This is a genomic window from Telluria sp. AZSoR62 (genome assembly GCF_058111565.1).
Genome location: NZ_JBYTST010000003.1, coordinates 111,575 through 223,549 on the forward strand (window position 1 = coordinate 111,575; position 111,975 = coordinate 223,549).

Here is a 111,975-nt window from a genome sequence, read left to right on the forward strand (position 1 = left end):
GCTTGGCGCGCTCGGCGAACGAGGCGACCACGGACGAGTGGACCACGTCGGAACGGTTCGAGCCATCGACGGCCGGCACGTTCTGCATCTGGTCGAAATAGGCGCGCCAGTTCTCCGGCACCGAGCCTGGATTGTTCAGGTACGCTTCGTATAACTCTTCCACATACGGCGCATTACCGCCGAACAGGTACGAGTTCGCATTCTGTTGCTGCATCATTCTTGCTCACCTTTCTTCGCGCTTCGCGAGTTTGGGGCGGGTTCAGGTAACCTTCCGCGACACGGCCTGACCGGTTAGCGGATCGCACTACTACTCAAGTTGTGGGGAAGGACGTATTTCTATAAGCGACGGGCCATCGGACCACTACAGCCAATTAGCACACGTTATTGTAACGCAAGCTCACCTGCAAGGCAGATCAGCCGCTGCGAATAATTTGTTTCCATGTGTAAAGAATACATCGGGTGTTGACCGCGTAAATGATAATCGTTATCATTTAAAGATGAGCTCAACCGGAACTTCATCGCCCGCATCTGCCGCGCCCGCCTCTGCCCTGCCGGGCGCGCGCCGCGCCGTCTTCCTCAAGCAGTTGCATCAATGGCATTGGATCAGCTCGGCCATCTGCCTGATGGCCATGCTGCTGTTCAGCTTTACCGGATTTACCCTGAACCACGCGGCCCAGATCGAGTCCAAGCCGGTCGTGACGCGTATGAAGGCCGAGCTGCCCGAGCTGCTCCGCGCGCAGCTCGAAGCCTACGCCGCCGTCCATGTGGACGCCGAGGTGCCGCTGCCGAGCGAGCTGGCCGACTGGGCCAATGGCGCGTTTCCGGTGGACGTGCGCGGCAAGCGCGCCGAATGGAGCGAGGAAGACGCCTATATCGCCCTGCCCCGCCCGGGAGGCGACGCCTGGGTGCGCATCGCCGTGGACGGCGCGGCCGAATACGAGGCCACTTCGCGCGGGGCGATCTCATGGCTCAACGACATGCACAAGGGCCGCAATACCGGCACCGTATGGAGCTGGTTCATCGACATCTTCGCGATCGCCTGCGTGGTGTTCTGCATTACCGGCTTCCTGATCATGAAATACCATGCCGCCAACCGGCCCTCGACCTGGCCGGTGATCGGCTTCGGGATCGTGTTGCCGGCCCTGCTGGCCCTGCTGTTCGTGCATTGATTTATGTGCTTGGCTTCTAGTTACCCCACTATATATAAGGCGAACTAATGAATTTGTCCCACTCGCTCGCATTGACCTTGCCGCTCGCATCCGGCTGGGCCGTCGCTGCCGACCTGTCCGTGAAGTTCGAACTGCCCCAGCTGAACGTGGCCGAGTACCACAAGCCCTACGTGGCGATCTGGGTCGAGAAGGCCGACGGCGGCGTCGCCTCGAACCTGGCGGTGCTCTACGACGTCAAGAAGAAGGACAATGCCGGCGAGAAGTGGGTCAAGGACCTGCGCACCTGGTGGCGCAAAGCCGGGCGCGATGTGACGCTGCCGGCCGACGGCATCAGCGGCGCTACCCGCGCCGCGGGCAGCCACACCATGAACTTCGCCGGGGCAACGAGCAAGCTGCCGGCCGGCGAATACAAGCTGGTGGTGGAAGCGGCGCGCGAAGCGGGCGGACGTGAAGTCGTGCGCGTGCCCTTCACGCTCCCGGCCAAGGGCAAGCTGGCGGCGAACGCCGCGGGCAAGGAAGAACTCGGCGCGGTTGCGATCGCCATCCAATAACAGATCAACCGGAGACCACGATGCACCACCTCGTCAAGAAGACCGTCCTCGCCCTGGCACTGGCCAGCGTCTCGTTTGCCGCCAGCGCCCACCGCGGCTGGATCCTGCCGTCGACCACCTTCGTGGAAAAGGAAGAAGCCTGGGTCACGCTCGACGGCGCCATCTCGGAAGGCCTGTTCGAGTTCGACCACGTCCCGCTGCGCATGGAAAACGTCACCGTCACCGACCCGGACGGCGCCACCAGCCCGCTCACCGGCGCCGTGCTGGGCAAGGTCCGCTCCACCGCTGACCTGCGCCTGCCGAAGGACGGCACCTACCGCATCGCCATGGTCAACCAGAACGTCATGGGCAGCTACAAGCTGAACGGCGAAGTCAAGCGCTTCCGCGGTACCGAAGCAAGCGTAGCCAAGGAGATTCCGGCCGGCGCCACGGACGTCCAGAAATCCGTCACCCACGCCCGCCTGGAAACCTTCGTCTCGGCCAACAAGCTGTCCAATGGCGCCCTCAAGCCAAGCGGCGACGGCCTGGAACTGGTCCCGGTCACCAACCCGAACGACCTGCGTGCCGGCGAGACGGCCAAATTCCGCTTCCAGCTGGACGGCAAGCCGCTGCCGAATTTCCCGTTCTCGCTGGTGCCGGCCGGAGTCAAGTTCCGCGGCACCATCGGCGAGATCCGCGTGGTCACCGACGCCAAGGGCGAAGCCAGCTTCAAGCTGCCGGAACCGAACCGCTACTGGCTCAGCGCCAAGTTCCCGGTCGAGCAGGCCAAGGGACCGGGCGAGCCGGGTTCGCGCCGCTACGCCTATTCGGCCACGCTCGAAGTGCTGCCGGAGTAAACAGCGCATGCGCGACGTCCTGGTTCCGCTCGATATCGAACTCGTGCTGCCGCCCCTGGGCAGCCAGCTGCACAAGGCGGCCGGGCGGACGATGGGCACGAACTGGTCGGCCCAGATGATCGTCCCAAGCGGTGTGCGGGCCGACCTGGACGCCGCGCTGCGCCGGGAGCTGGAAGAGATCGTCGCCCAGATGAGTCATTGGGATGACGGTTCGCTGCTCTCGCAATACAACCGTGCCCCAAGGGGCAGCTGGCATGCGCTGCCGCCGCAGTTCTTCGAGGTGATCGATTTCGCGCTGCAGGTGCACGAGGATAGCGGCGGCGCCTACGACCCGGCGGCCGGCGCCTTAGTGGGGCTGTGGGGCTTCGGCGCCAAGGGCCGCTACGACCAGGCCGGCTTTCATGCGCCTTCGCCCGACGCCGTTGCAGCGGTACTGGCAGCGCGCGCGGAAAACACGCCGCAGCTCGACCGCGCAGGCCGGCGCCTGCTGCAGCCGGGCGGCGCCATCCTCGACCTGTCGTCCAGCGCCAAGGGCTATGCGGTGGACCGGCTCGGGCTGTGCCTGGAGCGCCACGGCGTCCAGCACTACCTGGTCGAAGTCGGCGGCGAACTGCGCGGGGCCGGCGTCAAGCCGGGGGGCGACCCATGGTGGGTTGAGATCGAAGGCGTGCCCGATGCTGGCGACGACATGCAGCCGATCGTCGCGCTGCACGGCCTGGCGATCGCCACTTCGGGCGACTACCGCAGCTATTACCAAGTCGGCCCGCGGCGCGCCTCGCACACGCTTGACCCGCGCACCGGCCGGCCGATCGACAACGCGGTCGCGTCCTGCACGGTGGTGGCCAACACCTGCATGGCGGCCGACGTGCTCTCCACCGCCCTGGGCGTGATGGGCGAGGGAGCCGGCATCGCCTTTGCCGACGCCCGCGGCATCGCGGCGCGTTACCTCACCCGACGCGCCGGCGGCCTGGCCGAAGCGACCTCCGCCGCCTGGCGCGAACTGCGGCAATGATGACGATCGATCCGGTACGCTGGGGCAGCGCGCTCGCCCTGTTCGCCGCTTACCTCGGCATGTGCCTGGCGATCTGGCGCGCCCGCGACGCCAGCATCAGCCGCCGCCGCATCCTTGGCGCCGGCAGCGCCGACTGGCTGGTGGTGTACGCCAGCCAGACCGGCAGCGCGGAATACCTGGCCGAGCGCACCGCCGCCACCCTGGCCACCGGGGGGCTGTTGGCGCGCGCCGTGTGCATGTCCGAGCTCGATGCCGCGGCATTGACCGGCGCTTCCCGCATCCTGTTCATCGCCAGTACCTATGGCGAGGGCGACGCCCCCGACAGCGGCGCGCGCTTTTCCAGCATCACCATGGCCGGCGCCCCGCAGCTGGCGCACCTGCATTACGCGGTGCTGGCCCTGGGCGACAGCACCTACGCCAACTTCTGCGGCTTCGGCCGCGCGCTGGACGGCTGGCTCGCCGCGCATGGCGCCACGCCCCTGTTCGGGCGCATCGACGTCGACCGCGGCGATGCCGCGGCGCTTGCGGAGTGGCAGCACCAGGTCGGGCGCCTGGCCGGCACCAGCGACGCGCCCGATTGGGAAGCACCGGCCTACGGCGACTGGCGCATCGCCAGCCGCACCCTGCTCAATCCGGGCAGCGCCGGCGCCCCGCTCTACCGGATCGCGCTGGTTGCCGTCGACGGCGCCCTGCCCGCGTGGGAAGCCGGCGACCTGGCGCAAGTGAGCGTGCCGCGCGACCCGGACCATCCGCGCGAATATTCGATTGCCTCGCTGCCCTCGGAAGGGCACCTGGCGCTGCTGGTACGCCTGCAGCGGCGCGACGACGGCAGCCTGGGGGCCGCGTCCGGATGGCTGTGCGAAGGCGCCACGACGGGCGACGTGATCCGCCTGCGCATCCGCGCCCACCAGCGCTTCCGCCTGAACGGCAATGCGGCAAGGCCACTCATCGCGATCGGCAACGGCAGCGGCCTGGCCGGCCTGCGCGCCTTGATCAAGGCGCGCATCGACGGCGGCCAGGGCGACAACTGGCTGCTATTCGGCGAACGCAATGCCGCGCACGACTTCCTGTGCCGCGAAGAGCTGCAGGCCTGGCTCGCATCGCGCGGCCTGGCGCGCCTGGATCTGGCGTTCTCGCGCGACCAGGCGACGGCGAGGTATGTGCAGCACCTGGTGCGTGAGCAGGCGGATGAGGTGCGCGCCTGGATAGGCCGCGGCGCCGCGATCTATGTGTGCGGCAGCCTGCAGGGCATGGCCGGTGGCGTGCACGATGCGCTGGTCGACGTGCTGGGGGCGGAGGCGCTCGATGCGCTTAGCGGCAAAGGCCGTTATCGGCGCGACGTGTATTAGCCGCAGGCCCGTAGGGTGGGCAGGTTTCCTGCCCAAGCGTTCCACCATCCGATGATCTGTCGATATGACGGTTCTGCGTCGACCGGGCGTCAACGCAACCCTGCTTGAACGCGTGGGCAGAATCCGCCCACCCTACGAGTCCCCAGCTATTCGCCATGTGCGGCTACTGGCCCGCCTATAAAAAAAGCCAGCGGCCGCACCTGCGTGCACACCACTGGCCCCTCACCAACCGCCCCGGCTAAGGTCCCACTACGCGTCCTGCGTACGTGAAACGCTCGGCCTGCAGCCGGTGTCAATCGACGCGATCAGCGCTTGTCGTTCTTGTGGCTCTGCGAGCCGGCGCGGGCGTGCTGCTCGGGCGTGCCGCCCTGTACGCCGCGGCTGGCCTGGTTGCCGCCGCCCTGGTTCTCGTTGCGGCCGCCCTGCTGGCCACCGCCGCTGCCGCTCTGGTTATTACCGCCGCGGCCGCTCTGCTGGCTGCCGCCGCTGCCGCTCTGGTTGTTGCCGTCGTTCTTGTGGCTCATCGAGCCGGCACGGCGTGCTTCTTCCGAAGTGAATTCGTGGGCATTGCCGGATGCGTGGGCAGCACGGCCGCCTTCGCTGGCGATCTCGCGCTGGCGCTGTGGATCCATCGATGCGAAGCCGCGGTTGCTGGTGTAGCTCTGGTTGTTGCCGCCCTGGTTGCCGCCCTTGTTACCCTGGTTGCCGCCTTTGTTGCCGCCTTGATTGTTCGCTGCCATATGTGCCTCCTAAGCATGATGTTCGGTGGTTCAGTAGCCCGCCAAGAAGTGGCTGAGTCAGGAACATCGTAGTCGCCTCAACCGCATGCGACCACCCAAGGACGGCAGTAAGCTTGTAGGAGAATGCCTTGCTCGACCCGGCTTCCTGTCTGTCAAACTAGAGGCAATTTATTCCAAAAAATTTTGCTAGCGCGCCTTGCCTTAGAATACGCTGAAGCCTGTTCCAAATAATCGAGAACAAATTATCCCAAGCACTGTAGTCCGACGCTGACGCGACCTCGTGAAACTTTCCATCGGCCACCGCCTCTTCCTTTCCGTCCTGCTGGCCATCCTCGCGGTAGCGGCCAGCGCCGTTTTTCTGTTGCGCCAGAACGTGCTGGCCGGCTTCGACGATTACGCCGTCGGCATCGAACTGGACCGTCTCGACGAATTGTCCGGCGCACTCGCCGCGCGCTACCGCCTGCAGGGGAACTGGGACTTCCTGCCGCCCGCCGACGAGCGCCGCGGCTGGATCGCCGCCGAACTGGCGCGCCTGCAAGAAGAAAGACAGCGCCGCGCCCGCGCAGTTCCTGGGCCGCCCTCGCCGCCTTCCCCTGCATCGCCGCCCTCGCCCGCGTCTCCGCCTTCGCCGCCTTCGCCCGATGGCGCGCCGGCGTCCGTGGCGCCGGCTCCTGCGGCGCCACCCGCACCGCCGGCGCCGCCGGCCCCGCCCGCGCCGCCGGCCATGCCGCTGCCGCCGCCGCGCATCGACACGGCGCGCGCGGCCGCGCCCGCGGCGCCGGGCGCGGACGGCGTCACCTACGACCTGCACCAGCGCGTCACCCTGCTCGATGCGAATGGCGGCTACCTCGCCGGCCGCCAGCCCGGCAGCCTGCCGCTGGCGCGGCGTGCGATCGAGGTCGACGGCAGCACGGCCGGCTACCTGGGCGTGGCGCGCAGCCCCCGTCCCAGCGACGCGATGGCGCTCGCTTTCCTGGAACAGCTGCGCAGCAGCCTGTGGCTGATCGTGGCGGCGGCAGTCGTCCTGAGCGCCCTGGCCGCTAGCCTATTGGCGCGCCACTTCCGCCAGCCGATCGGGCGCCTGGCCGAAGGCGCGAGCGCGCTGGCCGGCGGGCGCTACGACGTGCGCCTCGCGGACACGCGCAGCGACGAACTGGGCGACCTGGCGCGCCACTTCAATGCGCTGGCGCAGCAACTGGACAACGCGGAGCGCGCGCGCCGCCAGTGGGTGGCCGACACCTCGCACGAGCTGCGCACCCCGCTGGCCGTGCTGCGCGCCCAGCTCGAGGCCTTGCAGGACGGCGTGCGCAGCGCCACGCCGGAGACGGTCGGCGCCATGCTGCGCCAGGTGCTCTCCCTGAACAAACTGATCGACGAGCTGTACGCGCTGGCCCGCGCCGACGTCGGGGCCCTCGACTGCAAGCCGGCCCCGCTCGACCTGTGGCAGCTGGCCGCCACGCAGGCGCAGGCCTTCGCCGCACGCCTGCACGCCGCCGGGCTGGTGCTGGAGACTGGCAACACGCCGCCGCCGGCCCTGGTGCTGGCCGATGCCGACCGCCTGCGCCAGGTGCTCGACAACCTGTTCGAGAACAGCCTGCGCTACACCGCCGCCGGCGGACGCATCGCGCTGCACGCGCATGCCGACGGCGCGCACATGCGCCTGGTGATCGACGACAGCGCACCCGGCGTGCCGGACGATGCGTTGGCCCGCCTGGGCGAGCGCTTCTATCGCGTCGACGCTTCGCGTAGCCGCGCACACGGCGGCGCCGGGCTGGGGCTGGCGCTATGCCGGCGCCTCCTGGAAGCCCAGGGCGGCGCGCTCGCGTTTTCCCACTCGCCGCTGGGCGGCCTGCGCGCGACGGTCTCGCTGCCGCTGGCAAGGGAGCAGGCATGAGCACGCGCTTGATGATCGTGGAGGACGAGCCGGAACTGGCCGCCGTGGTCGCCGACTATGCGCGCGCCGCCGGCTACGATCCATCCGTCTTCGGCAACGGCCTGGAGGCGCTGGCGGCCATCCGCGCAGCGCCGCCTGCCCTGGTCGTGCTCGACCTGATGCTGCCCGGGCTCGACGGCCTGTCGCTGTGCCGCGAGCTGCGCGCCTCCAGCGCCCTGCCGGTCATCATGGTGACGGCGCGCGTGGAAGAGATCGACCGCCTGCTGGGCCTGGAAGCCGGCGCCGACGACTACCTGTGCAAGCCGTTCAGCCCGCGCGAGCTGATGGCCCGCATCAAGGCCATCCTGCGCCGCAGCGGGGCGTCCGCGCCGGTCCGGGTGCTGGCGATCGACGAGGCCGCGCGGCGCATCGAAGTGCATGGCCAGCTGCTCGACCTGACGCCGAGCGAGTTCGCCATCCTCGCCGCGCTGGCGCGCCGCCCCGGCCAGGTGTTCTCGCGCGCCCAGCTGCTGGACGCGGCGCGCGCCGACAGCCTGGACGCCACCGACCGCGCCATCGACAGCCACGTCAAGAACCTGCGCCGCAAGATCGAGGCCGCCGCGCCGGGACTCGACGCCATCCGCTCGATCTACGGCCTGGGCTACCGCTGCGATTGCTAGGCGCTCCACGGTTTCTCCACATTTGGCAGGCACGATGCATTCATGGCCGCCAGACCTGGCCGGCCGCAGCCGAGAGGAGATCACCATGAGAACAACGATGCTGGCGCTTGGCGCCGCACTGGCCCTGCTGGGTTCGAGCGCCGCCCTGGCGCACGACGGCGTGCACGTCCACTACCAATGCGATGCACGGGGGAAGGAAACATGCCCGGCGCCGCCCGCGCCCCCTGCTCCGCCCGCGCCACCGGCCGCGCCTGCGCCGCCTGCGCCGCCGCATGGGTACGCATCCCATCCGGCGCCTCCGGCCCCGCCGGCGCTGCCTTCGATGGCGGTGCCGCCTGCACCGCCTGCGCCGCCGCCCATCCCGGCCGTGCCGGCCACGGCCCATGCGGCCTGCGCCGGCAAGGCGACAGGTGCGCGCCTGCGCTACGAACTGCGCAATGGCGCCACGATGACCGGGGTGTGCGCACGCGAAAACGGCGAGCCCGTGTTCCGGCTGCGCGAGTACCGGCACGACGCCTGAACCCGAAGCGGCGCGGACGGCTCGACTTGGCGGTCTAGATCATTTATTCTAGACCCATGCGCACCGAAGATCTTCCCGCCAAGCCCACCCCGTCCGAACTGGAAATGCTGCGCCTGCTGTGGCAGCTCGGCCCGGCTACCGCCCGCCAGGTGCACGAGGCGGCGGTCGAGGCGCGCCCCGGCATGGCCTATTCCAACGTGCTGCGCCTGCTGCAGGTGATGCATGCCAAGGGCCTGCTCAGCCGCGACGAAAGCGCGCGCGCCCACGTGTACGCGCCGGCCCAGCCCCAGGACACGCACCAGGCCGGCCTCATCAAGGACCTGATCCACAAGGCCTTTTCCGGCTCCGGCAAGGAGCTGGTGCTGGCCGCGTTGCGCGGGCATGTGAGCAAGAAAGAACGCGAAGAGATCCAGCAGATCCTCAACCGCAAGGACTGAGCCGTGCCGCCGCCTGCCGCCCGGCCCCAGCCGCCGATACAGCCGGAGCTGGAGGATTGCTGCCGCAGCGGCTGCACGCCCTGCGTGTTCGACCTCTACGACACCGCGCTCGAACGCTACGAGCGCGAGCTGGCTGCCTGGGAAGCTGCGCAGGCGGCGCCGGTCCCGCCCACTTCATGAGCCCTGCATTGCCGCGCACGCTACAGATCGAAACCTTGCCGTTTTGATTACAATGAGCCCATCGGTCATGGCCTGGAGCGGAAATGTTTGACATGGATCTTCCCTGGTGGGAATTCGTTGTACGCGCCCTTGCCGTGTACATCTTGCTGCTGATTATGGTGCGCCTGTCGGGCCGCCGCACGGTCGGCCAGTTCACGCCCTTCGACCTCCTGATCGTCATGCTGCTGTCCGAGGCCGTCTCGAATTCGCTCAGCGGCGGCGACAATTCCCTCATCGGCGGCCTGATCGGCGCAGCCACGCTGGTCGCCATCAATTCGCTGATCGCCCTGGCCAGCTCGCGCAGTGCTTCGTTCGAAAAAGCCGTCGACGGCAGCGCCGTGCTGATCGGGCGCGACGGCGAATTCTTCGACAAGATCGTGCGCAGCTGCCGGCTGTCGCAGTCGGACCTCGAAGAAGCCTTGCGCGAGCACGACTGCCCGAAGTCCGAGATGAAATGCGCCTTCCTCGAGGCCGACGGCGAGATCACCATCATGCGTAACCCGCAATAGCGCTTGGGCACTTCCCCAAGTGCTCGTTTACTGGGTCACTATTCTCCCCGTACTGTGTAGCTTGTCGGGTTTTGCGTGTGCTACTTTTTTCTGCGGCGGGTCCGGTCGGACGCGCCGTTTTGGTTTCTTTCCTATCCAGGAGGTATGCCATGAAAAAAGTAATCTCGGCCCTCGCGCTGACGGTGTCCGCCATGACGGTGGCGCCGGCAGTCCAGGCCCAGGATGTCTTCCGCGCCGTCTCCAGCGGACCGAGCGAGGCCACGCCGAATCCTTCGCCCGGCTATAGCATCGCGACGTTTGAAATCGACGGCAACATCCTCACCGCGGACATTCCCTTCAGCGACCTGACCACGCCCACGGTCGACGCCCACCTGCATTGCTGCACCACCGAATCGCTGACCGGTGTCGCTGGCGTCGCCATTCCGCTGTTCGGCTTCCCGCTCGGGGTGACCTCCGGAACCTACACCCGGACCTTCGACCTGAGCGACCCGGCCATCTACAGCCCCACCTTCCTCGCGAACTTCGGCGGCACCGCGGCCGGCGCCAGCGCGGCGATGCTCGATGCGCTGACCGGCAACCAGGTCTACCTGAATATCCACACCTCGCAATATCCGGGAGGCGAGATCCGCGGCTTCCTGGTCGATACGGCGGTGGCGGCGATTCCGGAACCGGCCACCTGGGGGATGCTGGGAGCGGGCCTGGCGGGACTGGCGCTGCTGTCGCGCCGCCGTCCGGCCATGTTCAGGCAAGCGTAGCGCCGCGCGACGCCAGCAACTGGCGCCAGGCCGGTATCGCCGCACGCCAGAAGGCGTCGAGCGATACCGCCTGTTCCACCTGCAGGCCCAGGAAGCGCGCCGCCTGCATCAATGCGGCCACGGCCGCCGCCTCGTCGCCCGGCGCCACCGCCAGCGCGCCCGTCTGCTTCGACAGCTTCTCCCCCAGCTCATTGCGCACCACCGGTACGTGCAGGTAGCGCGGCGTCGGCACGCCCAGCACCCGCTGCAGGAAGACCTGGCGCGGCGTCGAGTCGAGCAGGTCGGCGCCGCGCACCACGTCGGTCACGCCCTGCAGCGCATCGTCCACCACCACCGCCAGCTGGTAGGCCCAGAACCCGTCGGCGCGTTTCAGGACGAAGTCGCCCGATTCGCCGTGCAGGCGCTGGGTGATCTCGCCGGCAAAGCGGTCGGTGAAGCTGACCACGTCGTAGCCCGGGTCCGGCACCCGCAGGCGCAGGCTGCGCATGTTGCGGCCCTCGGCCAGTCCGTAGCGGCAGGTGCCGGGATAGATCGCCGCGCCATCCGGGGCAAGGCCCAGGCGCGAATCGGCGATCTCGCGCCGGTTGCAGCCGCAGGGATAGGTGTGTTCGGCGATGCGGTCGGCGGCCGCCTGGTAGAGCTCCTTGCGGCGGCTCTGCCAGACGATCTCGCCATCGGCATGCATGCCGAGCGTCTCGAGCAAGGCCAGGATGCCCTCGGCCGCGCCGGGCACGCTGCGGCCTTCGTCGATGTCTTCGATGCGCACCAGCCAGGTACCTTCGTGGGCACGGGCGTCGAGATAGCTGGCCAGCGCCGCCACCAGCGAGCCCGCATGCAGCGGACCGGTCGGCGACGGCGCGAACCGGCCGATGTAGGGTGGGTTCACGTGCTTGAATGAGTGATTGTCGAGGAAATACCTTAGCACACGACGTCGCGACACTGCGACGTCGCAACGTCGGGGTCAGGTCGCAACGTCGGGGTCAGGTCTGACATTCGGACACGGGCCCAGCCTTGCTTCAGTTGAGCTTGTGTCTGAATGTCAGACCAGACCCCGATTTACGGTTTACTTCGGTTGAGCTCGTGTCTGAATGTCAGACCTGACCCCGGTTTGTTCGGGGCTTACTTTTTTGCATGCTCGCTAATGAGCTTGGTGACCTGCCCCGCCACCTCGTTCGGCACCGCCATCGACAGCTGGTAATGCACGATCTCGAAGCCCTTGGCCGTCTTGCGGATCACGCCGCTGGCCATGCAGGGGCCCATGTTCGGCGTGTCGAGCAATTCGTCAAACCAGATCACCGACTTGTCGGCCGAGGCATAGACATTGCGGCGCGTGGCCTTGAAATTCCATGCGGATTTGCGGTCGAAATACTTTCGGGCCCAGGTCTTGAACTCGTCGCGGCGCCACAGTTCGGTGCGGTCGGTGCCGATGTAGACGCCGTCCGGCGCCATCTTGTCGAAGAAAGTCAGGCGCGCACTGGCGGCATCGCCGTGCCATTCGTCGACGAAGGCATTGACCTGCTTGGTGAGGACCGGATCGGTTTCGGCGTGGACAAGGCCGGACAGGCCGAGGAACAGGACAGCGGCAGCAAGGAGTCGTTTCATGGTCTCTTTCAGTGGTCGTCGCGTGGAGGCCGCATGGCATGCGCCCCGGTTGGAATTGTGGCAAGCAACGATAATGCAACTCGGGCGGCTTGCCAAGGCAGCATTTCCGCATCGGGCTTGCCGCGTCTTAACGCAAATTTAACAGCGCCCGCGTTACGCTCGAGTCAACGCGGTCACCGCACCCTTCCACACCCACCTTGAACAAACCGATGCACACCAGGTCGCAACGCATGCCGGTCCAGGATTTCCTCGCGCTGCAGGACGTCGTGCGCCGGCTTGCCCGAACCTATCCGCCCGACTGGCTGGAGCGCCGCGGACCCCAGGTCTACGCCGCCACGCTCGCGGCCTCGTTCGCGCTGGCGATGCTGGTAGGACTGGCGTGGGGACCGTGGTGGAGCGTCCTGTTCCCGCTCATGATGCCGCACCTGGTGCTGGTAATCCTGCCGCGCTGCCTGCTCGGGCGCGAAGCGGGCCGCCCGCGCTGGGCCCATCCCCTGGCCGTACTGGATCGCCAGGATGCCGAGCTGGCCGGCCGCATCGCCGCACAGGCTCCCGCCTTCAGCGGCGACCGCTTTTTCGAGATCTGGCATCGAGCTCAGTGCCTGGCCGGGTACCACCATGGCTGAAAGCCGTGCAGCTGCTCTAGAATAGGCCCATGCGCATCCTCATCGTCGAAGACCACCCCGATATCCTGGCCAACCTCTACGGCTTCCTCGAGCCGCTGGGCCACCAGCTCGACTCGGCCCGCAACGGCTATGGCGGGCTGGCGCTGGCCTCCGAGCACGATTACGACGTGATCGTGCTCGACATCATGCTGCCGGGCCTGAACGGCCTGGAGCTGTGCCAGAAGCTGCGCGCGGAGCTGGGCAAGTCCACGCCGGTGCTGATGCTCACCGCGCGCGACAGCCTGCCCGACAAGGTGGCCGGCTTCGACAGCGGCGCCGATGACTACCTGGTCAAGCCCTTCTCGCTGGTCGAACTCGAAGTGCGCCTGAAGGCGCTGGTGCGACGCTCGTCGGCGGGCCATGCGCTGCACGCTACCATGCGCTTCGGCGAGCTCAGTTACGATCCCGATACCCAGGACGCGTCGCGCGCAGGCGTGCCCGTGCAGCTCACCAAGACCGGCTACGTCCTGCTGCGCACCCTGCTCGCCGCGGCCCCGCGCATCGTCACGCGCGAGTCGCTCGAACATGCCGTGTGGGGCGACGACCGCCCCGACAGCGACGCCCTGCGCACGCACATCCACGCGCTGCGCCAGGCCATCGACAAGCCCTTCGCCGCGCCGATGCTGCAGACGGTGGCGGGCGTGGGCTACAAGCTGGTGCAGCCAGCAGCGGCGCGCGATGAAAAGCGCTGACTCGCTGCAGCGGCGCATCGTCGTCGCCTTCCTGCTGTTCGGCCTGGGCGCATCGGGCTTTTTTGCGGTCATCGCGGCGCTGGCCGTGGAAGGCATCGAAGTGCAGCTGGTGGACAAGCGCCTCGAAGCGGCAGTGGCCTGGGCCGCGCCGCGCCAGGCCGCGGGCCTGGACGTGGACATGCCGGCCGGCCTGCGCTTCCACCGCAACGGTGCGATTCCCGCGCCGCTGCGCGTCCTGCCCGACGGCGTGCACAAGGTCGATGTCGGCGACACCCGCCTGCACGTGCTGGCGGGGCACGATGCGCGCGGCGGCTGGGTGCTGGTCGACCACGAAAGCGATTACGACAAGATCGAAGTGGTGGTGTACTCGATGTTCGCGGTCGCCTTCGCCGGCTTCCTGCTGCTGGCCGCCCTGCTGGGACGCTTCCTGGGCACGCGCGTGGTCACGCCGATCCGCGAGCTGGCCCAGTCGGTCGGCATGGAATCGGCGCCGCCGGCGCTCACCGGGCGCCGCGACGAGCTGGGCGTGCTGGCGCGCGCCCTGGAAGCCCATACCGCCGAGCTGCGCGCCTTCCTGGACCGCGAGCGCTACTTCACCGGCGACGTCAGCCACGAGCTGCGCAGCCCGCTCACCGTGATCATGGGCGCCGCCGAAATCCTGGTGCAGCAGGCGCCCTCGCCCGCCGTGCTGCTGCCGGCCGAGCGCATCTACCGCGCCGCGCGCGAAGCGGCCGAATGCGTCACCGTCCTGCTGCTGCTGGCCAGGTCCCCGGACCTCGGCATCCAGCCGCCGGTGGCGCTGGACGACATCGCCGAAGACGAAGTCGAGAAATACCGCCCGCTGGTGGCGGACAAGCCGGTCGCCCTGCGCTTCGTCGACGGCCCGCCGCTGGCGGTGCGCGCGCCGCGCGAACTGTGCGCCGCCGCCATCGGCAACCTGGTGCGCAACGCCTGCCAGTACACCGACCAGGGTGAGATCCTGGTCAGGCTCCTGCCCGGCCAGGTCGTGGTCGAGGACACCGGCCCCGGCCTGCCGCCGGCCGTGGTGGCAACGCTCGGCCTGGGCGGCGGCCCCCCTTCGCTGGGCTCAGCCGGCACCGGCCTGGGCCTGGCGCTGGCGCGCCGCATCTGCGATTTCCTGGGGGCGGGCTTTGCCTACGAAGCGCGCGAAGGGGGCGGCAGCCGCTTCACCATGCGTTTCCCGGCCGCCTTCGAGCAGCCAGTTCACACCGATTTAACGCCCGGCTGACGAAGCGTTCACGGACAGGTCGCTATCGTTCGCCGGTAAGCCAGCCATTCCGGCTGCGCATCCTGAAGTGAATCGACGTGTCCCCCATTCTCTCCCGGCGCATCAGCGCCAACCTGCTTGTCTTTGCCGTAGCGCTGCTGCTGGCATCCGTCGCCAACCTCAATTTCTGGTCGGCCTATCTCCACGCCGTCGGCGGATTTTCCGCCGCGCGCCTGCCCCTGCTGCTGGGCAGCTTCGCGATCGTGGTCCTGCTGTTCCACGGGCTGCTCACGCTGGCGAGCTTCCGTTTCGTCGCCAAGCCGGCGCTGGTGCTGGTGCTGCTCACCGCCTCGGCCACGGCCTGGTTCATCAACGAATACGGGATCGTGATCGACAAGGCGATCATCCAGAGCATTGTCGAGACCGACCCGCACGAGGCGGTCGAATTGCTGAACTGGCGATTGCTGGTATTCGTGGCCCTCACGGGCGGGCTGCCGGCCCTGCTGGTGGCGCGGGCCCGCATCGCCTACCCGGCTGGCCTTCCTGGCCTGGCCCGGCGTGCCGGCATCGCCGCCGGCTCGCTGGCGCTGGCCGCGCTGCTGCTGGTCCTGCTGTTCAAGACCCTGGCCCCGGTCGTGCGCGAGCACCGCGAGCTGCGCTACCTGCTCACGCCCACCAATACCGTGCAGGCCCTGAACGGCTACCTGCGCGGCCGCTTCAGCACGCCCATCCCGCTGGCTCCGCTCGGGCGCGACGCCGTCAAGGGGGAGCGCTGGAGCGGCCAGGCGCGCCGCACCGTCACCGTGATCGTGGTGGGCGAGACCGCGCGCGCGGCCAACTTCTCGCTCAATGGCTATGCGCGCGACACCAATCCGCGGCTGGCGCGCGAAGCGGACCTGATCAACTTCGCCAACGTGCAAGCGTGCGGCACGGCGACCGCGGTCTCGGTGCCCTGCGTGTTTTCGGCGCTCGGCCGCGAGCGCTACGACGATGCGAAAGCGAAGCACCAGGAAGGCCTGCTGGACGTACTCTCGCACGCCGGTTTCGAAGTGCTCTGGCGCGACAACAACTCGGGCTGCAAGGGCGTGTGCGACCGCGTCGCCTTCGCCGACCTGGCGGCGCCGCATGCGGGCGCCACCCATTGCGCAGGCGACGAATGCTATGACGAAGGGCTGCTCGACGGCCTGCCCGAGCTGGTGCGCCACGCCAGCCGCGACCTGGTCGTCGTCCTGCACCAGAAGGGCAGCCATGGCCCGGCCTATGCGAGGCGTTATCCAGCCGGCTTCGGGCGCTTCGGCCCGGTGTGCGAAACGAGCGAATTCGAGTCCTGCACGCGCGAGTCGATCATGGCGGCCTACGACAACACGATCCTCTACACCGACACCTTCCTGGCCAAGACCATCGACCTGCTGCGCGAGGCTGCGCAGGACGGCGGCATCGATACCGCCATGCTCTACTTCTCGGACCACGGCGAGTCGCTCGGCGAAGGCAATATGTACCTGCACGGCGCACCCTGGCTGTTCGCGCCCAAGGAGCAGACCCACGTGCCGATGATGCTGTGGATGTCGGAGGGCTTCAGCGACCGCTTCCACATCGACCGCGCCTGCCTGGCGGCGCGCCGCGACCAGGCGCTGTCGCACGATAACGTGTTCCATTCGGTGCTCGGCATGCTGGACGTCGACACCGCCGTGCGCAATCCCAAGCTCGACCTGTTCCATGCCTGCGTGCGCAAGGGTTGAAGGCATGGTGCTGTTGGGATGGAAGGCCGGCGCCAGGATCGCCGCCCTGCTCTGCCTTGCAGCCTTGCTGCTGCTCGCGCTGGGACGCCATACCGATATCGACCTGCTGCTGGCCGACGCGCTGTACGACGGCGCCACCCGGGCCTTCCCGTGGCGGAACGCCTGGCTGACCGCCGTCTTCGGCCACCAGACCCTGAAGACAGCCCTGACGATGCTGGCAGCCCTGCTCATCGGCGTTGCGCTGGGCGTTGCGGCCTTGCCGCACGCGATGCAGCTCGGGCCGCTGACCCGGCTGCGCCTGTACGTGATCGCCTGCTCGGCGGTGCTGGTGCCTCTGGTGATCAGCCTGCTCAAGCAGGCCAGCAATGCGCACTGCCCCTGGGACCTGGCGCGCTACGGCGGCAGCCAGCCCTATGTGCGCCTGTTCGAGGCGCTGCCGGCCGGCGCGATGCCCGGCCATTGCCTGCCCGCGGGCCACGCCTCGAGCGCGCTGTGGCTGATCGCGCTGGCCGTCCTGTGGCTGCCGGGCGAGCCGCACAAGGCCAGCCGCGCCGCCGGCGCCGCCATCGCATTCGGCATGGCGGTGGGATGGATGCAGCAGATGCGCGGCGCCCACTTCCTGACCCATACCCTGTGGTCGGTATGGACCGCCTGCGCCATCGTGCTCGCGCTGGCGATGGCGCTGCAGGCCAGCCAATGGGCCACGCGCAGGCCTAGCGGTGATACACGCCTTCGCGCTCCGGCTGGTACTCGATGGCGTGCACGGTGACCTCGAACATGCCGCCGTCCGGCCGCTCCCAGGTCATGGTGTCGCCCACCTTCAGGCCCAGCAGCGCGGTACCGACCGGCGTCAGGATCGACAGCTGTTCGGCGCCGCCGTTCATGTCCTTCGGATAGGTCAGCGTCATCGTAACCGGCTGCTCGGACGGTCCGAAGGAAAAGCGCACGCGCGAATTCATGGTCACGACGTCGGGCGGCATCTCCCACGGTTCGGCGAGGCGCGCGCGGCCCAGTTCGTCGAGCAGCGCGTCGCGCGCCCGCGCTTGCGCGGCAGGCAGCGCGTCGAGCAGGCGGTCGAGGCGGTCCATGTCCAGCCACGAGACGAGGATAGAAGGTTTCATAGGGGCTCCAGGATGTGCCCGCGGCGACGCGGGCGGAAAACGGTTGCGGCTGCAGTCAAGGGCAGCCGGCGTAGCGGATTGCGATGGAGTGGCTCGGGAGGATGCTGCTTGCGGGTTCGGTTCCCGCGGTCCTCACCGAGCCCGGGAGAGCCAGGCGAGGTTGCGCGACGATTGCTGCACCGCTCGCAGGACGGCGGCGCAGTCACGCTCGACGGACGCGGCAAAGCCCCTGCCCTGCTGGCAGGCGCCGGTGCGCGGCGATGTGAAGCGAGTTGGGTGCATGGTGGAGGCCGGGTCCTGTCAGGGCCAGTATAGCCCTTGCAGGAAATCCGTCAACGCGCTGCGCTTCCTATGCGGCGCTGCCCGCCTTGGCCTTGGGCGGCTTCTTCGGCTTCGGCAGCGGCATCAACTCGGCGGTATCGAGGAACAGGCGGCGCAAGGCATCCGGATCGTCGAGCAGTTCGTCGGCGATCGGGAAATCCTTCGCGCCGGGGTACGGAGGGCCCTGCGGCAGGTCCGGCGCCAGGTTTGCCACCGCCTGCGAAGGTTTGATGAAAACGCTGTTATCGCACACAAACGCGATGACCTTCTCGTCCAGGTAGAGGGCGTATTCGCCGAACAGCTTCTTGTAGGTCAGGCGGCTGCCCAGCCTGGCCGTCTCCACGACATATTCAACAAAGCTCAGATCGGTCGACACGTGTTCTCCATGATTGACTGGCCGCCTTTCGGGCGAGTTGGATTTAAGTGAGCCTTACAGGACGGTGCTCCGTTCGCGCCGGCCCGGGGCTGTTGCCACGACTCATTCTACAAGGACAGGCTACCGTCGATGCAGGTGATTGCCTGGCCACCCACCTTGACCGCCTCGTCCGAGATCGACAGGCGCAGCACGCCGGCGCGCCCGACCATCTCGCCCTGGCTGGCCAGGAAGTCGCGTCCGAACTCCCCCAGCTGTCCCGTATGCCGCAGGTAGGCCCCTACCGCGCCGGTCCCGCTGCCGCACACCGGGTCCTCAATAACGCCATGGGCCGGCGCAAAGGCCCGCACTTCGATGGCCGCGGCGTTGCCCGCATCGTGCTTGCCGAAGACGATGACGCCCGTATGCCTGTCCTTGCTGTGCTGCGCCTTCATGCGCTGCAGGTCCGGCTCGCATGCCAGCACCGCGCGGGCACTCGTCAACTGCGCCACCACCCAGCGTGGCCCGACGTCGACCACGTAGGGCGTGACGTTCACTTCCAGGTCGGCGCGCAGGATGCCTTCCAGTTGCGCGGCCTGGCGCGCATCCAGTGGCGTATATGTCGGCGCCGGCAGCTCGAAAGAAATCCAGGGCGCGCCTGCGTCAAGCTGCTCCACGCTCAAGCGGATCAAGCCTGCCCCGCATTGCTGCACCATCACGCCGTCTTGTGCCTGGACCCTGCCCGCTTCCAGCAAGGCATGCGCCGTGCCGATCGTGGGATGGCCGGCAAACGGCAGCTCGGCGGTTGGCGTGAAGATGCGGACCTGGTAGTCGGCGCCCTCTATCGTGGCCGGCAGGACAAAGGTCGTTTCCGACAGATTGGTCCAGCTGGCGATCTGCTGCATCTGGCCGGTGGAAAGGCCTTGGGCATCGAGCACCACGGCAACCGGGTTGCCCTTGAAGGGCACGGTGGTGAAGACATCGACGGTCTTGAGCGGGAGGCGCGCCATGATGGTCCGATCCGGAAGTGGGAGGTCGATCATGAATGTACCGCTACTCGGCCGGTCATCGCGCTAGCGATTGCCCAATAAAAAAACGGGCCGAAGCCCGTTTCTTGAAGACGCTGCGTGAAAGATCAGCGCTTGTCGATTGCCGGCACATCGCGCGCAGGCGAACCCACGAACAGCTGGCGCGGGCGGCCGATCTTCTGCTCCGGATCGGCGATCATTTCGTTCCACTGGGCGATCCAGCCGATGGTGCGGGCCATGGCGAAGATGCCGGTGAACAGCGAGACCGGGATGCCCAGGGCCGACTGCACGATGCCCGAGTAGAAGTCGACGTTCGGGTACAGCTTGCGCGAGACGAAGTATTCGTCGTTCAGCGCAATGCGCTCCAGCTCCATCGCCAGCTTGAACAGCGGGTCTTCCTGCAGGCCCAGCTCGGCCAGGACTTCGTGGCAGGTTTCGCGCATCAGCTTGGCGCGCGGATCGAAGTTCTTGTAGACGCGGTGACCGAAGCCCATCAGCTTGACGCCCGAGTTCTTGTCCTTGACCTTCTCGATGAAGGCAGGGATGTTCTCGACCGAGCCGATTTCCTTCAGCATGGTCAGGGCCGCTTCGTTGGCGCCGCCGTGGGCAGGGCCCCACAGGCAGGCGATACCGGCAGCGATACAGGCGAACGGGTTGGCGCCCGACGAACCGGCCAGGCGGACGGTCGAGGTCGAGGCGTTCTGCTCGTGGTCTGCGTGCAGGATCAGGATGCGGTCGAGGGCGCGCACCAGCACGTCGTTGACCTTGTACTCTTCGCACGGGTTGGCGAACATCATGTGCATGAAGTTGGCGCTGTACGACAGGTCGTTGCGCGGGTACATGAACGGCTGGCCGATCGAGTACTTGTAGGCCATCGCGACCAGGGTCGGCAGCTTGGCGATCAGGCGGATGGCCGAGATCTCGCGCTGCTTGGCATCGTTGATGTCGAGCGAATCGTGGTAGAACGAGGCCAGCGCGCCGACGGTGCCGACCAGGACCGACATCGGGTGCGCGTCGCGGCGGAAGCCACGGAAGAAGAACTGCATCTGCTCGTGCACCATCGTGTGCTTGGTCACGGTGTCGGTGAACTTGGCCTTTTCGGCGGCGTTCGGCAGTTCGCCGTTGAGCAGCAGGTAGCACGATTCCAGGAAGTCGCAGTTCTCGGCCAGCTGTTCGATCGGGTAGCCGCGGTACAGCAGCTCGCCCTTGTCGCCGTCGATGTAGGTGATGCTCGAGTTGCACGCCGCGGTTGACATGAAGCCCGGGTCGTAGGTGAACTTGCCGGTCTGGCCGTACAGCTTGCGGATGTCGACGACGTCCGGGCCGATCGTGCCCTTGTAGATCGGCATGTCGATCGATGGGCTGCCATCGGAGAACGACAGGGTGGCTTTGGTATCAGAGATATTCATGGCACTTCCTTCTTTGGGAGTGGATCTATAAACAAAAAACGAAAACTTGGCTGGCAGCTAGCCTGCTTACGCCTGCCGCAGGCGCGCCAGCAGGGCGCGCACATGAGGCTGGTCGAGCTCGCCTTCCGGTTCGGTGCGGGCCAGGATCAGGTCCAGCAGCGGATTGTCGGCCAGGTCCAGCAGGCGGGTCAGCGCATCGACGTCCTCGTCGCTCAATTCGGTTTCATGCGCATCGAGGAAGCGCGTGAGGATCAAATCGTTCTCGAGCAAGCCGCGGCGCGAACGCCAGCGCAGGCGTGCACGGTTGGCAGGATCGGATTGATGCGTTTTCACACTAGAGTCCGTTGTTGGGTCAACATCATACTCCGTAGGCCGGGTTTCGGCAGTACGGTACTTTTACTGTATTTGCGGCATCTTTACTGTGGGATGGCGCAGGGTGCTGCTGATTTCGGTACAACGCGAACGGAATTTGAACGCGTGGGCAGAATCTGCCCACCCTACGAGCCGTCGAGACTCGTAGGGTGGGCAAGTTCCTTGCCCACGCGTTCAACGCACGCTTGCGATTCGAAACGCGAACCTTAGATCGCCCGGCGAACCAGCAATTCCTTGATCTTGCCGATCGCCTTGTTCGGATTCAGGCCCTTCGGGCACACGTCCGTGCAATTCATGATCGAGTGGCAGCGGAACAGGCGGTACGGGTCTTCCAGGTTGTCCAGGCGCTCGTTGGTGGCTTCGTCGCGCGAGTCGGCGATGAAGCGGTAGGCCTGCAGCAGGCCGGCCGGACCGACGAACTTGTCCGGGTTCCACCAGAACGACGGGCACGAGGTCGAGCAGCAGGCGCACAGGATGCACTCGTACAGGCCGTCGAGCTCTTCGCGCTCTTCCGGCGACTGCAGGCGTTCCTTCTCCGGCCGGATCGAGTCGTTGATCAGGAAGGGCTTGATCGAGTTGTACTGCTTGAAGAAGTTGGTCATGTCCACGATCAGGTCGCGGATGACCGGCAGGCCGGGCAGCGGGCGCAACACGATCGGCTGGGTCAGCTCGTTCAGGTTGGTGGTGCAGGCCAGGCCGTTCTTGCCGTTGATGTTCATTGCGTCCGAACCGCACACGCCTTCGCGGCACGAGCGGCGCAGGCTGAGGGTGTCGTCGACATCGGACTTGATGCGCTGGAGCGCGTCGAGCAGCATCTTGTCGGTGTCTTGCAGCTCGACGGTGACGTCTTGCATGTAAGGCTTCGCATCCTTATCAGGATCGTAGCGGTAGATCTTCAGTTGGACGGTGCGTGCCATGTTGTTTTACCTGTTCATCCAGGCCGGGGACATCCCCGGCCATGCAATATTAGAAAGTACGGGCCTTCGGCTTGAAGGTATCGACGGTCAGCGGCTTCTGGATCACGGCCTTGTATTCCAGGCGGTTACCCTCCGAGAAGAACAGGGTGTGCTTCATCCAGTTCTCGTCGTCGCGCTTCTCGTAGTCGCTGTGGGCGTGGGCGCCGCGCGATTCCTTGCGGGCGGCGGCCGACACGATGGTCGCCTTGGCGGTCTCGATCAGGTTGTCCAGTTCCAGCGCTTCCACGCGGGCGGTGTTGAACACCTTCGACTTGTCCTGGAAGGAGACGTGCTTGCGGCGCTCGTCGAGCTTCATGATCTCTTCCACGCCCTGGTTCAGCAGCGCCTCGGTACGGAACACGCCGCAGAACTTCTGCATCGTGGCGCGGATGTCGTTGGCGACGTGCTGGACCTTCTCGCCGCCGGTCGAGGTCTCGAGGCGGTTCATGCGCTCCAGCGCGATGTCGGCTGCGTCCGCTGGCAGCGGCTTGTTCAGCTTCTGCTTCAGGTTCGAGGCCACCACGTGGTTGCCGGCCGCACGGCCGAACACCAAGAGGTCGAGCAGCGAGTTGGTGCCCAGGCGGTTGGCGCCGTGCACCGACACGCAGGCGCATTCGCCGATCGCGTACAGGCCGTTGACGATTTTCTGTCCACCGGTGCCGTCGGGTGCAACGACCTGGCCGTGGATGTTGGTCGGAATGCCGCCCATCTGGTAGTGGATGGTCGGCACGACCGGAATGGCTTCCTTGGTCGCGTCGACGTTGGCGAACTTGTGGCCGATTTCCAGGATCGACGGCAGGCGCTTCTTGATGGTGTCGGCGCCGATGTGACGCAGGTCCAGCAGGACGTGGTCCTTGTTCGGACCGCAGCCGCGGCCTTCCTTGATTTCCTGGTCCATCGAACGCGAGACGAAGTCGCGCGGCGCCAGGTCCTTCAGGGTCGGCGCGTAGCGCTCCATGAAGCGTTCGCCGTTGGAGTTGATCAGGATACCGCCCTCGCCGCGCACGCCCTCGGTAATCAGGACGCCCGCGCCGGACACGCCGGTCGGGTGGAACTGCCAGAACTCCATGTCTTGCAGCGGCAGGCCGGCGCGCGCCGCCATGCCCATGCCGTCGCCGGTGTTGATGAAGGCGTTGGTCGATGCGGCGAAGATGCGGCCGGCGCCGCCGGTGGCGAAGATGGTGGTCTTCGCTTCCAGGATCATGGTGTCGCCGGTTTCCATTTCCAGGGCCAGCACGCCGACCACGTCGCCGTCGGCGTCGCGGATGATGTCCAGCGCCATCCACTCAACAAAAAAGTGGGTACGCGCACGGACGTTACGCTGGTACAGCGTGTGCAGCAGCGCGTGGCCGGTACGGTCGGCCGCGGCGCAGGCGCGCTGGACCGGCTTCTCGCCGAAATTCGCGGTGTGGCCGCCGAACGGGCGCTGGTAGATCGTGCCGTCGGGGTTGCGGTCGAACGGCATGCCGAAGTGTTCGAGCTCGTACACGACCTTCGGGGCTTCGCGGCACATGAATTCGATCGCATCCTGGTCGCCCAGGTAGTCGCCGCCCTTGACGGTGTCGAACATGTGCCAGTACCAGTCGTCTTCGCTCATGTTGCCCAGCGACGCGCCGATGCCGCCTTGCGCCGCCACGGTATGCGAACGGGTCGGGAACACTTTCGAGAGCACCGCGACGTTCAGGCCGGCTTCGGCCAGCTGCAGCGACGCGCGCATGCCGGAACCGCCGGCGCCAACGATGACCGCGTCGAAGCGGCGGGTAGGGATTGCTGTTTTGATTGCCGCCACGATTACACGCTCCAGAGAATTTGCACAGTCCACGCAGCACAGCCGACCAGGAAGAAGATGGTCGCCAGTTGCAGCAGCAGGCGCAGGCCCGCCGATTTGATGTAGTCCATCCAGATGTCGCGGATGCCGACCCAGGCGTGGTAGAACATGCCGAGGAAGGTCACCAGCGCGAACAGCTTGAACCACTGTTTCGCGAACAGGCCTGCCCAGCCTTCATAGCTGAAGTCCTGCGCGGTCAGGAAGGAGACCAGCAGCACGATCGTGAAGACGGCCATGACGATCGCGGTGACGCGCTGCGCCAGCCAGTCTTTCACGCCGTAGTGGGCGCCGACGACGAGGCGGCGCGGTCCGATATTATTCTTGGTTGCCATGATTAAAACACTCCGAACATTTTCAGGCCGACCAGCGCGGTCAGGACCAGGCCGATGCCCAGCACCCAGCGTGCGGTCGATTGTGCAGCGTCCTTGTCCAGGGCAATGTGGTTGTCCATGAACAGGTGGCGAACGCCGGCGACGAAATGGTGCAGGTAAGCCCACGACAGGCCCAGCAGGATGATCTTGACGAACACGTTGTCGACGATGCCCGCGAAATGCGCGAACGAGATCTCGGAACGAAGGCTTTCCTGCAGCAAATACAGCAGGAATGGCAGCATCAGGAACAATGCCGCGCCGCTGATGCGGTGCAGGATCGACACGATGGCCGATGGCGGCATGCGATACTTGCTTGTAATATCAGCAATGCCGATATTGCGGAACTCCGGCCGCCCTTTTTTTGCTGCTTCTCTCACGGCTTCGGACATGGTACACCTCCCCTTTAAGACACAATTTTTAATGAACCCTTCATTTTCGCCGATTTTGCGAGCTGGCACCAAGCATCAACGAAGATAACCGGTACATCAGTGGCGGCGAACCGGGTCAGTCCATCGCTTACCCAAAACCAACATATTTTAATCGCTTCATGCGATCCCTGCAGCGGTCCTGCAGGGTCGCGATTCCCCGCCCACCCTGCAGTTTTCGTTACGACAACTCGTTCTGGTAGTGGTGGTTCGCCGTCGAGTAAATACCGCGGCGCAGCTCCACCGCCTTGTCGCCATAGGTGAACGACACCCGCTCGGCGCACAGTAGCGGCGTGCCTTCAGGCACGCCGAGGTGCTCGCTGGCCGCGGCATCGGCCGCCACCGCGCGGATCCGTTCGGTGGCGCGGATCATGCGGGTGCCGAATTCGGTCTCGAACAGGCCGTACATCGGCCCCTTGTATTCCACCAGGCGCTCGGCCGTGAGGCCCTTGAACAGCTGCCCCGGCAGCCACAGCTCTTCCAGGATGGTCGGCTGGCCGTCGAAGGACTGCACCCGCTTGATGTACACGACCGCGTCGCCCGATTTCAGCTCGAGCAGACGCGCGACCTCGGCCGGGGCGCGGATGCGCTTGACCTCGAGCACGCGGTTGTCGGGATGGTGGGGCACGCCCTCGTCGGGCATCAGGCGCAGGAAGCGGAAATGGGCGCGCTCCTCGGCGTGGGTGGCCACGAACGTGCCCTTGCCCTGCCGGCGCACCACCAGGTGTTCGGCCGCCAGCTCGTCGATGGCCTTGCGCACCGTGCCCTGGCTGACCTTGAACCGCCCTGCCAGCTCAACCTCGCTCGGCATCAGCTCGCCCGGCTTCCATTCGCCCGACTGCAGGCTTTGGGTGATCAAGGCCTTGATCTGCTGGTACAGCGGCCGGAACGACGGCGACTGGCTGGCGCTTGCGGTGCTTGCGGCGTCGCCGGCCTGGTTCGGGAGGGGGTTCATAGACCGCGATTTCACCATAAACGGGCACGTACGTCCAGTGCATACCGGTCCAGACATGTGTCTTATATAAGACATATGATATGAATTGACAGATGGAATAGCCGAGGAATACACTCGCGGTCGGCTGGACCTCCGCGCGCCGGCCTTGGTGCGCGCGCGATATCCAATTGACAGGTGCCGCTTTTGGTATCATTGCTGTTTTCCCCGGCCGCCGTCGCGGGAATTCGCATCTTCTGTCTGCTCGACCGTTTTCTTTCCCACTTTGGAGATTCATCATGGCTAAAACCCCAATGCGCGTCGCCGTCACCGGCGCGGCCGGCCAGATCGGCTATTCCCTGCTGTTCCGCATCGCCAACGGCGACATGCTGGGCAAGGACCAGCCGGTCATCCTTCAGCTGCTCGAGATCGACAACGAGAAGGCACAGAAGGCGCTCAAGGGCGTCATGATGGAAATCGACGACTGCGCATTCCCGCTGCTGGCCGGCATGACCGCCCATTCGGATCCGATGACCGCCTTCAAGGACGTCGACTTCGCCCTGCTGGTCGGCGCGCGTCCACGCGGCCCCGGCATGGAGCGCAAGGACCTGCTCGAAGCCAATGCCCAGATCTTCACCGTGCAGGGCAAGGCGCTCGACGCCGTCGCTTCGCGCAACGTCAAGGTGCTGGTGGTCGGCAACCCTGCCAACACCAACGCCTACATCGCCATGAAGTCGGCCCCTAGCCTGCCGGCCAAGAACTTCACCGCCATGCTGCGCCTGGACCACAACCGCGCCCTGTCGCAAGTCGCCGCCAAGACCGGCAAGCCGGTCGCCTCGATCGAGAAGCTGGCCGTGTGGGGCAACCACTCGCCGACCATGTACGCCGACTACCGCTTCGCCACCATCGATGGCCAGTCGGTCAAGGACATGATCAACGACGACGCCTGGAACCGCGACACCTTCCTGCCGACCGTCGGCAAGCGCGGCGCCGCCATCATCGAAGCACGCGGCCTGTCGTCGGCGGCATCGGCTGCCAACGCCGCCATCGACCACATGCACGACTGGCACGTCGGCACCAATGGCAAGTGGACCACCATGGGCATCCCGTCGGACGGTTCGTACGGCATCCCGAAGGACACCATGTTCGGCTTCCCGGTCACCATCGAAAACGGCGAATACAAGATCGTCCAGGGCCTGGCCATCGACTCCTTCTCGCAAGAGCGCATCGACCTCACCCTCAAGGAACTGACCGAGGAACGTGAAGGCGTGGCGCACCTGCTGGCCTAAGTAACACGCGGCAGATGGAGTCCGACAAGACGCCCGTCCGCCGCACCCGCCGTGCCGCCACCCCCGGCGGCACGGCTGCTTCCGCTCCTGCTTCCAGCGACAAACACATGCATCCTTCCGAGGTTTTATTCCAGGGCAAACGCCAGCCGCTCCTGCTTCCCGCCTGCGACCACTATTGCGGTTCGGAGAAGCTGATGCGCAAGTCGATGGTCCTGCAACAAGAGCTTGGCCCCCTGTTCGACATCACCTTCGACTGTGAAGACGGCGCCGCCGCCGGCAGCGAGGCCGAGCACGCCGTGCTGGTCGCGGCCCTGGTCAACAGCGAGGACAACCGCCACAACCGCATCGGCGCACGCCTGCACGCCCCCAGCAGCGAACATTTCGCCATGGATGTCGCCACCATCGTCGGCGGCGCGGGCAGCCGCCTGGCCTATGTGGTACTGCCGAAGGTGGACAGCGCCATCGAAGTGGCCAGGGCGATCGACCTGGTCAACCAGCACGCCGCGAACGCCGGGCGTGCAGACCTGCCGGTGCACGTGCTGATCGAGACCCATGGCGCGCTGCGCGAAGCCTACGACATCGCCGCCCTGCCCCAGGTCGAATGCCTGTCCTTCGGCATCATGGACTTCGTCTCGAGCCACTACGGCGCGATCCCGGCCAGCGCCATGCGCACGCCCGGCCAGTTCACCCACCCGCTGGTGGTGCGCGCCAAGCTCGAGATGGTCGCGGCCTGCCACGCGCACGGCAAGGTAGCCTCGCACAACGTCACCACCGACATCAAGGACAGCGGCACGGTCGCCAACGACGCCCAGCGCGCGGCGGCCGAATTCGGCTTTACGCGGATGTGGAGCATCCACCCCGACCAGGTCAAGCCGATCCTCAAGGCCTTCACGCCGCGCCTGTCCGAAGTGAATGAAGCGACCAATATCCTGCTAGAAGCCATGAACGCCGGTTGGGGACCGATCGCGCAACATGGCCGCTTGCACGACCGTGCGAGCTACCGATATTATTGGACCGTTCTACAGCGCGCGAAGCTGGCTGGCCTTGCGCTGCCGGAAGCCGCTGCCGCAATCGTCAACCACACGGATTCCAACTGATGGCCAACCACCTCCCCCGCTTGTTCGCCGCCTGCGCCTTTGCGCTGGCCGCATCCAGCCTGTGCGCAAGCGCAGTCGCTGCTCCCGAAACCCATCCGAAGGCCGAGAAGGTCCTGAAAGCCAAGGCCAAGGCCGACGCCAAGTCCAGGTCGAAGAAGCCGGCCAAGCCTGAAGCAGCCGACGCCTCGGTGCGCGCCGCCGCTGCCTACGATGCCGCCGAGGAAACCGACGCGGACATCACCGACACGATCACGGTCGAGTACGCCTGCGAGCTGAACAACAAGGTCACGATCTACACCAACGAGAACGACCCCGCCAACATCGCGCTGCGCTGGAAGAAGCGGATCCACCGCCTGACCCGCGTGGGCACCACCACCGGCGCGCAGCGCTTCGAGAACGCCTACTGGGGCCTGATCTGGATCGGCATCCCGTCCAAGGGCATCCTGCTGGACTCGCGCCTGAACCGCCAGCTGGCCAACGAATGCAAGAACGCCAAGCAGTCCGAGCCGCCGGTTCCAGTCGTGGCCGCCCTGCCGGAAGAAAAGAAAAGCTGATCCGGGCGCTGTTCCGGATCCCTCGTTGCAATAACGGATTGAATAACAATATCCCACTGAAGGAGAGCATATGTCTCGCAACACCCTGAACACACTGAAGGAATTCCCGGTTGGCGCCGGCCAGAGCGGCCAGTACTACTCGCTGCCGGCGCTGGGCGAAGCCCTCGGTGTGAACCTGTCGCGCCTGCCGGTGTCGATCCGTATCGTCCTCGAATCCGTGCTGCGTAACTGCGACGGCAAGAAGGTCACCGAAGAGCACATCAAGCAAGTCGCCAACTGGGGCGCGACCGCCGAGCGCACCGACGAGATTCCTTTCGTCGTTGCCCGCGTCGTGCTGCAGGACTTCACCGGCGTGCCGCTGCTGGCCGACCTGGCCGCGATGCGCAACGTCGCCAACAAGATGGGCGTGGACGCCAAGAAGATCGAGCCGCTGGTGCCGGTCGACCTGGTGGTCGACCACTCGGTCACCATCGACCACTTCCGCGAGCCGAACGCGCTCGACCTGAACATGAAACTGGAATTCCAGCGCAATAACGAGCGCTACCAGTTCATGAAGTGGGGCATGCAGGCCTTCGACACCTTCGGCGTCGTGCCGCCTGGCTTCGGCATCGTCCACCAGGTCAACCTGGAATACCTGGCGCGCGGCGTCATGAAGCAGGGCGACGTGTTCTACCCGGACACCCTGGTCGGCACCGACTCGCACACCACCATGATCAACGGCGTCGGCGTGGTCGGCTGGGGCGTGGGCGGCATCGAAGCCGAAGCCGGCATGCTGGGCCAGCCGGTCTACTTCCTGACCCCGGACGTCATCGGCGTCAACCTCAAGGGCAAGCTGCGCGAAGGCTGCACCGCGACCGACCTGGTGCTGACCGTCACCGAGATGCTGCGCCGCGAGAAAGTCGTCGGCAAGTTCGTCGAGTTCTTCGGCGCCGGCACCCGTTCGCTGTCGACCACCGACCGCGCCACCATCGCCAACATGGCCCCGGAATACGGCGCCACCATGGGCTTCTTCCCTGTGGACGAAGCCACCGTCGACTACTTCCGCGGCACCGGCCGCACCGAAGAAGAACTGGCGGCATTCGAGGGCTACTACAAGGCCCAGGGCATGTTCGGCATCCCGCAGGAAGGCGAGATCGACTACACCCGCGTGCTCGAACTGGACCTGTCGACCGTGACCCCGTCGCTGGCCGGCCCGAAGCGCCCGCAGGACCGTATCGAACTGGGCAACGTGAAGAACACCTTCGCCGACCTGTTCAGCAAGCCGACCACCGCCAACGGCTTCAACAAGTCGCCGGACGACCTGCACAAGCTGTACGAGACCACCAACGGCGTGCGCGTGAAGAACGGCGACGTCCTGATCGCCGCCATCACCTCGTGCACCAACACCTCGAACCCGAGCGTGCTGCTGGCCGCAGGCCTGCTGGCCAAGAAGGCCGTCGAGCGCGGCTTGACCGTGGCGCCGCACATCAAGTCCTCGCTGGCCCCCGGCTCGCGCGTGGTCACCGAATACCTGACCGCCGCCGGCCTGCTGCCTTACCTGGACAAGCTGGGCTTCGGCGTGACCGCCTACGGCTGCACCACCTGCATCGGCAACGCCGGCGACCTGACCCCGGAACTGAACGCCGCGATCATCGAGAACGACATCGTCGCCTCGGCTGTCCTGTCGGGCAACCGTAACTTCGAAGCGCGCATCCACCCGAACATCCGTTCGAACTTCCTGGCTTCGCCACCGCTCGTCGTCGCCTACGCGATCGCCGGCAACATGACGAAGGACCTGATGTCCGAGCCGCTGGGCAAGGACCAGAACGGCGTCGACGTCTACCTGGGCGACGTGTGGCCGACTTCGCAGGAAATCGGCGAACTGATGCGCTTCGCGATGAACTCGGAAGTCTTCAAGAAGAACTACGCCGACGTCAAGGGCAACCCGGGCGAGCTGTGGGAGCGCGTATCGACTTCCGAAGGCCAGGTCTACAACTGGCCGGAGTCGACCTACATCGCCGAGCCGCCGTTCTTCAGCGACTTCGAGATGACCCCGAAGGCGGCCGCCACCGGCATCCAGGGCGCGCGCGCACTGGGCGTGTTCGGCGACTCGATCACCACCGACCACATCTCCCCGGCCGGTTCGATCAAGGAAGACGGCCCGGCCGGCAAGTGGCTCAAGGACCATGGCGTCCTGAAGGCCGACTTCAACTCCTACGGCTCGCGCCGCGGCAACCACGAGATCATGATGCGCGGCACCTTCGCCAACGTGCGCATCAAGAACAAGATGATCCCGGCCAAGCCTGACGGTTCGGCGGTCGAAGGCGGCATCACCATCCACCAGCCGACCGGCGAACAGCTGTCGATCTACGACGCGGCCATGAAGTACGTGGCGGAAGGCACCCCGACCATGATCTTCGGCGGCGAAGAATACGGCACCGGCTCGTCGCGCGACTGGGCGGCCAAGGGCACCCAGCTGCTGGGCGTGAAGGCGGTCGTGGTCCGTTCGTACGAGCGCATCCACCGCTCGAACCTGGTCGGCATGGGCGTGCTGCCGCTGCAGTTCATCGGCACCGACAGCGTCGAGACCCTGGGCATCACCGGCCGTGAAACCTACGACCTGAAGGGCCTGGAAGGCGAGATCAAGCCACAGCAACTGGCGACCCTCGTGATCCACCGCGAAGACGGTTCGTCGCAGGAAGTGCAAGTGCTGCTGCGTATCGACACCCCGATCGAAGTCGACTACTACAAGCATGGCGGCATCCTGCCGTTCGTGCTGCGCCAGCTGCTGGCTGCGTAATTGCCGGGCGCCCGCCTCGAGCGGGCTTCGCGCAACAAAAAGGGCTGGAACCTTCGCGGGTTCCAGCCCTTTTTTTGTCCGTCAGGACAGGCGGCTAGCGACGCGGCTGGTCGGCGCCATAGGCGCAGACCCGTGCACCGGCCCGTTCGCTCATGGAGCGGGCCGCCGCACCCGATGCGGCAGTGCCGGCTGCCGGTGGGTTCCAGCCTTGCGACTTCCATACAGACGCGCGCTCGTCGATGTCGACGCTGTTCAGGCCCGTGTCCTCGAGCGCGCGGATCGCTTCGCCGGCGTCGTCGCCATCGATATCGGCGGTGAGCAGGACGCCGCCACGGCGCACGCCCTCTTCGTAGACGTGGCGGTCCTCATCGGGCAGGAAGGCGTGCTTGATCGAGGCCCACAGGCCTGGCTCCTCGCGCGTGGAGTAGCCCGTTTCACCGACGGACGACTTGTCGTGGATCTTGATACTGTCGGCATCAACATTGGCGTCGATCAGCCGCTGGCGGCCCGCCTCGGCGTCGGCGCGCGTGTCGAACAATGCAGTCAGGGTACGTGACATGGCGTTTCCTTTTTAAAAAACAATGCGGGAATCAGCGCTGGAGCACGACCAGCTCGGCCCGGCGGTTCTCGAACTGGCCGGACGCCGTGGCGTTGGTATCGACAGGGTCGGTCTCTCCGCCCGAAGCGGTGTCGAGACGCTCGGCAGCAATCCCCTGGGCCACGAGCGCTGCCTTCACGCTCTCGGCGCGGTCCTTGCCCAGCGTGGCGTTGGCAGGGGCGGCGCCGCGGGCGTCGGCGTAGCCGACGATACGGATGCGCGCGTTCGGATACTGCTTCATGACGGCGGCCAGCATGTCCAGCTCTTCGCGGTCCTGCGCGCGGATGTCGCTCTTGGCAGTATCGAAATTGAGCTTCTCGAACACGAAGGTGCGGGGCAGCGCCTCGGTGCCGGCAAGATACCCGCCGACGCCCGAGGCCCCCGGCAGGACTGCGACGGCCCCGGCCGCAGCAGGGACCACCGGCGCCGGTGTGACCGGTACGGCAGCAGGTGCGACAGGCGCCGTCTCCGCCACGGGCGCCGTGCGGGCCGCCTCGTTGTCGTTGCAGCTCCTGAGCCCGAACAGGAGGGCGAGCAGTCCCAGCGCAAGGAGCAGCCAGGGCAGCCACTTTGTTTTCTTTTCCGCCCCAACATGGACGTTCCTTGGCGGTGCGCCGTCTTTGTGATTCGAATCTGCCATGAATGGTTTCTCCTTGTTCGTTCGATTGCTTGTGTTTGCGTTCCGCTTGCACGTGCATCGCACGCCTGGTCGCCTCGGATTTTGCAGGAATTCGATCGATGCTAATCAATCAAGTTCCACGACGTCTTTTTACCTGACGCTGGAAATCGCCGCCGTTCCGTTCATTCCGACAACTGTTCTCGTCCGTCCGTTCGAAAGAAAAAAGCCGGAACCTGCAAAGGTTCCGGCCTGTCGTGTTCGCCCTCGCGAGCTCAGCGTCGCTCAACAGGATGCTAGCGCCCGATACCGATCCCGATGCCGATACCCGAACCGCGTCCCCCGCTGCCCCAGCCGCCGAAGATCGAGGTCGACACGCCGCCGCGCCGGCCGCCGTTGCGCAGCTCCGATTGCAGGATGCAATCGCGCCACTGGTCGGAATCCCTGGCATAGCCCAGCTGCGAACAGGCCGGTCCGTATTCCGCCATCATCTGCTGCATTTCGATTTGCTGCTGCTGAGCCCGTTCCTGGGGGGTGGCGCACCCCAGCAGGCACAGTGCGGTCGCCGCCGCCAACGTGTATCCGCGCATGGTCTTCTCCTTAAGCAATCAATCGAGCTGGCCGCCAAGCCGACGGCCTCTGGAACGATCATACGCTTGCCTCCCATTCGACGATGTTCCTGCTGACGCCGCGCAAGTGGATCAACGATGCGACACAGCTATTGCATTATCGATAATATTGCGGCCATCACCCATCACGAAGGATATTCCCATGCCCACTGCCGCCACGGCCACTCCGATCCACCGGCACGCGCCCGGACCACTCCATGCGATCCTGCTGGGCGGGACCGTCTCGCTGTTCCTGGGCGCCATGCTCAGCGACCTCGCCTACTACCAAACCCACCAGATCCAGTGGAGCAATTTCGCTTCCTGGCTGAACGCCGGCGCCATGGTGCTCTGCGGCGTGGCACTGGTCTTCGCGCTGGTCAACCTGCTGCGCGCGCGCCAGAAAGGCGGACAGCCGCTGACGTATTTCGTGCTGCTGCTCGCCACCTTCGTGCTGGGCCTGTTCACCGCCTTCCAGCATGCCAAGGATGCCTGGGCCATCATGCCCGCCGCCCTGGTCATGTCCATCATCGTCTTCATCCTGAGCCTGGCCGCGGCCTGGATCGGCCTCAGCGCCCGCACCGGAGGTGTCAAATGAAACGCGTCGCCACCTTGAGCGTCATCGGCATGAGCCTGCTGCTGGCCGCCTGCTCCAACGAAGGCGCCAGCACCCTGGCGCTGGGACCGGATCCGAAGCTGCCGGCGCCCGAGCGCGGCATCCTGCCGAGCATGAAGATCGCCGAACCGGAAGCCTGGGGCAGCCAGAAGCCCACCGTCCCTGCCGGGTTCACCGTCACGGCCATCGCGACCGACCTGAAGATTCCGCGCCAGACCCTGGTGCTGCCCAACGGCGACATCCTGGTGGCCGAAGGCCGCGGCGGCAAGGCTGCCAAGCTCAAACCCAAGGACGTGATCGCCGGCTACATCAAGGCCAAGGGCAATACCAAGGTCAAGGGCGGCAACCGCTTGACCCTGCTGCGCGATGCCGACGGCGACGGCGTCTACGAACTCAAGACCGTGTTCGCCGAAAACCTCGACGCGCCTTACGGCCTGGCCTTTGCCAACAACACGATCTATGTCGCCAACCAGGGCGAGCTGGTCAGCTTCGCCTACCAGGAAGGCCAGACCAGGGCCGCCGGCGCGCCGACCAGCATCGCCAAGCTGCCGTCCGAGATCAACCACCACTGGACCAAGGCGATGACGATCAGCCCGGACGGCAACCACGTCTATGTCGGCATCGGCTCGAACAGCAATATCACCGAGCGCGGCATGGAAGCGGAAGTCGACCGCGCCCTGGTGTGGAAGATCGACGTCAAGACCGGCGCCTACAAGCCCTACGCGACCGGCCTGCGTAACCCGACGGCCCTGGCGATCCAGCCCGGCACCGGCACCTTGTGGTCGGTGGTCAATGAGCGCGACGAACTGGGACCGGACCTGGTGCCGGACTACCTGACTTCGGTGCGCGAAGGCGGCTTCTACGGCTGGCCCTACAGCTACTGGGGCCAGAACGTCGACGCGCGCGTGATGCCGCCGGACCCGAAAAAGGTCGCCGCCGCCATCAAGCCCGACTACAGCCTGGGTTCGCACGTGGCCGCATTGGGCCTGAGCTTCTCGTCCCCCGTGATGGGCGACAAGTTCGCCGACGGCGTCTTCGTCGGCGAGCACGGCAGCTGGAACCGCGCCAACCCGGTGGGCTACAAGGTGATCTTCGTGCCCTTCGCTAACGGACGTCCTTCCGGCGCGGCCGTGGACTTCGTGACCGGCTTCCGCGATGGCGAGGGCAAGACCCGCGGCCGTCCGGTGGGCGTGACGGTCGATCCGCGCGGCGCCCTGATCGTGGCGGACGACCTGGCCAACACCGTATGGCGGGTGGCGCGCGCCAAGGGATGAGGTTTTCGCGCCCAGGCGCGAAAATTATACCGCTGTCACCGCAAGCTGTAGAAATTGAACTGCCGAGTATCTGCGCTGTCCAACGGTGATCTGATCGATCATCGGGTGCGGCATGAACGGAGCACGTTTTACCAGTTTGCTGAAGAAACTGCCTTCGCTAACGCATCGCCAGCGAGGGCAGTTGCTGGACGCTTTGCGTCCGGCAATCGGTTTCGAGCGTGTCTGCGCGGCCATCGCGCAATCCCGACCCAGGCCCGGCTGCCCGTCCTGCCACGCTGAACGCCCTTACCGGCACGGCATCGACCGGGGCATCCAGCGCTACCGCTGTCGCGCTTGCCGCAAGACTTTCAATGCATTGAGCGGCACACCGTTGTCGCGCCTGCGCCATCGCGCCAAGTGGCTCGACTACCTGTCACAGATGCTCGAGACCGGAAGCGTACGCGCGGCGGCCAAGGCGGTGGATGTGCACCGCAACACCAGTTTTCGCTGGCGCCACCGTTTTCTTGCGCTCACGAAGCACGACCGGGCCGAGCGCCTGGCGGGCATTGCCGAAGCCGACGAGATGTTCCTGCTGGAGTCGCAGAAGGGTTCGCGCCAGCTGGACCGTCCCGCCCGACGGCGAGGCGGCGTCGCCTCCACCCGTGGCATTACGCATGAGCACGTCTGCATCCTGGTGGCGCGCGAGCGCACCGGGCAGACGCTCGACTTCATCACTGGCCGCGCCGCCGTCACCAAACGGCAGCTACACAATCATCTGGGACCGAGGCTCGATCGCGATGTGCTGCTGGTGACCGACGGTCATCCCGCTTATCGGGCGTTCGCACGAGAGGCCGGCATTGCGCACGCTTCGGTCAACCTGCGTCTTGGCGAGCGCGTGCGCGGCATCGTCCACGTACAGAACGTCAATTCCTATCATCAGCGTTTCCGGCAATGGCTGGCCCGCTTTCATGGCGTTGCTTCGCACTACTTGCCTAACTACCGAGGATGGCGCTGGGCACTCGATAGCGAACGGATTACCTCGCCCGAGCGGCTGCTGCAAGCGGCGCTGGGCGTCTTCCACACGTAACAGGTACAGCGCGAAAATTATCATAAAAACAAGCGTTCAGTTCGGCAACGCACGGAAGAGGCGGCCGACTAGCGAGATGATGGGTCATCGGGAAAGCAGACAGCACGCAGGGTTTGCAGCTCCCTCACCAAAGTGAAGGAAACATCATGCTATATACCATCGCCATCATCCTCCTCGTCCTGTGGCTGCTCGGCATGGTCACCTCGGTGGCCGCCGGTGGACTGATCCACATCCTGCTGGTCGTCGCCGTCGTCATCATCCTGATCCGCCTGTTCACGGGCCGAAAAGTGTTATAACGAACACCAGTTACTATCGAAAAGGCCGGACCCATGAAGGGTCCGGCCTTTTGTCATTTAGCTGGGCAATAAAGACGCTGCCCTGCTCCGTCTCCCAACGGGCTTGCTTTGCATGTAGGCAACACAACGCTACAATACGAGCTCGAGGCAGGCAGGCGTGTTCCACTCCCGGGTTCATGCAGATGCGCGTGCTCCTGCGCTGTTTTATCCGACCCTTTTCTGTACAACACATCACCATGCGCCCTGTTCGCGTCCTGATCGCGCTCTCTACTGTCATCCTGTCGGGCTGTGCCGTCATGGCGGTGCCCTATGCCGCCCCACCAGGCACTGGCCATCCGAAATTCACAGTGGATAACAATCTGTCCGACCCGATGTTCGTCCATGCCTATGACGATGCGACCGAATGCAAGGGACGGCGCCTGATCTCGTTCTTGCCGCCGAGGGGAAGCAAGGCGGTCGGCCTCTCCGTGGAGAAGGACTTCGCCTTCTCGCTGGCGGCCCTGGTCCCGCAACGGAAATACTGCAAGATGTTCGTGTCGTTTCGGCCGGAGCGGGGAAACGATTATTTCTCCACCCTGGAGTACGACAGCACCAGCAATACCTGCGTCTTGTCCATGAAAAAGCGCAACCGCGACGGTGAGTTCGACCTGCTGGCGACGGCCTCCATCCGGGAACAAGGCGGGCTGGCGATCGACGAGTCCGGCAGTTTCTGCAAGAAGAAACAGTAAGGATCAAGCGGGCCGCGTTTCAAGCGCCCGGCGCATGGCGTTCGAAATGCAGCCGGTCGTGCCATACGCCTGCGAGCTCGAAGCTGCGCCGCGAATGCCCATACTGCACGAAGCCGTTGCGCAGCAGGACGCGTCTGGAGGCTTCGTTGTCGAGGCGGCAGTCGGCCTCGATCCTGAAAAGCTTCAGCTTGCCGAATGCGATCTCCAGCAGCTGGCGCACCGCTTCGCTGGCGCAGCCGCGGCCGCAGGCGGATTCCCCGATCCGGTAGCCCAGCACGGCGGAATGAAAATGCGCGCGCTTGACCGCGCTCAGGTTCGCCCGGCCCAGGATCGCTCCGCCGTCGTCCTTGAGCAGGAACTGGTAGCCGCGGTCGACGAAGCTGTCCGCCATCGCGCTGCTGATCGACGCCTGCACGCCCTCCAGGGAATAAAACCCCGCCGGCCGCGCATTGATGGTCGCCTCGAAAAACGCGCGGTTCTCCAGCTCGAAGGCAAGCAGGGATGCGGCATCGAGATGGGTGGGCGCGGCCAGGATCATCCCATCTCCGCCCACAGCCGCAACAGGTTGTGATAGTGGCCGGTGATGCCGACTACCGCCTCGGTTTCGCCATGCGCCGCGCGCAGCTTCTGGATGTTCGCGTCCAGCTCGAACAGCATCGCGCGCTTGGTGTCGTCCCGCACCATGCTCTGGGTCCACAGGAAAGACGCGACGCGCTCGCCGCGCGTGACCGGCAGCACCTGGTGCAGGCTCCCCGATGGATAGACGATGGCGTCGCCCGCCGGCAGCTTGACTTCGTGGGTGCCGTAGGCGTCGACCACCACCAGTTCGCCGCCGTCGTAGTCTTCCGGCTCGCTCAGGAAGACGGTGGTGGACACGTCCGCGCGCACCGGCGGCAAGCCACCGCGCTGGGCGCGCACCGCGCCGTCCACGTGCAGGCCGTAATGCTCTCCCCCGCCGTAGGCGTTGAAGTAAGGCGCCAGCACGCGCAGCGGCAGCACGCTGGAAAAGAACAGCGGGTTGGCCATCAGGGCCGCGCTCACCATCTGCCCCAGCTCCACGGCGAGCGGCGAGCCTTCCTTGAGCTGGCGGTTGCGCTTGACCAGCGCGCCCTGCGGGCCGACGCTCTCCCGGCCATCCACCCAGTCGGGAGCGCCCTCCATGCGCGCGCGGATCTGCGCGACCTGCTCGCGCGTCAGCACACCCGGAATATGCAGCATCATGGTTCGTCTTCCTCCTGCAAGAAAAAAGCCCTCCTGATCATATCAGGAGGGCGAATCCGGTTGCCCGGCGGGGGTGGTACCCGGGGAATCAGAACTTGAGGTTGGCCATCAGCGAAGCCGAACGGCCGGCGCCCACGCCCGCATAGTGCGGCGACGAGACGCGGTCGAAATACAGCTTGTCCGTCAGGTTCTGGATATTGAGCTGGAACGACACGCTTGGGTTGAGCGTGTAGGTCGCCATCGCATCGAAGCGGGTGTAGGCCGGCGCGTATTTCGTGTTGTTGATGTTGGCGAACTGGCGGTCCGCGAAGTTGGCGCCGCCGCCGATGGTGAGCGACTTGTTCAGCGCATAGGTCGTCCACAGCGAAGCGCTGTGCTTGGGCGTGGTCGGGAAGGCGTTGCCGTTGAACGGCGACGGCGTCCAGACCGGGCGCGCGGCGGTGCCGGTGTTGACGAAACCGTTGTCGGCAACGATGCCATCGAGGTAGGTGTAGCCGCCGAACACGGTCCAGGCCGGGGTGATGCGGCCCGAGAAGCCCAGCTCGACGCCTTCGAGTTCCTTGCGGCCGACGTTCTGGGTGGTGCCGTCCGGCGCGGTGACGCGGGCATTGTCCATGTCGCTCTTGAACACGGCTGCGCTCAGCGACAGGCGTCCGCCCGGCAGCACTTCCCACTTGGTGCCCAGCTCGATGTTGCGGCTCTTCTGCGGCTGCAGGTTCTGCACCGCCACGGTGAGCGCATCCAGGCCGTCACCGCCGTCATTGCCCGGCGGCGTGGCCGAGGTGGCCCAGGACACGTAGATGCTGCCGTTGGCCTTCGGCTTGTAGACCAGGCCGGCCTGGTAGGTGTCGAAGCTGGTGTCGACCTTGGCGCGGGTGGCGGCGGTGGTGCCCACGGCCGGGGTATTGAGTTCGGTGCGGAAGTCGTCCCAGCGCGCGCCCAGGTTCAGCTGCCACTGCGGGCTGAATTCGATCGTGTCGAAGCCGTACACGGCGCGGGTGCTGGTCTCGACGCTGGTCAAGGTCGGCGACTGGGTGCGCGTAGTAGCCCATGGCTCGTACGGGTTCGGGTTGACCAGGGTGGTGCAGTTGTACAGCGTCGTCGCGCCCGAGGTCGGGCAGGTGAAGGTGCCGGTCAGCGGGTTGTTGGTGCCCGGGGTGAAGACATAGCTGCCGCGGTCGGTCTGCTCGCGCGAGAACTCGACGCCGACATTGAAGCTGTGCTTCATGCCCGCCAGGTTCCAGGTGCCGCCCAGGCTGGTGGAGTTGGCGATGGTCTCGGTGTCGACGATACGGGTGTTGGCGCGGCGCCAGAGGGTGCCGTACAGGGCGACGTTGCCCTTGGAGTCGTCCGGCTGGGTCCAGACATAATCCTGGCCGCTCTTGCCGTAGCGGGTCACGTTGCGCAGCGACAGGCTGGGGCTGAACTCGTGGCGCAGGTCGACGGTGGCGACATCGGTCTCGGTGTCGCGGAAATCGCGATTGACCAGGCCGTAGAAGGCTTCGCGGTCCACGGTGTACGGGGTGCCGCCGCCGTTCTTCGCGACATTGGGGCCGGTGGTGAACGGATTGTCGAACGGGATGCCGGTATCCGGGATCTCGCTGCTCTCCATGTGGTAATAGCTCAGGGTTGCGCGGGTCGGGCCCGTCAGGCCGAAGGTAACGCTCGGGGCGATACCCCAGCGGTCGCCGCCGACCACGTTGCGGCCGGCGACCTTGTTCTCGTGCGCCATCACGTTCAGGCGGAAGGCGGCGTTGTTGCCCAGGGTGCGGTTGAGGTCGCCGGTCACGCGGCGGTACTGGTCGGTGCCGATGCCGACGGTGGCGTTGCTGAAGTCGTAGTCCTTGGCGGTCTTGGTGACGATGTTGATGCCGCCGCCGGCCGAGGAGCGTCCGCCCAGCGCCGAATTCGGGCCTTTCACGACCTCGATCTGCTCGATCGCGAAGATCTCGCGCGACTGCGAACCCGAATCGCGCACGCCGTCGACATAGGTGTCGGTCTGGGCGTTGTAGCCGCGGATGAACAGGTTGTCGCCCACCGGGTTGCCGCCTTCGGCCGCGCCGATGGTGATGCCCGGCACGGTGCGCAGCGCATCGGTCAGCGACACGGCGCCGGTCTGCGAGATGGTCTCGGAGGTGACCACGGTGATCGATTTCGGGGTGTCCAGCAGCGGCGCGGTGAACTTGTCGGAAGCGGAGCGGCTCGGGCCCTGCACTGCGCGGTCCGGGGCGGCGTTGACGACCACCTTCGGCAGGGTGGCGCCTTCAGCCAGTTCCGGCGCGTCGTCGGCATACGCCAGCGGCATCGCCAGCGTGGCCAGCACGGCCAGCGCGGGGGCCGACAGCGCCGGCGCGGAAAGACGAGTGTGCTTCTTGCTCTTGATGAAGGGGCTGCTGGCTTGCGGCGTGATAGTGGTCATGTTCTTGTTGGTCGTGATCGCCAGCAAAGTTGCCAGCGAATATATGAAAGAGGCTGAATTTTAATGAGAACGATTCGCATTATGTTTTCTATTTGGGTTTTTTGCAAGCTGGAACCGTTCTTCCCCTGCGTTTTGTCCTGCCGAGGGGGCGGCTTGTGTCATGGCATGTAGCCGAATCAACTACAATAACCGGGACTAGGGTTTATCATGACCTTCAACAGACCTTTCCAAAAAGAGAACCCCCAGCGCCATGCGTCGTCCTTCCAAAGATTCATCCCCTAAACTCTCCGCCGAAAGCCAGCGTCTCGTCAGCGTCGCGCAAGCCATCATGCAGGCCGCCAGCCGCGTCGAGGAACGGACCTGGGAACGCCAGCTGGACACGCAACTGCAAAAGCTGCTCAAGACCAACCACCAGGACAGCATCGACGCCGCGCTGAACGCCCTGTTCAAGGACGACCTCGCCTCGTACGACGTACTGATGGATGCGGTCGAAGCCGTCAGCGAATCGGCCACCATGGTCGAGCAGCAGGACGGCAAGGAAGTCACCTGGCAGGCCCTACTCGTGGCCGCGCCGGTGCTCGCCTGGACCCGCTTCAATATCGCCTCGGGCAACATCCCTGCCGACGTGCTGGCAACCCTGCAGGCGCATTTCTCGGCCCACCTGCTGGCCGAAGGCACCCGCGTGGCGATGGCGCCTTCGCTGTATTCGATCGACCAGCTGCCGCGCACGCATGCCGAAACCTATGCGCTGACGCACAAGCTGGCCGGCGCCGCCCACAAGGGCACGACCATCAAGTCCGCCACCCGCGTGGAAGAAACCGCGCCCTTCCTGGCCGACACCCGCTACCTCCTGATCGCGATCATCGCACCGGTGGGCGCGCCGATGTTCCGCTGGCAGGAGCCGCAGCATCACATCGGCTTTGCCGAAGAACGCAACCGCGCGCTCGAGCAATGGCGCGCCCAGGGCACCGCCAACATCGCGCGCCTGCTGCCGGGCTGCGGCGTCGAGCTGCTGCTGCCGGAAGCCTATTACGTGGCCTGCCGCGAAGCGGATAAATTGATCCGCCCGATCTCGATCCGCGCCGCCGTGCACTACCTGACCCACACGCTCGGCGTCGAAGCCTCGGACCTGCGCGCCGTGATCGCCGGTTTCGGCGAAGAAGCGCCGGACATCCAGATCGACGAATACCGCGTGTCGTTCACGATCCGCCAGGACACCGACGTCATGTACGGCATCGTCTGGCCGCTGTATGGCCAGGAAGACGAGAACGGCACCCCGATGGAAGGACCGTTCGCTATTGCTCCCGGGACGCTGACCCCGATCAACGAAATCGTGGCCCACCTGAACGAGGCCGGCATCACGCACATCAAGCGCATCAGCGAGCGCTACCCGGCCGAGTATTGCGACGATTGCGGCGGGCCGCTGTTTGCCGACCCGACCGGTGAGCTGGTGCATGCCGAGATGCCGGAAGACGCGCCTCCGGGTACCGAACACTTCCACTGATCGTCGCCTGCCCTGGTGAAATATTCTTTCGCCAGGGCCGTCTGGATGAAATATTCTTTCGCGCCGTGGGCGGCCGCTCCCGCCGCCTGCGGCGCTGCCTGCACGCCATGCTAGAGTGATCGAGTGCCTGCCCAGCAGGAACCGACCCTTCATGCCGGAGATGCCAGCCATGCCCCGTTCCCTCCTCCGCCTCGCCCTGGTCGGCCTGGCCCTCTGCACGGCCGGCGCCGTGTTTGCCGCACCGGCAAAATCCCCACAACAAGCCCGCAGCAGCAGCGTCAAGGCGAAAGTCAATTACCTGGCCTTCCTGCCGAAATCCTACTCGGCCAAGGGCGGCAAGGTGCCGCTGATCGTCTTCCTGCACGGCTCCGGCGAACGCGGCAGCGACCTGGAGAAGGTGAAGGCATGGGGGCCGCCGGCCATCGTCGAGAAGGACCCGGACTTTCCCTTCATGGTCGTGTCGCCGCAAGTTCCCGACGGCCAGTGGTGGGATAGCTACCTGCTCAAAGCCATGCTCGACGACGTGCTCAAGCGCTACAACGTGGACCCGAAGCGGGTCTACCTCACCGGCATCAGCATGGGCGGCTATGGCGCCTGGGACCTGGCAATCAAGCACCCGGACTATTTCGCCGCCGTCGCGCCGATCTGCGGCGGCGGCATCGCGCGCATGGCGGGACGCCTGAAAGACGTGCCGGTGTGGGCCTTCCACGGCCTGAAGGACGAGGCCGTGCCCGAGGCGGAATCGGCGCGCATGGTCGAGGCCTTGCGGGCCCAGGGCGGCAACGTGAAATATACGGTGCTGCCGGAGGCCGGCCACATCGAGGCCTGGGTGCACGCCTATGGCGAGGCGGAATTGTTCGACTGGTTCGCGCAGCAGCGCCGGCCATGAATGCCGGCGCTGCCGCACACCCTTAGAACTTGAAGTTGGCGGTCAAGCTGGCCGAACGCGGCGCGCCGGGGGTGTAGCGGTAGCCGCTCTTGTTGATGGCTGCCACATAGCGCTCGTCGCCCAGGTTGTAGACGTTCAGGCGCAGGTCCAGGTTCGGGTTGACGCGGTAGGACGCCATGGCATCGAACACCCAGTACGAATCGGCATAGGCCGGGGTGCCGATCGCGCCGTCCGTGCCGCGCATCAGCTTGTCGCTGAAGCGGGCGCCGCCGCCGAGCTTGAAGCCCTTGCCCAGGTCGTAGGAGGTCCAGGCCGTGAACGAACGCTTCGGCGTATAGGTCAGCACGTTCTCGCCCGCCGCCGTGATCGACTTGCCCGCTTCCACGCTGGTGTCCATGTACAGGTAGCCTGCGCTGACCAGCCAGTTCGGCGCCAGTTCGCCGGTGGCGCCCAGCTCGATCCCCTGCACGCGCTTCTTGCCGGTCTGGTAGTACTTCAGGTCGACCGGATCCTGCTCGACCTCGTTCTTCACCTCGGTGCGGAACAGCGCGCCCGACAGCGACAGCTTCTGGCGCAGCAGGTCGAGCTTGCCGCCCAGCTCCGTGGTCAGGGTCTTCTGCGGATCGTAGATCGGGTTCTGGGCGCTGTTGAGGTTGCCGGACACCGTGAAGCTCGAGCCCGGCGGCAGTTTCGAGCTGGCCACCATCGCGTAGACGCTGCTGTTGGTCGTCGGCTTGTACAGCAGCGAGGCCTTGCCGTTGACCAGGGTGTCGCCCACCGAGAAGCGGGTCGGCACCAGGACATTGTTCGTCAACGCCACCACGGTGTAGTCGCCGGTGAAATGGTCCAGGCGCACGCCGCCATTGAAGATCCAGCGCTCGCCGAACTTGACGGTGTCGAAGGCGTACAGGCTCTGGGTATTGATCTCGCCTTCGTTATAGGCGCCGGTACGGGTCGGGTTGAAGCCGGTGACCGGGTCGCGCGGGTTCGGGCGGTACAGGTTCGCCGCCGGCATGCTGCCCAGGCTGGCCGGGACATAGCCGTAGGTGACCTGGCTTTCGTTGGTGAATTCCAGGCCCGTCACCAGGGTGTGGGCGAGCGCGCCGGTATCGAATTGCGAAGTCAGGGTGGTCTGGTTGGTGAGGATCCTGTTTTCCTGGTCCTTGACGGTGCGGGTGCTGCGCGCCACGGTCCAGGTGGACGGGTCGTTTATGACCGGCGTCTTGAAGTTGGCGGCGCTGGCCAGCCAGGCCGTCAACAGGTAATCCTGCTTCGTCTTGCCGTAGCGGCTGACGTTCTGCAGACGCATGGTCGGCGAGAACTCGTGCTCGACGCGCACGGTCGCCATGTCGGCCTTGATCCGGTCGTAGTCGCTGTTCGAACCATAGAAGTTCTTCGGGTCGACCGGCCGGGCGTTGGCGATGAAGGGGCGGGTCGGGTCGGGGCTGGTATAGCCCGGCAGGCCCACCGTCGAGACGCCGCCGTCGGGGATATTGTCCTGGTCCACTTGCAGGAAATCCAGGTGCACGCGGGTCGCACCGTTCAGGCCGAAGCCCAGGCTCGGCGCCACCGCCCAGCGCTTGTTGCGCACGACGTCGCGCGCCGGGCTGTCGGCATCCTGGGCCATCAGGTTCAGGCGCAGGGCGATGCCGCGCTCGGCGTCCAGCACCGTGTTCAGGTCCGCGGTGGCGCGCTTTTGCGAAGCGCTACCGCCGGTAATCGCGGCCGACCCCGCACGCGCCATGTGCGCTTTCTTGCTCACCAGGTTGACCGAGCCGGTCGGCGAGCCGCGGCCATTGTCGGTACCGGCCGGGCCCTTGACCACGTCGATCTGCTCCAGGTTGAACACGTCGCGCGAGACCGAACCGATGTCGCGCACGCCGTCGACGAAAATACTGCCGGAGGTATCGAAGCCGCGCATGAAGATGGCGTCGCCGGTATTGGTATTGCCGTTCTCCCCGAGAAAGAAGGCGCCCACGCCCGGGGTATTGCGCAAGGCCTCGGTCAGGGTCAGGGCGCCCTGCTGCTCGAACAATTCCTTCTTGATGACCTGGACCGACTGGGCGGTGTCGACCAGCTTCTCGGTGTACTTCTGCGAGGAAGCATGCTCGGCGCGGAAGCCATTGTCGACCTTGCCCACGACCTCGACGGTCGATGCCGGCGCGATGTTGTCGAAGGCCGCATTGTCCACCTCGCCCGCATGCGCCGCCATCGGCAGCAGGCAGGCTGCCAGGACGGTGCCCATCGCGGGTGCGTGGCTGTGTTTGCGGCTTTTTATTGTTTTCATACGAAGCGTTTCCTTAAGGATCAAAGAGTAGAAGCCCCGGCACGGGGCAGGTCATCAATGAAAATTATTGTAAAGAAAACGTTCAAATATGTAAACAAGAATCATTCTTATTCGCGTTTACATTTTTAGTGCTTAGCATGCCGAAACGGGCGAGCACCGCCCTGCCCTGTTGTCGGCAACGTGGAATCGGAAGGGAGATGGCAGCGCGGCCGCCATGAGAAAACGGCCCGCTATGCGGGCCGGTTCGGGCTCAGCGGCGAATGCTCTTGACGACCTTGGTGGCGAAGTCGGCGACGTTGCCGGCATGCCAGCGCCAGACGATCACGAGGTCGTGATCCGGCGAGACGACGATGGTGTTGCTGCCCGCGCCTTGCGCGGCATAGGCATTCGCCGGCATGCCCGGCAAGTTCTTGCCCTTGGTATTGAGCCACCAGAGATAGCCGTAGTCGGGGCCGTGCGCGCTCGGGCTCAAGGCGGCTTTCACATAGTCCGGCTGCACGATCTGCTTGCCGTTCCACGCCCCGCCGCGCAGCCACAGGTAGCCGAAGCGCGCCATGTCCCAGGAATTGATCCACATGCCGCCGCCCCAGCGCGTGCCGCCGCTGACCGATGGCACTTGCTTGCCATTCAGGTCCACGTAGCTGTTATGGTAGGGAACCCACTTCCAGCTGTTGGAGGCGCCGATCGGGTCCATGACCTGCTGCTGGAAGACCTCCGGCACCGGTTGGCCAAACACGCGCAGCAGCGACAGCGCGAAGCGGTTGATGCGCACGTCGTTGTATTCGTAGAAGCTGCCCGGCTGGCCCAGGCTGCGCGGCTTGCGCTCGCCCGCGCCGAAGTCGGCCTTGCCGACGAAGTCGGCGTTCTTGCCGAACAGGCTGCCTTCCCATTCGGACTCCTGCTGCAGGTGCTGCTTCCAGGTGACCTGGGCGTTGCGTGGCGATGCATAGCCGCCGTCGTTCACGCGCTTGGCGACCGGCTCGTCGAGCTGGATGCGGCCGTCGCGCACCGCCACGCCGGCGACGGTGGCCAGGATGCTCTTGGCCACCGAATACGTCGGGTCGACGAACTGCGTGTCGCCGAATTCGGCCACCACATAGCCCTTGTAAATCACCAGCCCATTGGTGCGGGCGCGCCGGGTCGGCATCGAGCCGAGGCGGCTGCCGAAGGTTGCTTCCTGGTCGGAAAAATCGACGGCGCGCGTGGTTTCGCGCGACTGCGCGAACTGCACCGCGGCGGCCAGCGCGCCAGGATCCATGCCGAGTTCGGCGGGCGACTTGCGGGCCCACTCGCCTGGCGGCGGGAAATAGCTTGCAGGTGCAGGCGCGGCTGCTGCGGCGACGGCCGGCAGCAGCGCAGCCAGGCCGAGGGCCAGCACCTTGCGGCGGGAAACGAGGGTCATGAAGGGGTCCACCGGGAAAAGGGGAAACGGATCAGGCTGGAGTTGTAGTAGCGTTTTTCGCCGGTGACTTCCTGGCCGATCCAGTCGGGCTTGTCGAAAGCCGCGTCTTCCGAAGGCAGTTCGATTTCGGCCACCACCAGGCCCGCGTTCTCGCCCAGGAATTCATCGACTTCCCAGGTAAAGCCGGCGTGGTCGATGCGGCGCCGGATTTTCTCGACCAGCGGGCGCTCGCACAAGGTGTCGAGCAATTCCTCGGCATCGGCCAGGGGAATGGCGTACTCCCATTCTCCGCGGCTGGCGCCGACGTTCTTGCTCTTGATGGTGAGCAGGCCGGCATCGCCCTCGATGCGCACGCGCACCGTGCGCGCCGGGTCGGCGTTCAGGTAGCCCTGGCGCAGCAGGGTCGCTTCGCCCAGCGTACGCCAGGCCTGCCCTACTACCAGGAACTTGCGCTCGATCTCGACGCCCACCGCTTCAGTCCAGCGACTGCAGGATCGGTTGCAGGATCGCCGCGCCGAGGGCTGCGCTGCGTGCGCCGTTCCAGCCGGTGTGCGGGTCCGGCAGGTCGGCATTGTCCTTGAACGGCATTTCCAGGGTCAGGGACAGGCACTTGAAGGTGTGGCCGATGTATTTCGAGGCCAGGGTCAGGAGCTCTTCGTTGTACTTGCTGGCCGCGTAGCCATACACGTTCTGGAAATCCGGGCTGGCCGCCATGTATTGCGCAACGAAAGCGTTCTGGCGCGCCTGGCGTTCCGGGGTGAAGTCCGCCAGCATCTCGTTGCCGGCCACGAAGTTGTAGGGCAGCGCTTCGTCGCCATGGATGTCGAAGAACATGTCGATGCCAGTTTCATGGATCTTGTTCTTCACGCACAGCACTTCCGGGCTGCGCTCGAGGGACGGCGTCATCCACTCGCGGTTCAGGTTGGCGCCGGCGGCGTTGGTGCGCAGGTTGCCGCGCACCGAGCCGTCCGGATTCATGTTCGGGACGATGTAGAACACGGCGCGCTGCAGGAGTTTGCGCGCTACCGGGTTGGCGCTGTCGAGCAGCGCATCCATCATGCCTTCGACATACCACTCGGCCATGGTTTCGCCCGGATGCTGGCGCGCGATGACCCAGATCTTCTTTTCCGCTTGCGGATTGCCGATCACGACCAGGTTCATGTCGCGGCCCTCGATCGTGGTGCCGATATCGAGCACGCGCGCGATCGGGTTCTCGGCCACTTCGCCCAGCAGGCGCAGGTGGCGCTCCCAGGTATAGGGTTCGAAATAGGCGTAGTAGATACTGTCGAGCTCGGGCGTGTGATTTACCGTCATGACCTGGCCGTCGAAGCTGGTCGGCACGCGGAACCAGTTCTCGGTGTCATAGCTTGCCGCAACCTGGTAGCCCTCGAAGCCCTTCGGGTAAGTCGCCTGGCCGGCGTTGAGGAAACGCATCGTGCAGGCCTGGCCGCGCGCGCCCTGCAGGCGGAAGTGGAACCACTGGTGGATGTCGGCGTTCGAATCGGCACGCAGGTTCAGGTCGATCGCCTTGGCGCTGGCGGCGCTGACGACTTCGATGGCGCCGGAATCGAAAGTCTGGCTGATTTTGATGGGCATGGTGAATCCTTCATTGTCGGTTCAAACGAATCGCATCCTACCGGACCAGGGGCGCACCGATGCCGCGCGCGCAGGTTCCCTTAGCGCTGGATCATTGCGCGTCGAGGTCGATCAGGTCCTTGGCGGCGTACATGGCCATGATCTGGCGCATCAGCTCGACGTTGCTGCGGTCCAGCACCATCGTCAGGTCTTCCTTGCTGTCGAGCGCGAAATGCATGCGGATTGCACCCGGCAATTCCTTGCACACCACGTATTCGGCGCGCGGCGTATAAGGATTGTCCCAATCCTGCTGGGTAATCGCGGGCGGGGCCGGCGGGGCCTGCAGTTGCGGGTCGCGATTGGGCGGCAAGTGCTTGAGCAGCCAGAACACGATCGAGGCCGGCAGCTGGATGCACAGGTCGCTGGCGCCCTTGGTGGAGAACTTGGTGAGCAACAGGTTACCGACCCGGTCGCACGACATGGAAATGCTCTTGGCTTGACGAATTACCGCTGGTTTCACGACGATGGTCCTGGCTAGAAAGGTTGAAAAAGGCGCAGCGATTCTACCGCATCCCATCGCTCAATTGTGTGGTATCAGAAACAAAACGGGGAGCCGGCACGGCTCCCCATGGGTAGGCGCAAGACTGCCGCCCGGCCTTCCGGCCCGGCGCAGCCCAGCTGCCGGCTTACTCTTTCGCGCCGCCGCGGTTGCCGCCCTGCGAGCTTTGGCGGCCCTTGGCCGGCGAGCTCGAACGCGAGGCGCTGCCCGAACCGGCGCTGGCCGACTGGCGGTTGCCGTGGCTCATGCTGCCTGCACGGCGGGCTTCTTCCGAAGTGAATTCGTGCGCGGTGCCCTTGGCGTGGGCAGCCTTGCCGCCCTGGCTGGCGATTTCACGCTGGCGGGCCGGATCCATCGATGCGAAACCGCGGTTGCGGGTGCCGCTGCTTTGGCTGTTACCACCTTGGTTGCTACCTTGCTTGTTACCTTGGTTACTCGAGGCCATGATCATCTTCTCCCTGTTCACTTTTGAACCGCCGCGTCCTGCGGCAGGCTTTGCCGCCCGCTCCTCATTCCCCGATGAGCGAAAGGCGAAGGTCATCTTAGGCACGCCTGATTGATGAGGGTATAGGACACTATCAGATGACTTTGTAGGACTTCGCGCGACAGAAAATGCACGCGTGAAAGTCAACTTCCAGTCGACAACAAACCCTTCAGTAACAGTCCTACACAGCCCCCCTACGTCTTCCTATACTGAATCGTCGTGGGCGCGCGCATGATGGCACTATCAGGCGGCGCTCGACACGGCCGATACCAGCCACGCCGCCGTACATTAAAAGGAGTCGACATGGACGCGAACCAACGTAGCGAGGTCAATAACCAGACCAATAATGGCGCGAATGAAAAATGGACGCCTGGCTCCAAGGGCAACACGACCACCGGCCCGATGGACCACACCTATCCCAAAGGTCCAAGCCAGCAGCAGGTCATCCGCGGCGACAACGAAATGGCCGCACAGGATCCGTCGCGCATGGGCCAGCAGGAAGTCGCCGCCGAAGACGGCGGCCGCGCGGACAACCAGACCACCCTGCCCGGCGCGGTCCCGGCCGACCTGCCGGGCGGCTCGATGCAGAGCCAGCAGACCGGCGGCTCCGGCCCGCAGCAAGGCATCACCGACAGCCACCAGCGCCAGATGGAGCAGCGCTCGGGCGCCTGGGGCCTGCTCGAGCAGCCGGTCGGCCACCGCGACAAGCAGTCAGGCACCAACCTGATGGCGCATCCGGCCAACCAGCAGGGCAACAGCCAGGCCGCACATGCGATGAATCCGCAAGACCCGGCACAGCCTGAACTGCAGGGCGGCTCGCTCGGCCGCCACCACGATGTGGCGCCGGGCACCTACCAAACCCAGGCGGCAGTCGGACAGGGCTTCTATTCCAACCAGCAAAGCGCCATGCATGGCGGCGAAGGGACGGGCATGGCGACACCATACCAGCAGCACACTACGCAGCAGGGCAACATCCAGCAAGGCAATGCACAGCAAGGCAATGCCCAGAAGAGCACCGACCGCGGCGGCTCGCAGACCGGCACCGGCGCGCGCGATGCGGGCAGCCACGACGTGCACCAGTCGAACGACGTGGCCGGCGGCCTGCCGCGCAGCCCCGGCAACAGCGGCCCGACCAGCGACAATCCGGGCTGGCTGCCGGCGCAGAGCGTCGATGCAGAGAAGAACCCGGTACGCGACTCGAACGACCTGGGCGGCGGCTTGCCGAAGAGCCCGGCCGGCGCGAACCAGCTCGCAGGCGACCGCAAGATGGATGACGACACGGGCTTTTCGCGCGGCTGATCCCGCGTAAGGGCTTCATCGAATGGGCGGCGCTGCCGCCCATTTTTTCGTCCTCGCGCCGCGCTGCCGATCGCGCCGGGCGCCCTCTTTCGCCGTCCAGCCGTGCTGGGGCTTGATCCACCTCCAAGCCGCGTCGAACCAAGGGAACCCGGCAGTAACGGTCCACTCCAACCCCAGGCAACAGGCCCTGTCGTCCGCACATCGCGACGGCGGAGGCCGCCTGCAGACCTGGAGACGGACATGCCTGCAATGACGGATGACGCAACAATCGCGGTGTCGATAGTCGTGCCCTCGTGCGGGCGGATGGACCTGCTCGACCGCTGCCTGGACGCCCTGGTGCGCCAGCAGGTCAACCCGCACAGCTACGAAATCATCGTCGTCGACGACGAACCCAACCACAATACCCTGCACCTGGTCGCCGGCTGGCGCACCCGCACGCTCGACCGCGGGCCGCGCCTGAGCTATATCGCCAATCCCGGCCCCAATGGTCCAGCCGGGGCGCGCAACCGGGGCTGGCGCACCGCGCGCGGGCCCATCGTCGCCTTTACCAGCGACGATGCCGTACCCGAACCCGGCTGGCTGGCCGCCGGCCTGGCGGCATTTCGCGACAGCACCGAAGTCGTCTGCGGACGCATTCAGACACTGGTGCCGCCCAACCCATCCGACGGGCAACGCAGCGCGCGCGAGCACGAAGCGGCCGATTTCACCAGCGCCAGCTGCTTCTTCCGCAAGAGCGTGCTCGAGCGCCTCGGCGGCTTCGACGAGCGCTTCAATGTCCCGCGCGGCACCGATGCCGACATGTACTTCCACCTGCTCGAACACGGCATCGCCATCGGCCAGGCGCCGCGGGCGCTGGTCCTGCTTCCGCTCGGCCGCGCGCCCTGGGGCGCCAGCCTGCTGCAGGTGCGCGATGCCGAGTTCGACGCCCTGCTCTACAAGAAGCATCCCGCGCTCTACCGCCAGAAGGTCGAGCCCCGTCCCGCCTGGGACAACTACCTGGTGGCAGGCGTGCTGCTGGTAGCCCTGCTCAGCGCGCTGCTCGGCATGGCGGTCATGGCCACGCTCGCCTTTGGCGCCTGGCTGCTGCTCACCGCGCGCCGCTGCGCGCACAGCCTGCGCGGCGCGCCGCATGACCCTGCGCACGTGGCCGAGATGATCGTCACCTCGGCCCTGCTGCCGCCCTTGTGCGTGTTCTGGCGCCTTGCCGGGGCGGTACGCTACCGCGTGCGCTTCGCCTGAAGCCGACCTGCCCGGGGAGCCGACATGAGACTCGACGACGTCCAGGCAATCGCCACGGCGCGCGCACCCGGGCGGCGCCTGCGCATCGCCCTCATCAGCGACTGCGCGGCGCCCGCCACCCTGCAAGGTGCCATCGTCTGCAGCGGCCAGCACGCCTATGTCGGCCAGCTCGCCCACGAACTGGCCCGCGGCGGCCACCTGGTCGACATCTTCACGCGCCGCGACGCGCCGGGCCAGCCCCAGGTGCGGCATCTGGACGAGGGCATCCGCCTCATCCACGTCCCGGCCGGCCCGCCAGCCTACGTGCCGAAAGAACTGGTGCTGGCGCATCTCGACGCCTTCTCGCGCTTCGTCGCCCGCTTCATGCGGCGCCAAAGCGGCCACTACGACATCGTGCATGCCAATTTCTTCATGGCCGGCATGGTGGCCCACCACCTGAAGGAAGCGCTGGGCCTGCCCTTCGTGGTGACCTTCCATGCCCTCGCGCGGACGCATCGGCGCGCCCAGGCCGCGGCCGACGCCTTTTCGATGGCCCGCATCCGCATCGAAAGCACGCTCATGCGCGTGGCCGACCGCATCATCGCCGAATGCCCGCAAGACCGCGCCGACATGCAGCAGCTGTACGGCGCGCCTGGTTCGCGCATCGAGGTCGCGCCCTGCGGCTTTTCGCCCGGCGAATTATGGCCGGTGCCGATGGCGCAAGCGCGCGCCCGCCTTGGCCTGGAACAGGATTGTTTCACTGTGCTCCAGTTGGGGCGCATGGTGCCGCGCAAGGGTGTCGATACCGTCATCCAGGCCCTGGCCCTGCTGCGCCACCGGCATGGGCTCGATGCCCGATTACTGGTGGTGGGCGGGGATGCGGGCGCCGCGGCGCTTGGTCATGCCGCCCGCCATGCCGGCGGCGCCGGCGTAGACGCCCCACCGGAACTGGCGCGCTTGCGCCACCTCGCGGCCGAGCTCGGCATTGCGGCGCAGGTGCATTTCGCCGGCCAGCAGCCGCGCAAGCTGCTCCGCGACTGGTACAGCGCCGCCGACGTCTTCGCCAGCACGCCCTGGTACGAACCTTTCGGCATCACCCCGGTGGAAGCCATGGCCTGCGCGCGGCCGGTCATCGGCTCGGAAGTCGGCGGCATCAAGAGCACGGTCGACGACGGCGTGACCGGCTTCCTGGTTCCCTCGCGCGACCCGGAAGCCCTGGCCGAGCGCCTGGCGCGGCTGTATCGCTGTCCGGAACTGACGCGCACTATGGGCGAGGCCGGCCGGCGCCGCGCCTGCGAACACTACACCTGGCACCGCGTCGCCGCGCAACTGATCGGCATCTATACCGCCGTGCTGGACGACACGCGGCAGGCCGCAGGCCCCGTTCTGCTTTCAAGCTGAGGAGACCCACACGCATGAGGACAAAACAGCGCTTCTCCACACCGGGCTGGCCGGTTCTTGCCGGCCACGCCGTGGGCAATCCCGGCGCTTTGCGCCGCCACATGTCCGCCTTGCCGGGTTGCCGGCGACGACGCTTGGCCCTCGCATGAAGGCGATTTTCTTCGACCAGGACGGCACCCTGGTGGACGACGTGCCCTATAACATCGAGCCCCGGCGCATCCGGCTTGTGAGCGGCGCCGGCGCCGCGCTGCGCTTGCTGGCACGGCTCGACTACCGCTTCTTCGTGGTCACCAACCAGTCCGGCATCGCGCACGGATGTTTCGGCGAGGACGCGATGGGCCCGGTTGCCGACCGGCTGGCCGACTTGCTGTTCCGCGAAAACCTGAGCATGGAAGGGTTCTACTATTGCCCGCACCATCCGCTGGGCACGGTCGGCGACTACGCCATGGTCTGCGCCTGCCGCAAGCCCTCGCCCGGCATGCTGCTCAAAGCAGCCAACGAGCATGGCATCGACCTGCGCTCATCGTGGATGGTCGGCGACATCCTGCACGACGTGGAAGCCGGCAACCGCGCGGGATGCCGGACCCTGCTGATCGACAACGGCAACGAGACCGAATGGCGGCTGGGGCCACGCCGGGTGCCGACGCGCATGGCGCCGGATCTGTATGCGGCGGCGGTGCTGATTGCCAGTCACGACGCGGCGCGCTGAAACTCGCCCTGAAAGGAAGATAAAAAATCCTCACTACACCGACACAAGAATTGACGCCCTGAGATTCCCGATATAAATCCCACGCGCCATTGCCTCCATATGCTGCTTTTGACATCGAGGTCCACTGTCCTCCTTTTACGCCAACAATCGAGTAATAAGCAAGGCGCATGGAATGCCATTCGCAACTTCTGACTGCTTACCGGTTTTTATACCTATCGTGTTGTCGAAGATACTTACAACTTTTGAAACAATCCAATCCACGTTTTTGCATAGCGCTGATTATTAAGAGAAAACTTACGCTGGCACAATCATTGCTCAGTGTTGGTCACTACAACTCATTAAGGATTGGTATGCGCCTCTCTCAAGCGTTAGTCGCCCTTGCACTCGCAAGCTTGCACATGGGCGCGCATGCGTCGCTCATCAATCCCGATGAGTACAAGACGTCTTCACAGACCTGGCTGAAACTGTCCGAAACGGTCGGCCTGAGCATGAATGATTTCAACAATGGCGTCGGCGGCTGGAATACCATGTATCGCCTCGCCTCGAACCAGGAAATTTCGCTGATGCTGCAAGGACTGGGCATTGCGCAAGGTGACTCCGGTTGGAAAACCACCGTGCCGGGAGCAAGCAACTTCATCTACCAGTTGGGTGGTACGGTTCCCGGCAGTACCTACGCCGGCACTTGGGCTTCGGGTGGCAACCAGGGCGCGAACGGCATCGGAATGGGCTGGTCCGTCATGGCCACCCTCAACAACGGCGAACAGAGCAGCCCTTTGAGCGCTGACTGCCCCGCCTATACCAACTGCGCGCGCATCGTCGCGACAGCCGGCAATATCTCGCTATCCGGTTCGTCGCCCATCACGGGATTGTTCGCGGTGCGGATACCGGAACCCGGCACCCTTGCCTTGTTCGGCCTGGCCGGGGGCTTGCTGGCTTTCCAGCGCCGCCGCAAGACCCAGTGACTGCGATACGCACGGCAGCATAGCCTGAAATAGAAAAGGGTTGGAAACGATGTTTCCAACCCTTTTGACCACCAATTTCGCTTTTCACAGCGAACCGGCGTCGACAAAGCGCCGGACAGCGAACACCGCAAAGACAGGCGCTTTCAAATCATCATTACACCCGATGCTCGTCCCGTGCTGCTTGCACATCTCTGCGACTGGCGGACATAAAAAAACAGCACCGGTATTAGATAATCATCTAATACGCAGTGCTGTTTTTCCAAGCAGCTTACGCTGCAAATAACTCATTCCATTGGTCGGGGCGAGAGGATTCGAACCTCCGACCCCGTGCACCCCATGCACGTACGCTACCAGGCTGCGCTACGCCCCGACTATCCGGGAATTATATCAGAGCCCGTCCGGGCGATCCTAGTTTTTGTTATGGTTATGCAACGCCTTTTTTGCGCTCGCGCAGGTCGACCAACCGATGCGGCCTGCAACACAGCCTACTATTTCCAATCCCCCCGCAGCGCCAGCACCTGCTCCTGCAAATGTTCCGGCGAGGCCGCATCCGGCGCCACCGGCTTGCCCACTGCCAGCGACAGCTTCGAGCGGATCCCGCGTGCGAACGAGCGCTCGAACAGATTGGTCGAGTCGCGCGTGAACACGCTGCCCCACAGCCCGCGCAGCGCCATCGGGATCACCGGCACCTTGCTGCGCTCGACGATCCTGGCAATGCCGCCGCGGAACTCGTTGATCTCGCCGGTGTTTGTCAGCTTCCCCTCCGGGAAGATGCAGACCAGCTCCCCCTGGTGCAGCGCTTCGGCGATGTCGATGAAGGCGCGTTCCATCAGGAAGGCGTCTTCCTTGGCCGGCGCGATCGGGATCGCCTTGGCGGCGCGGAAGATCCAGCCGAGGAAAGGTGTTTTGAAAATGCGGTGGTCCATCACGAAGCGGATCGGGCGCGGGCTGGCCGCGCCAATCACCAGCGCGTCGACATAGGACACGTGGTTGCAGACCAGCACCGCCGGGCCCTGCTCGGGAATGCGGTGGGCGTCGACGGTGCGCACGCGGTAGCCGGTGTGGATCAGCATCCAGGCCAGGAAGCGCATCAGGAATTCCGGCACCAGCGAGAAGATGTAGACGGCGACGCAGGCATTGAGCAGCGCAGTGACGAGGAACATTTCGGGAATGCTGAAGCCCTGCCCCAGCAGCAGGATGGCCACGCCGGCCGCCGCGACCATGAAGATGGCGTTCAAGATGTTCATGCCTGCAATGGTGCGCGAGACGTGTTTCGGATCGCAACGGGTCTGGATCAGGGCAAACAGCGGCACGATGAAGAAGCCGCCGAACACGCCGATCAGGACCAGGTCGGCGAGGATGCGCCACATGCCCGGCAGGGCGATCAGCGCAAAGGCGTCGACGGTCGCAGTATTGGTGAAGGCCACGCTGGCGAAATACAGGTCGATGCCGAATACCGACAGGCCGATCGAGCCGAAGGGCACGAGGCCGATCTCGACCTTGTGGCCCGAGAGCTTTTCGCACAGCAGCGAACCGGCGCCGATGCCCAGCGAGAAGACGGTAAGCAGCAGCACGAACACGCTGTGGTCGCCGCGCAGGTAATCCTTGGCATAGACGGGGAATTGCGACAGCAGCAGCGCGCCGTAGAACCAGAACCAGGAATTGCCCAGCATCGACAGGAAGACGGTGCGGTTCTGGCTCGAGAACTTCAGGTTGCGGACCGATTCGGCGAAGGGGTTGCGGCTGATTTTCAGTTCCGGCGCCGGCGCGGGCGACGGCGGGATGCGCCAGCTCGCCAGCAGTCCCAGCACGGCGCAGAACAGGGTGCCACCTGCCACCAGTTCGATGCCCCAGGGCTTGTAGGCGACCAGCAAGGCGCCCGCTACTTCGCCCAGCAGGATGCCGACAAAGGTGCCCATCTCGATCACGCCATTGCCGCCGACCAGCTCTTCCGGCTTCAACTGCTGCGGCAGGTAGGCGTATTTCACCGGGCCGAACAGGGTCGAGTGCAAGCCCATGCCGACCACCGCGGCCACCAGCAGCCACAGGGTGTGGGTCATCCAGCCGATGCCGGCCACGAGCATGATCGCGATCTCGAGCAGCTTGACGAACCTTGCCAGGTGCGCCTTGTCGAACTTGTCTGCGATTTGTCCTGCCGTGGCCGAGAACAGCACGAAAGGCAGGATGAACAGGCCGGGGATCAGGTTGTTCAGCAGCGAGGGGCTGACGGTGGTCCAGCTCAGCGCGTCATAAGTCAGCACGACCAGCAGCGCGGTCTTGAACAGGTTGTCGTTGAAGGCGCCAAGGAACTGGGTCCAGAAGAAGGGGCCGAAACGGCGCTGCGTCAGCAGGGAAAACTGGCTCGGTTGGCTCATGCTCAGGTCGTTGAATGAAGAATGTTCGGAATGTACAGCAAGCCGGGAGCTTACAGGAGAGGGATGGCCAAGTTATTGCCGTCTCTCATTAACGGGTTTCCGATACTAATCCTTAAAGTCTCGACTGGCGATACCGGTTGGGTAAAAAGCATAGACCGCTGGCTGCGACAAGCGCCGTCCCGGCTGAATCCGGGGAGTTGCATTGTCGATTGAAACCGCTCAAGCGAGCCTGCATACGCCAGGATTGTGCAGCGCAGCGCGGGTAGAATCCGCGGATGACTTCTTCCGACTTCCTCCTCCGCTACGCCAGCGTGACAACCGCGCTGTTCGACCACATCGAGCACGACATGCTGGCACTGGGCTGCGCCTGCATCGACGATGACGAGCCTCCTGCAATGCCTTTCCAGGGCGCCCTCCCGGCATATTGCCCACTGCCGATGGATATTCCGCTGGGCTGAGCCCCAGGCCGCACTGGCCGGGCAGGCAAAAAAAATGATCCGGTTTAGCGGCACAGGCCGCCAAATCCGAATCATGTCCGGCGCCGGTTCGCGCCAGCGGATCAGGCCAGGGTTTCCAGGCGGATGCGGGTGACCTTGCCGATCACGGCCGGCAAGGCTTCGATCTTGGCGATCGCCGCATCGATGTTCTTCTCGCGCGTCTGGTGGGTCAGCATGATGATGTCGAGGTTAACCTGGTTGCCCGGTTCCTTCTGCAGCACGGCGTCGATCGAGATGCCGCCGTCGGCCAGGATGCGGGTCAGGTCCGCCATCACGCCGAGCTGGTCCTTCACATAGACGCGCAGGTAGTAGCTGGTGGTGATTTCGGCCATCGGCATGATGGCGACGTCGCTCATCTCGTTCGGCTGGAAAGCCAGGTGCGGCACGCGGCAGTACGGGTCCACGGTAGCCAGGCGGGTAACGTCGACCAGGTCGGCAATCACGGCGGACGCGGTCGGTTCGGAACCTGCGCCCTTGCCGTAGTACAGCGACGCGCCCACCGCATCGGCCTGCACCAGCACCGCGTTCATCGCGCCTTCCACGTTGGCGATCAGGCGCGCATTCGGGATCAGGGTCGGGTGCACGCGCAGCTCGATGCCCTCGCCCGCTTCGGTACGGGTGCGGCGGGTGATGCCCAGCAGCTTGATGCGGTAGCCCAGTTGCTCGGCGTAGCGGATGTCGACCGCCTGCAGCTGGCTGATGCCTTCGACATACGCCTTGTCGAATTGCACCGGGATGCCGAAGGCGATCGCCGACATGATGGTGAGTTTATGGGCGGCGTCCACGCCCTCGATGTCGAAGGTGGGATCGAGCTCCGCATAGCCCAGCTCCTGCGCCTGCTTCAGTACGGTGGCGAAGTCCAGGCCCTTCTCGCGCATTTCCGACAGGATGAAGTTGGTGGTGCCGTTGATGATGCCGGCCACCGATTCGATGCGGTTCGCGGTCAGGCCTTCGCGCAGCGCCTTGATGATCGGCACGCCGCCGGCGACGGCCGCTTCGAAAGCGACCATCACGCCCTTGTCCTGGGCGGCGGCGAAGATTTCGTTGCCGTGCAGCGCCAGCAGCGCCTTGTTGGCGGTGACCACGTGCTTGCCGTTGGCAATGGCTTTCAAGACCAGCTCGCGTGGCAGCTCGACACCGCCGATCAGTTCGACGACGATGTCGATGTCCGGGCTGTTGACGATCGCGAAGGGATCGGCCACGACTTCCACCGTGCTCCCGGTCAGGGCGCGGGCGCGCTCGGTATTGCGCGCGGCCACCATGGTGATTTCGATGCCGCGGCCGGCGCGGCGGCGGATGTCTTCCTGGTTGCGCTGCAGGACGTTGAAGGTGCCGGCGCCGACGGTGCCGATGCCCAGGAGGCCAACTCGGATGGGTTTCATGATTGTGGTTCTTCTCAAGGTCTAACGCGCATGGCGCCGTCGGTAGCCGTCGAGGAAGCGCGCGATGCGTCCGCAGGCATCCGTCAGGTCGTCGGAATTGGGCAGGAATACCAGCCGGAAGTGATCCGGGGCGATCCAGTTAAAGCCGGTGCCTTGCACCAGCAGCACTTTTTCCTCGGACAGCAGTTCGCAGATGAATTGCTGGTCGTCCGCGATCGGGTACATCTTCGGGTCGAGGCGCGGGAACATGTACAGCGCCGCTTTTGGCTTGACGCAGGACACTCCCGGAATATCGGTCAACAGTTTGTGGGCCAGGTCGCGCTGCTTGAGCAGGCGCCCGCCGGGGCCGACCAGGTCGGCAATGCTCTGGTAGCCGCCCAGCGCGGTCTGGATCGCGTACTGGCCCGGCGCATTGGCGCACAGGCGCATCGAGGCCAGCATGTTCAGGCCCTCGATATAGTCCTTCGCGTGGCGCTTCTCGCCCGACACCACCATCCAGCCGGCGCGGTAGCCGCAGGAACGGTAGTTCTTCGACAGGCCGTTCAGGGTCACGAACAGCACGTCGTCGGCCAGCGAGGCCATCGACACGTGTTCTTCGCCGTCGTACAGCGTCTTGTCGTAGATTTCGTCGGCGTAGACGATCAGCTGGTGCTGGCGCGCCAGCTCGATGATCTCGAGCAGGATCTCGCGCGGGTACAGGGCGCCGGTCGGGTTGTTCGGGTTGATGACCACGAGCGCGCGCGTGTTCGGCGTGATCTTGCGCCGCATGTCCTCGATGTCGGGCAGCCAGCCGGCGCCCTCGTCGCAGATGTAATGCTTCGGCGCGCCGCCGGCCAGGCTCACGGCCGCGGTCCACAGCGGATAATCTGGCGCCGGCACCAGCACTTCGTCGCCGGTATTGAGCAGGCCCTGCATGGCCATGACGATCAGTTCCGATGCGCCATTACCCAGGTAGATGTCGTCGATGCCGACGCCCTGGATGTTCTTGCCCTGGGTGTAGTGCATGACGGCCTTGCGCGGCGCGAACATGCCCTTCGAATCGGTATAGCCGGCCGCGCCATGCATGTTGCGGATCATGTCGTGCACGATCTCGTCGGGCGGGTCGAAGCCGAACACGGCGAGGTTGCCGATGTTGAGCTTGATGATCTTCTGGCCGTCGTCTTCCATGGCGCGGGCCTGTTCGAGGGCAGGACCGCGGATTTCGTAGCAGACGTCGTCCAGCTTGTTCGATTTCAGAATCGGTCGCAAAGTATCCCCTGGCTCATCGTCTGTGGTGCCCTGCTTTGTTGCAGTGCGAAAAATACCATTCTGCCGAAAGCGCAGGATTTAAGCAACCTCGCCTCTGCGGGTACAATGGATGCCAGTTACGGACCCTTCGGTTCGCCCTTTTCGCTACCGCAATTACTTACCCGTTCGCGCCACGATGAAGCTCCATTCCGACAACACCCAGCAATACCAGACCGTCACCGGCTACGATGCCGGCGGGGTCGAGATCAATGCCCAGCGCTTCGACTTCAGCCTGATCGTCATGCCCGAAGTGGCGCCCCGCGCCTGGGAAGTGGCGCGCTTCGAGGACCTGGCCGCCAGCCACTTCGAGCAGATCGCCCTGGATAACCCGGACGTCGTCGTGCTCGGCACCGGCGAGCGCCAGCGCTTCGTGCACCCGCGCCTGACCACCAGCCTGTCCGACAAGCGCATCGGGGTCGAGTGCATGGACAGCCACGCCGCCTGCCGCACCTACAACATCCTGATGGGCGAAGGCCGCAAGGTCACGCTGGCCCTGATCATCGACGGCGCCGCCGGCGCCTGAGGCATCTACGCCGTGCATTCCCGCTGCGCTGCGGGATGCCCGGCCTTGCCCATACCAATAACAAGAACATGAATTCCTCGGCCTTTGCCTTCATCATCAGCGGCGTCATCCTCAACGCCGCGGCCCAGCTGCTGCTCAAGGCCGGCACCAATGCCCTCGGCGGCGCCATCCACCTTACCCGCGACAACTGGCTGCTCACCGGCCTGAAAGTCGCGACCCAGTGGCCGATCGTGCTCGGCCTGGTGTGCTACGGCGTGTCGCTGGTGGTCTGGATCCTCGGCCTGTCGCGCACCGACGTGACGGTGGCCTATCCGATGCTGTCGCTCGGCTATGTCATCGGCGCGGTGGGGGCCTGGATGTTCCTGGGCGAAGCGATCTCGCTCCAGCGCATGCTGGCCATCGGCGTGATCATGCTGGGCGTACTGCTGCTGGCTCGCAGTTGAAAAACCGAAATAAATTCCATTTAGCATCTTGAATAAATGAAAACCCGCCTCATCTCGCGGGTTATCACCCTGGCTACAGACCACTAGCTTCGGGACGCGGCGCCGATTATCATGGCGGTATCCGCTTCCCGCCGCGGCGTTGGATGCCTGCATGGCCGCGCCAGGGACCCGGCGGCCTGCCGCCAAGACACCAGGAGACCCCCGTGGCCGAGAGCCTGACCGAAGCCCCCGTCGAGAATTTTTCCGCCGCCATGACGAGCGGACGCACCTTCGAGCTCGCCGGCCGCCCGGCGAAGCACACGGTGCTGTACTTTTACCCAAAAGACAATACGCCGGGCTGCACCACGGAGAGCATCGCCTTCCGCGAAGCCTATCCGGAATTCCAGGCGCTCCAGGCCGAGATCTACGGCATCAGCCGCGACTCGCTGCGCTCGCACGAAGGCTTCAAGGGCAAGCTCGGACTGCCGTTTGAACTGATTTCGGATCCGGAAGAACTGGTCTGCCAGCAGTTCGGCGTGATGAAGATGAAAAATATGTACGGGAAACAAGTGCGCGGGGTTGAGCGCAGTACGTTTATCATTGACGCTCACGGCCGATTGGTGAAAGAATGGCGTGGCGTGAAAGTCAACGACCACGTGACCGAAGTGCTGGAATTTTTGAAGAGCCAGCCCTGAAAACGGATGGCTCCAGTCATTAACTTTGCTGGATACCTGCCTCCTATTTTGAGTCAACCGCATTCCATCCGATTCATTCATCCGCACCTTTCCCTTTCGGCTGTCTGCCGGACCGGCATCCTCCGGCTGCAAGCTATCTCTGCAAGACCCCCAAGAGCATCGATTCCGTTCAGCGGCGCGCCCTATGCTGCGCCCGTGCGGCCTTCCGGACTTTTTTTAGATTGAGAACCTGATGCCATTGCCAAAAATGCCTACCAAGCCAGCCACCATGCTGCTGGCAAAAGATTACCCAAAAGCTGAACCGGGCAAGTCGCCCGTGCGCTCCGTCGCCGCCAAGGCCGACGCCGACCTCGAAGACCTGATCAGCGGCCAGGCCGTGCCGACCGCGAAAGCGGCCAAGGCACGCAAGGCCAAGACGTCCGCCGACGCGGCGCCGGGCATGAGCGCCGCCGCCAACGACACCGCCGCCGACGCGCTGCAGGCCAGGGGGCCTGCCCGCAAGTCGAAGGACGAGGCCCAGGCGCCGCAGCCGGTGGCGCGCCTGCGCGAGCTTGACGCCGACCAGCCGCATCCGGCCAAGCACAAGCCGGTCGAACTCACCGTCAAGTCGTCCACCAGCCGCAAGGCCGACCGCAGCGGCACCACCAAGGTCTTCGTGCTCGACACGAACGTGCTGATGCACGACCCGACATCGCTGTTCCGCTTCGAGGAACACGACGTCTACCTGCCGATGATGACGCTGGAAGAGCTCGACAACCACAAGAAGGGCATGTCGGAAGTCGCGCGCAATGCTAGACAAGTGTCGCGCACGCTGGACGCCCTGATCGCCAACATCGACGACGACGCGATCGAAGCCGGCATCCCGCTGGCCAAGCTCGGCAACAAGGATGCCAAGGGCCGCCTGTTCTTCCAGACCAAGCTCGACGCCGCCCCGCTGCCGGAGGGCCTGCCATCGGGCAAGGCCGACAACCAGATCCTGGGCGTGGTCCGCGCGCTGGAAGACCAGATGGGCGGCCGTGCGATCGTGCTGGTGTCGAAAGACATCAACATGCGCATCAAGGCGCGCGCGCTGGGCCTGCCGGCCGAAGACTATTTCAACGACCATGTGCTGGAAGACACCGACCTGCTGTACTCGGGCATCGTCCAGCTGCCGGACGATTTCTGGAACAAGCACGGCAAGGATATGGAGTCGTGGCAGGAAAACAAGAACGGCAACTCGGCCACCTACTACCGCATGACCGGCCCGGTGATCCCGACCCTGCTTGTGAACCAGTTCGTGTTCATCGAACCGAAGAACGGCGAAGCGCCGTTCTATGGCCAGGTCAAGCAGATCACCGGCAAGACGGCCGTGTTCCAGACCCTGCGCGACTATAGCCACAACAAGAACAATGTCTGGGGCATCACGGCGCGCAACCGCGAGCAGAATTTTGCGCTGAACCTGCTCATGAACCCGGAATGCGATTTCGTCAGCCTGCTCGGCCAGGCCGGCACCGGCAAGACCCTGCTGGCCCTGGCCGCTGGCCTGGCCCAGGTGCTGGAAACCAAGCAGTACAACGAGATCATCGTCACCCGCGTCACGGTGCCGGTGGGCGAAGACATCGGCTTCCTGCCGGGTACCGAGGAAGAGAAGATGTCGCCGTGGATGGGCGCGTTCGACGACAACCTGGAAGTGCTGATGAAGGGCGACGGCGATGCCGGCGATTGGGGCCGCGCGGCGACGCAAGACCTGATCCGCTCGCGCATCAAGATCAAGTCGCTGAACTTCATGCGTGGCCGTACCTTCGTGAACAAGTTCCTCATCATCGACGAGGCGCAGAACCTAACGCCCAAGCAGATGAAGACCCTGGTCACGCGCGCCGGCCCTGGCACCAAGATCCTGTGCCTGGGTAACATCGCCCAGATCGACACGCCGTATCTCACCGAAGGCTCGAGCGGCCTGACCTATGTGGTCGACCGCTTCAAGGGCTGGAGCCATGGCGGCCACGTCACCCTGGCGCGCGGCGAACGCTCGCGCCTGGCGGACCACGCCAGCGACGTGCTGTAAGCTTGTTCTTGCCTTGCTCGCCTGCTACGCATTAGCAGGTGGATGCTCGAAACGCTCGCCGCAAGGCGGGCGTTTTTCATTTCTCTATTCTATTCACACCGCATGCCCGAGTTCTCTACGCTCTTCCTGTTCAAGCTCCTGCTGGTCCCGACCCTGATCGGCCTCGTCACCCTTGCTGGACGGCGCTGGGGGCCGGCGGTGGCCGGCTGGCTGTCCGCCTTTCCCATCGTCTCGGGCCCGATCCTGCTGGCCATCGCGCTCGAGCAAGGCGCTGCATTTGCCTCCTTGGCCGCCGCCAATACCTTGCTGGCGGTGCTGGCCATTCTCGTCTTCAGCATCGCCTATGCGCGCGTGGCCCGCTTTGGCATGCCGCGGGCGATGGCGGCGGCGCTGCTGGCGTATGCCGTTGCGGTCGTGGTGCTGAAATCGATTGCGCTACCCTTGTGGATGGGGTTTGCCGTCGTCGTGGCCGCGCTGCTGGCTGCGCCCTTCCTGTTCGGCGCGGCGCCGCAGGGAGCTGCCCGGACCGGCAAGCCAGCCAATGACCTGCCCTGGCGCATGCTGGCCGGCGCCGTCCTGTGCCTGAGCGTGACCTATGCCGCGGCCCAGCTCGGCCCGCGCCTGAGCGGCCTGTTTGCCATGTTCCCCGTCATGAGCACGGTGCTGGTGGGCTTTTCCCACCGTTCCAGCGGGCCGGGCTTCGCGGTGGCGCTGCTGCGCGGCATGGTCAATGGCTACTACGCGTTTGCCGTGTTCTGCGTGGTGCTCTCGCTGCTGTTGCAGTCGGAGTCGATTGCGTTTGCCTTTGCTTGCGCGACCGGGGCGGCACTGGTGGTGCAGCTGGGGGTGAAATGGCTGCTTGGGAAAGACAAGCAAGACTGGAAGCGAAGCTTGAATGTGACTGGCACTAAAAAAGTGTAGGCGACATTGGGCCAGCCGCAATCACACGGCTGTGACAATCCACGCACATGCAGGCATGTCTCTATTGCTAAGATGCCGGCACGGCAGGAGGCGCTCATGAAGTTCGCGGCGCTACAAGCCGCCAACAGGCATACACCCGCACTGTACTTGGAGATTGCATGGACTGGAACGACTGGCCTATCGTTTGCTGGGCACTTTTAACGCTCTTGTGTCTTTGGGGACGACGCTGGATCGATGCCTTTTCGTCCGCATGCTTCGCCGTGTGCATGATGCTAGGCAGCCTGGTGCCGACCGCGCCGTGGCAAATGAAGTGGGCCTTTGGCCTTGCCGGCGCGACCGTTGTGGTCATTCAGGTGATGAAGGAATACCGCAAATACAAGGAAAGTCCGGGTGCGGGATAAACCCTCGGCGTCTGATCCGACTGACGCTGGTCCCGCTCGAACAGGATTTGCGCCGCCAGTGCAAGGGCAATCTGGGTTCAAGGCTTGCGAAACACGATCGCATGCTCGATCGCCAGCAATCTGATGCTGCGTTCCCACTTCAGGCCACGTATCCAACTGTTAGACGAAAAAGGAATTCAATGCGAATTGATACGCCAACGTCTATTGCGTGTGAATCGATTTTGTGGCTCCGCTCGGATGGCACGGAGACCATGATTGAGGCAAAAATCGGGACGCCATATCGAGTTGAAGGGAATACTTGGGCGTGTCCGGCCGCGCTGGACGGAGTGGATGGGCGGTATCCTGATATCGTCGGTGAGGGCTCGCTACATGCGCTGTCCCTTGCTCTACAGCTCATTGCGGCGAGGATCGGCCATTTGATTGGCGACAACGAGCAGCTTGTGTATCCAGCAGACCGCAGTCCGTGGAACTCCTCGTCACATAGTGCGATGTTCGGCAAAACCAAATCCAGCTGAGTAAGGTCTGTGATGGGTCCGGTCCGGCCTCGCAAGGCGAAGCAGGCCCGGGGTCAGGTCTGACTTCAAGACACGACCTCTGCCTTTGCAACCACCAATTCCGCTGCCGGCTTCTTTCACACACTCAGCAACATCGTCGAGGTAGTCGAATGAAACTCTCTCATACTGAGCAGCAAACCCTGTTGGGACCGGCAGTGGTCGGCGCGGTCCTGGGCCTTTTTTGCGCCATGGCGGCGATGGGCTTCCACAGCGAATACGGCCATGTCAGCCAGCCGGCATGGCTGACAGCGCTCGACGTGATCGTATATTTTGCCGCCGGCTTCCTGGCCGCCTTCCTTCCCTTCGGCGCGGTCCCGGTGCTGGTCGCGCGGCTCAAGTCGCGCAAGCAGCACGACGAGACCTGACGCCGCGTCCCGGCGCGCGACCGCACACCGGGTGCAGCAAGGCCCGCCATGGTTGGACGAGCGCTTTCGGATTTAGAATAACGGCTCCACCCTCCCATGGAGAATTCCCGATGCCCCACATGCTCCTGATCCACGAACCCATCGGCCAGCGCGCCACCCGCAGCGAGCCTGAAGGCCGCGCCGTCTACGAGCGCATGCTGCGCTGGGGCGAGGACCTGCGCAGCCGCGGCCTGCTGCTGGGCGCCGAATCGCTGGCCTCGCAGGATGGCGCGGCGCGGGTCACGGCCCCTGGCGGCAAGGCGCGCATCGTCGATGGCCCGTTTGCGGAAGCGAAGGAAATGGTGGGCGGCTTCTTCCTGGTCGATGTCGATTCGCGCGAGGAAGCCATCAAGCTGGCGGGCGAATGTCCCGCGGCGGAGTGGGCGACGGTCGAGGTCCGGGGTCTCGCGCCCTGCTTCGAGGGCTAGCCCTGGGCCGCGCAAAAAAACCCGCGCCCCATGTCGATTCCCGCGCCCTCCATTCGTCGTATCGATGGAAGCTGATAGCAGCTCCCTCACGACAAGGAGACTCCCATGCGTTTCATGATCATCGTCAAGGCCACGCTTGATACGGAAGCCGGCATCATGCCCGGCGAGCCGCTGTTCGCGGCCATGGCCGACTACCACCAGGAGCTGGCCCGCGCCGGCGTGCTGCTCGACGCCAGCGGCCTGCGGCCCACCCGCGACGGCTGGCGCATCCGCCACCGCGAGGGCCGGCGCAGCGTCGTCGACGGGCCGTTTGCGGAAACCAAGGAGCTGATCGCCGGCTACACCCTGATCCAGGTGCGCAGCCGCGAGGAAGCGATGGAATGGTCGCGCCGCTTCCCGGCCCCGCACGGCGAGCTGGCGGACGGCGACATCGAAGTGCGCCAGCTCTACGAGCCGGAAGACCTGCCGGCCTCCCCTGCCCGCGAACGCTTTCCCTCCCTGTAAGCCTCTACTCGAAAAGGACACCGCCATGAACAAGCAGATCTACGTGAACCTCCCGGTCAAGGACCTCGAACGCAGCAAGGCCTTCTTTGCCGCGCTGGGCTTCGAATTCAATCCCCAGTTCAGCGACCAGAACGCGGCCTGCATGATCGTCTCGCCCGACATCTACGTCATGCTGCTGGTCGAGCCCTTCTTCCAGGGCTTCACCAACAAGCCGATCGCCGACGCGCGCAAGACGACCGAAGTGCTGCTCTGCCTGTCCTGCGACAGCCGCGCCGCGGTCGACGAGCTGGCCGCGAAAGCGAAAGCCGCCGGCGGCGCCTGGCCGAGCGCGCCGAAGGACCACGGCTTCATGTACCAGCACGGCTTCGAAGACCTGGACGGCCACCTGTGGGAGCTGGCGTACATGGAAAGCATGCCGGAACCCCAGGCGGAAGACGCCGCCGCGCAGATCTGATGCAGGGGCAGGTCGAACGCAGCATCGCCGCGGTCTGGCGCATCGAGGCGGCGAAGATCGTCGCCAGCGTGGCGCGGATCGTGCGCGACGTCGGCCTGGCCGAGGAGCTGGCCCAGGATGCGCTGGTGGCGGCCCTCGAGCACTGGCCGGCCGAGGGCATTCCCGACAAGCCGGGCGCCTGGCTCATGACGACCGCGAAGCACGCCGCGCTCGACCGGCTGCGGCGCGACCGCCTGCTGCGCCAGAAGCTCGAACAGATCGGCCTCGACCTCGAGGCCCAGGAGGCACTCGTGGTCCCTGATTTCGTCGACGGCCTGGACGACGCCCGCAAGGATATCTTCCAGGACGACCTGCTGCGCCTGATGTTCACCGCCTGCCACCCGGTGCTCTCGCTCGACGCACGCCTGGCGCTCACGCTCAAGCTGCTGGGCGGCTTGACCACCGCGGAGATCGCACGCGCCTTCCTGGTGCCGGAAGCGACCATGGCCCAGCGCATCGTGCGCGCCAAGCGCACGCTCAGTGAAGCGCGCGTGCCCTTCGAACTGCCGCCTCCGGCCCAACTCGGCGAGCGCCTGGGCGCCGTGCTGGAGGCGGTCTACCTGATCTTCAACGAAGGCTATACCGCCACCGCGGGCGAAGACTGGATGCGTCCGGCACTGCTTGATGAAGCCCTGCGCCTGGGGCGCATGCTGGCCGAACTGGCGCCCGGCGAGCCGGAAGCCCATGGCCTGGCCGCCCTGATGGAATTGCAGGCCTCGCGCATGCAGGCGCGCATCGATGGCGAAGGCCGCCCGGTGCTGCTGATGGACCAGGACCGCTCGCGCTGGGACGGCGTGCTGGTGCGGCGCGGCCTGGCGGCGCTGGCACGCGCCGCGCAGCTCGGGCTGGCGCGCGGCCCGTACCGGCTGCAGGCCGAGATCGCGGCCTGCCACGCGCGCGCCCACGTGGCGCAGGACACCGACTGGCCGGCCATCGCGGCGCTGTACGGCGAACTGGCCCAGGTCCAGCCCTCGCCCGTGGTCGAGCTCAATCGGGCCGTGGCCGTGGGCATGGCCGAGGGACCGCAGGCCGGCCTGGCGCTGGCCGACCTGCTGGCCGGCGAGGGCAAGCTGCAGGGCTACCACTGGCTGCCCAGCGTGCGCGCCGACCTGCTGGCCAAGCTCGGGCGCGGCAAGGAAGCGCGCGCCGAATTCGAACGCGCTGCCGCCATGACGGCCAACGCGGCCGAGCGCGCGCTGCTGCTGGCGCGCGCACGCGAACAAGGGACGTAAAAAAGCCCCGCAGGCCAAAAGCCCTGCGGGGCGCAATGCACGCGTGCCGGTCAGCGCACGATGCAGTCGACAGTGTTGGCGTCGGCCGGGCCGGTGGCGTTCGGTGTGCTCGGCCCGCTGGTGTTGAAGACCGGCGGCGGCGTGAACTTCAGGCCGGGGTTGTTCGGCACGAGCACCGGCGGCTGGGTCGGGTTCGACACGAAGCCGAACTGGCCGGCGGCGAAATTCAGCGCACCGCCCTGGTTGGTCACCACGATCATGCCATCGCTGACCTGCAGGTGCAGGCCGGGCGCCAGGACGGGAGCGCCGCCGGCCGGCAATCTGCCCTGCGGGTCCATGGGGCCGCCCGCTCCCACGTACTGCGCCACGAAGGTCGTGCCGCGGATGCCGATGGTGGCGCTGGGCGTCTTGAGCGAGAACTTCTCCTTGTTGCGCTTGCCCATCAGGCCGGTGATCGAGCGCAGCCCGCCCTTGACCAGGCTGAAGCTGGCGTTGTCCTCGTCCGGCTTGCCGGCGTCGTAGGCAAAATTCTCGACCTTGAAGGTGGTGCCCGGGCGCAGCGTGATCTCGCTGTTGTCGATGAACTTGATCTGGGCGTAGGTGTTCTTCTCGGACACCAGGGTGTCGCCGCTTTCGATTTCCGAACGCAGCGCCAGCACCTTGACGCTGCCATCGAGTTTTTTCGCCATCAGGGGGCCGCTCAGGCGCGCCACGACACCGGCCACCTGCGCCGCCCAGGCCGCGCTGCCGAGCATGAACAGCGCCGCGAACAGCGCCGCTTTAATTACAGTACATTTTTGCGACTGGTTTTTCATTCTTCACTCCTGGGGTGGTACCCGTTGCAGGACCGGCCTGCTGTTCCGTCTTGTCTGCCGCGGCCTCGCCGCCGCCCTTGGCGTCCCCGCTGCCTGCCGCCGAGGCGACCGGCGCGAGCACCGCCACAGGGGTGCGCGAGTTGATCAGGTTGACCGTGGTTTGCTGGGCCAGCGCCACCGGCGCCTGGGTCTCGCCACTGGCTGGCGGATTGATGACCTGGCAGGCCGGCAGCGACGGGTTGGCCACGCAGGCCGAGACGCTCGGCAGCACCGCCGCGCAACCCGACAGCGTCGGCGAGGCCGTGCATTGAGCCAGGGTCGGCAGCACCACCGTACAGCCCTGCAGCGTCGGGCTGCCGGTGCACTGGGCCAGCGTCGGCAGGGTCGCCGAGCAGCCTGGCAGCGACGAATTGCCGACGCATTGCGACAGCGTCGGCAGGGTCGCCGAGCAGCCTGGCGAGGATGGATTGGCGACGCACTGGCTCAGGGTCGGCAGCGTCACCGAGCAACCGGCCAGCGCCGGGCTGGCGACGCACTGCGCCAGGGTCGGCAGCACCACGCTGCAGCCTGGCGCGGCGCGGTTCACGACGCATTGCGACACGGTCGGCAGCACGCCGCTGCAGGACGCATCGCCTGGGTTCGACAGGCAGGCATTGAAGGTCAGCTGCAGCACCTGGGCGCAGCCCGGCAGGCCGGCGCTGGCCTTGCACACCGCCAGCGACGGCAGGATGGCCTGGCAGCCGCTGCCGGCCGGGTTGGCCACGCAGGCCTCGAAGGCGGCGCGCGCCGCCAGCACCGGGACGCAGCCCAGCTTGCCCGGCGTGGCCACGCACACTTCCAGCGCAGGCAGCACGGTGGCGCAGCCGGCGCCGGATGGTTCGGCGATACAGGCCAGCAGCGCCGCGCGTTCGAGCACGACCGCGCAGCCGTTGGTCGACGGGTTGGCGCGGCAGGCGGCTGGCAGAGGCAGCACCTGGGCGCAGTTCGGGCCGTCCGGGTTGGCGATGCAGGCCTGGGTCGCGCTTTGCAGCACCGGGCCGCAGCCCGGGGCGGCCGGGTTGGCGAGACAGGCCAGCAGGGTCGGCGCCGCCGGTTCGGCCGGGGCGTTCGGATTGGTGACGCTCAGCTTGTCCGGGCTGGCGACGAGGATGCTGCCCGGGGTGATGGCGGTGCTGCCGGCCGTCACCTGGACGTTGCCCGAAGCGGAGGCGATTTGCGCGCCCTGGCTCACGGTCAGCAGGCCGCTGTTGCCGGCGTCGAGGCGGATGTTGCCGCTGCCCGAGCTGACCTTGCCCTGGACCGTCAGGGGGCCCTGGGTCAGCAGGTTGATGGCGCCGCTGCCGGTCTTCACGCCCGGCCGCTCCGCGCCGCTTTCGGCGACGGTCAGGCCGGCGGCGCTGTCGATGGTAATGCCGCCGGTATTGGCGGCGCCCGCCTGCACGACATCCTGCAGGATGACGGCGCGGCTGCTCAGGATGTTGATCGGGGCATTCCCGGTGGCGGTGTTGGTGGCGCTGAGCACCTGTGCATTGGTGCGCAGCGGGGCGCTATTGGTGCCGATGCCGCCGCTGGAGGCCAGCGAGACGAAATTGGCGCCCAGGGTGCCGCTGCCCGAAATCGACGCGGCGTCGATGAACATTGCCAGGGCTTGCAGGTTGGCGTTCGCAGTGAAGGCGCCGCCGGCCAGGTCCAGCTCGGAACCGGCCTGGATGCCGGACACGCCGGCCACGGTGCCGACCTGCAGGGCGCCGGTCCAGCCGAAGCGGAAGTTGCCGGTGCTGGCGCCGCCGGCGAGCACGCCGACCTGGTTCGCGTATTTCATGTCGACGTGGCCGGCGTCGACCAGCAGGCTGCCCGCCTTCACGACCGAGCCATCGTGCTGGATGATGTCGGCGGTCGAACTCAGGGTCGTCAAGCCGCTCGAGGCGAGCACGCCGCCCAGCTTCATGCCTTCGCTGCCGGAGGCCAGCGCGATGGCGCCGGAGGTGAGCGCGCCGTCGACGACGATGCGGCCACCGGTGAGGGCGACCTTGCCCGGCGCGCTGATCGCGGCGCCCGGGCCGGTCACATTGATGGCGCCGCCGCCCAGGTGCGGGTGCAGGGTGCCGCCGAACTGGCTGGTGCTGCCGGTCAGGACTACCGGCGCGCCGATGTTGACGATGCCGGCGGAGTCGATCTGCAGGTGGCCCGGCATGGTCAGGGCGACGTCGATGTTGACCGCGCCCACATGGCCGCTGTTGCCGATATTGATCCCGAAGGCGCCGAATGCGCCCAGGCGCGCCGGATCGAGCGTGAGCACGCCGGCCGCTTCCAGCCCGCGGATGTTGATGCCGGTGGTGGTGTTGAAGGTATTGAACGAGATGACCGGCAGGGTGCCGCCGACGCCGCCGATGTTCCCGAGCAGGGTCATGCGCTCGGCCTTCAGGTCGATGAACTTCGGGCTGGCCAGCGCGCCGGCCGCGCCCAGGGTGAAGCGGTTGCCGGCCCGGAAATCGAGTTCGCCCCCGCTCGAGCTGACCTGCGCGTTGACGGTGAGGTTGTTGCCCGCCTCGGCGCGCACGCTCTCGACCGCGGCGAGGTTGTCGCTGAAGGTCAGGTCGTTCTGCGCCTGCAGGACGATGTTGGCATTGGTCGCCAGCAGCGTCGCCGGCGACACCACGGTGTCGCCGCTGCCCGGTGGCTTGGCGAAGACGTCGACCGCCGTGGCCGGCGCGGCGCCGTCGGCGCGCACGATGATGTTCCATGGGTCGAGCAGCCAGGTGCCGCTCTTGCCGCCGGCTGCGCCGGCATCCACCTTGATGCCGCTGGTATCCAGGTCGTGGCCCGAGGTTTCGACCAGGCCGCCTGCGCCAATGCCGGCGCCGCGCGCCGAGACGCTGCCATGGGCGCTGGTCGCGCCATCGGACCAGAGCACGATCTTGCCGCCGTCACCATGGGCCAGCGCATCGGCGCGGATGCTGGCGTCCTTGCCGAACCAGGTTTGCTGCGCATTGGGCAAGGCGCTGTTCTTACCTTGATAATCGCCGCCGACCAGCACCGCGCCGCCGCCCAGCGCGCCGCTGGCATCCACCGCGGCATTGCCGGCCAGGCCGACGCGCGCGCCCAGCAGCTGGACCTCGCCGCCCTTGCCCGCACCGGTGGCGGTGGTCACGCTGCCCGCTTCCAGGACGGTGTCGCCCCTAGCCTTCAGCACGATCCTGCCGTCCTGGCCCACCACCGCGCTGTTGGCGTTGACCACGCCGCGCTGGTTGACCAGGGCGCCGTAGATGCCGATGCGCCCGCCCTGCGCAACGACCTGGCCGAGATTGATCGCACCGTCGTTCGGGGCCGACACCACCACCTGCAGGTCGGGATTGTTCGAGTCGACCAGCTGCACGCTGCGTCCGGCCGCCAGCACCACCTCGCCACCCGGCGTGCTGATGATGCCGGTGTTCTCGACGTTCGGCGCCACCAGGAAGACCCTGCCGCCGGAAGGCGTCGTGATCGCGCCTTCGTTGCGCACGCTGCCTGCGTTCGGGCCGGCGGTGAAATGCTTTTTACCGGCCAGGAAGTCGGCGTCGCTCAGGTTCAGCGTCGACGCCACCAGGCCATTGACGTCCACCCGCGCGCCTTGCCCGAACACGACGCCGTTCGGGTTGATCAGGAAGACCTTGCCGTTCGATTGCAGCGCGCCGAGGATGCGGCTGGGGTCCTGGCCCAGGATGCGGTTGAGCACCGCGCTGTCGCCGCTTTGCTGCATGAAGCGCGTGATCTCGCCTGCGTTCACCGAGAAGCTCTGCCAGTTGATGATCGTGCCGGGCGTATTCGTGATCGAATACACGTTGCCATTCTGGGAGAAGCTGGCCTGGCCTGCCACCACCTGCGGCAGCGTTGGTGCGGCCTGCACGGCGGCGAAGCAGCCGGCCACGCACAGCGCCGCCTGGCTCAGCCTGATCAATCCGTTTCTCATCTTGCTCATGTGTTCTCCTAGTAGGCCAGGCCGACGCGTACGTGCAGCTTGCCCTTGCCGGCGCCGTTCAAGGCGCCCTCTTTCGCTACCCTGCCGTAATCGGCCTGCAGGCTGACGGCGCTGCCCAGCGCGACGCGCAGGCCCAGGCCCATGCTGGCGATGCCGGTGCTGCGCAGTTCGCCCGGCAGCGCATGATTGCGCCGGCCCCAGGCGGCGTCGTGGAAGGCCAGCAGGCGGCATTGCCAGCCGCCGCCGCTGCACAGATTCGGGGTGTACAGTTCCAGGTTCAGGCCCAGGCCTGAATCGAGCGACAGTTCGCGCTCGTCGAAGCCGCGCACGCTGGTCGAGCCGCCGGCGCCGAACTGCTCGCCCGGCACCAGCGCGTCCGGCGTGTACTGGCCATTGGCCAGCAGGCGGGTCTGCCAGTCGCTGCCGCCCACGGCACGGGCCCAGGCGCCGGCAAAGCGCAGCGCGCTGTAGCCATCCTTGGCGCCTGCGCGCGCGGCCGTGAAGGCCGCCTGGTCCCCGCGCGAGCCGCCCGAGACGTTGCGCAGCAGGGTCGCGCTGAAATTGGCTTCGCCGTTGTCCAGCGCCACGCGGCCCTGGTAGCCGATGCTGATCGGGCGTACGGTGACGTCGTTGCCGAAGTCCTGGTTGAAGAACACGACGCTGTTCTTGTAGGCCTTGACTTCGACGCCGTAGACGATGCGCCCTTCCAGCTCGCGGCCGGCCAGCAGGCGCTTGGCCAGGACCTTGCTGTAGCGCGCGCCGTAGACGGCGCCGCGGCCGCTGACGGCCAGGTCGAACAGGCCGGCCGTCACCAGGCCGGAGTCGACGTCCGAATAGCTGGCGTACAGGTCGAGCGCGGCTCCTTGCGCATACAGCGGCACGTGGTAGCCGGCGCCCCAGACCGCGACCTGCGAAGGCTCTTCCACCGTGGTGGTGTACTGCAGGCTGCCGACGTGGTCGCGCCCCCAGAGGTTCGCGTGCTGCAGCACCAGGCCGGCGTGGGTCTTGCCGGTGTCCTTCGTGCCCGTGTTGTCGAAGTTCGCCATGACGGTCCAGGGACGCTCGTCGAGCACGTCCACGCGCGCATCCACGGTGTCCTCGACCTGCCCGCTCTCCAGGCTCAATTTGATCTTCTTTGCCGGGTTTTCGTTGGCCAGTTTCAGGTTGTTGGAAACCTGCTCCAGGTTGGGCGTCGCGCCTTCGCGCAGCGACGGCAGGCTGCGCCGGATGTTCTCCACGCTGGCGTGGCGGTTGCCCTCGATCCTGAGCCGGCCGATGGTTGGCTGCACCACCACCAGGCGCACCACGCCGCCGTTGAGTTCCTGCTCGGGCAGCTGCACCGTCACCACCTTGTAGCCGCGCTCGTGGTACAGGGCTTCGAGCGCTTCCAGCGCACGCTGGACGTCGCCGAAGTCGCGGCCCGCGCCGGTGAAAGGCGCGACGGCGCGCTCGACTTGCGCAGCAGGCAGCAGCGTATTGCCGCTGACCTCGAAGCGGCTGATCTCGAAACGGACGATGTCGTCCGGCGCCGGTGCCGGCTCTTGGGCCCAGGCCGCGCTCGCGGCCAGGGCAAGCACGGAACCGAGCAACAGGCGTGCATAGCGTTGCTTCATTAGATTTGCTTTACAAATGATTGTTTTTATAAGGTTGTCTTCTGATCTGGCGATGAGCGGGCCCAGGGCCACAGCTCTGCAGTGTTGGAGTCTACCGATGTTTTTGTTGCAATGGAGAAAAATTGCATCAAAGTAAGCAATTTCCTTGACCGGACCGGGGAAAGCGCAAACCCGGCGTTGTGCGGACAACACACTCCGCCGCCCGCCGCGCCCTACTTGCTGTCGAAGTTGGTCACGCCGTCCCAGTCACGGCCGGGCGCATCAGCGCGCAAGTGATCGATGCGCTCCAGGTAGAGCCGGTACAGGGCGGTGTCCGGCCGGCTGGCCGCCAGGCGCTCGAGCGCGGCCTGCGCGCCATCCCACTGCCGGCTGCGCACCAGCCCAAGGGCTGCATCCCACGCGGCCAACTCGTCCAGCGTCCCGGGCGGGAGCGCGTCCGGCTTGCCGAGCGGCTCGTAGACCGCGACCGGCTCGGTCTTGCCTTTTACCCGCACCAGGTCGAGCTCGCGGTAAATGAATTCCGGCGCGCCCAGGCGGGTGGCGGCGCCCACCGCGATGCCCACGCCATAGACCTTGGTGATGCCTTCCAGGCGCGCGCCCAGGTTCACGGCGTCGCCCATGACGGTGTAGGCGCGCCGGATGTTCGAGCCCATGTCGCCCACGTGCATGACGCCGCTGTTCACGCCGATCCCGATGGCCAAGGATGGCCAGCCGCGCGCGCGGAAGTCCGCATCCAAGCGCGCCGCGCTCTGCTGCATCAGGAGCGCGGTCGCCACCGCGCGGCTGGCATGGTCCGTAAAGGCCACCGGCGCGCCCCAGAAAGCCATCACGGCGTCGCCGATGTATTTGTCGAGCGTGCCCTGGTGGCTGGAGCGGATGTCCTCGGACATCGCCGTCAGGTACAGGTTGATGTATTCGCGCAGGGCCTTCGGCTCCAGGCCCTCGGAGATGGTGGTGAAGCCGCGCACGTCGACGAACATCACGGTCAGCTCGCGGCTCTCGCCATCCATATTGTAGGCATGCGGGTCGTCGGCCATTTGTCGCACCAGCTCGGGCGCCACGTATTCGCCGAAGCGCGAGACCAGCGCCCTGCCCTTGCGGATCTCGAAAAAGTATCCCCAGCCGAGGTTCAGCACGAACAGGGTCGCGACCAGCAACAGGCAGGTGAATACGTTCAGGATGGCGTCGTGCTGGCTGTACATGTAGTAGTTGAAGGCGCCGCAGGCGGCAAAGGCCGCTGCCGCCAGCAGCACCGACCAGCCTGGGGTCAGCACCGCCAGCGCCACGCTCAACACCAGGCCCACCACCAGCAGCTGGATGGCCTCGACCGCCTGGGCCGACCAGTGGCGCGTCTTGAAGCGGCCGTCGAGCATCGACTTGATCATGTTGGCGTGGATCTCGACGCCCGGGTATTCGGCATTGACCGGCGTGGCCCGCAAGTCCTGCAGGCCGGGCGCGGTGGTGCCGACCAGGACGATGGTGCCGGCCAGGACGTCCTTGTCGACCCGGCCCGCCAGCACGTCGGCCGCCGACACGTAGCGGAAGGCGCCGCCCTCGGGCCCGCCGCGGCCGCGGAACTGCACCGTCGAGATCATTGCCTCGCCCACCGGGAACACCACCCGCCCGGCTTTTTTCGTGAACATTTGCAGGGTGTCGAAGGCCGAGGCCTGGCGCTCGTTCTCGCTCAGGGTATCGACCGTCCCGCTGAGCACCGGCTTGATCGAGCCGGTGTCCAGGAAAGCGGCCAGCGTCGCCAGCGACAGCGACGGGTAGTAGCCATCCTTGATGCGAAACAGCACCGGCGAGGAGCGCACGATGCCGTCGGCATCGGTCACGGCGGTGAAGATGCCGGCGCCGGCGGCGGCCTGCTGCAGGCGCGCGATATTGGCTTCGTAGCCCTTGGCGGTATAGGCATGGCCTTCGCGGCCATTCAGGAAGTCCGTGGTAAAGGCCGGTTCGGGCAAGAGGCCCTTGGCCTGGCTGTCCGAGATGTTATAACCCAGCACCACCGGCTGGCCCCGCAGCGCGCCGGCGAACATGCCGTCGTAGTCGAGCGAGGCTTCGAGCATGCCGAGCTGGCGCTGCAGGCCCGGCACGTCCTTCAGTTCGCGCGCCGCCAGGCGCGCCAGCACCTCGTAGCCGGAACTGGTATCGGGCTCGGGGAAGGACACGTCGAAGCCGACCGCGCCCACTTGGTAGTGGGTGGTGAGCTGGCCGACCAGCCTGGCCAGCACGTTGCGGCTCCAGGGGAAGCGCCCGACCTCGTCCAGGCTCTTGCTGTCGATGTCGACGATGACGATGGCCGGGTCGAGCTCGAAGGGTTCGAGGCGCATGCGCAGGTCGGAGATGATGGTGTCCTGGCGCGCGATGGTGTGACTGGTCCAGAAGTCGAGCGGGTACAGCACGGCGGCCAGCGTGAGCAGCAGGCCGAGCGCCCAGCGCGCGCCGTAGCGCGACAGCAGCTGCCGGAAGCGTTTCATGGCCGCCGCGGCTTACGGCCGGTAGCCGGGAATGGCCGACTCGTCCACGGCGTCGATCTGGTGCGCGTCCATGTTCTTGCGCGCGAACTCCATGTACACCTTGTTGCGCACAAAAATGTCGAACAGGTCCGGGTCGATGTGGCCGTTAAGCGCGAACTTGCCGAGGATGGCGAGCGACTCGGACAGCAGCTTGCCCTTCTTGTAGGGGCGGTCGGCCGCGGTCAGCGCCTCGAAGATGTCGGCGATGGCCATGATGCGGGCCTGCACCGACATCTGGTCGCGCGTCAGGCCGCGCGGATAGCCCTTGCCGTCCATGCGCTCGTGGTGGCCGCCCGCGTATTCCGGCACGTTCTTCAGGTGCTTGGGCCAGGGCAGCGACTCGAGCATGCGCACCGAGACGTCGATGTGGTTGTTGATGACCTTGCGCTCGGCCTCGGTCAGGGTGCCGAAGCGCACCGTCAGGTTGAGGATCTCGTTCTCGCTCAGGAAGTCCTGTTCCTGGCCGTCCGGGCCGGTCCAGCGGATCGCGGCGATGCGGCGCACCCGCGCCTGGTCGTGCTCGGACATGCCCTCGCCGCCCAGGTTGGCATGGCGCAGGAAGTCGCGGTCGGCGCGGATGTCCGCCTGCTCCTGCTGGCAGCGCGCTTCGATTGCAGCGTGGTCGGCGCCCGGCTGGCATCGTTCGCGCAGGGCGCGGATCTCGCAGTCGCGCAGCAGCACCTCGAAGCGGGTGTCGACCAGGTGGATGCGGTCGAAGATGGTCTCGAGCTTGGTGGCCTTGTCGACGATGTGCACCGGCGTGGTGATCTTGCCGCAGTCGTGCAGCAGGCCGGCCAGCCACAGCTCCTTGCGGTCGGCATCGGTCATGCGGAAGGCCGCCAGCGGCCCTTCGGAAGTCTGGTGCACCGCCTCGGCCAGCAGCATGGTCAGCTCGGGCACGAACTGGCAGTGGCGGCCGGTGTAGGGAGATTTTTCGTCGATGCCGATGTTGATCAGGTTGACCAGGGATTCGAGCAGGTTCTCGAGCTGCTGGATCAGCAGCTGCTTGGTCAGCGCCGACGCCGCCTGGGCCGCGAGCGCCTCGATGAAGCGCTGGTCGGTCTGGGTGAAGGCGCGGATCGCGCCCGTCTCCGGGTCCTTGGCGTTGATCAGCTGGAGCACGCCCACCAGCTCGCCTTCGTGGTCGGTCATCGGCACCGTCAGGAAGGACTGCGAGTGGTAGCCGAAGGTCGCATCGAAACTGCGCATGCCGGAAAAATTGAAGGCATCGGCCCGGTACACGTCGTCGATATTGACCGACTGGTTGCAGTTGGCCGCATACGCCGCGACCGAGGCCAGGTTCTTTTCGCCCTCTTCGTCGAACAGCGGCACCGGCGCGATGTCGATCGGCTGGCCGCTGACGCCGCCCTGGTGGATGCCCAGGCTGTCGTTGATCGAGATATGGAAGCACAGGCTCTGCCGGTCTTCGCTCGGGCGGTACAGGGTGCCGCCGTCGGCGTCGGTCATGCCCTTGGCCACGCGCAGGATGCGGTCGAGCAGCGCAGGGGTGCCGTGCATGTCACCGAGCGCGACGCTCACTTCCGTGAGCTGGTGCAGGCGTTGCGCGATTTGTGACGGATTCAGCTCTTGCATGGTGGTCGCTCGGGAACGGAAGCTTGCGTACGCGCCGGATGCGCGTGGAACAGCCTTTTTGCTGCATAGGAATTTCAGGAAGTGTAGCTTTGTTACGCCCGCCTGTATATGCCCTGTGGCAACACATCGCCAACCGATGGGAAAAATCGCGAGATTTGGACTATTTGCCACATAAACTCGCTATCATTGTCGACGCTCGTTAAAAAATAACAAACGTTTGGCTGGGAGTAGAGATGAAATTCCGCTTTTGGGGAGTGCGCGGTTCGATACCGTCCCCGGGTCCACGCACGGCGCGCTATGGCGGAAATACCACCTGCATCGAAGTGCGCACGGACGACGGCACCTTGCTCATCCTCGATGGCGGTACCGGGCTGTTCCCCCTGGCCCAGCACCTGCTGGCCCAGCCGCAGCGTGCGCCCATCAGCGCCAACATCTTCATCACCCACAGCCACTGGGACCACATCCACGGCCTGCCCTTCTTCACGCCGCTGTTCATCAAGGGCAGCCGGGTGCGCCTGCATGGCGCCTACGACACGGTGACCAACCGGGGGATCGAGCACGTGATGGGCGTGCAGCTCCAGAACAGCTATTTTCCAGTGAGCGAAACCCAGATGGACGCCACCATCGACTACCGCACCCTGGACATCGGGGTGCCGATCGAGGTGGGCGACGCCACGGTCGGCAACGTGGTGATGAACCACCCGGTGACCAACCTGGGCTACCGCATCGCTTGCCGCGGCCGCGCGCTGTTCTTCACCGGCGACCATGAACCCTGGCACAATCCCTACCCGCCGGGCGACCCCGCCTTCGATGCCTACGAAAAGCACCTGCACGAGCGCGAGCGCGCAATCGACGCCGCCATGGCCGGGGTCGACGCCTTGATCGTCGACTGCTCGTACACGCGCGAGGAATACCCGGCCCGTGCCGGCTGGGGCCACGGCACCTTCGATGCCGCCATCGACATGGCGCTGCGGGTCGGCGCGCGCGCCCTGTATTGCACCCACCACGAGCCCACCCGCAGCGACGACGACCTCGAGGCCGTGTTCGCGGCCGTGATGGCGCGCCACCGCGACCGCCTGGGCAGCCTGCAGGTGCACCTGGCCTACGAAGGGCTGGAAGTGGCGCTGTGAACGGCGCCTGGAACCTGGTGCTGGCTGATTACAGTTGAGTGACGATTTCCCTGTAAATCACGATTACAATCGTTCCTGCTATTGTTCGTCGATTGACGATCGATACACGATACCAGTCCATTTACAGGAGTTAGACCAACATGAAACCTGTCATCGCGGCCGCTGCTGCTGCCTGTGCCCTGCTTGCTGGCTGTGAGTCCACGCCGGCCGAGGGCGGTCACAAGCTGGCCCACGAAGAAACCTATGTGCCGACCGGGACCATCATCCCGCGCAAGAAGGGCCAGGGCGTGAGCGCTACCAATGTCGGCACCGTCAACAAGGACGATCTCGAGAACCAGCGCAACGTGAACTCGGGACAGCCCACCCCCACTGGCATCTAGAGGCCGCGCCGGTAGCTGGCCGGCGCCGCTCGCCGTACGGCAAAAAGGCCGGCAACGCACCATGCGCTGCCGGCCTTTGTTTCACGGATGACCGCCTCAGTCGCCCGGGCCGCCTTCCACGAAGACCGCCGTGGTACGCGCCGGGATGGTGAAGCTGCCGCTCGCGTCCTGGTAGCTGGACGTCTTCACCACCGGGTCATCGGACTTGCGCTGCAGCTTGTGCAGCTTGAGCCCCAGCCCTTTCAGCGCCGGGATGGCGATGGTCTTCGCTTCCTTGTCCACGTTGAACAGCACCACCACGCTGCGGTAGCGCGCATCCGGATAGCGCGAAGGCGAGTCGCCGTCGATGCGCATCACCACCAGCCCCGGCACCTGGTCGGGCCCCGTGTTGTGGAACTTCAGGCGCTCGATCACGTCTTTCGCCGTGCGCAGGCGGAACAGGCTGCTGTCGGTGCGGATCGCCAGCAGTTCCTCGAAGGCGGCCTTGGCCGACAGGATCGCCTGCGTATCCGGCTTGATCAGCGGGTTGTTCAGCACCGGCGCCATCAGGCCCCAGTTGTCGCGGTTCTTGTCGCTCGATGGCAGGCCGACGCCGAAGTTGTTCGACTCGTAGCTGTAGTCCAGGCGGTTGAACCAGTCGCCGGCGTTATAGCTGTCGCGGTCCAGCGACTTGGAGCGCAGCAGTTCCTGTCCCGCATGGATGAACGGGATGCCCTGCGACAGCAGCACGATGGCCGCGCCCAGGTTCTGCACCCGCACCCGGTCCGCCGGCGACGTCGATTGCGGCAGGCGGAAGGCGTTGATGTCGAACAGGGTCTGGTTGTCGTGCTTTTCGACGTAGTTGATGGTTTCGCGAGGGCTGGCGGTGTAGCCGGCGCGCTGGCCGAAATAATCGATGTCCGCATTGCTGCGCAGCGAACCGAAACGATCGACGAAGCGATAGTCGCGCAGGGTGCCCGACAGGCCCACCCGCACCAGGTCGGCCAGGCGCAGCGCATCGTCGCGCGACTGGTTGGCCATGGCGTTCGGGTCGTACCACACGCCGTTGATGAAGCCCTGCTGCTTGATCAGGTCGTCGCCGCCGTCGCAGCAGCCGCCGCCACGCACCGTGTCGCGCAGGCGGTCGTTGAACGAGCCGATGCCGGTGCCGAACAGGTTGGCCTGGCGCGCCGTCACGAAGCGCTGGTCGTTGGCCACCGCGCCGAAGTTCCAGCCTTCGCCATACAGGTAGATCTCGCGGCCGGCGGCGCGGTTCACGCGTGCCTGCAGGTCCTTCATCACGTCCAGCGGCGCAAACGACATGATGTCGAAGCGGAAGCTGTCGACCTTGTATTCCGACGCCCACAGCGACACCGAATCGACCATGAGCTTGCCCATCATCGTGTGTTCGGCGGCGGTATCGGCGCAGCAGCTGTCGTTCAGGTTGCCGCCGTTGGCGCCCAGGCGGTAGTAATACGCCGGCACGATCTTGTCCAGTACCGACAAGGGTCCCTGCTGGGAGGAGCTGGTGTGGTTGTAGACCACGTCCATCGTCACCCGCAGCCCGGTTTCGTGCAGGCCCTGCACCATGGCGCGGAACTCGCGGATGCGCGCCGCGCCGTCGTTGGCGTTGGAGGCGTAGCTGCCTTCCGGCGCGTTGTAGTGCACAGGGTCGTAGCCCCAGTTGAAGCAGTCGGCGTCGCGCACCGCGTCGATGGCCGCCTGTTGCTCGCTGGAGTCCGGCGCCGCCGCCGGAATGACCGGCGTGGTGCAGCCGGCCTCGTTGACGCTGGCAAAATCGAAGGCCGGCAGCAGGTGCACATGGGTCAGGCCGGCCTTTTCCAGCGACTTCAGGTGGCGCATGCCGCGCGAATCGCGCTCGGTGAAGGCCAGGTATTTGCCGCGGTTGGCGGCGGCCACCGAGTCGTCGCCGACGCTGAAGTCGCGCACGTGCAGCTCGTAGAGCGAGATATCGGATGCATGGGCGAGCTTGGGCAGCTGGTGGTGATCCCAGCCGCGCGGCTTGAGCGCCGGGCTGTCGAGCGCGGCCACGAAGGAGCGGCCGCTGTTGGCGTTCAGGCTTACCGAATACGGATCGGTGACGGTATTGGTCACCAGGGTATTGTTGGCCCAGCGCGAGAGCACCTTGACGGTATAGGTGTAGTAGGCGCGGTTGGTCCAGGCGCCGTCGGGCGCGGTATAGCTCCAGATGCCGGTGGCGGCGTCGAAGCGCATCGGCACCTGGGTGGCGCGCGGGGCATTGGCGTCAGGGTAGACGTCCAGCGCCACCGATTTCGCGGTCGGCGCCCACAGGCGGAAGGTCGGCTTGCCGTTCGCGTCGAAGCTCACGCCCAGCTTCGCGTTGGCGGCGCGTTCGGCGAACACCTCGTCGAGCATGCCGGCGTTTTGCAGCGAGGTGACCTGCACCAGCTGGCCGCTCGTGTCGAACTGCGCCACCGCGAACTGCGCGCTGGCCAGGCCAGGGAGCCTGGCGGCGTCGGCGCTGGACAGCGCCAGGCCGGTGGCGCCGGCCAGGTGGCGGAATTTCTCGCGGCTTGCCTCGGGCAAGGCCGCGGGCGTGAGCGCCATGCTGCCGTCCGCTCCCGTCACGCCGGACGAATTCGAGCCCAGCCCGCCGTTGGCGGCGTAGTACAGCTTGTAGCTGCCGGCCGCAGGCACGCCCGGCCAGGCGATGGTTCTTGCCGCCAGCCAGTGCGCGCTGGCGTTGGCCAGGTTGCCGTAGCTGACCGCGGGCGGCGCGGTGTACACCGTGCAGTCGCCCTCGAGCAGCCAGATCTCGTGGCCGCGGGTCGCCACGTCCGGATTGAGCGGCGCGCCCTGGTCGGCGCCGCAGTTCTTGGTGCCGTTGCCGTCGGTGACGAGGAACCACAGCGCGGTCTTGCCGGCCGCCAAGGGGATGTCGACGTAGCCACCGAAGGCGTCTGTCTGATTAAACATGAAGCGGTCGGTGATCCAGGCCGAGCTCGGGTTGGCCGGGCCGTCCCACGAGTACACGCCCCACTGGCTGGTATCGTTCTGCACGCGGCGGAAGTGCACCCGGATCGTGCCGGGCGCGACCGGCGCCACGGCGCTGGCGCTCACCGCCTGGGCGCTGGCGCTGGACACCGGCAGGGCAAAGCCCGCCACCAGCATCATCGTTCCGCAGGCAGCCACGGTAAGGCGCAGGCGTGAAGTCAAACTACGTCTGTTGCGCATGTTGTCCCCTTTTTGTTTATTGTCATTGGCAGTCGCCCCTGATAAAGGATTACAGGCGGCAACGGTGGCGAGCGCCACCATGTAATATTACTACCAAGATTGCGCAATGTGCGCGCGCACGCAGACAAAAAGCGCACAGGAGCATGCTGTGCCGGGATAGCAACAGTATCGGAAGTTTGAGAATTGCCTGCTGGAATGTACGGCAGCGATGGAACTTGCCTTGGCGCCGGACAGGTTGCGGTATGGAAGGCGCAAGCGCAGCCAGGCACGCGGCCCGGCCTTGTCTTCAGCCCTGGTGCACCCGGTTGCGTCCCTCGGCCTTGGCGGCGTACAGGGCCTGGTCGGCGCTGGCGATCAGGTCTTCCGCCGAGTGCTCCGAAGCCGGCACGAGCGAAGCGACGCCGACCGAGATCGTCACCACGCCCGCCTCGGTGCAGGGATGCTCGAGCGCCAGCCCTGCCAGGCGGGCGCGGCAGGCTTCGGCCAGCTTCATGGCACCGTCGAGCTCGGTCTCGGGCAGGACGATGGCGAACTCCTCGCCGCCGTAGCGCGCGGCCAGGTCGGCCGGACGCTTGAGCTGCTCGGTCAGCACGGCGGCCACCTTCTTCAGGCACATGTCGCCCGCCTGGTGGCCGAACTCGTCGTTGTAGAGCTTGAAATGGTCGACGTCGCACAACAGCATCGACAGCGGTTTCCTGGTGCGCTGCCCGCGTTGCCATTCGCGCTGCAGGATGTCGTCGAAGGCGCGGCGATTGCCGATGCCGGTCAGGCCGTCCAGCGCCGCCAGCTTCTGCAACTGCAGGTTGGCGTCGGCCAGTTTCTGCTGGCTCTCGCGCAGGAAACGGAAGGCCTCGTCGCGTTCGAGGCGGCTGATATACGCGGCGGAGTGGTAGCGGATGCGCGCCAGCAGCTCCAGTGGATCGGGCAGCTTCACCAGGTAGTCGTTGGCGCCGACGGCGAAGCCGTGGGCCTTGAGCTTCGGGTCTTCCTTGGCCGACAGCACGATCACCGGCACCGGACGCAGTGCCGGCTCGATGCGGTACTGGCGGATCACGTCGAAGCCGTCGGACCCGGGCATGACCAGGTCCTGCAGGATCACGGTCGGCCGCAGCACGGCTGCGGCCGCGACGGCCCTGGCGGCATCGGTCACGAAGTGGAATTCGATGTCGGGCTCGGCGACGAGCATGCGCCGGATCGCTTCGACGATGATGAGCTGGTCGTCCACCAGCAAGACCCGGACGCGATGGCGTGGCGCGTCTTGCTGGTGGAAGTCCATGGAAATGGCTTCAGACATAATAAACTTGGCAATAAAAAAGTGAGAATCCGTGACAATGGACCCTGCAGTCAAGCGCGAATTCTATCGCGAATCGCAGCGTTGATTTTTCCGAGAGGCAAAATATTTACAGCAGCGCCGATTTCCGCTGCCGCGCGTGGCATGCCGTACACGGCACTGCTGGCCTGGTCCTGGGCAATGGTGGCGTGTCCGGCCTGGCGCATCGCCAGCAGGCCGGCGGCGCCGTCGCGTCCCATCCCGGTCAGCAGCACGCCGGTGGCCGTTCCCGCCCAGTGCGAGGCCACGCAGCCGAACAATACGTCCACCGACGGCCGGTAGGGATCATCGACGGGCTCGGCGCGGTAATGGAAGCGCTGGCTGGCGCTGAGCGTCAGGTGATCGTTGCTCTGCGCAATCTGCACCACCCCGCCCTGCAAGCTATCGTTTTCCGCGACCACCCGCACCGGCATGCCGAGCTGGTCGTCGAGCCAGCGCGCGAAATGCCCGGCAAAGCTGGCGTCGATGTGCTGCACCACCACGATGGCCGTGTCGGGCGGCGCCTGCCACCCGGCCAGGATGGCGGCGATCGCCACCGGGCCGCCGGTCGAGGCGCCGATGGCCAGCAGGTGCCGCACCTGCCCCGCCGGCGCGTGCGGACGGCCGTTGCCGGGGGCCGCGGCCGGGACGGTCCGGTCGAAGCGGATCAGCTTGCCGATGGTCTTGATCTTGGCCAGCAGTTCGGCCGCGCCGCTCCCGTCGCCGGCCAGCACCGGGGTGGCGGTGACGTCGAGCGCTCCCGCGCCGAGCGCGCGGAACACCTGGCCGACGTTGTCCTTGGGATGGCCGGTGACTACCAGCACCGCGCAGGGCGAGGCAAGCATGATGCGCCGGGTGGCCTCGACCCCGTCCAGGCCCGGCATGTTCAGGTCCATCAAGACCAGGTCCGGGCGGTCCTCGGCGCACAGGCGCACCGCGTCCACGCCGGTGCGCGCGATCCATGCGACGTCGTGCCCGGCCCCGGCCGTGACGACGCGGCGCAGGGCTTCCGCTGCCAGAACGACGTCGTTGGCAATGCCGATCCTCATGGCGCGGCCGGTCCGATCAGGTCGAACACGGCGTCGAGCAAGGTCGCGTCATGGAAGCTGCCCTTGGCAAGGTAGTAGTCGGCGCCCGCCTCCATCCCGCGCGCGCGGTCTTCCGGGCGGTCCTTGTACGACACGATCATCACCGGCAGCTTGCGCAGGCGCGAATCCTGGCGCACCAGAGCGACCAGCTCGATGCCGTCCATGCGCGGCATGTCGATGTCGGTTATCAGCAGATCGTAGTCGCCGGCACGCGCCATGTTCCAGCCGTCCATGCCGTCGACCGCGGTATCGACGCGGTAGCCGCGCGCGGCCAGCAGCTGGCGCTCCATTTCGCGCACCGTCAGCGAGTCGTCCACTACCAGCACATGGCGCGCCGCCCGCACCGCACCCTGGCCCTGGCGCGGCAGCTGCTGCAGGCCGCCGGCATGGAGCAGCCGGTCGATCGACACCAGCAGGTCGGCCACGTCCAGCACCAGCACCGGTGCGCCGTCGTCGAGCAGCGCGCCGGCCGCCACGTTGCGCAGCTTGCCGAATACCGGGTCGAGCGCCTGCACGGTCAGGCTTTGTTCGCCGGCGATGGCGTCGACCACCAGCGCGTAGCGTGCGGCGCCTTCGCCCAGCACCACCACCGACAGCTCGGCCGCCGGCGGCGCCTGGCCCAGTTCCAGCACCTGGGCCGCGGCCACCAGCCCGTAATGCACGCCGCCCAGCTCGAAGAACTGCTTGTCTTCCAGCGTGTGCATGGCGTCCTGCGCCACCCGCAGCACCTGCTGCACCTTGGCGATCGGGATGGCGTAGGCCTCGCCCGCCACCAGCACCACCAGCGCGCGCACGATCGACTGCGTCAGCGGCAGCGTGATCGCGGTGCGCATGCCTTGGCCCGGCTGGCTGGCGACGCGCACGCTGCCGTGATGCTCGCGCACCACCTGCTGGACCACGTCGAGGCCGACGCCGCGCCCGGAAATATCGGTCACGTCCGGTTTCAGGCTGAAACCGGGCAGGAACAGGAATTCCATCAGCTCGGCCGGCGACAGCGCCGCCGCCATGGCCGCGCTGCCCAGCCCGCGCTCGACCACGGCGCCGCGTACCCGCTCGGGATCGATGCCGCGGCCGTCGTCGCTGACCTCGATCACCAGCATGCCGCCGCGATGGCGCGCCGCCAGGCGGATCGTGCCCTGCGCCGGCTTGCCCGCCGCGGCGCGCTCTTCCGGGCTTTCCATGCCGTGGTCGAGCGCATTGCGCAGCAGGTGGTTGAGCGGATTCTCGATGCGCGCCAGGATCGCGCGGTCGACCGGTATCGCGCCGCCCTCGATGACCAGCTGCACCTCCTTGCCGAGCTTGCGCGCCAGGTCGCGCACCATGCGCGGGAAGGCGTGCACCCCGTCGCTGAACGGACCCATGCGCAGCGCCAGCACCTGGTCCACCATGCGCGTGGCGACCTGGGTCGCGCCGCGCTCATGGGTTTCGGCGTCGGCCATGTGCTGCTGCAGCAGCAGCTTGAGCGGCTCGGCGCGGGCCAGGACCAGCGCCGACTGCTCGGCCAGCGCGGGGTCGCCGCGGGCGGCGACGGCTTCGTGCAGCTGCGCCAGCGCGGCCAGCATGGCGGCCTGCTGGCGCTTGAAACGCTGCAGCCCTGCGTTCAAGCCGGCCAGCCTGTGGGCGTTGACGCGTGCCTGGCTGGCCTGCGCCAGCAAGGCGTCGGCGGCCGCGCCGGCGGCTCTAGCCGAGGCGGCCGGCGCCGCCGGCGCCGGATCGGGTGTGGGAGCGGCCGCTGGCGGCGCAGCCGCCGGCGGGACCTGTTCGGGCTCCGCCTGGACGCGCAGCGGTTCGCGCGGGACATGCACGGCCTGGGGCTTGTCGGCCGGCGCGCCCAGGCCGCGCATGGCCGTCACGGCCGCATCGATGGCGGGCCGGTGTGCCTGCACCCAGTCGTCCAGTCCAGCCTCGCCCAGGGCCGCGACCTGCGCGACCAGGTCCACCCCGCCCAGCAGCACGTCGATGGCGGCCGGCTGCAGCGCCAGCGCGCCCGCCTGGGCCGCGGTGAAGGCGTCTTCCATTGCATGCGCGAGCTCGACCACCACCTGCAGTCCGACGATGGCGGCCGCACCCTTGATCGAGTGCGCCGCCCGCATCAGGCCATCGAGCACCTCGGCGCCGCCGTCGCCACCACTCTCCAGGCGCAGCAAGCCCTGGGTCAGGTGGCGCACCTGGCCGTCGGCCTCCATCCGGAACAGGTCGAGCAGGGAAAACTGGCTCAGGTCCCCGGATTCGTGGCTCATCGCAGCAATTCCACGCAATGACCGGCCAGCAGGTCCGGGTCGAGCACGCCCACCAACAGGCCGTCGTGCGCCAGCACGCCCGCCAGCCGCCGCCCCAGGCCCTGGTCGATGGTGGCGGCCGGCGCCGCCAGGTGGGCGCTGGCATAGCGCACCAGTCCCTTGAGTTCGGCCACCGGCAAGGCACACGGCTGGCCCGTGCAGTCCAGCACCAGCAGCCGGGCGAACACATGGCGGCCACTGACCGCGACGTCCCTGCCCTCGTCGATGCCCAGCATGCTTGCCAGCGACAGCGCCGGCAGCAGGCGCCCGCCCACGTTCACGACACCCAGCAGCGCCCCGCCGCTGCGGTGCGGCACCCGGTGCACCGGGGCCACGGGGGCGACCGATTCCACCATCGACGCCGCCACCGCGAGCCACTCGGCGCCGACCCGGAACACCAGTGCCGAGGCATCCGGCGCTTCCACCTCGACGGGCGGCTGGCGCAGGCGCTCCGCCCAGTCGGCGCGGTAGCCGTCGTCGATCGCGCGTTCGAGGATGTTGCGCGCCGCGTGTTCAGGCAAGCTCATGCGCTCCTCCGTCCGGCCGGGCTGCGACCGAAGACACGCGCGGCGCGCTCCTGGTAGGCGTCGGCGCCGCGCGCGTCGCCGGCGCGCCGCGCCAGCAGGCTCAAGTGGCACAGCGCCTCGTAGTGGTCCGGCTGCAGGTAGACGCAGCGGCGCCAATGGTCGGCGGCGAGCTGCAGCTGCCCCGCGCACTGGCTGACCAGGCCGAGCAGGAAATAGGCGTCGGCCGAGGCCGGGTTGGCTGCCAGGAAGCCGTGGCAGAGCTGCGCCGCCGCCGCATGCTCGCCGGCATCGGCCAGCTGCCGCGCCTGGGCCAGCGCGTCGGACACCACCGCCGGGGCGGGCACGGGCCGGGCGCGCAGCGGCGCGTTACGGATCAGGGCCGGGGCCGGGGCCGGGGCGGCGACTGGCCGCACCGCCCGGGCGCGCCGCAGGGCGGGCAGCGGCAGCGCCGCCTGGGCCGCGCTTTTCTCGAGCGCGAAGGCGCCGGGCAGGCGCAGCGCCGTGAAGCCGTGGCGGCACAAGGCCGGCACTTCGGCATAGCCGGCGAACAGCAGGCCGTCGTCGGCCAGCAGGCGGTGCAGGACCTGCGCCGCCGCGTGCGCGGCAGGATCGTCGAAGTAGATCAGCAGGTTGCGGCAAAATACCAGGTCGTAGCATCCCGCGCTCAAGGCCGGGTCCGGCGCAAACAGGTTGCCCTGCCTGAAGCCGACCCTGGCGCGGATCGCGTCGCACAGGCGGTAGCCGTCGTCCTCGGCCCTGAAGTAGCGGTCGCGGAAGGCCAGGTCGGCGCCGCGGAAGGCGTTGCGCGTGTAGTAGCCGCCGATGGCGCGCCCGATCGACGCATGCGACAGGTCGACCGCGTCGATCCGTACCGATGCCGGCGCCACGCCCGCCATGTCGAGCGCCATCGCCATCGAATACGGCTCTTCGCCGCCGGCGCAGGGCAGCGACAGGATGCGCAGGGTGCGCGCGGGCTGCAGCGCCAGCGCACGCTGCACGAAATCGGTCGCCGCGCGGAAGGCGCCGGCGTCGCGGAACAGCCAGGACTCGGGCACCACCACCAGCTCGGTCAGCGCCTCGAGTTCGCCCGCGGGCAAGGCGTCCAGGTAGGCGTCGCGGTCGGCCAGGCCCAGCCTGGCCATCCGTTCGCGCACCGCGCGTTCGGCATCGGCCTGGGTGATGTTCAAGCCGGTGGCCTGGTGCAGCAGGCGGCGCGCGCTCACGCCTGCGCCTCGGGATACAGCAGGGTCCGCACTTCAGGCGTGAGCAGGGCGTCGACGTCGACCAGCTGCAGCATGGCGCCGTCCGTCGAAGCGACCTGGCCCAGGAAGGGCGCGCCGCGCACCCCGGCATCGAGCAGCCCGCCGGGCGCGATCTGGACCACGCCCTGGACGCGCGCGGCGAGCAGGCCGAGGGGCCGCAGGCTGCCGTCGTGCGCGGCATAGTCGGCCACCACGATGCGGGTATCGTAGTGCGCCGGCGATGGGGCGATGCCGGCCAGCCGGTCCAGGTCGATCACGGGTAGCGGCTCGCCGTGCAGGTCGAGCAGGCCGGCCACGCAGGGCGGCGCCAGCGGCAGCTCCCTGAGCGCCGCGGCCGGCAGCACCCGGCGAATGCACGCCAGGTGCAGGCCGTAGCGCTGGGCGCCGATGTGAAAGACCAGCACTTTCATCGCCGTATCAAGTATGGACCGAGAAGGTGGCCACCGACGACTGCAGGTCGCCGGCCGCGTACTGGAGCTGGCGCACCGCTTCGCTGGTCGCCTTCAGCGACTCGACCGTCTGCTGGGTCGCGTCGCTCAGCTGCAGCATGGTTTCGGAAATCTGCGAGGCGCCCACCGCCTGCGACTGCATCCCCTCGAGCACCAGGTCGAACTGCGGCGCGAGCTTCTGCACCTGGTCCATCACCGAGGACAGCTGTTCGGCCACCTGCCGCACCTCGCCCACGCTGCGCCGGATCTCTTCGGAAAACTTGTCCATCCCCATGACGCTGGCCGACACCGCCGACTGCATTTCCTTGACCATCTGCTCGATGTCCCAGGTCGATACCGAGGTCTGGTCGGCCAGGCGGCGGATCTCGGTGGCCACCACCGAGAAGCCGCGGCCGGCGTCGCCCGCCTTCTCGGCCTCGATCGCGGCGTTGAGCGACAGGATGTTGGTCTGGTCGGCCACCTTGGTGATCGTCACCAATACGCTGTTGATGTTGCCGGCCTTTTCCGACAGCGCCGCCAGCTTGGCGTTGATCGAGTCGGTCGCGCTGACCATGTGCTGCATGGTCGCGTCCATGCGCTTGAGGTTGCCCTGCGCTTCGGCGGTGGCGCTGGTGGTGAAGTCGGCGACCGCGGTGGCCTGCTCCATGGTGCGCAGCAACTGGGTAGTGTTGGCCGAGATTTCCCTGGTCGTGGACAGGATCTCGACGCTGGTCTGGGCCTGTTCGATACCGGTTGCCTCCTGCTGTTTCGACGAGGCGGCGATTTCGGTGGCCGAGGTGGTGACCTGGATGCCGGCCTTCTGCACATTGTTGAGGTGGCTTCGCAGGTTGTCGAACATGGTCGACAAGCCCTGGCCGAGCTGGCCGATGGCGTCCTTCCCCTCGATGGTGATGCGCCCGCCCAGGTCGCCGGCGGCGGCCCGCGAGACCACGGCCAGCAGCGCATCGACCTTGTCGCGCAGGTCGGTCGTGGCAGCCTGCTCCTTGGCCTGGCTGTCCTGGATGGCCTGCGCCATGCGGTTGAATTCGCGCGTCACCTTGCCCAGCTCGTCGTTCGAATCGATGCGGGCACGGGCCGACTGGTCGCCGGCGGCAATGCGCCCGAGCGTCTGGTTCAGGCTGTTGAGCGGCGCCAGCAAGGCCCGGATCAGCAGCCAGGCGATCAGCACCGCCAATGCGATGGTGGCGGCGCCGCCGACCGTGAGCAGCAGCGTCATGTTTTCCTGCAGCGCCGCCGATTCCTGCGAACGCAGGCTGATCAAGCGGTTTTCCTCGGCCGCGATCTGGTCGATCTGCTTGCGGATCGCAGCCACGGTGCGGGCGCCGGCCAGCACGGCGGCATCGGTGGCGGCCGTATCGGCGGGCCTGGCGCCGGCATCGCGGGCGCGGCGCAAGGTAATCTGCGGCAGCACCGCCTGGGCCATCCACTCGTCGAGCATGGGCCCGAGCTGCTTGACGCGGTCGTGCTGCTGCGGATTGTCGGCCGTCAGCCGGGTGGCCGTGGCCAGGTGGCCCTTCGCCTCGGCGAACTCGGCATTCAAGGGCGCGATCAGTCCTTCATTGCCGGTCAGCAGAAAGCCGCGGATGGCGGCCTGGACCTGCAGCACGGAGGTGGCGACGTGATTGGACTCGACCAGCACCTCGAGCGCATGGCGATCCCATCTGTTGGCGTCGGCCAGCTTTTGCGCATTGTTATAGGCCAGCGCCAGCAGGAACAGCATGATCGAGACGATGGCTCCCAGGCCAAGGATCAGTTTGTTCTTGATGCTCAAATCGTTCAACATGGGGACTCCGGCACGATGGGACTGTGACTGTAGCATTTCCCGGCTCCCGCACGGGTAAAAATAGTGCCAGAAACCAACAATCTCACCCTGAGGCCGTGGCGCGGCGCATGAAAAAACCCGGCGCTTGCCGGGTTCCGTGGAGCGATCCTGCCACAGGCTCTTACATGATCTTGGTGCCGACCCACCACGCCACCGCCGCCATGAAGGCCGACGCCGGAATGGTCACGACCCAGGCCATCACGATATTGCCCGCCACGCCCCAGCGCACGGCCGTAGCCTTCTGCGAGGCGCCCACGCCGACGATGGCGCCGGTGATGGTGTGGGTGGTCGAGACCGGGATGCCGAAGAAGCTCGCCATCAGCAGCGTCATGGCCCCGCCCGTCTCGGCGCAGAAGCCGCCGACCGGCTTGAGCTTGGTGATCTTCTGGCCCATGGTCTTGACGATGCGCCAGCCGCCGAACAGCGTGCCGAAGGCGATCGCCGCGTAGCAGGAGATGATCACCCACATCGGCGGCAGCGCGTCGGTCGGGCTGGTCACGCCGGCCGCGATCAGGAGCATCCAGATGATGCCCATGGTCTTCTGCGCGTCGTTGCCGCCGTGGCCGAGCGAATAGCCGGCCGCCGACACCAGCTGCAGGCGGCGGAACCAGACGTCGACCTTGCGCGGCGTGGATTTCACGAAGATCCAGGACACCATCAGCATGATGCTCGCGCCCAGCACGAAGCCCAGCAGCGGAGCCACCACGATGAAGGCCACGGTCTTCATCAGGCCGCCGGCGATCAGCGCGCCGGTGCCCGACTTGGCCACGGCCGCGCCTACCAGGCCGCCGATCAGCGCGTGCGAGGAAGAGGACGGGATGCCGTAGTACCAGGTGATCACGTTCCAGGTAATCGCCCCGACCAGGGCGCCGAAAATGACGTAATGGTCGACGATGTGCGGGTCGATGGTGCCCTTGCCGATGGTCTGCGCCACCTTCATGCTGACCACGAAGATCGCGATGAAGTTGAAGAAGGCCGCCATCGCCACCGCGGTCTGCGGTTTCAGCACGCCGGTCGAGACCACGGTGGCGATCGAGTTCGCCGAGTCGTGGAAGCCGTTCATGAAGTCGAACACCAGTGCGAGCAGCACCAGCATGCCCAGCACCCAAATGCTGATGTTAAGAGTTTCCATAATTATTCTTGTTCTGGGCGAGCCGTTACGCGTTCTCGACGATGATGCCTTCGATGATGTTGGCGACATCCTCGCAACGGTCGGTGACGGTCTCGAGGATCTCGTAGATCGCCTTCATCTTGATCAGGTTGCGCACGTCCGGCTCGTCGCGGAACAGTTTCGACATGGCCGCGCGCATCACGTGGTCGGCGTCGGATTCGAAGCGGTCGATCTCTTCGCAGATGTCGACGATCTTCTGGGCGTTGCCCATGTCGTGCAGCAGCGCGACGGCTTCCTGCACCTTCAGGCAGCACGACAGGCACAGCTCGGCCAGGCGCTTGGCTTCCGGGGTCACGGCGTGCAGGTCGTACAGCGAGACGGTCTGGGCGCCGTCTTCCATCATGTCGAGGATGTCGTCCATGCGGGTGATCAGCTTGTGGATGTCGTCGCGGTCGATCGGGGTGATGAAGGTCTTGTGCAGCAGGTCGACGCAGGCGTAGGTGATCTTGTCCGCCTCTTTCTCGATGCTTTCCACCGCATGGGTGCGGATTTCCAGGTCGTCGAAATTGGTCATCAGGCCGACCATTTCGTGTGCACCCTTCACGCACAATGCGGCGTGCTGGTTGAACAGGTCAAAAAACTTCCCCTCCTGGGGCATCAGGCGTCCAAACATGTAGTTCTCCGTTGTAAAACTCTGGGGTCTGCGAGGGTCCGCGGCAAGCCTGCCGTCGAGGCGTGCCGTCCGCGGCGCAATATCGGCTTAATCGCCTTGGTAGACGGCGAGATTACCGCTGTAGTTACCAAACTTGGTGTATTGGCCGATCCAGGTCAGGCGAATTGCCCCGATCGGACCGTTACGCTGCTTGCCGATGATGATTTCGGCCGTGCCTTTATCGGGCGAGTCGGGGTTATAGACCTCGTCGCGATACAGGAAAATGATCACGTCCGCATCCTGCTCGATTGCGCCGGATTCGCGCAGGTCGGACATGACGGGACGCTTGTTGGGGCGCTGCTCGAGCGAGCGGTTCAGCTGCGACAGCGCGATGACCGGGCAATGCAGTTCCTTGGCCAGGCCCTTGAGCGAGCGCGAGATCTCCGAGATCTCGGCGGTGCGGTTGTCGCCCGGCTGGCTACCCTGCATCAGCTGCAGGTAGTCGACGATGATCAGGCCGAGCTTGCCGCACTGGCGGGCCAGGCGGCGCGCGCGCGCGCGCATCTCGATCGGGTTCAGCGCCGGCGTCTCGTCGATGTAGAGCTGGGCGTCGTTCATCTTCTGGATGGCGTGCGTCAGGCGCGGCCAGTCCTCGTCGTTCAGGCGGCCGGTACGCAGGCGGTGCTGGTCGAGCTGGCCGACCGAGCCGAGCATACGCATGGCCAGCTGGGTGCCGCCCATCTCCATCGAGAACACGGCCACCGGCAGGCCCGCCTCGATCGCGACGTTCTCGCCGATGTTCACCGAGAAGGCGGTCTTGCCCATCGACGGACGGCCGGCGACGATCACCAGGTCGCCCGGCTGCAGGCCGGAGGTCATGCGGTCGAGGTCGATGAAACCGGTCGGCACGCCCGTGATCTCGCCCTGGTTCTCGCGCGAATACAGTTCGTCGATGCGCTCGACCACCTGGGTGAGCAGCGGCTGGATCGGGTTCCAGCCCTGGGCGCCGCGCGCGCCGGTTTCGGCAATCGCGAAGATCTTCGACTCGGCCTCGTCGAGCATCTGCTTGACTTCCTTGCCCTGCGGGTTGAAGGCATTGCCCGAGATCTCGTCGGCGACCGTGATGAGCTTACGCAGGATGCCGCGGTCGCGCACGATCTCGGCATAGCGGCGGATGTTGGCCGCCGACGGCGTGTTCTGCGCCATCGCGTTCAGGTACTGCAGGCCGCCCACGTCCTCGGCCTTGCCCAGCGAAACCATGGCCTCGTAGACCGTGATCACGTCGGCCGGCTTGCCGCCGTTGATCAGGCGGACCATCTGTTCGAAGATGATGCGGTGGTCGTAGCGGTAGAAGTCGTCCGCGTGCATGAAGTCGGCAATACGGTCCCACGCCGCGTTATCGCGCAGGAGGCCGCCGATGACGGACTGCTCTGCTTCGATGGAATGCGGGGGGATGCGCAGCGAGTCGACTTGCGGATCGGATGGGGAATTCATGGCGGGCATTATACCTTTTCCGGTCACACGGCTGACATAATTGGGTAGATTCTGGCAATAAAAAAAGCCGGGCGAACCCGGCTTTTTCATTTATGCAACATGTGCATTCAGCGACCGCTTAGGCAGCTTCGCCAACAACCGCAACCGTGATTTCCGACACGACATCGGTGTGCAGGGCGACTGCCACCGGGAATTCACCGGTGGTCTTCAGCGGGCCGGTCGGCAGGCGAACCTGCGACTTCTCCACTGCGAAACCTTGCTTGGTCAGGGCTTCGGCGATGTCGAAGTTGGTGACCGAACCGAACAGGCGGCCATCGACGCCGGCCTTCTGGCCGATGGTGACGGTCATGCCGCTCAGCTTGTCGCCTTGCGCCTGGGCAGCCGACAGCTTTTCAGCTGCTGCTTTTTCCAGTTCTGCGCGCTTGACTTCGAACTCGGCCACAGCGGCCTGGGTAGCACGGCGTGCCATCTTTTGCGGGATCAGGAAGTTACGTGCGTAACCGTCCTTGACCTTGACCACGTCGCCCAGGTTGCCGACGTTAACAACTTTTTCCAAAAGGATAACTTGCATATTTTTCTCCAGAAATTCTGATCTGTACGCCGCGGATTAACCGTGGTGCAGGTCGGTGTACGGCAGCAGCGCGAGGTAGCGTGCGCGCTTGATCGCGGTATCGACCTGGCGCTGGTAGTGCGCCTTGGTGCCGGTCAGGCGTGCCGGCATGATCTTGCCGTTTTCCTGGACGAAGTCCTTCAGGGTGTCGACGTCTTTGTAGTCGACCTGTTCCACGTTTGCAGCGGTGAAGCGGCAGAACTTCTTGCGCTTGAACAGCGGGTTCTGCTGTTTGCGCTTCAGTTTTTCTTTGGCTTTGTTTTTGTCGAACTTTTTACCGAATGCCATTTTAGGCTCCTGTATCTATCTAAATGAATGCCGCGTCAGGCGGCACTGAAATCAATGATGTGAAACACCAGGGCTTTACTGTTGCGGTTCTTCCGCGCCAGGAATCCGGTGAACCGGTAAGCCGCGCCGAGTTCGGCGCTGGCGAACCTGCCTGAAATCTCGCCCGCGGCCAGCGCGGTGACTTCAAACTCGACCAGCCTCGCTACCCTAGCCTCTTCCTGCTGCGAACTGTGCATCAGGATGGCGCCCACGATGGGGACACCGGCCGGGGTGTAACGCAACACGTCACGCTCGGCGATGGTCGCCACGAGCTGGAGCTGGTTCACTGGTGTGCTGGGATTCCCTGGAAAAACCGGATCAACAATTAGGCTGCTGCGGCTGGAGCGGCAGCTGGGGCTGCGGCTTCGGCGCGGTGGCTCTTGGCTGCGTCTTCGCGCTGGACCGACTTCATCATCGGCGACGGTGCGGTTTCAGCCTTCTTCATCTTGACGGTCAGGTGACGCAGGACGGCATCGTTGAACTTGAATGCGGTTTCCAGCTCGACCAGGGTCTCGTTGTCGCACTCGATGTTCATGCAGATGTAGTGGGCTTTCGGCAGCTTCTGGATCTGGTAAGCCATCTGGCGACGGCCCCAATCTTCCACGCGATGGATGTTACCGCCGCGGCTCGACACCGTGGCTTTGTAGCGCTCGATCATCGCCGGGACTTGCTCGCTTTGGTCCGGGTGGACGATAAAAACGATTTCATAATGACGCATGCATTACTCCTTAGGGACGTTTAAACAAATGCCCACCTCGGCGTCAAGACGAGTGTGGGAAGGGAAAGCCGGACATTATAGCCCGAGATTGGCCAGTTTGGAAAGCCGGGTGTGGTTCGCTATCGCGATGAGTCCGCCAGAGCGCGCGGTTTTTGCCACGCCCGGGACCGCGCTGCACAATTTTTTTACACATTTCCCGTGTTTTCCCTTGCGCACGGAGGAATACTGTACAAAAATACAGTCTACTCACACAACGGATTGCCTTAACACACCCATGCTCAAGCTCACTGCAAGGCAAGAACAGATCCTGAACCTGATCAGGGAAGCGATCGACAACACCGGTTTTCCCCCGACCCGCGCGGAAATCGCAGCCGAACTCGGCTTCAAATCGGCCAACGCCGCCGAAGAACACCTGCAGGCGCTGGCGCGCAAGGGCGCGATCGAGATTTCGCCGGGCACCTCGCGCGGCATCCGCCTGATCGGCGCGTCGGTCGAGCAGGTCCCGCTGGTACCGGCCGCGCTCATGATGGCGCTGCCGCTGGTCGGCCGCGTGGCCGCCGGTTCGCCGATCCTGGCCCAGGAACACGTCGAAGCCACCTATAACGTCGATGCGGCCATGTTCTCCGCGCGTCCGGACTTCCTGCTGAAGGTCAAGGGCTGGTCGATGCGCGATGCCGGGATCTGCGACGGCGACTTCCTGGCGGTCAAGAAGATCGACAGCGCCAAGAACGGCCAGATCGTCGTGGCCAGGCTGGGCGACGAAGTCACGGTCAAGCGCTACCGCAAGACCGGCAACATGGTCGAACTGTTGCCGGAAAACCCGGACTTCAAGGTCATCCAGGTCACGCCCGAGGACGAGTTTGCGCTCGAGGGTCTGGCGGTGGGCTTGATGCGCAGCTGGCACTAGTTCAGCGCCAGCGCTGCATTGCCTGACTTGGGTCCCGCCCTGCGCCGGGACCCAAGGTGTACTTCACCTACCCCATCATTTCAATTTCTTCGCATCCGAAGAACTCTTCACCATCGCATTGTGCTCGGCCACATAGGCCTCGGTCGCCTGGCGCCATGCGGCGAAATCGGCCAGCACCAGCTTCGAGCTCACTTTCGCTTCTTCGGTCAGGTTCGACTGCAGCTGGGTTAGGTAAGCGGTCGACTTCTCCGTTTCCTCCTTGGTCATGAGCTTGGCGATATCGGCCGGGATGCGCCTGGTCAGCGGCGTGGCCGCGTTCAGGTTGGTGACATACCTGTTGTAGCATTCCTGCCAGTTGGTGACGGCCGCGCCGATGCGGTCGATGTCGGCGTTCACCTTGGACATGGCCGGGATGCGCGGTGCAACGCAGCGGAATTCGCCTGATTTCAGGTCTTCGCCGTCGTAGCCCTTGATCCAGTAGTCGATGTCCTTGCGGCGCTTGACGCGCTGGTCCATCACCTCGAGCGAAGCGGCGGCGACCTTGTTGCCCTTGGCGGCGGATTTCCTGAACAGCGCTTCGGCCTTCGCTTCGTCGACCTGCCCTGCTTCGCCATACCAGTACATCTGGCCCAGCGCCTGCTGCGCCTCGGCGTTGCCGCCATTGGCCAGCTTGGTGTAGAGCTTCATGGCCTGGGCGTAGTCCTTCTTCGCGAACAAGGCGTGGGCGTCTTCCAGCTCACCGGCGACAGCGCCGGCACAGAACAGCAGGGACAGGCAAAACAGCGTGGTCTTCATGGTCGCTTACGGATGGGGAATCGAATCCCCATCATAGCGGCATCGCGCCGCGTGCTCAACCGTTGAAACAAAACGGCAGCCCGGAGGCTGCCGCTGTGCTTACGCGTCGAGCGCCTGGCGGAAGTCCGCCAGCAGATCCACGGTATCCTCGATGCCCACCGAGACCCGGATCAGGGATTCGGCGATGCCCATGCTGGCGCGCCGCTCGGCCCCCATCTCGAAGAAGATCGTGTGCGCGACCGGGATCACCAGGGTACGGGTGTCGCCCAGGTTGCTCGCCGGGATACCGAGCTCGAGCCGGTTCAGGTAGTCGAAGGGATCGATGCTGTCTACCAGTTCGAAGCTGAGCAGCGAACCGCCGGCGCGGAACAATTCACTGGTGATTGCATGCTGCGGGTGCGACGCCAGGCCCGGATAGTGGACGGCGCTGACCCGCGCGTCCGCCTCGAGCAGCTGCGCCAGGGCCAGCGCATTGCTGCTGGTGCGTTCCATGCGCAGGGCCAGGGTCTCGGCGCCCACCGCGATGTGGTGGGCCGCCTCCGGCCCCAGGGCCGCGCCGAAGTCGCGCAGCGCTTTCGCGCGCAGCTGGGCCAGGCCTTGCGCCTGGGCTGGCTGCTTGCGGAAGTTTGGCGCGATGTGCGGGTAGGCGCTCCAGTCGAACAGGCCGGTGTCGGTCAGGGCGCCGCCCAGCGCATTGCCATGGCCGCCGATGGACTTGGTCAGCGAATTGACCACCAGGCCGGCGCCGACCGCCTTCGGGCGGAACAGGTAGGGCGTGGTCATGGTGTTGTCGACCACGTAGAGGATGCCGCGCTCGCGGCACAGCTGGCCGATACGGGCCAGGTCGGCCACCTGCGTGCGCGGGTTGGCGATGGTCTCGACGAACACCATGCGCGTCGCGGGCGTCAGCGCCGCTTCGACATTGGCCACGTCGGTGGCGTCGACAAAAGCGACCTCCACGCCCTGCCCCGCCACGGTCTGCCACAGGCTGTTGGTGTTCCCGAACAGGAAGGACGAGGACACGATATGGTCGCCCGCCTTGAGCAGCGCCTGGAACAGCGCGCCGATGGCGCCCATGCCGGTGGCGAAACAGACGGTGCCGGCGCCGTCTTCCATCTTCGTGATCTTGTCCTCCAGCGCGCCGACCGTCGGGTTGCCCTGGCGGCCGTAGCGGAAGCCCGGCTCCTTGCCCTGGAAGACCGAGGCCAGCTGGCGCGCATCGTTGTAGCCGAAGGCCACCGAGGTGTGCACCGGCTTGTGCAGCGAGCCCTGCTCGATGCTCTTCCTGCGGTCGTTGTGCAGGATGGTGGTGGTGAAGCCGTACTTGGTAGCGCTCATGCAAAGTGCCTTATTCGGCGGCCGGAGCCTTCAGGTGCAGGTGCGTGGTCACGTCGTCCTCGTCGCGCTTCGGGCTCGGCTTGTGGCGGGCCGATTCCAGGCGGTCGAGGTATTCCGGGGTCACGTCGCCGGTCACGTAGACGCCATCGAAGCACGAGGCCTCGAAGTTCTTCAGCGCGGGATTGACGTCCGAGATGGCGCGCTTGAGCGCATCGACGTCCTGGTAGACCAGGCGGTCGGCGGTGATCTCGCGGCAGATTTCCTCGGTGGTGCGGCCGTGGGCGATCAGCTCGTCGCGGGTCGGCATGTCGATGCCGTACACGTTCGGATACAGCACCGGCGGCGCGGCGGACGCGAAGAACACCTTGCGCGCACCGGCTTCGCGGGCCATCTGGACGATCTCGCGGCTGGTGGTGCCGCGCACGATCGAGTCGTCCACCAGCAGCACGTTCTTGTCCTTGAATTCGGAGGCGATGGCGTTGAGCTTCTGGCGCACCGATTTCTTGCGCATGCCCTGGCCGGGCATGATGAAGGTGCGGCCGATGTAGCGGTTCTTGATGAAGCCTTCGCGGTACTCGATGCCGAGCTTCAGGGCCAGCTGGATCGCGGCCGGACGCGAGGAATCGGGAATCGGCATGACCACGTCGATCTCGCCGTCGGGGATCTCGGCGCGCACCTTGTCGGCCAGGTATTCGCCCATGCGCAGGCGGGTCGCATACACCGAGGCGCCGTCGATCACCGAGTCGGGCCGCGCCAGGTAGACGTACTCGAAGGCGCAGGGGTTGAGCGACGGGTTCTCGGCGCACTGCTGCTCCGACAAATTGCCGTCGTTGTCGATGAAGACCGCCTCGCCCGGCGCGATGTCGCGCACGAAGCGGAAACCCAGGCCCTCGAGCGCCACCGATTCGCTGGCCACCAGGTATTCGGTGCCGTTTTCGGTCTCGTTCATGCCGAGGCACAGCGGGCGGATGCCGAAGGGATCGCGGAAGGCCAGCATGCCGTGGCCGGAGATCTGCGCCACCACGGCGTAGGCGCCGCGCACGCGGCGGTGCACCGCGGCCACGGCCTTGAACACGGCGTCCTTGTTCAGGTTGTAGCCATCGGCCGCTTCCTGGATCTCGTGGGCCAGCACGTTGAGCAGCACCTCGGAATCGGAATCGGTGTTGATGTGGCGGCGGTCGTTGCGGAACAGTTCTTCCTTGAGCGCGGCCTGGTTGGTCAGGTTGCCGTTGTGGGCCAGCGTGATGCCGAACGGCGCGTTCACGTAGAACGGCTGCGCTTCTTCCTCGCTCGAGGAGCCGGCAGTCGGATAGCGGCAGTGGCCGATACCGGTATTGCCTTGAAGCGAGCGCATGTTGCGGGTGCGGAACACGTCACGGACCAGGCCATTGGCCTTGTACATCGAGAACATGCTGCTGTGATTGGTCGCAATGCCCGCAGCGTCCTGGCCGCGGTGCTGCAAGAGCAGCAACGCGTCATACAAGAGCTGGTTGACGGGATTGTGCGAGACGACGCCGACGATGCCACACATGGTGCGCTCCTAAAAACTGGCCTGCTGATTACAAAAAAGAATTCTATTCGGTGGTTCAATACTTCACATGCTGGGCAAGCGCTGCAGGCAGGAAAGGTTTCACCGTGCGCGCCCCGGTTTCGGCCATGGGCGAAAACAGCGCATTTCTCCAGAAATCCTGCTGCGGGATGGAAGTCATCCCACACAATATGACGGCGGCAAGCACGATTACAATGCCGCGCCCCAATCCGAACAATCCGCCCAGGCCGCGGTCGGCCAGGCTCAGGCCGCTTGCGGTGATGAGGGCGCCGATCGCCAGCGACAGCAGGCCCATCAATACGCGCACGCCGAGGAAGAGGATGACGAAGGCCGCGATCAGGCGCGTGGTCTCGCCGGGAACCAGGTCGGGCAGCATCGGCGCGAGCTTGGCGCCGTACATGTTGGCCACTACAAAGGCGACCACCCATCCCAGCAGCGACAGGATCTCTTTCACCAGGCCGCGCAGGGTGGAAATGATGACCGACGAAATCAGGACGAACAACACCAGGTAATCGAAAATCGTCACGCCGCGCTTCTCTCAACAGCGCCCTGCATCAGAGCGGGACCATCTTGCCCGACAGGCCGATGGCCATCAGTTTCGAGCGTACCTTGTCTGCTTCTTCCTTGCCGAACGGTCCGACCCGCACGCGGATCAGGTCACCGGATTTTTCGGTGAACGAGGACACGCCGGCGGCGCGCAGGCGGCCCTGCAGCTCGTTGACCTTTTCCGGAGTCGTCAGCGCGGCGACCTGCACCACGTATTTCTGCGACGGGCCCTCGACCTTCACGGCCGGCTTGTCCTCGAGGATGGCGATCGCGCGCGCGGCGTCTTCCCTGGGCTTCGGCTTGGCTGCCGGCTCGGCTTTCTTCAGGGCGAGGTCGGCGGCTTTCGGGTGCACCGCGTCGATGACGGGCGCGCGCTTGGGCTCAGGCTTGACCGGATCAAGCTTGGGCTCGGCCTTCGGCTCGGTTTTCAGCGCCGGCGCAGGCTCGGTGCGCGCGGTGTCGATGGTGCGCATCGGCGGCGGGTCCGATGGCGGGACCGCGATCGCGCCGCTTGGGGCGGGGGGCGTGGCCACGTCCACCGGCTCGACGATTTCCTCGCCGCTGTCCACCGTGGCCGCTGCCGGCACCGGCAGGGGCGCGGCCTTTTCCTTGTCCGGGATGTTGATGGCGATGTCGGCGCCGAGCGGCTTGGGCTCGGAATCGAGCAGCATCGGCAGCCCGACCGCCGCGGCCAGCGCCAGTGCGATCGCGCCGACCAGGCGGCGGCGTGCGCGTTTTTTCTCGGGGAGGACCGGGTCCGGGCCGCGACTGCGCCGTGCGCCTTCGCCGGCGTGCGACGCGCGCTTGGCGCGGGCCTGCTGACCATAGGCGGCGTCGTCATCCTTGACGTAGTGGCCGCTATCGCGGACGGTGTCTTGCTTGTTTTTGCTGCCTAACGAGAACAAGCCCATGCGTTTCAGGTATCAGTGTAGAGAGGATTTACGGGCCGCCATCACGCCGGCGACCGTGTAGAACGAACCAAAGACCACAATTCTATCATTCTCGCCTGCCCGGCTCACCGCATTCGCATAGGCCTCGGCCGGATTGGCAAAGGTAGTTACCGAAAAATCGTCGGCTTTTGCGCCGGCGGGCTTCAATGCTTCGAGCTTTTCCGCCAGCTGCGCAGGCTTGGCCGAGCGCGGCGACGGCAGCGGCGTCACGCACCAGTGGTCGATGTATTGCGCCATCGGTGCGATCACCGCATCGATGTCCTTGTCTTCCATGATGCCGAACACCGCATAGGTAAATCGGTGGAAGCCCATGTTGCCGAGGTTCTGGGCGAGCGTAGCGGCGGCATGCGGATTGTGGGCGACGTCGAGCACCTGGGTCGGGCGTCCCGGCAGCACCTGGAAGCGGCCCGGCAGCTCGACCAGCGCCAGGCCCGCGCGCACTTCCTGGGCGCCGCAGGGCAGCTGCATGCGCAGCACTTCGAGCGCGGCCAGCGCGGCCGAGGCGTTGAGCAGCTGGTTGGCGCCGCGAAGGGCCGGATAGGCCAGCGAATTGCGGCGCTGGCTGCGCCCGCCGTAGCTCCACTGCTGCTGGTCGCCCTGGTAGTTGAAGTCGCGCCCCAGCAGCCACAGGTCGGCGCCGATGCTTTCCGCATGCTCGACCAGCGATTGCGGCGGCACCGGGTCGCTGCAGATGGCTGTTTTACCTGCGCGGAAGATGCCGGCTTTTTCGAAGCCGATCTTCTCGCGCGTGTCGCCGAGGTAGTCGATATGGTCGATGTCGACGCTGGTGACGATCGCCACGTCGGCGTCGACCACGTTGACGGCGTCCAGGCGCCCGCCCAGGCCCACTTCCAGGATGGCCACGTCGACGTTCGACTGCGAGATCAGGTGCATGATCGCCAGCGTGGTGAATTCGAAGTAGGTCAGCGGCACGTCGCCGCGCACCGCTTCGACCGCATCGAAGGCAGCGACCAGTGCCTCGTTCGAGGCCATCTCGCCATTGATGCGGGCGCGCTCGTTAAAGTCGAGGAAGTGCGGCTTGATGTACAGGCCCACGCGGTAGCCGCACTGCAGCAGCACGCTCTCCAGCATGGCGCAGGTCGAGCCCTTGCCGTTGGTGCCGGCCACCATGATCACGGGGCAGGCAAAACTCAGCTGCAAGCGCTCCTTGACGGCGCGCACGCGGTCCAGGCCCATGTCGATATGGGTTTCGGCATGGCGTGACTCGAGCAGCGCCAGCCAATCTAGCAAGGTGGTCGGGGTAGTGGGCATGGGTGGACTTCGGTGGTGCGTGCAGGGCACGGTAGGCGTGCGCGATGAACGCACGTAGGCGAAAGTCGCGGAGCGGATGCGTGGCATCGGCTCCGCGAACGGGGTTCAGGCGAGGACTTCGACTGCCTGGTTCTGCAGCAGGGCCAGCAGGCGCGCGATTTCTTCGCGCATCTTGCGGCGATCGACGATCATGTCGACGGCGCCCTTCTGGACCAGGAACTCGGCGCGCTGGAAGCCTTCCGGCAGCTTCTCGCGCACGGTGTTCTCGATCACGCGCGGGCCGGCAAAGCCGATCAGCGCCTTCGGTTCGGCGATCACGACGTCGCCCATGAAGGCGAACGAGGCCGACACGCCGCCCATGGTCGGGTCGGTCAGCACGCTGATGAACGGCAGCTTCTTTTCCGACAGCTTGGTCAGCATCGATGTGGTCTTGGCCATCTGCAGCAGCGACAGCAGGCCTTCCTGCATGCGCGCGCCGCCGGTGGCGGTGATGCAGATGAAGGGAACCTTCTGCTCGAGCGCCACCTGGGCGCCGCGCACGAAACGCTCGCCGACGACCGAGCCCATCGAGCCGCCCATGAATTCGAATTCGAAACAGGCGACCACCACCGGCAGGCTCATGATGGAGCCGCCCTGGACGATCAGCGCATCGGTTTCGCCGGTGGCTTCCATGGCCGACTTCAGGCGGTCCGGGTATTTCTTGCTGTCCTTGAACTTCAGGGTATCGACCGGCAGGGTTTCCTGGCCGATTTCATAGCGGCCTTCCGCATCGAGCAGCCCATCGAGGCGCTCGCGCGCGCGGATGCGCATGTGGTGATCGCACTTCGGGCACACATGCAGGTTCGACTCCAAATCGGCACGGTACAGCACCGCTTCGCACGAGGGGCACTTGACCCACAGCCCTTCGGGCATGGTCTTGCGGTTGGCGGCATCGGAGCGCTGGATCCGTGGGGGCAGCAGTTTTTCTAGCCAACTCATCTTTTTCTCCTTGCGGCAGTTCTTCGAGGTGGCGGTAGTGTAGCCGCTCGGAACCCGCTTGTCGAATCATGTCGCCCTGCCAATTAGCATACTGACATCACTTCCCTTCTCCTTGGGGTCAGAGTCAAATTGTTGAGCAATTTCCTGGAATTTCCCACAATTCGACTCTGACCCTAATTGCTGGGCGGCAGCGATGTTGCAAAATAATGAGGGTCAGAGTCGAATTACAGGAAACTTTTCAATTTTTCCCGATAATTCGACTCTGACCCTAATTACGTCCTGATTACGTCCTGGCCTTCTGAGGCGGCTGCGGCAGCGCTTACACCCGCTCGGCTATCTCGCTTGTCGTGAATTCCAGTCCGCCGACCCGCCTGGCAACCAGGTTATATAGCAATGCGGTGCCAAGGAAAGCACCGGCAGCGTAAAGCAGCGGCAGGAAGATCAGGAAGACCAGGGATGACCACTGCCCGCTCACCAGTGCTATCGCTGCCAGAACAAGGACGACGGGAATCGATATGACCAGGTACAAGGCTGCAATGACTTTGGATGACTGGGCAATGGAGACGTTCACAACCTGTTTTTTGATCATCTGGTCCTCTCTGTTGAATGGTGGAAATACCCAGACAATGTAAGGCACGCTTCCCGGCAAAGGTGCGGCTTTGCACAAGCGTGACTATGAGACAAAGCAATTGTTCGACCGAAAGCGCTTCGCCAAAATAATGAGGGTCAGAGTCAAATTGTTGAGCAACTTTATAAAGTTTCCCAATAATTCGACTCTGACCCTAATTATCAGCAGGTGCGCTGGAGTGCTAATGCATGAGGGTCAGAGTCGAATTGCAGGAAATTTTTGAAAGTTTCCCGAAAATTCGACTCTGACCCCAGGGTCAAGCGTCGAGGGCGGTGCGGATGGTGGTCGTGAAGGCGCGGACGGCGTCGATGGCCTGGTCTTTCGGCACCGATTCGAGTTCCTGGATGATGCGGCTGCCGATCACCACCGCGTCGGCCACTTCGGCCACGGCCCGGGCGGTGGCGCCGTCGCGGATGCCGAAGCCGACGCCGATCGGCAGCTTGACGTGCTCGCGGATGGCGGCGACGCGGCGCGCCACCTCTTCCGTGTCGATGGTGCCGGCGCCGGTGACGCCTTTGAGCGAGACGTAGTAGCTAAAGCCGCTGCCATATTGCGCCACCTGCTGTACCCGCGCCGTGGTCGAGGTGGGTGCGAGCAGGAAGATCAGGTCCAGGCCGTTTGCACGCATCGCTTCGGCAAACGACGCGCACTCTTCCGGCGGGTAGTCGACGACGATGGCGCCGTCGGCGCCGGCTTCTTTCGCGAGGCGAATGAAGTTGTCGGGACCGATACGCTCGATCGGGTTGGCGTAGCCCATCAGGACCACCGGGGTGGTGCTGTCCGTCTGGCGGAATTCACGCACGAAGGCCAGGACGTCGGTCAGGCCGATGCCGAACTTCAGGGCGCGCTCGCAGGCGCGCTGGATGACCGGGCCCTCGGCCATCGGGTCGGAAAACGGAACGCCCAGTTCCAGCACGTTGGCGCCGCCCTCCACCAGGGCGTGCATCAAGGGTACGGTCAGTTCGGGCGCCGGGTCGCCGGCGGTGATGAAGGTGACCAGGCCGGTCTTGTCCTGCGCCTTGAGCGCAGCAAAGGTCGATTCGATACGGGACATGCGGTTCTTTCAATGGGTTTCACGAAGGGAGAGGAACGACAGGCTGAAACGGTTCAGCCGAAATCGAGCCCCATCCTTTGCGCCACCGTGTGCATGTCCTTGTCGCCGCGGCCCGACAAATTGACCAGGATGAGCTGGTCCTGCGGCAGCGTGGCGGCCAGCTTCACCGCATACGCGATCGCATGCGAGGATTCCAGCGCCGGAATGATTCCCTCGATGCGGCAGCAGTCGTGGAACGCCTGCAGCGCCTCGTCGTCGGTGATCGACACGTACTCGGCGCGCAGCGTGTCCTTCAGCCACGCATGCTCGGGCCCCACGCCCGGATAATCCAGGCCGGCGGACACCGAATGGGTCTCGATGATCTGGCCGTTCGCATCCTGCAGCAGATAGGTGCGGTTGCCGTGCAGGACGCCCGGCACGCCGGCGCTCAGGGAAGCCGCATGCTTGCCCGTCTCGATCCCCTCGCCAGCCGGCTCGACGCCGACCAGTTTGACACCCGGCTCGTCGATGTAGGGATAGAAGATGCCCATGGCGTTGGAGCCGCCGCCGACGCAGGCCAGCACGTAGTCGGGCTGCCGGCCGGTCATGGCCGGCATCTGCACGCGGCATTCCTCGCCGATCACCGACTGGAAATCACGCACCATCATCGGATACGGGTGCGGCCCTGCCACCGTGCCGATGATGTAGAAGGTATGTTCGATATTGGTGACCCAGTCGCGCATCGCCTCGTTGAGCGCATCCTTCAGGGTCTTGGAGCCCGATTCCACCGGCACCACGGTCGCCCCCAGCAGCTTCATGCGGTAGACGTTCTGCGCCTGGCGCTTGACGTCTTCGCTGCCCATGTAGACCACGCACTCCATGCCGAAGCGCGCGCAGATGGTGGCGGTGGCCACGCCGTGCTGGCCGGCGCCGGTTTCGGCGATGATGCGCTTCTTACCCATGCGGCGCGCCAGCAGGGCCTGGCCGATCACGTTGTTGATCTTGTGCGCGCCGGTGTGGTTCAGGTCTTCGCGCTTGAAGAAGATCTGGGCGCCGCCGGCCTGCTCGGAGAAGCGGCGCGCGTGGTAGACGGGCGAGGGACGGCCGACGAAATGCGCCAGCTCGTAGCGGAATTCGTCGAGGAACTCGGGGTCTTGGGAATAGCGTGCGTAGGCCTCGTTCAGCTCGGCCAATGCATGCGACAGGGTTTCGGCGACGAAGCTGCCGCCATAGGGGCCGAAGTGCCCCGAGGTGTCGGGCAGCTGGTACGCGTTGTTCTTGAACAGGGCGGCGGTGCCGCGGCTAGGCAGTTCTTTCATGGGATGTCTCACTCGAAATGGTGGCGTCGGCCGCCCGCACCGCCTCGATGAAGTCGGCGAGCTTGCGGGCATCCTTGATGCCCTTCTGCGCTTCGACGCCACTGCTGACGTCGACCGCGAAGGGACGAACACGTACCACCGCGTCAGTCGCGTTTTGTACGCTCAAGCCACCACTCAAAACGACCCGAGGCGCGAGCTCTTTTGGAATGAGAGACCAATCGAAAACCTTTCCTGTGCCGCCGTAGGCATCGACCCAGGTATCGAGCAGGAGGCCCGAATACCAGGTGCTGGCGGCGCGGTATGCACGCTCGTATTCTAGCAGTTCGTCCGGAGTCGTGTCCGGCCGCACCCGGAAGACGCGGACAAAGGGGCGCTGCACGGCCGCCGCCAATGCCGCGCATTGCTCGGCCGTTTCGTCGCCATGGAACTGGATGAGCGACAGCGGGCCATGCGCCGCCACCGCCCGTACCTCGTCGATGGTCGCGTTGACGAACAGCGCCACTGCGCTCACATAGGGCGGCAGCGCGGCGCACAGCTCCCCTGCCCGCTCGGGCGTCACATAGCGCGGGCTCTTCGGGTAGAACACGAAGCCCAGCGCATCGGCGCCGGCGGCGACGGCCGCGCGCAGGTCTTCCTCGCGGGTGATGCCGCAGATTTTGATACGGGTGCGTTGCATGGCGATCCTACGTTAAACGAGCGTTCAACAAAGCCTTCAGGGCAAGGCGCTTCGTCGAAGGCAGTACTTTAGTACGGCAAGACGATGCAACGCCGCCATGGAGGTTTTGTTGGACGCTCAGAGCCAGGGTAGCGGAGACACTGCCTCTTGCGGCAGTCCCCAGCGTGGATCGTAATCGATTTTGGCCAGGTACAGGCCGTCCGGCATGAAGGTGGGCGCGGCGACGTCGCGCGAGCGGCTGGCCAGCACCTCGGCCATCCAGCCGGGCTGGTGACGCCCGGTGCCCACATAAACCAGCGAGCCGACGATGTTGCGCACCATGTGGTGCAGGAAGGCGCTGGCGCGCACGGTGAAGACGATCACGTCGCCGTAGCGCTGGATGGCGACTTCGTGCATCAGCTTGACCGGGGTATTGGCCTGGCAGCTGGCGGCGCGGAAGGCCGAGAAATCGTGCTCGCCCACCAGGTGGCGCGCCGCCTCGCGCATGGCGTCCAGGTCGAGCGGGCGAAATACCCACCCGGCACGGCCGGCCAGCAGCGCAGACGGGGTCGGGTGGTTGTAGAGCACGTAGTGATAGGTGCGCGCGCGCGCCGAGAAGCGGGCGTGGAATTCCAGGCCGTCGAGTTCCGGCAGGGTCTCGTGGGCCCAGCGTACGGCGATCGAATCGGGCAGGAAGGTGTTCACGCCGCGCACCCAGCTCTGGGTGGCGCGGTCGAGTTCCGTGTCGAAGTGGATGACCTGCTCCAGGCCGTGCACGCCGGCGTCGGTGCGGCCGGCGCAGGTCGTGGCCAGCGGCGTGCAGGCGAACTTCTCGAGCGCCATCTCGAGCCGGTCCTGGACGGTGTTCCGGTCGGGCTGTTTCTGGTAACCGTTCCAGCCCGTGCCGACGTACTGGAGACCTAGTGCAATGCGCCTCACGCGAGCAGGGAGCGCATCGAGCTGGCCTTGCTCACCTGTGCGCTGCTGCCGCCCTTGATGACTTCGTCGAGCAGCTCGCGCGCGCCTTCCTTGTCGCCGATCTCCTGGTAGGCAATGGCCAGATCGAGCTTGGTTTCCATTTCCATGTGCTCGGGCGACATCGCTCCGCCGGCCAGGGCTTCGCCCGGCTCGGGCAAGGCGGCGTCGGCCACCGCGGCATCGCTGGACGCCGGCAGGTCGAGGTCGATATCGGTCAGGTCGAAGGATGGCGCGGGCGCGGCGGGCGCGGCCATCGGCAGGTCCGGCAGCGCGAACGGATCGTCATCGGCCGCGAACTGCTGGTCGAAGGACTGCGCCGCTTCCTGTGGCTGGGCGGCGGCCGGCGGCGCGTCGAATTCGAAAGGCTCGACCGGGGCCGGGCTTGGGACAGGCGCAGCCTGGGCATAGTCGGACGGGCTGCCGAAGTCCATGGTGTCGAGGTCGAACAGCGGATCGTCCGCAACGCCCGACGCACCCGATGGCGCCGGGGCCGCGATGATCGCTGGCACCTCGTCATGGAAAGGCGTCGCCTCGGCCACGGCAGCCGGCGCGGCCGGGGTGGCCGGCATGCCGAAGTCCATCATGTCAAGGTCGAACAAGGGATCCGCATTGGCAGCCGGCGCCGCCTGGGACGCGGCCATCGGCACGTCCTCTTCGGTGACGGCAGGCAGCGGCGGCAGGTCGAATTCTGCGGCCAGGCCGGCCATGTCGACGTCCGCGCCCGGCGCAGTCATCGACGGCTGGCCAGCTTGCCCTTGTGGCGCGTCCGGCTCGCCGAAGCTCATGTCGAAGGCCATGTCGAAGGGCTCTTCCGATGCGGGGGCCGGGGCCGCCGTGATGTCGGCCGGGGTGACCGGATCGAGCGCGAAGTCGAGGT

Annotated in this window: 111 protein-coding genes and 1 tRNA gene (2 of these 112 only partly in view); 49 read left to right on the forward strand and 63 right to left on the reverse strand. The window is 65.8% G+C overall.

What is annotated here, in order from left to right; all coding sequences use genetic code 11:
• Positions 1-217, reverse strand: partial view of a 2-oxoglutarate dehydrogenase E1 component gene (locus tag AC3XQU_RS06370; protein ID WP_489873302.1) — the start only. Its footprint begins 2,639 nt before the window's first position; only the first 217 of its 2,856 coding nucleotides appear in the window; the start codon lies at positions 215-217; its stop codon lies beyond the left edge, outside the window.
• Between the two features lie 280 nt (positions 218-497).
• Between AC3XQU_RS06370 and AC3XQU_RS06375 the strand changes: the two genes are divergently transcribed.
• The 5 genes from AC3XQU_RS06375 to AC3XQU_RS06395 are packed head-to-tail and all read left to right on the forward strand — an operon-like array spanning position 498 to position 4,917.
• On the forward strand, positions 498-1,169 hold the full coding sequence (locus AC3XQU_RS06375; RefSeq protein ID WP_489873303.1) for a PepSY-associated TM helix domain-containing protein: 672 nt from the start codon (positions 498-500) through the stop codon (positions 1,167-1,169).
• Positions 1,170-1,216: 47 nt separating this feature from the next.
• Positions 1,217-1,720 carry a DUF2271 domain-containing protein gene (locus AC3XQU_RS06380; RefSeq protein WP_489873304.1) on the forward strand — a complete coding sequence of 168 codons (504 nt, stop codon included), beginning with the start codon at positions 1,217-1,219 and terminating at the stop codon, positions 1,718-1,720.
• A gap of 20 nt (positions 1,721-1,740) precedes the next feature.
• Entirely contained in the window at positions 1,741-2,556 is an 816-nt protein-coding gene (locus AC3XQU_RS06385) for a DUF4198 domain-containing protein (RefSeq protein WP_489873305.1), read from the forward strand.
• A 7-nt stretch (positions 2,557-2,563) separates the two neighbouring features.
• Complete coding sequence (locus AC3XQU_RS06390) at positions 2,564-3,568, forward strand: FAD:protein FMN transferase (protein ID WP_489873306.1); 1,005 nt, start codon at positions 2,564-2,566, stop codon at positions 3,566-3,568.
• Positions 3,568-4,917 carry a sulfite reductase subunit alpha gene (locus AC3XQU_RS06395; RefSeq protein WP_489873591.1) on the forward strand — a complete coding sequence of 450 codons (1,350 nt, stop codon included), beginning with the start codon at positions 3,568-3,570 and terminating at the stop codon, positions 4,915-4,917. Before AC3XQU_RS06390 ends, AC3XQU_RS06395 begins: the two co-directional genes overlap by 1 nt.
• A 305-nt stretch (positions 4,918-5,222) precedes the next feature.
• On the opposite strand, the gene AC3XQU_RS06400 is transcribed toward AC3XQU_RS06395, so the two are convergent.
• Positions 5,223-5,657, reverse strand: a complete 435-nt coding sequence (locus AC3XQU_RS06400; RefSeq protein ID WP_489873307.1) for a KGG domain-containing protein — start codon at positions 5,655-5,657, stop codon at positions 5,223-5,225.
• Between the two features lie 280 nt (positions 5,658-5,937).
• Between AC3XQU_RS06400 and AC3XQU_RS06405 the strand changes: the two genes are divergently transcribed.
• The 7 genes from AC3XQU_RS06405 to AC3XQU_RS06435 all read left to right on the forward strand — a co-directional run bounded on the left by AC3XQU_RS06405 (position 5,938) and on the right by AC3XQU_RS06435 (position 10,650).
• Positions 5,938-7,551, forward strand: a complete 1,614-nt coding sequence (locus tag AC3XQU_RS06405; protein WP_489873308.1) for an ATP-binding protein — start codon at positions 5,938-5,940, stop codon at positions 7,549-7,551.
• Positions 7,548-8,210, forward strand: a complete 663-nt coding sequence (locus AC3XQU_RS06410; protein ID WP_489873309.1) for a response regulator — start codon at positions 7,548-7,550, stop codon at positions 8,208-8,210. Before AC3XQU_RS06405 ends, AC3XQU_RS06410 begins: the two co-directional genes overlap by 4 nt.
• Before the next feature lie 85 nt (positions 8,211-8,295).
• On the forward strand, positions 8,296-8,730 hold the full coding sequence (locus tag AC3XQU_RS06415; protein ID WP_489873310.1) for a hypothetical protein: 435 nt from the start codon (positions 8,296-8,298) through the stop codon (positions 8,728-8,730).
• A 56-nt stretch (positions 8,731-8,786) separates the two neighbouring features.
• Positions 8,787-9,167, forward strand: a complete 381-nt coding sequence (locus AC3XQU_RS06420) for a BlaI/MecI/CopY family transcriptional regulator (RefSeq protein ID WP_489873311.1) — start codon at positions 8,787-8,789, stop codon at positions 9,165-9,167.
• A gap of 3 nt (positions 9,168-9,170) precedes the next feature.
• Positions 9,171-9,347 (forward strand): oxidoreductase-like domain-containing protein, encoded by a 177-nt coding sequence (locus tag AC3XQU_RS06425; protein ID WP_489873312.1) that lies wholly within the window; start codon positions 9,171-9,173, stop codon positions 9,345-9,347.
• 83 nt (positions 9,348-9,430) lie between these two features.
• Positions 9,431-9,895 carry a DUF421 domain-containing protein gene (locus AC3XQU_RS06430; RefSeq protein WP_489873313.1) on the forward strand — a complete coding sequence of 155 codons (465 nt, stop codon included), beginning with the start codon at positions 9,431-9,433 and terminating at the stop codon, positions 9,893-9,895.
• A gap of 149 nt (positions 9,896-10,044) precedes the next feature.
• Positions 10,045-10,650, forward strand: coding sequence for a CHRD domain-containing protein (locus AC3XQU_RS06435; RefSeq protein ID WP_489873314.1), 606 nt, complete (start codon positions 10,045-10,047; stop codon positions 10,648-10,650).
• On the opposite strand, the gene gluQRS is transcribed toward AC3XQU_RS06435, so the two are convergent.
• Both gluQRS and AC3XQU_RS06445 read right to left on the reverse strand, forming a co-directional pair.
• A complete protein-coding gene (gluQRS, locus tag AC3XQU_RS06440; RefSeq protein WP_489873315.1) occupies positions 10,637-11,536 on the reverse strand; it encodes a tRNA glutamyl-Q(34) synthetase GluQRS in 900 nt (299 codons plus the stop codon). The two genes, AC3XQU_RS06435 and gluQRS, sit on opposite strands and share 14 nt — an antisense overlap.
• Before the next feature lie 233 nt (positions 11,537-11,769).
• Positions 11,770-12,252, reverse strand: a complete 483-nt coding sequence (locus AC3XQU_RS06445; protein WP_489873316.1) for a nuclear transport factor 2 family protein — start codon at positions 12,250-12,252, stop codon at positions 11,770-11,772.
• 209 nt (positions 12,253-12,461) lie between these two features.
• Between AC3XQU_RS06445 and AC3XQU_RS06450 the strand changes: the two genes are divergently transcribed.
• The 5 genes from AC3XQU_RS06450 to AC3XQU_RS06470 all read left to right on the forward strand — a co-directional run bounded on the left by AC3XQU_RS06450 (position 12,462) and on the right by AC3XQU_RS06470 (position 17,345).
• The gene (locus tag AC3XQU_RS06450; RefSeq protein ID WP_489873317.1) at positions 12,462-12,878 is read left to right on the forward strand and encodes a carbon starvation CstA 5TM domain-containing protein; all 417 of its coding nucleotides are present in this window, start codon (positions 12,462-12,464) and stop codon (positions 12,876-12,878) included.
• A 29-nt stretch (positions 12,879-12,907) separates the two neighbouring features.
• The gene (locus AC3XQU_RS06455) at positions 12,908-13,609 is read left to right on the forward strand and encodes a response regulator transcription factor (RefSeq protein ID WP_489873318.1); all 702 of its coding nucleotides are present in this window, start codon (positions 12,908-12,910) and stop codon (positions 13,607-13,609) included.
• Entirely contained in the window at positions 13,596-14,858 is a 1,263-nt protein-coding gene (locus AC3XQU_RS06460; protein ID WP_489873319.1) for a sensor histidine kinase, read from the forward strand. The genes AC3XQU_RS06455 and AC3XQU_RS06460 overlap by 14 nt, the downstream gene beginning before the upstream one ends.
• Before the next feature lie 77 nt (positions 14,859-14,935).
• Complete coding sequence (locus AC3XQU_RS06465) at positions 14,936-16,576, forward strand: phosphoethanolamine transferase (protein ID WP_489873320.1); 1,641 nt, start codon at positions 14,936-14,938, stop codon at positions 16,574-16,576.
• A 4-nt stretch (positions 16,577-16,580) separates the two neighbouring features.
• Positions 16,581-17,345 carry a phosphatase PAP2 family protein gene (locus tag AC3XQU_RS06470; RefSeq protein ID WP_489873321.1) on the forward strand — a complete coding sequence of 255 codons (765 nt, stop codon included), beginning with the start codon at positions 16,581-16,583 and terminating at the stop codon, positions 17,343-17,345.
• On the opposite strand, the gene rnk is transcribed toward AC3XQU_RS06470, so the two are convergent.
• The 10 genes from rnk to AC3XQU_RS06520 form a co-directional block, all read right to left on the reverse strand.
• The gene (gene rnk, locus AC3XQU_RS06475) at positions 17,290-17,697 is read right to left on the reverse strand and encodes a nucleoside diphosphate kinase regulator (RefSeq protein ID WP_489873322.1); all 408 of its coding nucleotides are present in this window, start codon (positions 17,695-17,697) and stop codon (positions 17,290-17,292) included. The two genes, AC3XQU_RS06470 and rnk, sit on opposite strands and share 56 nt — an antisense overlap.
• A gap of 349 nt (positions 17,698-18,046) precedes the next feature.
• Positions 18,047-18,394, reverse strand: a complete 348-nt coding sequence (locus AC3XQU_RS06480; protein ID WP_489873323.1) for a TfoX/Sxy family protein — start codon at positions 18,392-18,394, stop codon at positions 18,047-18,049.
• 107 nt (positions 18,395-18,501) lie between these two features.
• Positions 18,502-19,413, reverse strand: a complete 912-nt coding sequence (locus tag AC3XQU_RS06485; RefSeq protein WP_489873324.1) for a PhzF family phenazine biosynthesis protein — start codon at positions 19,411-19,413, stop codon at positions 18,502-18,504.
• A 92-nt stretch (positions 19,414-19,505) separates the two neighbouring features.
• Positions 19,506-20,807 carry a citrate synthase gene (gene gltA, locus AC3XQU_RS06490; RefSeq protein ID WP_489873325.1) on the reverse strand — a complete coding sequence of 434 codons (1,302 nt, stop codon included), beginning with the start codon at positions 20,805-20,807 and terminating at the stop codon, positions 19,506-19,508.
• Positions 20,808-20,873: 66 nt separating this feature from the next.
• Complete coding sequence (locus AC3XQU_RS06495) at positions 20,874-21,140, reverse strand: FAD assembly factor SdhE (RefSeq protein ID WP_489873326.1); 267 nt, start codon at positions 21,138-21,140, stop codon at positions 20,874-20,876.
• A 245-nt stretch (positions 21,141-21,385) separates the two neighbouring features.
• Complete coding sequence (locus AC3XQU_RS06500; RefSeq protein ID WP_489873327.1) at positions 21,386-22,096, reverse strand: succinate dehydrogenase iron-sulfur subunit; 711 nt, start codon at positions 22,094-22,096, stop codon at positions 21,386-21,388.
• Positions 22,097-22,145: 49 nt separating this feature from the next.
• Complete coding sequence (gene sdhA / locus AC3XQU_RS06505; RefSeq protein WP_489873328.1) at positions 22,146-23,924, reverse strand: succinate dehydrogenase flavoprotein subunit; 1,779 nt, start codon at positions 23,922-23,924, stop codon at positions 22,146-22,148.
• Positions 23,925-23,926: 2 nt separating this feature from the next.
• Positions 23,927-24,295, reverse strand: coding sequence for a succinate dehydrogenase, hydrophobic membrane anchor protein (gene sdhD, locus AC3XQU_RS06510; RefSeq protein ID WP_489873329.1), 369 nt, complete (start codon positions 24,293-24,295; stop codon positions 23,927-23,929).
• A 2-nt stretch (positions 24,296-24,297) separates the two neighbouring features.
• The gene (sdhC, locus tag AC3XQU_RS06515; protein WP_489873330.1) at positions 24,298-24,723 is read right to left on the reverse strand and encodes a succinate dehydrogenase, cytochrome b556 subunit; all 426 of its coding nucleotides are present in this window, start codon (positions 24,721-24,723) and stop codon (positions 24,298-24,300) included.
• Positions 24,724-24,940: 217 nt separating this feature from the next.
• The gene (locus AC3XQU_RS06520) at positions 24,941-25,714 is read right to left on the reverse strand and encodes a GntR family transcriptional regulator (protein ID WP_489873331.1); all 774 of its coding nucleotides are present in this window, start codon (positions 25,712-25,714) and stop codon (positions 24,941-24,943) included.
• Between the two features lie 275 nt (positions 25,715-25,989).
• Here AC3XQU_RS06520 and AC3XQU_RS06525 point away from each other — a divergent pair, with 275 nt between their 5' ends.
• The 4 genes from AC3XQU_RS06525 (at position 25,990) to acnA (ending at position 31,409) form a co-directional block, all read left to right on the forward strand.
• Positions 25,990-26,979: a malate dehydrogenase gene (locus tag AC3XQU_RS06525; protein WP_489873332.1), complete on the forward strand. Its 990-nt coding sequence runs from the start codon at positions 25,990-25,992 to the stop codon at positions 26,977-26,979.
• 107 nt (positions 26,980-27,086) lie between these two features.
• Positions 27,087-28,076 carry an HpcH/HpaI aldolase/citrate lyase family protein gene (locus AC3XQU_RS06530; protein WP_489873333.1) on the forward strand — a complete coding sequence of 330 codons (990 nt, stop codon included), beginning with the start codon at positions 27,087-27,089 and terminating at the stop codon, positions 28,074-28,076.
• On the forward strand, positions 28,076-28,630 hold the full coding sequence (locus AC3XQU_RS06535) for a hypothetical protein (RefSeq protein WP_489873334.1): 555 nt from the start codon (positions 28,076-28,078) through the stop codon (positions 28,628-28,630). The genes AC3XQU_RS06530 and AC3XQU_RS06535 overlap by 1 nt, the downstream gene beginning before the upstream one ends.
• A gap of 70 nt (positions 28,631-28,700) precedes the next feature.
• Positions 28,701-31,409: an aconitate hydratase AcnA gene (acnA, locus tag AC3XQU_RS06540; protein WP_489873335.1), complete on the forward strand. Its 2,709-nt coding sequence runs from the start codon at positions 28,701-28,703 to the stop codon at positions 31,407-31,409.
• Positions 31,410-31,503: 94 nt separating this feature from the next.
• On the opposite strand, the gene AC3XQU_RS06545 is transcribed toward acnA, so the two are convergent.
• From AC3XQU_RS06545 to AC3XQU_RS06555, 3 genes are all read right to left on the reverse strand, one after another.
• Positions 31,504-31,968 carry a hypothetical protein gene (locus AC3XQU_RS06545; RefSeq protein WP_489873336.1) on the reverse strand — a complete coding sequence of 155 codons (465 nt, stop codon included), beginning with the start codon at positions 31,966-31,968 and terminating at the stop codon, positions 31,504-31,506.
• Between the two features lie 31 nt (positions 31,969-31,999).
• The gene (locus AC3XQU_RS06550) at positions 32,000-32,647 is read right to left on the reverse strand and encodes an OmpA family protein (RefSeq protein WP_489873337.1); all 648 of its coding nucleotides are present in this window, start codon (positions 32,645-32,647) and stop codon (positions 32,000-32,002) included.
• Positions 32,648-32,919: 272 nt separating this feature from the next.
• On the reverse strand, positions 32,920-33,213 hold the full coding sequence (locus AC3XQU_RS06555; RefSeq protein ID WP_489873338.1) for a hypothetical protein: 294 nt from the start codon (positions 33,211-33,213) through the stop codon (positions 32,920-32,922).
• Between the two features lie 181 nt (positions 33,214-33,394).
• On the opposite strand from AC3XQU_RS06555, the gene AC3XQU_RS06560 reads away from it, so the two are divergent.
• From AC3XQU_RS06560 to AC3XQU_RS06580, 5 genes are all read left to right on the forward strand, one after another.
• Positions 33,395-33,826: a DUF2231 domain-containing protein gene (locus tag AC3XQU_RS06560; protein ID WP_489873339.1), complete on the forward strand. Its 432-nt coding sequence runs from the start codon at positions 33,395-33,397 to the stop codon at positions 33,824-33,826.
• Entirely contained in the window at positions 33,823-35,118 is a 1,296-nt protein-coding gene (locus AC3XQU_RS06565; RefSeq protein ID WP_489873340.1) for a PQQ-dependent sugar dehydrogenase, read from the forward strand. Before AC3XQU_RS06560 ends, AC3XQU_RS06565 begins: the two co-directional genes overlap by 4 nt.
• A gap of 112 nt (positions 35,119-35,230) precedes the next feature.
• Positions 35,231-36,184 carry an IS1595 family transposase gene (locus AC3XQU_RS06570; protein WP_489873341.1) on the forward strand — a complete coding sequence of 318 codons (954 nt, stop codon included), beginning with the start codon at positions 35,231-35,233 and terminating at the stop codon, positions 36,182-36,184.
• A 146-nt stretch (positions 36,185-36,330) separates the two neighbouring features.
• Positions 36,331-36,480, forward strand: a complete 150-nt coding sequence (locus tag AC3XQU_RS06575; protein WP_171081996.1) for a lmo0937 family membrane protein — start codon at positions 36,331-36,333, stop codon at positions 36,478-36,480.
• 176 nt (positions 36,481-36,656) lie between these two features.
• Positions 36,657-37,208, forward strand: a complete 552-nt coding sequence (locus AC3XQU_RS06580; protein ID WP_489873342.1) for a hypothetical protein — start codon at positions 36,657-36,659, stop codon at positions 37,206-37,208.
• A gap of 19 nt (positions 37,209-37,227) precedes the next feature.
• On the opposite strand, the gene AC3XQU_RS06585 is transcribed toward AC3XQU_RS06580, so the two are convergent.
• The 3 genes from AC3XQU_RS06585 to AC3XQU_RS06595 form a co-directional block, all read right to left on the reverse strand.
• A complete protein-coding gene (locus AC3XQU_RS06585; protein ID WP_489873343.1) occupies positions 37,228-37,746 on the reverse strand; it encodes a GNAT family N-acetyltransferase in 519 nt (172 codons plus the stop codon).
• Positions 37,743-38,429: a Fe2+-dependent dioxygenase gene (locus tag AC3XQU_RS06590; protein ID WP_489873344.1), complete on the reverse strand. Its 687-nt coding sequence runs from the start codon at positions 38,427-38,429 to the stop codon at positions 37,743-37,745. Before AC3XQU_RS06590 ends, AC3XQU_RS06585 begins: the two co-directional genes overlap by 4 nt.
• A gap of 88 nt (positions 38,430-38,517) precedes the next feature.
• Positions 38,518-40,848: a TonB-dependent receptor gene (locus AC3XQU_RS06595; RefSeq protein WP_489873345.1), complete on the reverse strand. Its 2,331-nt coding sequence runs from the start codon at positions 40,846-40,848 to the stop codon at positions 38,518-38,520.
• Between the two features lie 250 nt (positions 40,849-41,098).
• Here AC3XQU_RS06595 and AC3XQU_RS06600 point away from each other — a divergent pair, with 250 nt between their 5' ends.
• On the forward strand, positions 41,099-42,352 hold the full coding sequence (locus AC3XQU_RS06600; protein ID WP_489873346.1) for a DUF2863 family protein: 1,254 nt from the start codon (positions 41,099-41,101) through the stop codon (positions 42,350-42,352).
• Between the two features lie 169 nt (positions 42,353-42,521).
• Entirely contained in the window at positions 42,522-43,241 is a 720-nt protein-coding gene (locus AC3XQU_RS06605; RefSeq protein ID WP_489873347.1) for a carboxylesterase family protein, read from the forward strand.
• Positions 43,242-43,263: 22 nt separating this feature from the next.
• Here the strand turns inward: AC3XQU_RS06605 and AC3XQU_RS06610 are convergent, their stop codons facing one another.
• The 6 genes from AC3XQU_RS06610 to AC3XQU_RS06635 form a co-directional block, all read right to left on the reverse strand.
• Positions 43,264-45,528 (reverse strand): catecholate siderophore receptor Fiu, encoded by a 2,265-nt coding sequence (locus tag AC3XQU_RS06610; RefSeq protein ID WP_489873348.1) that lies wholly within the window; start codon positions 45,526-45,528, stop codon positions 43,264-43,266.
• 250 nt (positions 45,529-45,778) lie between these two features.
• Positions 45,779-46,930 (reverse strand): serine hydrolase domain-containing protein, encoded by a 1,152-nt coding sequence (locus AC3XQU_RS06615; protein ID WP_489873349.1) that lies wholly within the window; start codon positions 46,928-46,930, stop codon positions 45,779-45,781.
• The gene (locus AC3XQU_RS06620) at positions 46,927-47,400 is read right to left on the reverse strand and encodes a CYTH domain-containing protein (RefSeq protein ID WP_489873350.1); all 474 of its coding nucleotides are present in this window, start codon (positions 47,398-47,400) and stop codon (positions 46,927-46,929) included. Before AC3XQU_RS06620 ends, AC3XQU_RS06615 begins: the two co-directional genes overlap by 4 nt.
• 4 nt (positions 47,401-47,404) lie before the next feature.
• Positions 47,405-48,526: a M14 family metallopeptidase gene (locus AC3XQU_RS06625; RefSeq protein ID WP_489873351.1), complete on the reverse strand. Its 1,122-nt coding sequence runs from the start codon at positions 48,524-48,526 to the stop codon at positions 47,405-47,407.
• Between the two features lie 91 nt (positions 48,527-48,617).
• The gene (locus AC3XQU_RS06630) at positions 48,618-48,986 is read right to left on the reverse strand and encodes a hypothetical protein (protein WP_489873352.1); all 369 of its coding nucleotides are present in this window, start codon (positions 48,984-48,986) and stop codon (positions 48,618-48,620) included.
• A gap of 205 nt (positions 48,987-49,191) precedes the next feature.
• Positions 49,192-49,509: a KGG domain-containing protein gene (locus AC3XQU_RS06635; protein WP_489873353.1), complete on the reverse strand. Its 318-nt coding sequence runs from the start codon at positions 49,507-49,509 to the stop codon at positions 49,192-49,194.
• Between the two features lie 342 nt (positions 49,510-49,851).
• Between AC3XQU_RS06635 and AC3XQU_RS06640 the strand changes: the two genes are divergently transcribed.
• The 5 genes from AC3XQU_RS06640 to AC3XQU_RS06660 all read left to right on the forward strand — a co-directional run bounded on the left by AC3XQU_RS06640 (position 49,852) and on the right by AC3XQU_RS06660 (position 55,137).
• Positions 49,852-50,847: a hypothetical protein gene (locus AC3XQU_RS06640; RefSeq protein WP_489873354.1), complete on the forward strand. Its 996-nt coding sequence runs from the start codon at positions 49,852-49,854 to the stop codon at positions 50,845-50,847.
• Positions 50,848-51,087: 240 nt separating this feature from the next.
• Positions 51,088-52,086, forward strand: coding sequence for a glycosyltransferase family 2 protein (locus AC3XQU_RS06645; RefSeq protein ID WP_489873355.1), 999 nt, complete (start codon positions 51,088-51,090; stop codon positions 52,084-52,086).
• 24 nt (positions 52,087-52,110) lie between these two features.
• Positions 52,111-53,466 (forward strand): glycosyltransferase, encoded by a 1,356-nt coding sequence (locus AC3XQU_RS06650; protein WP_489873356.1) that lies wholly within the window; start codon positions 52,111-52,113, stop codon positions 53,464-53,466.
• Between the two features lie 145 nt (positions 53,467-53,611).
• Positions 53,612-54,175, forward strand: a complete 564-nt coding sequence (locus AC3XQU_RS06655; protein WP_489873357.1) for a D-glycero-alpha-D-manno-heptose-1,7-bisphosphate 7-phosphatase — start codon at positions 53,612-53,614, stop codon at positions 54,173-54,175.
• A gap of 242 nt (positions 54,176-54,417) precedes the next feature.
• Positions 54,418-55,137 carry a PEP-CTERM sorting domain-containing protein gene (locus AC3XQU_RS06660; RefSeq protein WP_489873358.1) on the forward strand — a complete coding sequence of 240 codons (720 nt, stop codon included), beginning with the start codon at positions 54,418-54,420 and terminating at the stop codon, positions 55,135-55,137.
• Between the two features lie 293 nt (positions 55,138-55,430).
• On the opposite strand, the gene AC3XQU_RS06665 is transcribed toward AC3XQU_RS06660, so the two are convergent.
• Positions 55,431-55,507, reverse strand: a tRNA-Pro gene (locus tag AC3XQU_RS06665).
• A gap of 118 nt (positions 55,508-55,625) precedes the next feature.
• Positions 55,626-57,512, reverse strand: coding sequence for an MFS transporter (locus AC3XQU_RS06670; RefSeq protein WP_489873359.1), 1,887 nt, complete (start codon positions 57,510-57,512; stop codon positions 55,626-55,628).
• Between the two features lie 275 nt (positions 57,513-57,787).
• Between AC3XQU_RS06670 and AC3XQU_RS06675 the strand changes: the two genes are divergently transcribed.
• The gene (locus AC3XQU_RS06675) at positions 57,788-57,970 is read left to right on the forward strand and encodes a hypothetical protein (protein ID WP_489873360.1); all 183 of its coding nucleotides are present in this window, start codon (positions 57,788-57,790) and stop codon (positions 57,968-57,970) included.
• Between the two features lie 101 nt (positions 57,971-58,071).
• On the opposite strand, the gene AC3XQU_RS06680 is transcribed toward AC3XQU_RS06675, so the two are convergent.
• Together AC3XQU_RS06680 and AC3XQU_RS06685 are read right to left on the reverse strand one after the other, a co-directional pair.
• Positions 58,072-59,391 (reverse strand): homoserine dehydrogenase, encoded by a 1,320-nt coding sequence (locus tag AC3XQU_RS06680; protein ID WP_489873361.1) that lies wholly within the window; start codon positions 59,389-59,391, stop codon positions 58,072-58,074.
• 21 nt (positions 59,392-59,412) lie between these two features.
• Complete coding sequence (locus AC3XQU_RS06685) at positions 59,413-60,639, reverse strand: pyridoxal phosphate-dependent aminotransferase (protein ID WP_489873362.1); 1,227 nt, start codon at positions 60,637-60,639, stop codon at positions 59,413-59,415.
• A 175-nt stretch (positions 60,640-60,814) separates the two neighbouring features.
• On the opposite strand from AC3XQU_RS06685, the gene AC3XQU_RS06690 reads away from it, so the two are divergent.
• The 12 genes from AC3XQU_RS06690 (at position 60,815) to AC3XQU_RS06745 (ending at position 69,299) form a co-directional block, all read left to right on the forward strand.
• A complete protein-coding gene (locus tag AC3XQU_RS06690) occupies positions 60,815-61,201 on the forward strand; it encodes an Mth938-like domain-containing protein (protein WP_489873363.1) in 387 nt (128 codons plus the stop codon).
• Positions 61,202-61,269: 68 nt separating this feature from the next.
• Positions 61,270-61,644: an SMR family transporter gene (locus AC3XQU_RS06695; RefSeq protein ID WP_489873592.1), complete on the forward strand. Its 375-nt coding sequence runs from the start codon at positions 61,270-61,272 to the stop codon at positions 61,642-61,644.
• Positions 61,645-61,847: 203 nt separating this feature from the next.
• Positions 61,848-62,318 carry a peroxiredoxin gene (locus AC3XQU_RS06700; RefSeq protein ID WP_489873364.1) on the forward strand — a complete coding sequence of 157 codons (471 nt, stop codon included), beginning with the start codon at positions 61,848-61,850 and terminating at the stop codon, positions 62,316-62,318.
• 232 nt (positions 62,319-62,550) lie between these two features.
• Positions 62,551-64,362 (forward strand): PhoH family protein, encoded by a 1,812-nt coding sequence (locus AC3XQU_RS06705; RefSeq protein ID WP_489873365.1) that lies wholly within the window; start codon positions 62,551-62,553, stop codon positions 64,360-64,362.
• 102 nt (positions 64,363-64,464) lie between these two features.
• Positions 64,465-65,283, forward strand: a complete 819-nt coding sequence (locus AC3XQU_RS06710) for a hypothetical protein (protein WP_489873366.1) — start codon at positions 64,465-64,467, stop codon at positions 65,281-65,283.
• A 158-nt stretch (positions 65,284-65,441) separates the two neighbouring features.
• Entirely contained in the window at positions 65,442-65,684 is a 243-nt protein-coding gene (locus AC3XQU_RS06715; RefSeq protein ID WP_489873367.1) for a hypothetical protein, read from the forward strand.
• A gap of 179 nt (positions 65,685-65,863) precedes the next feature.
• Positions 65,864-66,199, forward strand: a complete 336-nt coding sequence (locus AC3XQU_RS06720) for a DUF6968 family protein (protein WP_489873593.1) — start codon at positions 65,864-65,866, stop codon at positions 66,197-66,199.
• A gap of 149 nt (positions 66,200-66,348) precedes the next feature.
• Positions 66,349-66,603 (forward strand): hypothetical protein, encoded by a 255-nt coding sequence (locus AC3XQU_RS06725; protein WP_489873368.1) that lies wholly within the window; start codon positions 66,349-66,351, stop codon positions 66,601-66,603.
• 110 nt (positions 66,604-66,713) lie between these two features.
• Positions 66,714-67,070, forward strand: a complete 357-nt coding sequence (locus AC3XQU_RS06730) for a YciI family protein (protein WP_489873369.1) — start codon at positions 66,714-66,716, stop codon at positions 67,068-67,070.
• 105 nt (positions 67,071-67,175) lie between these two features.
• A complete protein-coding gene (locus AC3XQU_RS06735; protein ID WP_489873370.1) occupies positions 67,176-67,574 on the forward strand; it encodes a YciI family protein in 399 nt (132 codons plus the stop codon).
• A gap of 25 nt (positions 67,575-67,599) precedes the next feature.
• Positions 67,600-68,028 (forward strand): VOC family protein, encoded by a 429-nt coding sequence (locus tag AC3XQU_RS06740; RefSeq protein ID WP_489873371.1) that lies wholly within the window; start codon positions 67,600-67,602, stop codon positions 68,026-68,028.
• Positions 68,028-69,299 carry an RNA polymerase sigma factor gene (locus AC3XQU_RS06745; RefSeq protein WP_489873372.1) on the forward strand — a complete coding sequence of 424 codons (1,272 nt, stop codon included), beginning with the start codon at positions 68,028-68,030 and terminating at the stop codon, positions 69,297-69,299. The genes AC3XQU_RS06740 and AC3XQU_RS06745 overlap by 1 nt, the downstream gene beginning before the upstream one ends.
• Positions 69,300-69,349: 50 nt before the next feature.
• Here the strand turns inward: AC3XQU_RS06745 and AC3XQU_RS06750 are convergent, their stop codons facing one another.
• The 5 genes from AC3XQU_RS06750 to AC3XQU_RS06770 form a co-directional block, all read right to left on the reverse strand.
• On the reverse strand, positions 69,350-70,114 hold the full coding sequence (locus AC3XQU_RS06750; RefSeq protein ID WP_489873373.1) for a FecR family protein: 765 nt from the start codon (positions 70,112-70,114) through the stop codon (positions 69,350-69,352).
• On the reverse strand, positions 70,080-74,072 hold the full coding sequence (locus AC3XQU_RS06755) for a two-partner secretion domain-containing protein (RefSeq protein WP_489873374.1): 3,993 nt from the start codon (positions 74,070-74,072) through the stop codon (positions 70,080-70,082). The genes AC3XQU_RS06750 and AC3XQU_RS06755 overlap by 35 nt, the downstream gene beginning before the upstream one ends.
• Positions 74,073-74,080: 8 nt before the next feature.
• Positions 74,081-75,685: a ShlB/FhaC/HecB family hemolysin secretion/activation protein gene (locus AC3XQU_RS06760; protein WP_489873375.1), complete on the reverse strand. Its 1,605-nt coding sequence runs from the start codon at positions 75,683-75,685 to the stop codon at positions 74,081-74,083.
• A gap of 212 nt (positions 75,686-75,897) precedes the next feature.
• Entirely contained in the window at positions 75,898-78,165 is a 2,268-nt protein-coding gene (locus tag AC3XQU_RS06765; protein WP_489873376.1) for a CHASE2 domain-containing protein, read from the reverse strand.
• Positions 78,166-78,177: 12 nt separating this feature from the next.
• Positions 78,178-79,797: a GAF and HD-GYP domain-containing protein gene (locus AC3XQU_RS06770; protein WP_489873377.1), complete on the reverse strand. Its 1,620-nt coding sequence runs from the start codon at positions 79,795-79,797 to the stop codon at positions 78,178-78,180.
• Between the two features lie 233 nt (positions 79,798-80,030).
• Between AC3XQU_RS06770 and AC3XQU_RS06775 the strand changes: the two genes are divergently transcribed.
• Together AC3XQU_RS06775 and AC3XQU_RS06780 are read left to right on the forward strand one after the other, a co-directional pair.
• Positions 80,031-80,927, forward strand: coding sequence for an MBL fold metallo-hydrolase (locus tag AC3XQU_RS06775; protein ID WP_489873378.1), 897 nt, complete (start codon positions 80,031-80,033; stop codon positions 80,925-80,927).
• 140 nt (positions 80,928-81,067) lie between these two features.
• Positions 81,068-81,307, forward strand: coding sequence for a hypothetical protein (locus AC3XQU_RS06780; protein WP_489873379.1), 240 nt, complete (start codon positions 81,068-81,070; stop codon positions 81,305-81,307).
• Positions 81,308-81,403: 96 nt separating this feature from the next.
• Here the strand turns inward: AC3XQU_RS06780 and pulA are convergent, their stop codons facing one another.
• The 15 genes from pulA to rpsF form a co-directional block, all read right to left on the reverse strand.
• Entirely contained in the window at positions 81,404-84,502 is a 3,099-nt protein-coding gene (gene pulA / locus AC3XQU_RS06785) for a pullulanase-type alpha-1,6-glucosidase (RefSeq protein WP_489873380.1), read from the reverse strand.
• A gap of 286 nt (positions 84,503-84,788) precedes the next feature.
• Positions 84,789-85,778: a GGDEF domain-containing response regulator gene (locus tag AC3XQU_RS06790; RefSeq protein ID WP_489873381.1), complete on the reverse strand. Its 990-nt coding sequence runs from the start codon at positions 85,776-85,778 to the stop codon at positions 84,789-84,791.
• Between the two features lie 68 nt (positions 85,779-85,846).
• Complete coding sequence (gene cheB, locus AC3XQU_RS06795) at positions 85,847-86,860, reverse strand: chemotaxis-specific protein-glutamate methyltransferase CheB (protein ID WP_489873382.1); 1,014 nt, start codon at positions 86,858-86,860, stop codon at positions 85,847-85,849.
• Positions 86,857-89,139 (reverse strand): hybrid sensor histidine kinase/response regulator, encoded by a 2,283-nt coding sequence (locus AC3XQU_RS06800; protein WP_489873383.1) that lies wholly within the window; start codon positions 89,137-89,139, stop codon positions 86,857-86,859. The genes cheB and AC3XQU_RS06800 overlap by 4 nt, the downstream gene beginning before the upstream one ends.
• Positions 89,136-89,705 carry a chemotaxis protein CheW gene (locus tag AC3XQU_RS06805; protein ID WP_489873384.1) on the reverse strand — a complete coding sequence of 190 codons (570 nt, stop codon included), beginning with the start codon at positions 89,703-89,705 and terminating at the stop codon, positions 89,136-89,138. The genes AC3XQU_RS06800 and AC3XQU_RS06805 overlap by 4 nt, the downstream gene beginning before the upstream one ends.
• Positions 89,702-90,928 (reverse strand): CheR family methyltransferase, encoded by a 1,227-nt coding sequence (locus AC3XQU_RS06810; protein WP_489873385.1) that lies wholly within the window; start codon positions 90,926-90,928, stop codon positions 89,702-89,704. Before AC3XQU_RS06810 ends, AC3XQU_RS06805 begins: the two co-directional genes overlap by 4 nt.
• The gene (locus tag AC3XQU_RS06815; protein WP_489873386.1) at positions 90,925-91,377 is read right to left on the reverse strand and encodes a chemotaxis protein CheW; all 453 of its coding nucleotides are present in this window, start codon (positions 91,375-91,377) and stop codon (positions 90,925-90,927) included. The genes AC3XQU_RS06810 and AC3XQU_RS06815 overlap by 4 nt, the downstream gene beginning before the upstream one ends.
• A 7-nt stretch (positions 91,378-91,384) precedes the next feature.
• Positions 91,385-93,199, reverse strand: a complete 1,815-nt coding sequence (locus AC3XQU_RS06820) for a methyl-accepting chemotaxis protein (RefSeq protein ID WP_489873387.1) — start codon at positions 93,197-93,199, stop codon at positions 91,385-91,387.
• A 160-nt stretch (positions 93,200-93,359) separates the two neighbouring features.
• Positions 93,360-94,370, reverse strand: coding sequence for an inorganic phosphate transporter (locus AC3XQU_RS06825; protein ID WP_489873388.1), 1,011 nt, complete (start codon positions 94,368-94,370; stop codon positions 93,360-93,362).
• A 25-nt stretch (positions 94,371-94,395) separates the two neighbouring features.
• Entirely contained in the window at positions 94,396-95,022 is a 627-nt protein-coding gene (locus AC3XQU_RS06830; protein WP_489873389.1) for a DUF47 domain-containing protein, read from the reverse strand.
• 87 nt (positions 95,023-95,109) lie between these two features.
• The gene (locus tag AC3XQU_RS06835; protein ID WP_489873390.1) at positions 95,110-96,495 is read right to left on the reverse strand and encodes a replicative DNA helicase; all 1,386 of its coding nucleotides are present in this window, start codon (positions 96,493-96,495) and stop codon (positions 95,110-95,112) included.
• Between the two features lie 118 nt (positions 96,496-96,613).
• On the reverse strand, positions 96,614-97,066 hold the full coding sequence (gene rplI, locus AC3XQU_RS06840) for a 50S ribosomal protein L9 (protein ID WP_489873391.1): 453 nt from the start codon (positions 97,064-97,066) through the stop codon (positions 96,614-96,616).
• A gap of 36 nt (positions 97,067-97,102) precedes the next feature.
• A complete protein-coding gene (rpsR, locus tag AC3XQU_RS06845; protein ID WP_091874943.1) occupies positions 97,103-97,393 on the reverse strand; it encodes a 30S ribosomal protein S18 in 291 nt (96 codons plus the stop codon).
• A gap of 35 nt (positions 97,394-97,428) precedes the next feature.
• Positions 97,429-97,719 (reverse strand): primosomal replication protein N, encoded by a 291-nt coding sequence (gene priB / locus AC3XQU_RS06850; protein WP_489873392.1) that lies wholly within the window; start codon positions 97,717-97,719, stop codon positions 97,429-97,431.
• A 38-nt stretch (positions 97,720-97,757) separates the two neighbouring features.
• A complete protein-coding gene (gene rpsF, locus AC3XQU_RS06855) occupies positions 97,758-98,150 on the reverse strand; it encodes a 30S ribosomal protein S6 (RefSeq protein ID WP_489873393.1) in 393 nt (130 codons plus the stop codon).
• A 274-nt stretch (positions 98,151-98,424) separates the two neighbouring features.
• Here rpsF and lexA point away from each other — a divergent pair, with 274 nt between their 5' ends.
• Positions 98,425-99,057: a transcriptional repressor LexA gene (gene lexA / locus AC3XQU_RS06860; protein ID WP_489873394.1), complete on the forward strand. Its 633-nt coding sequence runs from the start codon at positions 98,425-98,427 to the stop codon at positions 99,055-99,057.
• Positions 99,058-99,132: 75 nt separating this feature from the next.
• On the opposite strand, the gene AC3XQU_RS06865 is transcribed toward lexA, so the two are convergent.
• From AC3XQU_RS06865 to AC3XQU_RS06925, 13 genes are all read right to left on the reverse strand, one after another.
• Positions 99,133-99,852, reverse strand: a complete 720-nt coding sequence (locus tag AC3XQU_RS06865) for a tetratricopeptide repeat protein (protein WP_489873395.1) — start codon at positions 99,850-99,852, stop codon at positions 99,133-99,135.
• A gap of 99 nt (positions 99,853-99,951) precedes the next feature.
• Positions 99,952-101,190 (reverse strand): cystathionine gamma-synthase family protein, encoded by a 1,239-nt coding sequence (locus AC3XQU_RS06870; protein ID WP_489873396.1) that lies wholly within the window; start codon positions 101,188-101,190, stop codon positions 99,952-99,954.
• A gap of 10 nt (positions 101,191-101,200) precedes the next feature.
• Positions 101,201-102,721 (reverse strand): amidophosphoribosyltransferase, encoded by a 1,521-nt coding sequence (gene purF, locus AC3XQU_RS06875; protein ID WP_489873397.1) that lies wholly within the window; start codon positions 102,719-102,721, stop codon positions 101,201-101,203.
• A 55-nt stretch (positions 102,722-102,776) separates the two neighbouring features.
• Complete coding sequence (locus tag AC3XQU_RS06880; protein ID WP_489873398.1) at positions 102,777-103,265, reverse strand: CvpA family protein; 489 nt, start codon at positions 103,263-103,265, stop codon at positions 102,777-102,779.
• Positions 103,266-103,293: 28 nt separating this feature from the next.
• A complete protein-coding gene (locus AC3XQU_RS06885) occupies positions 103,294-104,196 on the reverse strand; it encodes an SPOR domain-containing protein (RefSeq protein WP_489873399.1) in 903 nt (300 codons plus the stop codon).
• Positions 104,197-104,208: 12 nt separating this feature from the next.
• Positions 104,209-105,507 carry a bifunctional tetrahydrofolate synthase/dihydrofolate synthase gene (gene folC / locus AC3XQU_RS06890; RefSeq protein WP_489873400.1) on the reverse strand — a complete coding sequence of 433 codons (1,299 nt, stop codon included), beginning with the start codon at positions 105,505-105,507 and terminating at the stop codon, positions 104,209-104,211.
• 105 nt (positions 105,508-105,612) lie between these two features.
• A complete protein-coding gene (accD, locus tag AC3XQU_RS06895; protein ID WP_489873401.1) occupies positions 105,613-106,485 on the reverse strand; it encodes an acetyl-CoA carboxylase, carboxyltransferase subunit beta in 873 nt (290 codons plus the stop codon).
• A gap of 319 nt (positions 106,486-106,804) precedes the next feature.
• Positions 106,805-107,074, reverse strand: coding sequence for a hypothetical protein (locus tag AC3XQU_RS06900; RefSeq protein WP_489873402.1), 270 nt, complete (start codon positions 107,072-107,074; stop codon positions 106,805-106,807).
• A 295-nt stretch (positions 107,075-107,369) separates the two neighbouring features.
• Positions 107,370-108,167 carry a tryptophan synthase subunit alpha gene (gene trpA / locus AC3XQU_RS06905; RefSeq protein ID WP_489873403.1) on the reverse strand — a complete coding sequence of 266 codons (798 nt, stop codon included), beginning with the start codon at positions 108,165-108,167 and terminating at the stop codon, positions 107,370-107,372.
• A 53-nt stretch (positions 108,168-108,220) separates the two neighbouring features.
• On the reverse strand, positions 108,221-109,465 hold the full coding sequence (trpB, locus tag AC3XQU_RS06910) for a tryptophan synthase subunit beta (protein WP_489873404.1): 1,245 nt from the start codon (positions 109,463-109,465) through the stop codon (positions 108,221-108,223).
• Positions 109,449-110,141, reverse strand: coding sequence for a phosphoribosylanthranilate isomerase (locus AC3XQU_RS06915; protein ID WP_489873405.1), 693 nt, complete (start codon positions 110,139-110,141; stop codon positions 109,449-109,451). The genes trpB and AC3XQU_RS06915 overlap by 17 nt, the downstream gene beginning before the upstream one ends.
• A gap of 117 nt (positions 110,142-110,258) precedes the next feature.
• The gene (truA, locus tag AC3XQU_RS06920) at positions 110,259-111,059 is read right to left on the reverse strand and encodes a tRNA pseudouridine(38-40) synthase TruA (RefSeq protein ID WP_489873406.1); all 801 of its coding nucleotides are present in this window, start codon (positions 111,057-111,059) and stop codon (positions 110,259-110,261) included.
• Positions 111,056-111,975, reverse strand: the end of a protein-coding gene (locus AC3XQU_RS06925; RefSeq protein ID WP_489873407.1) for a motility hub landmark protein FimV. Its footprint extends 2,209 nt past the window's final position; 920 of the gene's 3,129 nt are visible here — the last part of the coding sequence; its start codon lies beyond the right edge, outside the window — the gene reads right to left on this strand; the stop codon is at positions 111,056-111,058. The genes truA and AC3XQU_RS06925 overlap by 4 nt, the downstream gene beginning before the upstream one ends.

Coding starts and splice junctions, on each gene's coding strand:
- AC3XQU_RS06375 (WP_489873303.1), top strand. CDS start 498: ATGAGCTCAACCGGAACTTCATCGCCCGCATCTGCCGCGCCCGCCTCT.
- AC3XQU_RS06380 (WP_489873304.1), top strand. CDS start 1,217: ATGAATTTGTCCCACTCGCTCGCATTGACCTTGCCGCTCGCATCCGGC.
- AC3XQU_RS06385 (WP_489873305.1), top strand. CDS start 1,741: ATGCACCACCTCGTCAAGAAGACCGTCCTCGCCCTGGCACTGGCCAGC.
- AC3XQU_RS06390 (WP_489873306.1), top strand. CDS start 2,564: ATGCGCGACGTCCTGGTTCCGCTCGATATCGAACTCGTGCTGCCGCCC.
- AC3XQU_RS06395 (WP_489873591.1), top strand. CDS start 3,568: ATGACGATCGATCCGGTACGCTGGGGCAGCGCGCTCGCCCTGTTCGCC.
- AC3XQU_RS06400 (WP_489873307.1), bottom strand. CDS start 5,657: ATGGCAGCGAACAATCAAGGCGGCAACAAAGGCGGCAACCAGGGTAAC.
- AC3XQU_RS06410 (WP_489873309.1), top strand. CDS start 7,548: ATGAGCACGCGCTTGATGATCGTGGAGGACGAGCCGGAACTGGCCGCC.
- AC3XQU_RS06415 (WP_489873310.1), top strand. CDS start 8,296: ATGAGAACAACGATGCTGGCGCTTGGCGCCGCACTGGCCCTGCTGGGT.
- AC3XQU_RS06420 (WP_489873311.1), top strand. CDS start 8,787: ATGCGCACCGAAGATCTTCCCGCCAAGCCCACCCCGTCCGAACTGGAA.
- AC3XQU_RS06430 (WP_489873313.1), top strand. CDS start 9,431: ATGTTTGACATGGATCTTCCCTGGTGGGAATTCGTTGTACGCGCCCTT.
- AC3XQU_RS06435 (WP_489873314.1), top strand. CDS start 10,045: ATGAAAAAAGTAATCTCGGCCCTCGCGCTGACGGTGTCCGCCATGACG.
- AC3XQU_RS06445 (WP_489873316.1), bottom strand. CDS start 12,252: ATGAAACGACTCCTTGCTGCCGCTGTCCTGTTCCTCGGCCTGTCCGGC.
- AC3XQU_RS06450 (WP_489873317.1), top strand. CDS start 12,462: ATGCACACCAGGTCGCAACGCATGCCGGTCCAGGATTTCCTCGCGCTG.
- AC3XQU_RS06455 (WP_489873318.1), top strand. CDS start 12,908: ATGCGCATCCTCATCGTCGAAGACCACCCCGATATCCTGGCCAACCTC.
- AC3XQU_RS06460 (WP_489873319.1), top strand. CDS start 13,596: ATGAAAAGCGCTGACTCGCTGCAGCGGCGCATCGTCGTCGCCTTCCTG.
- AC3XQU_RS06470 (WP_489873321.1), top strand. CDS start 16,581: ATGGTGCTGTTGGGATGGAAGGCCGGCGCCAGGATCGCCGCCCTGCTC.
- rnk (WP_489873322.1), bottom strand. CDS start 17,697: ATGAAACCTTCTATCCTCGTCTCGTGGCTGGACATGGACCGCCTCGAC.
- AC3XQU_RS06485 (WP_489873324.1), bottom strand. CDS start 19,413: ATGATCGACCTCCCACTTCCGGATCGGACCATCATGGCGCGCCTCCCG.
- gltA (WP_489873325.1), bottom strand. CDS start 20,807: ATGAATATCTCTGATACCAAAGCCACCCTGTCGTTCTCCGATGGCAGC.
- AC3XQU_RS06500 (WP_489873327.1), bottom strand. CDS start 22,096: ATGGCACGCACCGTCCAACTGAAGATCTACCGCTACGATCCTGATAAG.
- sdhD (WP_489873329.1), bottom strand. CDS start 24,295: ATGGCAACCAAGAATAATATCGGACCGCGCCGCCTCGTCGTCGGCGCC.
- sdhC (WP_489873330.1), bottom strand. CDS start 24,723: ATGTCCGAAGCCGTGAGAGAAGCAGCAAAAAAAGGGCGGCCGGAGTTC.
- AC3XQU_RS06520 (WP_489873331.1), bottom strand. CDS start 25,714: ATGAACCCCCTCCCGAACCAGGCCGGCGACGCCGCAAGCACCGCAAGC.
- AC3XQU_RS06525 (WP_489873332.1), top strand. CDS start 25,990: ATGGCTAAAACCCCAATGCGCGTCGCCGTCACCGGCGCGGCCGGCCAG.
- AC3XQU_RS06530 (WP_489873333.1), top strand. CDS start 27,087: ATGCATCCTTCCGAGGTTTTATTCCAGGGCAAACGCCAGCCGCTCCTG.
- AC3XQU_RS06535 (WP_489873334.1), top strand. CDS start 28,076: ATGGCCAACCACCTCCCCCGCTTGTTCGCCGCCTGCGCCTTTGCGCTG.
- acnA (WP_489873335.1), top strand. CDS start 28,701: ATGTCTCGCAACACCCTGAACACACTGAAGGAATTCCCGGTTGGCGCC.
- AC3XQU_RS06545 (WP_489873336.1), bottom strand. CDS start 31,968: ATGTCACGTACCCTGACTGCATTGTTCGACACGCGCGCCGACGCCGAG.
- AC3XQU_RS06550 (WP_489873337.1), bottom strand. CDS start 32,647: ATGGCAGATTCGAATCACAAAGACGGCGCACCGCCAAGGAACGTCCAT.
- AC3XQU_RS06555 (WP_489873338.1), bottom strand. CDS start 33,213: ATGCGCGGATACACGTTGGCGGCGGCGACCGCACTGTGCCTGCTGGGG.
- AC3XQU_RS06560 (WP_489873339.1), top strand. CDS start 33,395: ATGCCCACTGCCGCCACGGCCACTCCGATCCACCGGCACGCGCCCGGA.
- AC3XQU_RS06565 (WP_489873340.1), top strand. CDS start 33,823: ATGAAACGCGTCGCCACCTTGAGCGTCATCGGCATGAGCCTGCTGCTG.
- AC3XQU_RS06570 (WP_489873341.1), top strand. CDS start 35,231: ATGAACGGAGCACGTTTTACCAGTTTGCTGAAGAAACTGCCTTCGCTA.
- AC3XQU_RS06575 (WP_171081996.1), top strand. CDS start 36,331: ATGCTATATACCATCGCCATCATCCTCCTCGTCCTGTGGCTGCTCGGC.
- AC3XQU_RS06580 (WP_489873342.1), top strand. CDS start 36,657: ATGCAGATGCGCGTGCTCCTGCGCTGTTTTATCCGACCCTTTTCTGTA.
- AC3XQU_RS06585 (WP_489873343.1), bottom strand. CDS start 37,746: ATGATCCTGGCCGCGCCCACCCATCTCGATGCCGCATCCCTGCTTGCC.
- AC3XQU_RS06590 (WP_489873344.1), bottom strand. CDS start 38,429: ATGATGCTGCATATTCCGGGTGTGCTGACGCGCGAGCAGGTCGCGCAG.
- AC3XQU_RS06595 (WP_489873345.1), bottom strand. CDS start 40,848: ATGACCACTATCACGCCGCAAGCCAGCAGCCCCTTCATCAAGAGCAAG.
- AC3XQU_RS06600 (WP_489873346.1), top strand. CDS start 41,099: ATGCGTCGTCCTTCCAAAGATTCATCCCCTAAACTCTCCGCCGAAAGC.
- AC3XQU_RS06605 (WP_489873347.1), top strand. CDS start 42,522: ATGCCCCGTTCCCTCCTCCGCCTCGCCCTGGTCGGCCTGGCCCTCTGC.
- AC3XQU_RS06610 (WP_489873348.1), bottom strand. CDS start 45,528: ATGAAAACAATAAAAAGCCGCAAACACAGCCACGCACCCGCGATGGGC.
- AC3XQU_RS06615 (WP_489873349.1), bottom strand. CDS start 46,930: ATGACCCTCGTTTCCCGCCGCAAGGTGCTGGCCCTCGGCCTGGCTGCG.
- AC3XQU_RS06625 (WP_489873351.1), bottom strand. CDS start 48,526: ATGCCCATCAAAATCAGCCAGACTTTCGATTCCGGCGCCATCGAAGTC.
- AC3XQU_RS06630 (WP_489873352.1), bottom strand. CDS start 48,986: ATGTCGTGCGACCGGGTCGGTAACCTGTTGCTCACCAAGTTCTCCACC.
- AC3XQU_RS06635 (WP_489873353.1), bottom strand. CDS start 49,509: ATGGCCTCGAGTAACCAAGGTAACAAGCAAGGTAGCAACCAAGGTGGT.
- AC3XQU_RS06640 (WP_489873354.1), top strand. CDS start 49,852: ATGGACGCGAACCAACGTAGCGAGGTCAATAACCAGACCAATAATGGC.
- AC3XQU_RS06645 (WP_489873355.1), top strand. CDS start 51,088: ATGCCTGCAATGACGGATGACGCAACAATCGCGGTGTCGATAGTCGTG.
- AC3XQU_RS06650 (WP_489873356.1), top strand. CDS start 52,111: ATGAGACTCGACGACGTCCAGGCAATCGCCACGGCGCGCGCACCCGGG.
- AC3XQU_RS06655 (WP_489873357.1), top strand. CDS start 53,612: ATGAAGGCGATTTTCTTCGACCAGGACGGCACCCTGGTGGACGACGTG.
- AC3XQU_RS06670 (WP_489873359.1), bottom strand. CDS start 57,512: ATGAGCCAACCGAGCCAGTTTTCCCTGCTGACGCAGCGCCGTTTCGGC.
- AC3XQU_RS06675 (WP_489873360.1), top strand. CDS start 57,788: ATGACTTCTTCCGACTTCCTCCTCCGCTACGCCAGCGTGACAACCGCG.
- AC3XQU_RS06680 (WP_489873361.1), bottom strand. CDS start 59,391: ATGAAACCCATCCGAGTTGGCCTCCTGGGCATCGGCACCGTCGGCGCC.
- AC3XQU_RS06690 (WP_489873363.1), top strand. CDS start 60,815: ATGAAGCTCCATTCCGACAACACCCAGCAATACCAGACCGTCACCGGC.
- AC3XQU_RS06695 (WP_489873592.1), top strand. CDS start 61,270: ATGAATTCCTCGGCCTTTGCCTTCATCATCAGCGGCGTCATCCTCAAC.
- AC3XQU_RS06705 (WP_489873365.1), top strand. CDS start 62,551: ATGCCATTGCCAAAAATGCCTACCAAGCCAGCCACCATGCTGCTGGCA.
- AC3XQU_RS06710 (WP_489873366.1), top strand. CDS start 64,465: ATGCCCGAGTTCTCTACGCTCTTCCTGTTCAAGCTCCTGCTGGTCCCG.
- AC3XQU_RS06715 (WP_489873367.1), top strand. CDS start 65,442: ATGGACTGGAACGACTGGCCTATCGTTTGCTGGGCACTTTTAACGCTC.
- AC3XQU_RS06720 (WP_489873593.1), top strand. CDS start 65,864: ATGCGAATTGATACGCCAACGTCTATTGCGTGTGAATCGATTTTGTGG.
- AC3XQU_RS06725 (WP_489873368.1), top strand. CDS start 66,349: ATGAAACTCTCTCATACTGAGCAGCAAACCCTGTTGGGACCGGCAGTG.
- AC3XQU_RS06730 (WP_489873369.1), top strand. CDS start 66,714: ATGCCCCACATGCTCCTGATCCACGAACCCATCGGCCAGCGCGCCACC.
- AC3XQU_RS06735 (WP_489873370.1), top strand. CDS start 67,176: ATGCGTTTCATGATCATCGTCAAGGCCACGCTTGATACGGAAGCCGGC.
- AC3XQU_RS06740 (WP_489873371.1), top strand. CDS start 67,600: ATGAACAAGCAGATCTACGTGAACCTCCCGGTCAAGGACCTCGAACGC.
- AC3XQU_RS06745 (WP_489873372.1), top strand. CDS start 68,028: ATGCAGGGGCAGGTCGAACGCAGCATCGCCGCGGTCTGGCGCATCGAG.
- AC3XQU_RS06750 (WP_489873373.1), bottom strand. CDS start 70,114: ATGAAAAACCAGTCGCAAAAATGTACTGTAATTAAAGCGGCGCTGTTC.
- AC3XQU_RS06755 (WP_489873374.1), bottom strand. CDS start 74,072: ATGAGCAAGATGAGAAACGGATTGATCAGGCTGAGCCAGGCGGCGCTG.
- AC3XQU_RS06760 (WP_489873375.1), bottom strand. CDS start 75,685: ATGAAGCAACGCTATGCACGCCTGTTGCTCGGTTCCGTGCTTGCCCTG.
- AC3XQU_RS06765 (WP_489873376.1), bottom strand. CDS start 78,165: ATGAAACGCTTCCGGCAGCTGCTGTCGCGCTACGGCGCGCGCTGGGCG.
- AC3XQU_RS06770 (WP_489873377.1), bottom strand. CDS start 79,797: ATGCAAGAGCTGAATCCGTCACAAATCGCGCAACGCCTGCACCAGCTC.
- AC3XQU_RS06775 (WP_489873378.1), top strand. CDS start 80,031: ATGAAATTCCGCTTTTGGGGAGTGCGCGGTTCGATACCGTCCCCGGGT.
- AC3XQU_RS06780 (WP_489873379.1), top strand. CDS start 81,068: ATGAAACCTGTCATCGCGGCCGCTGCTGCTGCCTGTGCCCTGCTTGCT.
- pulA (WP_489873380.1), bottom strand. CDS start 84,502: ATGCGCAACAGACGTAGTTTGACTTCACGCCTGCGCCTTACCGTGGCT.
- AC3XQU_RS06790 (WP_489873381.1), bottom strand. CDS start 85,778: ATGGACTTCCACCAGCAAGACGCGCCACGCCATCGCGTCCGGGTCTTG.
- cheB (WP_489873382.1), bottom strand. CDS start 86,860: ATGAGGATCGGCATTGCCAACGACGTCGTTCTGGCAGCGGAAGCCCTG.
- AC3XQU_RS06800 (WP_489873383.1), bottom strand. CDS start 89,139: ATGAGCCACGAATCCGGGGACCTGAGCCAGTTTTCCCTGCTCGACCTG.
- AC3XQU_RS06805 (WP_489873384.1), bottom strand. CDS start 89,705: ATGAGCTTGCCTGAACACGCGGCGCGCAACATCCTCGAACGCGCGATC.
- AC3XQU_RS06815 (WP_489873386.1), bottom strand. CDS start 91,377: ATGAAAGTGCTGGTCTTTCACATCGGCGCCCAGCGCTACGGCCTGCAC.
- AC3XQU_RS06820 (WP_489873387.1), bottom strand. CDS start 93,199: ATGTTGAACGATTTGAGCATCAAGAACAAACTGATCCTTGGCCTGGGA.
- AC3XQU_RS06825 (WP_489873388.1), bottom strand. CDS start 94,370: ATGGAAACTCTTAACATCAGCATTTGGGTGCTGGGCATGCTGGTGCTG.
- AC3XQU_RS06830 (WP_489873389.1), bottom strand. CDS start 95,022: ATGTTTGGACGCCTGATGCCCCAGGAGGGGAAGTTTTTTGACCTGTTC.
- AC3XQU_RS06835 (WP_489873390.1), bottom strand. CDS start 96,495: ATGAATTCCCCATCCGATCCGCAAGTCGACTCGCTGCGCATCCCCCCG.
- rplI (WP_489873391.1), bottom strand. CDS start 97,066: ATGCAAGTTATCCTTTTGGAAAAAGTTGTTAACGTCGGCAACCTGGGC.
- rpsR (WP_091874943.1), bottom strand. CDS start 97,393: ATGGCATTCGGTAAAAAGTTCGACAAAAACAAAGCCAAAGAAAAACTG.
- rpsF (WP_489873393.1), bottom strand. CDS start 98,150: ATGCGTCATTATGAAATCGTTTTTATCGTCCACCCGGACCAAAGCGAG.
- lexA (WP_489873394.1), top strand. CDS start 98,425: ATGCTCAAGCTCACTGCAAGGCAAGAACAGATCCTGAACCTGATCAGG.
- AC3XQU_RS06865 (WP_489873395.1), bottom strand. CDS start 99,852: ATGAAGACCACGCTGTTTTGCCTGTCCCTGCTGTTCTGTGCCGGCGCT.
- AC3XQU_RS06870 (WP_489873396.1), bottom strand. CDS start 101,190: ATGAGCGCTACCAAGTACGGCTTCACCACCACCATCCTGCACAACGAC.
- purF (WP_489873397.1), bottom strand. CDS start 102,721: ATGTGTGGCATCGTCGGCGTCGTCTCGCACAATCCCGTCAACCAGCTC.
- AC3XQU_RS06885 (WP_489873399.1), bottom strand. CDS start 104,196: ATGGGCTTGTTCTCGTTAGGCAGCAAAAACAAGCAAGACACCGTCCGC.
- folC (WP_489873400.1), bottom strand. CDS start 105,507: ATGCCCACTACCCCGACCACCTTGCTAGATTGGCTGGCGCTGCTCGAG.
- accD (WP_489873401.1), bottom strand. CDS start 106,485: ATGAGTTGGCTAGAAAAACTGCTGCCCCCACGGATCCAGCGCTCCGAT.
- AC3XQU_RS06900 (WP_489873402.1), bottom strand. CDS start 107,074: ATGATCAAAAAACAGGTTGTGAACGTCTCCATTGCCCAGTCATCCAAA.
- trpA (WP_489873403.1), bottom strand. CDS start 108,167: ATGTCCCGTATCGAATCGACCTTTGCTGCGCTCAAGGCGCAGGACAAG.
- trpB (WP_489873404.1), bottom strand. CDS start 109,465: ATGAAAGAACTGCCTAGCCGCGGCACCGCCGCCCTGTTCAAGAACAAC.
- AC3XQU_RS06915 (WP_489873405.1), bottom strand. CDS start 110,141: ATGCAACGCACCCGTATCAAAATCTGCGGCATCACCCGCGAGGAAGAC.